The 113,863-nt window shown below is 74.1% G+C and carries 104 protein-coding genes, 3 pseudogenes and 1 riboswitch (2 of these 108 running past the window's edge); of the genes and pseudogenes, 73 read left to right on the top strand and 34 right to left on the bottom strand.

All coding sequences use genetic code 11. The annotated features are described in order from the left end of the window. From rplR to ACLQ20_RS05765, 17 genes are all read left to right on the top strand, one after another. Positions 1-146: the 3' portion of a 50S ribosomal protein L18 gene (gene rplR, locus ACLQ20_RS05845; protein WP_088998360.1), read on the top strand. It extends 244 nt beyond the left edge of the window; the window shows 146 of its 390 coding nt (coding positions 245-390); its start codon lies off the left edge, out of view; the stop codon is at positions 144-146. Positions 147-179: 33 nt separating this feature from the next. Continuing rightward, positions 180-794: a 30S ribosomal protein S5 gene (rpsE, locus tag ACLQ20_RS05840; protein WP_132230907.1), complete on the top strand. Its 615-nt coding sequence runs from the start codon at positions 180-182 to the stop codon at positions 792-794. After that, positions 794-976: a 50S ribosomal protein L30 gene (rpmD, locus tag ACLQ20_RS05835; RefSeq protein ID WP_074314584.1), complete on the top strand. Its 183-nt coding sequence runs from the start codon at positions 794-796 to the stop codon at positions 974-976. The genes rpsE and rpmD overlap by 1 nt, the downstream gene beginning before the upstream one ends. Next, entirely contained in the window at positions 976-1,419 is a 444-nt protein-coding gene (rplO, locus tag ACLQ20_RS05830) for a 50S ribosomal protein L15 (protein ID WP_121399885.1), read from the top strand. Before rpmD ends, rplO begins: the two co-directional genes overlap by 1 nt. A gap of 235 nt (positions 1,420-1,654) precedes the next feature. Then, the gene (gene secY, locus ACLQ20_RS05825; protein WP_132230908.1) at positions 1,655-2,983 is read left to right on the top strand and encodes a preprotein translocase subunit SecY; all 1,329 of its coding nucleotides are present in this window, start codon (positions 1,655-1,657) and stop codon (positions 2,981-2,983) included. Further along, complete coding sequence (locus ACLQ20_RS05820; RefSeq protein ID WP_151453332.1) at positions 2,984-3,637, top strand: adenylate kinase; 654 nt, start codon at positions 2,984-2,986, stop codon at positions 3,635-3,637. A gap of 93 nt (positions 3,638-3,730) precedes the next feature. After that, on the top strand, positions 3,731-4,582 hold the full coding sequence (gene map, locus ACLQ20_RS05815) for a type I methionyl aminopeptidase (RefSeq protein WP_151453333.1): 852 nt from the start codon (positions 3,731-3,733) through the stop codon (positions 4,580-4,582). Positions 4,583-5,029: 447 nt separating this feature from the next. After that, on the top strand, positions 5,030-5,653 hold the full coding sequence (locus tag ACLQ20_RS05810; protein ID WP_425854467.1) for a DUF1707 SHOCT-like domain-containing protein: 624 nt from the start codon (positions 5,030-5,032) through the stop codon (positions 5,651-5,653). A 228-nt stretch (positions 5,654-5,881) separates the two neighbouring features. After that, positions 5,882-6,103, top strand: a complete 222-nt coding sequence (infA, locus tag ACLQ20_RS05805) for a translation initiation factor IF-1 (protein WP_007073013.1) — start codon at positions 5,882-5,884, stop codon at positions 6,101-6,103. 93 nt (positions 6,104-6,196) lie between these two features. Continuing rightward, positions 6,197-6,310, top strand: coding sequence for a 50S ribosomal protein L36 (rpmJ, locus tag ACLQ20_RS05800; RefSeq protein WP_012184307.1), 114 nt, complete (start codon positions 6,197-6,199; stop codon positions 6,308-6,310). 262 nt (positions 6,311-6,572) lie between these two features. Continuing rightward, positions 6,573-6,953: a 30S ribosomal protein S13 gene (gene rpsM / locus ACLQ20_RS05795; protein ID WP_088998365.1), complete on the top strand. Its 381-nt coding sequence runs from the start codon at positions 6,573-6,575 to the stop codon at positions 6,951-6,953. 91 nt (positions 6,954-7,044) lie between these two features. Continuing rightward, entirely contained in the window at positions 7,045-7,452 is a 408-nt protein-coding gene (gene rpsK, locus ACLQ20_RS05790) for a 30S ribosomal protein S11 (protein WP_020513613.1), read from the top strand. Positions 7,453-7,466: 14 nt separating this feature from the next. Then, complete coding sequence (gene rpsD, locus ACLQ20_RS05785; protein ID WP_327029600.1) at positions 7,467-8,093, top strand: 30S ribosomal protein S4; 627 nt, start codon at positions 7,467-7,469, stop codon at positions 8,091-8,093. Between the two features lie 98 nt (positions 8,094-8,191). Continuing rightward, the gene (locus tag ACLQ20_RS05780) at positions 8,192-9,214 is read left to right on the top strand and encodes a DNA-directed RNA polymerase subunit alpha (protein ID WP_013735931.1); all 1,023 of its coding nucleotides are present in this window, start codon (positions 8,192-8,194) and stop codon (positions 9,212-9,214) included. Positions 9,215-9,248: 34 nt separating this feature from the next. Beyond that, positions 9,249-9,809 carry a 50S ribosomal protein L17 gene (rplQ, locus tag ACLQ20_RS05775; RefSeq protein ID WP_132230911.1) on the top strand — a complete coding sequence of 187 codons (561 nt, stop codon included), beginning with the start codon at positions 9,249-9,251 and terminating at the stop codon, positions 9,807-9,809. A 69-nt stretch (positions 9,810-9,878) separates the two neighbouring features. Beyond that, positions 9,879-10,709, top strand: a complete 831-nt coding sequence (gene truA / locus ACLQ20_RS05770) for a tRNA pseudouridine(38-40) synthase TruA (RefSeq protein ID WP_425854463.1) — start codon at positions 9,879-9,881, stop codon at positions 10,707-10,709. 62 nt (positions 10,710-10,771) lie between these two features. Continuing rightward, entirely contained in the window at positions 10,772-11,824 is a 1,053-nt protein-coding gene (locus ACLQ20_RS05765) for a P1 family peptidase (RefSeq protein ID WP_425854461.1), read from the top strand. A gap of 79 nt (positions 11,825-11,903) precedes the next feature. Here the strand turns inward: ACLQ20_RS05765 and ACLQ20_RS05760 are convergent, their stop codons facing one another. Beyond that, the gene (locus tag ACLQ20_RS05760; protein ID WP_425854459.1) at positions 11,904-13,043 is read right to left on the bottom strand and encodes a hypothetical protein; all 1,140 of its coding nucleotides are present in this window, start codon (positions 13,041-13,043) and stop codon (positions 11,904-11,906) included. 238 nt (positions 13,044-13,281) lie between these two features. On the opposite strand from ACLQ20_RS05760, the gene ACLQ20_RS05755 reads away from it, so the two are divergent. The 4 genes from ACLQ20_RS05755 (at position 13,282) to ACLQ20_RS05740 (ending at position 17,463) form a co-directional block, all read left to right on the top strand. Further along, on the top strand, positions 13,282-13,887 hold the full coding sequence (locus ACLQ20_RS05755) for a class I SAM-dependent methyltransferase (RefSeq protein ID WP_425854458.1): 606 nt from the start codon (positions 13,282-13,284) through the stop codon (positions 13,885-13,887). Positions 13,888-13,928: 41 nt separating this feature from the next. Further along, positions 13,929-15,608, top strand: a complete 1,680-nt coding sequence (locus tag ACLQ20_RS05750) for an ABC-F family ATP-binding cassette domain-containing protein (protein ID WP_151457535.1) — start codon at positions 13,929-13,931, stop codon at positions 15,606-15,608. Continuing rightward, positions 15,605-16,402: a nucleotidyltransferase domain-containing protein gene (locus tag ACLQ20_RS05745; RefSeq protein WP_425854456.1), complete on the top strand. Its 798-nt coding sequence runs from the start codon at positions 15,605-15,607 to the stop codon at positions 16,400-16,402. Before ACLQ20_RS05750 ends, ACLQ20_RS05745 begins: the two co-directional genes overlap by 4 nt. A 98-nt stretch (positions 16,403-16,500) precedes the next feature. Beyond that, positions 16,501-17,463 (top strand): aldo/keto reductase, encoded by a 963-nt coding sequence (locus ACLQ20_RS05740; RefSeq protein ID WP_327029595.1) that lies wholly within the window; start codon positions 16,501-16,503, stop codon positions 17,461-17,463. A gap of 400 nt (positions 17,464-17,863) precedes the next feature. Here ACLQ20_RS05740 and ACLQ20_RS05735 read toward each other — a convergent pair whose 3' ends face one another. After that, positions 17,864-18,769, bottom strand: coding sequence for a DUF559 domain-containing protein (locus ACLQ20_RS05735; protein ID WP_425854454.1), 906 nt, complete (start codon positions 18,767-18,769; stop codon positions 17,864-17,866). 122 nt (positions 18,770-18,891) lie between these two features. Continuing rightward, a riboswitch (TPP riboswitch) is annotated at positions 18,892-19,000 on the top strand. Between ACLQ20_RS05735 and thiE the strand changes: the two genes are divergently transcribed. From thiE to thiC, 7 genes and pseudogenes are all read left to right on the top strand, one after another. Continuing rightward, positions 18,995-19,621 (top strand): thiamine phosphate synthase, encoded by a 627-nt coding sequence (gene thiE, locus ACLQ20_RS05730; protein ID WP_425854452.1) that lies wholly within the window; start codon positions 18,995-18,997, stop codon positions 19,619-19,621. It overlaps the preceding riboswitch by 6 nt. Next, positions 19,615-20,928, top strand: coding sequence for a glycine oxidase ThiO (thiO, locus tag ACLQ20_RS05725; protein ID WP_425854451.1), 1,314 nt, complete (start codon positions 19,615-19,617; stop codon positions 20,926-20,928). Before thiE ends, thiO begins: the two co-directional genes overlap by 7 nt. After that, on the top strand, positions 20,919-21,119 hold the full coding sequence (gene thiS / locus ACLQ20_RS05720; protein ID WP_132230919.1) for a sulfur carrier protein ThiS: 201 nt from the start codon (positions 20,919-20,921) through the stop codon (positions 21,117-21,119). The genes thiO and thiS overlap by 10 nt, the downstream gene beginning before the upstream one ends. Before the next feature lie 4 nt (positions 21,120-21,123). Continuing rightward, positions 21,124-21,894, top strand: coding sequence for a thiazole synthase (locus tag ACLQ20_RS05715; RefSeq protein ID WP_151457770.1), 771 nt, complete (start codon positions 21,124-21,126; stop codon positions 21,892-21,894). 131 nt (positions 21,895-22,025) lie between these two features. Further along, positions 22,026-22,619, top strand: a pseudogene (locus ACLQ20_RS05710) (thiamine phosphate synthase); the annotation flags it as partial. A gap of 293 nt (positions 22,620-22,912) precedes the next feature. Continuing rightward, entirely contained in the window at positions 22,913-23,701 is a 789-nt protein-coding gene (thiD, locus tag ACLQ20_RS05705; protein ID WP_425854448.1) for a bifunctional hydroxymethylpyrimidine kinase/phosphomethylpyrimidine kinase, read from the top strand. Positions 23,702-23,718: 17 nt separating this feature from the next. Then, positions 23,719-25,311 carry a phosphomethylpyrimidine synthase ThiC gene (thiC, locus tag ACLQ20_RS05700; RefSeq protein ID WP_425854447.1) on the top strand — a complete coding sequence of 531 codons (1,593 nt, stop codon included), beginning with the start codon at positions 23,719-23,721 and terminating at the stop codon, positions 25,309-25,311. A 113-nt stretch (positions 25,312-25,424) separates the two neighbouring features. Here thiC and ACLQ20_RS05695 read toward each other — a convergent pair whose 3' ends face one another. The 4 genes from ACLQ20_RS05695 to ACLQ20_RS05680 form a co-directional block, all read right to left on the bottom strand. Continuing rightward, complete coding sequence (locus ACLQ20_RS05695) at positions 25,425-28,166, bottom strand: hypothetical protein (protein ID WP_425854445.1); 2,742 nt, start codon at positions 28,164-28,166, stop codon at positions 25,425-25,427. Positions 28,167-28,242: 76 nt separating this feature from the next. After that, positions 28,243-28,545 carry a cupin gene (locus ACLQ20_RS05690; RefSeq protein ID WP_088998381.1) on the bottom strand — a complete coding sequence of 101 codons (303 nt, stop codon included), beginning with the start codon at positions 28,543-28,545 and terminating at the stop codon, positions 28,243-28,245. Continuing rightward, the gene (locus tag ACLQ20_RS05685) at positions 28,542-29,492 is read right to left on the bottom strand and encodes an LLM class F420-dependent oxidoreductase (protein WP_151454594.1); all 951 of its coding nucleotides are present in this window, start codon (positions 29,490-29,492) and stop codon (positions 28,542-28,544) included. The genes ACLQ20_RS05690 and ACLQ20_RS05685 overlap by 4 nt, the downstream gene beginning before the upstream one ends. 2 nt (positions 29,493-29,494) lie before the next feature. After that, on the bottom strand, positions 29,495-30,280 hold the full coding sequence (locus ACLQ20_RS05680; RefSeq protein WP_151454592.1) for an ABC transporter ATP-binding protein: 786 nt from the start codon (positions 30,278-30,280) through the stop codon (positions 29,495-29,497). 265 nt (positions 30,281-30,545) lie between these two features. On the opposite strand from ACLQ20_RS05680, the gene ACLQ20_RS05675 reads away from it, so the two are divergent. Both ACLQ20_RS05675 and ACLQ20_RS05670 read left to right on the top strand, forming a co-directional pair. Further along, positions 30,546-31,577: an ABC transporter substrate-binding protein gene (locus ACLQ20_RS05675; RefSeq protein ID WP_425854443.1), complete on the top strand. Its 1,032-nt coding sequence runs from the start codon at positions 30,546-30,548 to the stop codon at positions 31,575-31,577. Positions 31,578-31,678: 101 nt separating this feature from the next. Next, on the top strand, positions 31,679-32,512 hold the full coding sequence (locus ACLQ20_RS05670) for an ABC transporter permease (protein ID WP_425854441.1): 834 nt from the start codon (positions 31,679-31,681) through the stop codon (positions 32,510-32,512). Positions 32,513-32,621: 109 nt separating this feature from the next. Here the strand turns inward: ACLQ20_RS05670 and ACLQ20_RS05665 are convergent, their stop codons facing one another. Then, the gene (locus ACLQ20_RS05665) at positions 32,622-33,803 is read right to left on the bottom strand and encodes an ABC transporter substrate-binding protein (protein WP_151454589.1); all 1,182 of its coding nucleotides are present in this window, start codon (positions 33,801-33,803) and stop codon (positions 32,622-32,624) included. A gap of 445 nt (positions 33,804-34,248) precedes the next feature. On the opposite strand from ACLQ20_RS05665, the gene ACLQ20_RS05660 reads away from it, so the two are divergent. From ACLQ20_RS05660 to ACLQ20_RS05645, 4 genes are all read left to right on the top strand, one after another. Then, on the top strand, positions 34,249-37,422 hold the full coding sequence (locus tag ACLQ20_RS05660) for a sensor histidine kinase (protein ID WP_327029586.1): 3,174 nt from the start codon (positions 34,249-34,251) through the stop codon (positions 37,420-37,422). Beyond that, positions 37,419-37,826 (top strand): roadblock/LC7 domain-containing protein, encoded by a 408-nt coding sequence (locus tag ACLQ20_RS05655; RefSeq protein WP_067359650.1) that lies wholly within the window; start codon positions 37,419-37,421, stop codon positions 37,824-37,826. Before ACLQ20_RS05660 ends, ACLQ20_RS05655 begins: the two co-directional genes overlap by 4 nt. Before the next feature lie 87 nt (positions 37,827-37,913). Beyond that, positions 37,914-38,279, top strand: coding sequence for a DUF742 domain-containing protein (locus ACLQ20_RS05650; RefSeq protein ID WP_151454587.1), 366 nt, complete (start codon positions 37,914-37,916; stop codon positions 38,277-38,279). Continuing rightward, positions 38,260-38,883: a GTP-binding protein gene (locus ACLQ20_RS05645; protein WP_088998389.1), complete on the top strand. Its 624-nt coding sequence runs from the start codon at positions 38,260-38,262 to the stop codon at positions 38,881-38,883. Before ACLQ20_RS05650 ends, ACLQ20_RS05645 begins: the two co-directional genes overlap by 20 nt. Positions 38,884-38,911: 28 nt before the next feature. Here ACLQ20_RS05645 and ACLQ20_RS05640 read toward each other — a convergent pair whose 3' ends face one another. The 5 genes from ACLQ20_RS05640 to ACLQ20_RS05620 all read right to left on the bottom strand — a co-directional run bounded on the left by ACLQ20_RS05640 (position 38,912) and on the right by ACLQ20_RS05620 (position 46,495). Further along, positions 38,912-40,000, bottom strand: coding sequence for a uroporphyrinogen-III synthase (locus tag ACLQ20_RS05640; RefSeq protein WP_151454586.1), 1,089 nt, complete (start codon positions 39,998-40,000; stop codon positions 38,912-38,914). Then, positions 40,001-40,345, bottom strand: coding sequence for a nitrite reductase small subunit NirD (nirD, locus tag ACLQ20_RS05635; RefSeq protein WP_425854830.1), 345 nt, complete (start codon positions 40,343-40,345; stop codon positions 40,001-40,003). A 46-nt stretch (positions 40,346-40,391) separates the two neighbouring features. Next, a complete protein-coding gene (gene nirB / locus ACLQ20_RS05630) occupies positions 40,392-42,917 on the bottom strand; it encodes a nitrite reductase large subunit NirB (protein WP_425854439.1) in 2,526 nt (841 codons plus the stop codon). A 67-nt stretch (positions 42,918-42,984) separates the two neighbouring features. Beyond that, complete coding sequence (locus tag ACLQ20_RS05625; protein WP_425854438.1) at positions 42,985-44,424, bottom strand: FAD-dependent oxidoreductase; 1,440 nt, start codon at positions 44,422-44,424, stop codon at positions 42,985-42,987. A 37-nt stretch (positions 44,425-44,461) separates the two neighbouring features. After that, positions 44,462-46,495, bottom strand: coding sequence for a molybdopterin oxidoreductase family protein (locus ACLQ20_RS05620; RefSeq protein WP_425854828.1), 2,034 nt, complete (start codon positions 46,493-46,495; stop codon positions 44,462-44,464). A gap of 233 nt (positions 46,496-46,728) precedes the next feature. Between ACLQ20_RS05620 and ACLQ20_RS05615 the strand changes: the two genes are divergently transcribed. The 7 genes from ACLQ20_RS05615 (at position 46,729) to glmM (ending at position 52,117) form a co-directional block, all read left to right on the top strand. Beyond that, complete coding sequence (locus ACLQ20_RS05615; protein ID WP_425854436.1) at positions 46,729-47,424, top strand: class I SAM-dependent methyltransferase; 696 nt, start codon at positions 46,729-46,731, stop codon at positions 47,422-47,424. A gap of 51 nt (positions 47,425-47,475) precedes the next feature. Further along, the gene (locus ACLQ20_RS05610) at positions 47,476-47,733 is read left to right on the top strand and encodes a DUF6364 family protein (protein WP_132230932.1); all 258 of its coding nucleotides are present in this window, start codon (positions 47,476-47,478) and stop codon (positions 47,731-47,733) included. Then, complete coding sequence (locus ACLQ20_RS05605; protein ID WP_151454581.1) at positions 47,723-48,016, top strand: hypothetical protein; 294 nt, start codon at positions 47,723-47,725, stop codon at positions 48,014-48,016. The genes ACLQ20_RS05610 and ACLQ20_RS05605 overlap by 11 nt, the downstream gene beginning before the upstream one ends. A 125-nt stretch (positions 48,017-48,141) precedes the next feature. Next, positions 48,142-49,527, top strand: coding sequence for an MFS transporter (locus ACLQ20_RS05600; RefSeq protein WP_425854433.1), 1,386 nt, complete (start codon positions 48,142-48,144; stop codon positions 49,525-49,527). A gap of 192 nt (positions 49,528-49,719) precedes the next feature. After that, positions 49,720-50,163, top strand: a complete 444-nt coding sequence (gene rplM, locus ACLQ20_RS05595; protein ID WP_088998398.1) for a 50S ribosomal protein L13 — start codon at positions 49,720-49,722, stop codon at positions 50,161-50,163. 20 nt (positions 50,164-50,183) lie between these two features. Further along, complete coding sequence (gene rpsI / locus ACLQ20_RS05590; protein WP_121399850.1) at positions 50,184-50,651, top strand: 30S ribosomal protein S9; 468 nt, start codon at positions 50,184-50,186, stop codon at positions 50,649-50,651. Positions 50,652-50,761: 110 nt separating this feature from the next. Then, positions 50,762-52,117, top strand: coding sequence for a phosphoglucosamine mutase (gene glmM, locus ACLQ20_RS05585; RefSeq protein ID WP_425854431.1), 1,356 nt, complete (start codon positions 50,762-50,764; stop codon positions 52,115-52,117). Between the two features lie 217 nt (positions 52,118-52,334). Here glmM and ACLQ20_RS05580 read toward each other — a convergent pair whose 3' ends face one another. Continuing rightward, the gene (locus ACLQ20_RS05580) at positions 52,335-53,081 is read right to left on the bottom strand and encodes an ABC transporter ATP-binding protein (RefSeq protein ID WP_151454578.1); all 747 of its coding nucleotides are present in this window, start codon (positions 53,079-53,081) and stop codon (positions 52,335-52,337) included. Positions 53,082-53,083: 2 nt separating this feature from the next. Next, entirely contained in the window at positions 53,084-55,918 is a 2,835-nt protein-coding gene (locus ACLQ20_RS05575; protein ID WP_327029582.1) for an FtsX-like permease family protein, read from the bottom strand. Positions 55,919-56,015: 97 nt separating this feature from the next. On the opposite strand from ACLQ20_RS05575, the gene ACLQ20_RS05570 reads away from it, so the two are divergent. After that, entirely contained in the window at positions 56,016-56,621 is a 606-nt protein-coding gene (locus ACLQ20_RS05570; RefSeq protein ID WP_151454576.1) for a PadR family transcriptional regulator, read from the top strand. 59 nt (positions 56,622-56,680) lie between these two features. On the opposite strand, the gene ACLQ20_RS05565 is transcribed toward ACLQ20_RS05570, so the two are convergent. Further along, on the bottom strand, positions 56,681-57,871 hold the full coding sequence (locus ACLQ20_RS05565; protein WP_327029581.1) for a pyridoxal phosphate-dependent aminotransferase: 1,191 nt from the start codon (positions 57,869-57,871) through the stop codon (positions 56,681-56,683). Between the two features lie 204 nt (positions 57,872-58,075). Here ACLQ20_RS05565 and glmS point away from each other — a divergent pair, with 204 nt between their 5' ends. After that, a complete protein-coding gene (glmS, locus tag ACLQ20_RS05560) occupies positions 58,076-59,989 on the top strand; it encodes a glutamine--fructose-6-phosphate transaminase (isomerizing) (protein ID WP_151457587.1) in 1,914 nt (637 codons plus the stop codon). A 67-nt stretch (positions 59,990-60,056) separates the two neighbouring features. Here glmS and ACLQ20_RS05555 read toward each other — a convergent pair whose 3' ends face one another. Further along, entirely contained in the window at positions 60,057-61,664 is a 1,608-nt protein-coding gene (locus tag ACLQ20_RS05555; protein ID WP_425854428.1) for an alpha/beta hydrolase, read from the bottom strand. A 203-nt stretch (positions 61,665-61,867) separates the two neighbouring features. Then, entirely contained in the window at positions 61,868-62,164 is a 297-nt protein-coding gene (locus ACLQ20_RS05550; RefSeq protein WP_425854426.1) for a type VII secretion target, read from the bottom strand. A gap of 175 nt (positions 62,165-62,339) precedes the next feature. On the opposite strand from ACLQ20_RS05550, the gene ACLQ20_RS05545 reads away from it, so the two are divergent. From ACLQ20_RS05545 to ACLQ20_RS05480, 14 genes are all read left to right on the top strand, one after another. Continuing rightward, positions 62,340-62,708 (top strand): holo-ACP synthase, encoded by a 369-nt coding sequence (locus ACLQ20_RS05545; RefSeq protein ID WP_132230942.1) that lies wholly within the window; start codon positions 62,340-62,342, stop codon positions 62,706-62,708. Between the two features lie 52 nt (positions 62,709-62,760). After that, entirely contained in the window at positions 62,761-64,230 is a 1,470-nt protein-coding gene (locus ACLQ20_RS05540; protein ID WP_425854423.1) for an NAD(P)H-hydrate dehydratase, read from the top strand. Positions 64,231-64,327: 97 nt separating this feature from the next. Further along, positions 64,328-65,446 (top strand): alanine racemase, encoded by a 1,119-nt coding sequence (gene alr / locus ACLQ20_RS05535; RefSeq protein WP_358117519.1) that lies wholly within the window; start codon positions 64,328-64,330, stop codon positions 65,444-65,446. Then, positions 65,443-66,534 carry an alpha/beta fold hydrolase gene (locus ACLQ20_RS05530; protein WP_192581465.1) on the top strand — a complete coding sequence of 364 codons (1,092 nt, stop codon included), beginning with the start codon at positions 65,443-65,445 and terminating at the stop codon, positions 66,532-66,534. The genes alr and ACLQ20_RS05530 overlap by 4 nt, the downstream gene beginning before the upstream one ends. Further along, positions 66,531-67,013: a tRNA (adenosine(37)-N6)-threonylcarbamoyltransferase complex ATPase subunit type 1 TsaE gene (gene tsaE / locus ACLQ20_RS05525; RefSeq protein ID WP_151455726.1), complete on the top strand. Its 483-nt coding sequence runs from the start codon at positions 66,531-66,533 to the stop codon at positions 67,011-67,013. The genes ACLQ20_RS05530 and tsaE overlap by 4 nt, the downstream gene beginning before the upstream one ends. 60 nt (positions 67,014-67,073) lie before the next feature. Beyond that, entirely contained in the window at positions 67,074-67,775 is a 702-nt protein-coding gene (gene ung / locus ACLQ20_RS05520; RefSeq protein WP_151455727.1) for a uracil-DNA glycosylase, read from the top strand. Positions 67,776-67,804: 29 nt separating this feature from the next. Then, entirely contained in the window at positions 67,805-68,755 is a 951-nt protein-coding gene (locus tag ACLQ20_RS05515; RefSeq protein WP_425854421.1) for a maleylpyruvate isomerase family mycothiol-dependent enzyme, read from the top strand. Positions 68,756-68,906: 151 nt separating this feature from the next. Continuing rightward, entirely contained in the window at positions 68,907-69,584 is a 678-nt protein-coding gene (tsaB, locus tag ACLQ20_RS05510; protein ID WP_151455729.1) for a tRNA (adenosine(37)-N6)-threonylcarbamoyltransferase complex dimerization subunit type 1 TsaB, read from the top strand. 120 nt (positions 69,585-69,704) lie between these two features. Further along, positions 69,705-70,160 (top strand): ribosomal protein S18-alanine N-acetyltransferase, encoded by a 456-nt coding sequence (gene rimI, locus ACLQ20_RS05505; protein WP_425854826.1) that lies wholly within the window; start codon positions 69,705-69,707, stop codon positions 70,158-70,160. Next, the gene (gene tsaD / locus ACLQ20_RS05500; RefSeq protein WP_151455730.1) at positions 70,153-71,199 is read left to right on the top strand and encodes a tRNA (adenosine(37)-N6)-threonylcarbamoyltransferase complex transferase subunit TsaD; all 1,047 of its coding nucleotides are present in this window, start codon (positions 70,153-70,155) and stop codon (positions 71,197-71,199) included. Before rimI ends, tsaD begins: the two co-directional genes overlap by 8 nt. Positions 71,200-71,217: 18 nt before the next feature. Further along, positions 71,218-71,472, top strand: a complete 255-nt coding sequence (locus tag ACLQ20_RS05495; RefSeq protein ID WP_091627865.1) for a hypothetical protein — start codon at positions 71,218-71,220, stop codon at positions 71,470-71,472. A gap of 103 nt (positions 71,473-71,575) precedes the next feature. Continuing rightward, positions 71,576-73,276, top strand: coding sequence for an ABC transporter ATP-binding protein (locus ACLQ20_RS05490; protein ID WP_425854419.1), 1,701 nt, complete (start codon positions 71,576-71,578; stop codon positions 73,274-73,276). Further along, positions 73,276-75,057, top strand: a complete 1,782-nt coding sequence (locus ACLQ20_RS05485; RefSeq protein WP_425854417.1) for an ABC transporter ATP-binding protein — start codon at positions 73,276-73,278, stop codon at positions 75,055-75,057. Before ACLQ20_RS05490 ends, ACLQ20_RS05485 begins: the two co-directional genes overlap by 1 nt. A gap of 170 nt (positions 75,058-75,227) precedes the next feature. Then, positions 75,228-76,808 (top strand): Na+/H+ antiporter, encoded by a 1,581-nt coding sequence (locus tag ACLQ20_RS05480; protein WP_151455733.1) that lies wholly within the window; start codon positions 75,228-75,230, stop codon positions 76,806-76,808. Positions 76,809-77,467: 659 nt separating this feature from the next. On the opposite strand, the gene ACLQ20_RS05475 is transcribed toward ACLQ20_RS05480, so the two are convergent. The 7 genes from ACLQ20_RS05475 to ACLQ20_RS05445 all read right to left on the bottom strand — a co-directional run bounded on the left by ACLQ20_RS05475 (position 77,468) and on the right by ACLQ20_RS05445 (position 84,905). Further along, on the bottom strand, positions 77,468-78,205 hold the full coding sequence (locus ACLQ20_RS05475; protein WP_132230952.1) for a DUF4142 domain-containing protein: 738 nt from the start codon (positions 78,203-78,205) through the stop codon (positions 77,468-77,470). A gap of 246 nt (positions 78,206-78,451) precedes the next feature. Further along, entirely contained in the window at positions 78,452-79,633 is a 1,182-nt protein-coding gene (locus ACLQ20_RS05470; protein WP_151456649.1) for an ROK family protein, read from the bottom strand. Between the two features lie 28 nt (positions 79,634-79,661). Further along, complete coding sequence (locus ACLQ20_RS05465; protein WP_151456650.1) at positions 79,662-80,921, bottom strand: sugar ABC transporter permease; 1,260 nt, start codon at positions 80,919-80,921, stop codon at positions 79,662-79,664. Further along, positions 80,918-81,742: an ATP-binding cassette domain-containing protein gene (locus tag ACLQ20_RS05460; RefSeq protein WP_151456651.1), complete on the bottom strand. Its 825-nt coding sequence runs from the start codon at positions 81,740-81,742 to the stop codon at positions 80,918-80,920. The genes ACLQ20_RS05465 and ACLQ20_RS05460 overlap by 4 nt, the downstream gene beginning before the upstream one ends. A 105-nt stretch (positions 81,743-81,847) precedes the next feature. Beyond that, positions 81,848-82,945 carry a sugar ABC transporter substrate-binding protein gene (locus ACLQ20_RS05455; protein ID WP_151456652.1) on the bottom strand — a complete coding sequence of 366 codons (1,098 nt, stop codon included), beginning with the start codon at positions 82,943-82,945 and terminating at the stop codon, positions 81,848-81,850. Positions 82,946-83,138: 193 nt separating this feature from the next. After that, on the bottom strand, positions 83,139-83,618 hold the full coding sequence (gene ybaK / locus ACLQ20_RS05450; RefSeq protein ID WP_327029568.1) for a Cys-tRNA(Pro) deacylase: 480 nt from the start codon (positions 83,616-83,618) through the stop codon (positions 83,139-83,141). A 63-nt stretch (positions 83,619-83,681) separates the two neighbouring features. Then, entirely contained in the window at positions 83,682-84,905 is a 1,224-nt protein-coding gene (locus ACLQ20_RS05445; protein ID WP_151456654.1) for a THUMP-like domain-containing protein, read from the bottom strand. Positions 84,906-85,154: 249 nt separating this feature from the next. On the opposite strand from ACLQ20_RS05445, the gene groES reads away from it, so the two are divergent. Beyond that, positions 85,155-85,469, top strand: a complete 315-nt coding sequence (groES, locus tag ACLQ20_RS05440; protein WP_088998427.1) for a co-chaperone GroES — start codon at positions 85,155-85,157, stop codon at positions 85,467-85,469. A 70-nt stretch (positions 85,470-85,539) separates the two neighbouring features. After that, entirely contained in the window at positions 85,540-87,186 is a 1,647-nt protein-coding gene (groL, locus tag ACLQ20_RS05435) for a chaperonin GroEL (protein WP_151456655.1), read from the top strand. 181 nt (positions 87,187-87,367) lie between these two features. On the opposite strand, the gene ACLQ20_RS05430 is transcribed toward groL, so the two are convergent. Next, positions 87,368-87,751: a WhiB family transcriptional regulator gene (locus tag ACLQ20_RS05430; RefSeq protein ID WP_089003203.1), complete on the bottom strand. Its 384-nt coding sequence runs from the start codon at positions 87,749-87,751 to the stop codon at positions 87,368-87,370. Positions 87,752-88,003: 252 nt separating this feature from the next. Between ACLQ20_RS05430 and ACLQ20_RS05425 the strand changes: the two genes are divergently transcribed. Next, complete coding sequence (locus ACLQ20_RS05425; protein WP_425854415.1) at positions 88,004-88,828, top strand: LuxR C-terminal-related transcriptional regulator; 825 nt, start codon at positions 88,004-88,006, stop codon at positions 88,826-88,828. A gap of 121 nt (positions 88,829-88,949) precedes the next feature. On the opposite strand, the gene ACLQ20_RS05420 is transcribed toward ACLQ20_RS05425, so the two are convergent. Beyond that, on the bottom strand, positions 88,950-89,360 hold the full coding sequence (locus ACLQ20_RS05420; RefSeq protein WP_132230961.1) for a DUF5319 domain-containing protein: 411 nt from the start codon (positions 89,358-89,360) through the stop codon (positions 88,950-88,952). Positions 89,361-89,545: 185 nt separating this feature from the next. Between ACLQ20_RS05420 and guaB the strand changes: the two genes are divergently transcribed. From guaB to ACLQ20_RS05400, 4 genes are all read left to right on the top strand, one after another. Next, entirely contained in the window at positions 89,546-91,108 is a 1,563-nt protein-coding gene (guaB, locus tag ACLQ20_RS05415; RefSeq protein ID WP_327029566.1) for an IMP dehydrogenase, read from the top strand. 37 nt (positions 91,109-91,145) lie between these two features. After that, complete coding sequence (locus ACLQ20_RS05410) at positions 91,146-92,264, top strand: GuaB3 family IMP dehydrogenase-related protein (RefSeq protein ID WP_327029565.1); 1,119 nt, start codon at positions 91,146-91,148, stop codon at positions 92,262-92,264. 49 nt (positions 92,265-92,313) lie between these two features. Beyond that, entirely contained in the window at positions 92,314-93,723 is a 1,410-nt protein-coding gene (locus ACLQ20_RS05405) for a M1 family metallopeptidase (protein ID WP_425854414.1), read from the top strand. 155 nt (positions 93,724-93,878) lie between these two features. After that, entirely contained in the window at positions 93,879-95,336 is a 1,458-nt protein-coding gene (locus tag ACLQ20_RS05400; RefSeq protein WP_151456088.1) for a M1 family metallopeptidase, read from the top strand. A 6-nt stretch (positions 95,337-95,342) separates the two neighbouring features. Here ACLQ20_RS05400 and ACLQ20_RS05395 read toward each other — a convergent pair whose 3' ends face one another. After that, positions 95,343-96,467: an LCP family protein gene (locus ACLQ20_RS05395; RefSeq protein ID WP_425854411.1), complete on the bottom strand. Its 1,125-nt coding sequence runs from the start codon at positions 96,465-96,467 to the stop codon at positions 95,343-95,345. A 136-nt stretch (positions 96,468-96,603) separates the two neighbouring features. Between ACLQ20_RS05395 and ACLQ20_RS05390 the strand changes: the two genes are divergently transcribed. Beyond that, the gene (locus ACLQ20_RS05390; protein ID WP_425854410.1) at positions 96,604-98,301 is read left to right on the top strand and encodes an FAD-dependent oxidoreductase; all 1,698 of its coding nucleotides are present in this window, start codon (positions 96,604-96,606) and stop codon (positions 98,299-98,301) included. 14 nt (positions 98,302-98,315) lie between these two features. Here ACLQ20_RS05390 and ACLQ20_RS05385 read toward each other — a convergent pair whose 3' ends face one another. Next, positions 98,316-99,350, bottom strand: coding sequence for a Brp/Blh family beta-carotene 15,15'-dioxygenase (locus ACLQ20_RS05385; protein ID WP_327029561.1), 1,035 nt, complete (start codon positions 99,348-99,350; stop codon positions 98,316-98,318). Between the two features lie 25 nt (positions 99,351-99,375). Further along, positions 99,376-100,074: a bacteriorhodopsin gene (locus ACLQ20_RS05380; RefSeq protein ID WP_192581494.1), complete on the bottom strand. Its 699-nt coding sequence runs from the start codon at positions 100,072-100,074 to the stop codon at positions 99,376-99,378. Positions 100,075-100,360: 286 nt separating this feature from the next. Between ACLQ20_RS05380 and guaA the strand changes: the two genes are divergently transcribed. Then, positions 100,361-101,917: a glutamine-hydrolyzing GMP synthase gene (gene guaA / locus ACLQ20_RS05375; RefSeq protein WP_425854408.1), complete on the top strand. Its 1,557-nt coding sequence runs from the start codon at positions 100,361-100,363 to the stop codon at positions 101,915-101,917. A 7-nt stretch (positions 101,918-101,924) separates the two neighbouring features. Here the strand turns inward: guaA and ACLQ20_RS05370 are convergent, their stop codons facing one another. Further along, positions 101,925-102,242: a PspC domain-containing protein gene (locus tag ACLQ20_RS05370; protein ID WP_425854406.1), complete on the bottom strand. Its 318-nt coding sequence runs from the start codon at positions 102,240-102,242 to the stop codon at positions 101,925-101,927. A gap of 144 nt (positions 102,243-102,386) precedes the next feature. On the opposite strand from ACLQ20_RS05370, the gene ACLQ20_RS05365 reads away from it, so the two are divergent. From ACLQ20_RS05365 to ACLQ20_RS05355, 3 genes are all read left to right on the top strand, one after another. Further along, the gene (locus ACLQ20_RS05365) at positions 102,387-103,334 is read left to right on the top strand and encodes an NUDIX hydrolase (protein WP_151456081.1); all 948 of its coding nucleotides are present in this window, start codon (positions 102,387-102,389) and stop codon (positions 103,332-103,334) included. 114 nt (positions 103,335-103,448) lie between these two features. After that, on the top strand, positions 103,449-104,369 hold the full coding sequence (locus ACLQ20_RS05360; RefSeq protein WP_425854404.1) for an NUDIX hydrolase: 921 nt from the start codon (positions 103,449-103,451) through the stop codon (positions 104,367-104,369). A 362-nt stretch (positions 104,370-104,731) separates the two neighbouring features. Beyond that, positions 104,732-105,652 (top strand): CDP-alcohol phosphatidyltransferase family protein, encoded by a 921-nt coding sequence (locus ACLQ20_RS05355; RefSeq protein ID WP_358117570.1) that lies wholly within the window; start codon positions 104,732-104,734, stop codon positions 105,650-105,652. 67 nt (positions 105,653-105,719) lie between these two features. Here ACLQ20_RS05355 and ACLQ20_RS05350 read toward each other — a convergent pair whose 3' ends face one another. The 3 genes and pseudogenes from ACLQ20_RS05350 to ACLQ20_RS05340 all read right to left on the bottom strand — a co-directional run bounded on the left by ACLQ20_RS05350 (position 105,720) and on the right by ACLQ20_RS05340 (position 109,615). Further along, entirely contained in the window at positions 105,720-106,973 is a 1,254-nt protein-coding gene (locus ACLQ20_RS05350) for a phosphatidylserine decarboxylase (RefSeq protein ID WP_425854403.1), read from the bottom strand. Positions 106,974-107,738: 765 nt separating this feature from the next. Then, a pseudogene (locus tag ACLQ20_RS05345) lies at positions 107,739-107,978 on the bottom strand (hypothetical protein); the annotation flags it as partial. Beyond that, positions 107,975-109,615: a PspC domain-containing protein gene (locus ACLQ20_RS05340; RefSeq protein ID WP_425854401.1), complete on the bottom strand. Its 1,641-nt coding sequence runs from the start codon at positions 109,613-109,615 to the stop codon at positions 107,975-107,977. The pseudogene ACLQ20_RS05345 and the gene ACLQ20_RS05340, both read right to left, overlap by 4 nt. Before the next feature lie 171 nt (positions 109,616-109,786). Between ACLQ20_RS05340 and ACLQ20_RS05335 the strand changes: the two genes are divergently transcribed. The 3 genes from ACLQ20_RS05335 (at position 109,787) to ACLQ20_RS05325 (ending at position 113,062) form a co-directional block, all read left to right on the top strand. After that, the gene (locus ACLQ20_RS05335) at positions 109,787-111,052 is read left to right on the top strand and encodes an ATP-binding protein (protein ID WP_151455192.1); all 1,266 of its coding nucleotides are present in this window, start codon (positions 109,787-109,789) and stop codon (positions 111,050-111,052) included. Then, entirely contained in the window at positions 111,052-111,738 is a 687-nt protein-coding gene (locus ACLQ20_RS05330; protein WP_132230977.1) for a response regulator, read from the top strand. The genes ACLQ20_RS05335 and ACLQ20_RS05330 overlap by 1 nt, the downstream gene beginning before the upstream one ends. A 190-nt stretch (positions 111,739-111,928) precedes the next feature. Next, positions 111,929-113,062 (top strand): Cys-Gln thioester bond-forming surface protein, encoded by a 1,134-nt coding sequence (locus tag ACLQ20_RS05325; RefSeq protein ID WP_425854399.1) that lies wholly within the window; start codon positions 111,929-111,931, stop codon positions 113,060-113,062. Positions 113,063-113,214: 152 nt separating this feature from the next. Here the strand turns inward: ACLQ20_RS05325 and ACLQ20_RS05320 are convergent. Continuing rightward, a pseudogene (locus ACLQ20_RS05320) lies at positions 113,215-113,430 on the bottom strand (PIG-L deacetylase family protein); the annotation flags it as partial. Positions 113,431-113,860: 430 nt separating this feature from the next. Between ACLQ20_RS05320 and ACLQ20_RS05315 the strand changes: the two are divergent. Further along, positions 113,861-113,863, top strand: partial view of a peptide ABC transporter substrate-binding protein gene (locus ACLQ20_RS05315; RefSeq protein WP_425854397.1) — the beginning only. It continues 1,641 nt past the right edge of the window; the window shows 3 of its 1,644 coding nt (coding positions 1-3); the start codon lies at positions 113,861-113,863; its stop codon lies off the right edge, out of view.

Here is a 113,863-nt window from a genome sequence, read left to right as displayed (position 1 = left end):
TGGCCGGCAAGGTCGGCGCCCTGCTCGCCGAGCGTGCCAAGGCCGCCGGCGTCTCCAAGGTCGTCTTCGACCGCGGTGGCAACCGGTACGCGGGGCGGGTCGCCGCGCTTGCCGACGCCGCCCGCGAAGCCGGGCTCGAGTTCTAGAAACCCCGTCACGAGAGAGAAGGAAGGCTGCTGATGCCAGGTCAACAGCGCCGTGGCGGCGGGTCCGGTGGCAACGAGGGTGGTCGCCGCGACAACCGCCGTGAGGGCGGCCGCGGAAACGCGCCCGTCGAGAAGACCCCGCACCTCGAGCGGGTCGTCGCGATCAACCGCGTCGCCAAGGTCGTGAAGGGCGGTCGTCGCTTCAGCTTCACCGCCCTGGTGATCGTGGGCGACGGCGACGGCACCGTCGGTGTGGGCTACGGAAAGGCCAAGGAGGTGCCCGCGGCGATCGCCAAGGGCGTCGAGGAGGCCAAGAAGCACTTCTTCAAGGTGCCGCGGATCGCCGCGTCGATCCCGCACCCGGTGACGGGTGAGGCCGCGGCCGGTGTGGTGCTGCTCAAGCCGGCGTCCGCCGGTACGGGTGTCATCGCCGGTGGCCCGGTGCGTGCCGTGCTGGAGTGCGCGGGTATCCACGACGTGCTCTCCAAGAGCCTCGGTTCGTCGAACCCGATCAACATCGTGCACGCCACCGTGGCGGCGCTGAAGGGGCTCGAGTCCCCCGAGGCCGTCGCCGCCCGTCGTGGCCTGCCGGTCGAGGACGTCGCGCCGGCCGCCATGCTGGCGTCGCGGGCGGGGGTGGCTTCCTGATGGCTCGCCTGAAGGTCACCCAGGTCCGGTCCGGGATCGGGACCAAGCAGAACCAGCGTGACTCGCTGCGTTCGCTCGGTCTCAAGCGGATCAACGACGTGGTGGTCAAGGAGGACCGTCCGGAGATCCGCGGCATGATCTTCACGGTCAACCACCTCGTGAAGGTCGAGGAGGTCGAGTAATGACGATCAAGGTCCACCACCTGCGCCCGGCGCCCGGTGCCAAGACCGCGAAGACCCGTGTGGGTCGCGGTGAGGGCTCCAAGGGCAAGACCGCCGGTCGCGGTACCAAGGGTTCCAAGGCCCGCAAGAACATCTCGGCGGCGTTCGAGGGTGGGCAGATGCCCATCCACATGCGCCTGCCGAAGATGAAGGGCTTCAAGAACAAGTTCAAGGTGGTCTTCCAGGTGGTCAACCTGGACCGGCTCGCCGAGCTGTTCCCGAACGGCGGCCAGGTCGGCCCGCTCGAGCTGGTCGAGGCCGGCGCGGTCCGCAAGGGCCACCCGGTCAAGGTCCTCGGCACCGGGGACCTGGGCGGGGTCGCTCTCCAGGTGTCGGCGCACGCGTTCAGTGCGTCGGCCAAGGAGAAGATCACCGCCGCCGGTGGCTCCGTCACCGAGCTGTAAGGGCTGCACGATCCAAGGCGCCCGCTCAGTTCTCGAAACTGGGCGGGCGTCATGGTCTGCCTGGCATGTGTGCGCCGGGTAACATCGGATTCGGTTTATGTAGCCGGGCACATCTGCCCGGACGGGGATCGGGCTGTTAGAGTCCCTTCCCAGCCATGGATATCGGGCACTCGCCCGGCACCCAACCCGCCCCGCCAGGGATCACCGGCGGCCCGCCTCGCGCAGGAGGAAGAAGTTGCTGTCCGCCTTTCTCAGTGCGTTCCGTACGCCTGACCTGCGCAAGAAGCTGCTGTTCACAGTAGGCATCATCGCGGTCTACCGGCTCGGGGCGACGCTGCCCAGCCCGGGTGTCTCGTACGGCAACGTCCAGAAGTGCATCGACGCCATGGAGAACGGCTCCACGGGCGTGATGAACCTGCTCAACCTCTTCTCCGGCGGCGCGCTGCTGCAGCTCTCGGTCTTCGCGCTGGGCATCATGCCCTACATCACAGCGTCGATCATCCTGCAGCTGCTGACGGTGGTGATCCCCCGGCTGGAGCAGCTCCGCAAGGAGGGCCAGTCCGGCCAGGCGAAGATCACCCAGTACACCCGCTACCTGACCCTGGGCCTGGGTGTCCTCCAGGCGTCGGCGTTCGTGGCGCTGGCCCGCTCCGGGCAGCTCTTCAACAACCAGTGCGACCAGTTCCCGATCATCCCCGAGGGGACCGGGATCCCGGACTGGCTGACCCTCAGCCTCCTGGTCATGACGATGACCGCCGGCACCGGCGTGGTGATGTGGCTCGGTGAGCTGATCACCGACCGCGGCGTCGGCAACGGCATGTCCGTCCTGATCTTCACCTCGATCGCCGCCCGGCTCCCCAGCGAGGGCTGGCAGATCAAGCAGACCGGTGGCTGGGGCAAGTTCCTCCTCGTCATCGCGCTGGTCCTGGTGGTCATCACCGCGGTCACCTTCATCGAGCAGGCGCAGCGCCGGATCCCGGTGCAGTACGCCAAGCGCATGATCGGCCGGCGGATGTACGGCGGCACCTCGACCTACATCCCGCTGAAGGTCAACCAGGCGGGTGTCATCCCGGTCATCTTCGGCTCCTCGCTGCTCTACCTGCCCCAGCTGGCGCTGCAGTTCTTCGACCAGAACAACCCGGGCAAGACGCAGGCGTGGATCCAGAACAACCTGGTGGACCCGACCAGCCCGATCTACATCGCGGTCTACTTCCTGCTGATCATCTTCTTCACGTACTTCTACGTCTCGATCACGTTCAACCCGACCGAGGTCGCGGACAACATGAAGAAGTACGGCGGCTTCGTGCCGGGCATCCGCCCGGGCAAGCCGACCGCCGACTACCTCGACTTCATCCTCAGTCGGATCACGCTGCCGGGCGCCCTCTACCTGGGCATCATCTCGATCCTGCCGAACTTCTTCTTCATCTGGCTGGACAAGCAGCAGTACCTGAACTTCCCGTTCGGCGGCACCGCTGTGCTGATCATGGTCGGCGTCGGTCTGGAGACCACGAAGCAGATCGAGAGCCAACTCATGCAGCGGAACTACGAAGGGTTCCTGCGGTAGATGAGACTCGTTCTGGTTGGCCCGCCGGGTGCGGGCAAGGGCACGCAGGCCGAGTTCATCGCCGCGCACCTCTCGGTCCCGAAGATCTCGACCGGCGACATCTTCCGGTCGAACGTCTCGCAGGGCACCCCGCTCGGCGTCGAGGCGAAGCGCTACATGGACGCCGGTGAGCTGGTGCCCGACGAGGTCACCATCAACATGGTGCGGGACCGGCTCGCCGAGCCGGACGCCTCCGAGGGCTTCCTGCTCGACGGCTTCCCGCGCACGACGCCGCAGGCCGCCGCGCTGGACAAGCTCCTCGCCGACCTGGGCACCGCGCTGGACCTGGTGCTGGAGCTGGTCGTCGACGACGACGAGGTGATCCGGCGGCTCTCCGGTCGGCGTACCTGCCGGGGGTGCGGCAAGATCTGGCACGTCGAGTTCGACGCCACCTCGCGTGACGGCATCTGCGACCGGTGCGGCGCCGAGCTGTTCCAGCGCGACGACGACAAGCCGGAGACCATCGCCACCCGCCTGCGCGAGTACGCGGACAAGACCGCGCCGCTGGTCGACTACTACGGCGCCCAGGGCAAGCTGGTGGGCATCGACGCCACCGGCCCGGTGGAGGACGTCACCGTCCGCGCCATCGACGCCCTGCGCTCGTACGGCGGCTGACGTCCCGCCGGGGTCCGGCGGATAGAGTGCGAAGAGCGGGGTACGCCTGACGTGCCCCGCTCTTCGGCATCTGCAACGAAAGGTAACGGCTCCATGCGTCGTCCCCAGCTGGACATCCAGCTGAAGACCCCTGACCAGATCGAGAAGATGCGGGCCGCCGGGCTGGTGGTCGCCGAGGCGCTGCGTCGGATGCGGGAGGCGGTTGCCCCAGGGGTCAGCACCGCCGACCTGGACGCCATCGCCGAGTCGACCATCCGCGAGGCCGGTGCCGCCCCCTCCTTCAAGGGCTACCACGGCTTTCCCGCGTCGATCTGCTCGTCGGTCAACGAGCAGGTCGTGCACGCCATCCCGTCGGCGCGGCAGGTGCTCCGCGACGGGGACATGATCTCCATCGACTGCGGTGCGGTGCTCGACGGCTGGCACGGCGACGCCGCCATCACCGTCGGGGTGGGCGAGGTCGAACCGGCGCTGCTGAAGATGGCGGCGGTGGCCGAGGACGCCATGTGGGCGGGCATCGCCGCAGCCGCCCGCGGCGCGGCCAGCGGCAAGGGCCGCCTCACCGACATCTCGCACGCCGTCGAGGACGCGGTCCGCAAGGGCGGGCGGTACGGCATCGTCGACGGCTACGGCGGGCACGGCATCGGCACCGAGATGCACCAGGACCCGCACGTGCTCAACCACGGGCGGCCGGGCAAGGGTCCGCGTCTGGTGCCGGGCATGGCGCTGGCCATCGAGCCGATGATCACGATGGGCTCGCCCCGGACGGTCGAGCTCTCCGACGGCTGGACCGTGATCACCCGGGACCGGTCGATGGCGGTGCACGTCGAGCACACGATGGCATTGCTCCCGGACGGCGTCTGGGTGCTGACCGCGCCGGACGGCGGGCGCGCCCGCCTGGGCGAGCTGGTCACCTCCCGGCAGCCCGCGGACTCGCCGGCTCGCTGAGCCCCAGCAGCGCTCCGCCGGGCGCCGCATCCCGTCCTCCCGCCCTCTGAGGCACGCACCAGCCGCCCAAGGGGCCGGAGGGCGACGTGCCTCAAGGGCCTGGACGGCGACCGCATCGAGGGCCTCGACGGCGACCGCCCCAGGGCCCGGATGGTGACCGCACCGAGGGCCTGGACGGCGATGCGGACCGAGGGCCCGAGGGCGACCGCACCGAGGGCCTCGACGGCGACTCGACCCGAGGGCCCGGACGGCGACCGCCCACAGGGACCGGAGGGCGACCGCACCGAGGGCCGGAGTCGCGGGGCCCGGCTGCGCGATGCCGGACCGGCACGAGTCGGGGCTCCGACGCGCCGCCGCCTCGACCGCCGGCCGGGGCGCCCGCCCGGGTCCCGGACGCGCAGCGGCGGGAGGGGCAGCGGCTGGTGGAGCGGTGGCATGCTTGCGGGCATGGAGGGACGCGACGGGATGCGGGCCGCTGACGCCGACCGCCAGGCGGTGGCGGAGCGGCTGCGGGTGGCCGTCGACGAGGGCCGGCTGGACCTGCACGAGTACGACGAGCGGTTGCAGCGGGCGTACGCCGCGCGCACCTACGGCGAGCTGGACGCGCTGGTGATCGACCTGCCGGCGCCGGCGTCCCCGGCGGCGTCGGAGCTCGCCACGCGGCCGGAGACCGTCCCGTCGCCGGCGGAGGGTGTCCGGTCGTCGGCGACCTCGTCCGTGACGGCCCGGTGGCTGGCCGAGGTCTGGCTGCCGTACCTGCGGGTGGTCGCGATCACGGTGACCATCTGGGCGGTGACGTCCGCGCTCTCCACGGACCTGCTCTACTTCTGGCCCGTCTGGGTGGCCGGGCCGTGGGGAGGGGTGCTCGTGGTGCGCACGGTCGCCGGTCTCGTCAGCGGGGAGCCGCGGCGGGAGGCTGAGCAGCGGGAGCGACGGCGCGAGCGCCGCCGGGCCAAGCGGGCGCGCAAGCGGGAGCTGCCTGCCGCCGAGGAGGGGCACCGGAGCCCGGTGGGGGAGCTGCCGGCGGCCCAGCGGGAGGGCCGGCCCGGCGGGGCCGACGCCGAGGTGTGAATGGCCCGTTCCGTCCGGTTCGACGCACCGATTCCCGGCCGGTTTGGCGACGGCCCGCAGGCGGGCGTACACTTTCTGATCGGCGCACAGCGTCCACTCCGGCATGCCCACCCTGCGCTTCGGTGGGAGTCGGAGCCGCGGCTGGCGCGGGCAAGCTGATCTTGATCGGTGGCCCGTGTAAGACGTTGTGGGCCGTCCGGAGTAACCGACGTCAGGACAGCGGAGGACATGCCGAAAAAAGACGGAGCCATCGAGATCGAGGGTCGGGTCATCGAGCCCCTGCCGAACGCCATGTTCCGGGTGGAGCTCGCGAACGGCCACAAGGTGCTGGCTCACATCAGCGGCAAGATGCGGCAGCACTACATCCGCATCCTGCCGGAGGACCGGGTCGTCGTCGAACTCTCGCCGTACGACCTGACCCGCGGGCGCATCGTCTACCGCTACAAGTAAGCCTGACGGCGGCCGGGACGTCCCCGTGTCCGTCTTCGACGTCCGGTGTCGCGCCTCGGCGCGTCGTCGGGCCAGATGGGAAGTAAGGCAACCGTGAAGGTCAAGCCGAGCGTCAAGAGGATCTGCAACAAGTGCCGGGTCATTCGCCGGCACGGCCGGGTCATGGTCATCTGCACCGACCCGCGCCACAAGCAGCGCCAGGGCTGAACCAGTTCCGGCCGGCCGTGTGACAACGGTCGGTCGAAATCGGTCCGGGCCGCAGATCCAGACACCGAATCACATGCTCGTCCCAGCCGCGGGCGGTGCGCGTCGCGTACCTCATCGTGGTTGACCCCCGGTCGGAGGCCGGGGCCCGCTCGGGCAGCGACCGACCTGGTCGCCGGCGCACGACGCCGGTGGCGGAACGGTCGGTAGCGGGGTGGGACGGGTCCACACCTCCGCCAGAACATCACGAGGAGTACGCCCGCACATGGCACGTCTAGTCGGCGTCGACCTCCCCCGCGAGAAGCGGATGGAGATCGCGCTCACCTACATCTTCGGCGTGGGTCGCACCCGGGCCCTGGAGACGCTCTCTGCCACCGGCATCTCGCCGGACAAGCGCGTCCGGGACCTCACGGACGAGGAGCTGGTCCAGCTCCGTAACCACATCGAGGGCAACTACAAGGTTGAAGGCGACCTGCGCCGCGAGGTCGCCGCTGACATCCGCCGCAAGGTCGAGATCGGCTGCTACGCGGGTATCCGGCACCGCCGGGGCCTGCCCGTGCGTGGCCAGCGGACCAAGACCAACGCGCGGACCCGCAAGGGCCCGAAGCGGACCGTGGCCGGCAAGAAGAAGCCCGGCAAGAAGTAGGACGTAAACCGGAATCCGGGTCTATGTCGGATCGAGGCAGGCCCGGATCTCGCGGTCCGTTCCGGAAAGTCAACTAGGAGCGCACAGACTTATGCCACCGAAGGCTCGTGCCGGAGCCGCTGTCAAGAAGGTCCGGCGCAAGGAACGCAAGAACGTCGCCCACGGGCAGGCGCACATCAAGAGCACCTTCAACAACACCATCGTGTCGATCACCGACCCGACCGGTGCGGTCATCTCCTGGGCCTCCTCGGGCCAGGTGGGCTTCAAGGGCTCCCGCAAGTCGACCCCGTTCGCCGCGCAGCTGGCCGCCGAGGCCGCCGCGCGTCGGGCGATGGAGCACGGCATGCGCAAGGTCGACGTGTTCGTCAAGGGACCCGGCTCCGGCCGGGAGACCGCCATCCGTTCGCTGCAGGCAGCCGGGCTCGAGGTCGGGCAGATCGCCGACGTCACGCCGCAGCCGCACAACGGGTGCCGTCCGCCGAAGCGTCGCCGGGTCTGAGAGGTTAGAGAGAGATGGCTCGTTACACCGGTGCTGACTGCCGCCGTTGCCGGCGGGAGAAGATGAAGCTGTTCCTCAAGGGCAGCAAGTGCGATGGTCCGAAGTGCCCGTTCGAGTCCCGGCCGTTCCCGCCCGGGCAGCACGGCCGCGGCCGCACGAAGGAGACGGAGTACCTGCTCCAGCTCCGTGAGAAGCAGAAGGCCCGCCGCGTGTACGGCGTGCTGGAGAAGCAGTTCCGCGGCTACTACGAAGAGGCCGTGGGCAAGAAGGCCAAGACCGGTGAGGTTCTCCTGCAGATCCTCGAGTCGCGGCTGGACAACGTGGTCTACCGGGCTGGCTACGCCCAGTCCCGGGACATGGCCCGCCAGCTCGTCAAGCACGGTCACTTCACCGTGAACGGCAAGAAGGTCGACATCCCGTCGTTCCGCGTCAAGGAGCACGACATCATCGAGGTCCGGGGCAAGAGCAAGGAGCTCACCCCGTTCATCGTCGCGCAGGCTCAGGCCGGCTCGAAGTCGGTTCCGGCGTGGCTGGAGGCTATCCCCAGCCAGATGAAGGTGCTCGTGCACTCGCTCCCGGCCCGCCAGGTCATCGACACGCAGGTCCAGGAGCAGCTGATCGTCGAGCTCTACTCCAAGTAGTCGGAGCTCGTTGCGGTGGCCCGCCCTTCCGGGGCGGGCCACCGGAACACTTTGTCGTGGGCGTCATATGGCGGGCGCCCCGGAAGAGAAGAGAAGACATGCTCATCAGCCAGCGACCGACTCTCTCCGAGGAGTCGATCAACGAGACCCGGTCCCGGTTCACCATCGAGCCGCTGGAGCCGGGCTTCGGGTACACCCTGGGCAACTCGCTGCGGCGCACGCTGCTGTCGTCGATCCCGGGTGCGGCGGTCACCTCGATCAAGATCGACGGCGTGCTGCACGAGTTCACCACGATCCCCGGTGTCAAGGAGGACGTGGTCGAGCTCGTCATGAACATCAAGGAGCTCTGCGTCAGCTCCGAGCACGACGAGCCGGTCAGCATGTACCTGCGCAAGCAGGGCCCGGGCGACGTGACGGCGGGCGACATCCAGCCGCCGGCCGGCGTCTCGGTGCACAACCCGGACCTGAAGCTCGCCACCCTCAACGGCAAGGGCCGGCTCGACATGGAGCTGACCGTCGAGCGGGGTCGCGGCTACGTCACGGCGGCGCAGAACAAGCAGGCCGGCGCCGAGATCGGCCGGATCCCGGTCGACTCGATCTACTCGCCGGTGCTGAAGGTGACGTACCGCGTCGAGGCGACCCGTGTCGAGCAGCGGACCGACTTCGACCGGCTGATCATCGACGTCGAGACCAAGCCGTCGATGGGCCCGCGTACCGCGCTGGCCTCCGCCGGCTCGACGCTGGTGGAGCTGTTCGGTCTGGCCCGGGAGCTGGACGAGACCGCCGAGGGCATCGACATCGGGCCGTCCCCGCAGGACGCCCAGCTCGCGGCCGACCTGGCGCTGCCGATCGAGGAGCTGGACCTGACCGTCCGCTCCTACAACTGCCTCAAGCGCGAGGGCATCAACTCCGTTGGTGAGCTCATCGGGCGTACCGAGGCCGACCTCCTCGACATCCGCAACTTCGGTCAGAAGTCGATCGACGAGGTCAAGATGAAGCTCGCCGGGATGGGTCTGGGGCTGAAGGACTCGGCCCCGAACTTCGACCCGGCGCACGTCGTGGACGCCTTCGGCGAGGCCGACTACGACACCGACGACTATCGCGAGACCGAGCAGCTCTAGTCCGCGCTGCCGCCACACCTGAGGAGCACCAAGCATGCCCACGCCCACCAAGGGCCCCCGCCTCGGCGGCAGCCCCGCGCACGAGCGGCTGATGCTGGCCAACCTGGCCACTGCGCTGTTCCAGCACGGCAAGATCAAGACCACCGAGACGAAGGCCCGGCGGCTGCGTCCGCTGGCCGAGCAGCTCATCACCAAGGCCAAGCGCGGCGACCTGGCGTCCCGCCGGCGGGTGCTGGGCGTCGTCAAGGACAAGGACGTGGTCTACGCCCTGTTCGACCAGATCGCCCCCCGGTTCGCCACCCGCAACGGTGGCTACACCCGGATCGTGAAGACCGGTCCGCGCAAGGGTGACAACGCGCCGATGGCGATCATCGAGCTGGTCGAGGAGCTTCAGGTCGCCGAGCCGAAGGCGAACAAGAAGACCGCCGCCCGCAAGGCCGCGCAGCAGGACAAGGTCGAGGCGCTCGCCCCGGCCGAGGAGGCCCCGAAGTCGAACTCGGGCGACCAGGACGCCGAGGCGCCCGTGTCGGCGTCCGGCGACACCGCCGCCGCCCGCGAGGACAGCGACGAGGCCGGCGAGAACGACAAGGCCTGATCCAGGCCACCGTCGGGCCCGGCACCCCTCGTGGGGTGCCGGGCCCGACCCCGTGAGGCGGAGGTACGAGTGGACGAGCGCACCCGGCTGCGGCTGGACGTCGCGTACGACGGGTCGGGCTTCTCCGGCTGGGCCGCCCAGCCCACCCGGCGCACGGTCGCCGGGGTGCTCGTGGAGACCCTCGACCTGGTCCTCGGCGCGGGTACGGCGACCGGCCTGACCGTGGCGGGCCGCACCGACGCCGGGGTGCACGCCACCGGGCAGGTCTGCCACCTCGACCTGCCGGCCGCCGTGTGGCGGGAGCACGACGGACGGCTGCTGCGCCGACTGGCCCGGCTGCTCCCCACCGACGTCCGGGTACGCGCGATGGCCGAGGTGCCCGCCGACTTCGACGCCCGGTTCTCGGCTACCTTCCGCCGCTACGAGTACCGCGTGACCGACGCGCCGTGGGGCGCCGAGCCGCTGCGCCGGCACGAGATCCTGGCCTGGCCGAAGCCGCTCGACCTGACCGCGCTGAACGCCGCCGCCGCCGGGCTGGTGGGGGAGCACGACTTCGCCGCGTACTGCCGGCGCAAGGAGAACGCCACCACGCTGCGCGAGGTGACCCGGCTGGACTGGCGGCGGGACCCGGACGGGATCCTCGTGGCCACCGTGCAGGCCGACGCGTTCTGCCAGGCGATGGTGCGCAGCCTCGTCGGCGCCATGCTGGTCGCCGGCGACGGGCGCCGGCCGGTCGAGTGGCCGGGCAGCCTGCTCGTACACCGGGAACGCTCCAGCGAGGTGACCGTGGCACCGGCGCACGGGCTGACCCTGGTCGCCGTCGGCTACCCCGAGGACCCGGCCGAGTACGCCCACCGCGCCGAGGCGACCCGCCGGCTGCGCGTACCCGTGGAGGGCTGACCGCCCGGGGCCTGCCTCCCGGCACCCGGCAGAGCATCGTCGAGCGTCAAGGAGTGGAAGCCGTGCAGGAACCTCGCCGTGGACGGGACCTCGGCATCGTCGTCGGGACGCTGCCGACGGGACCGCTGAACGCCGTCACCGACGTGCCCGGCGTGCGGGTGGGCCACACCACGCTGGTCGAGGGGGACAGCATCCGCAGCGGGGTGACGGCGATCGTCCCGGACCAGTTGACCGACCGTCGGTCGCTGCCGGCGGGGCTGTTCGTGGGCAACGGGCACGGCAAGATGGTCGGCTCGACCCAGGTGGCCGAGCTGGGCGAGATCGAGACGCCCGTGGTGCTGACCGCGACGCTGTCGACGTTCCGGGCCGCGGACGCGCTGGTCACGTACATGCTCGGGCAGCCGGGCCGGGAGACGGCCGAGTCGCTGAACCCGGTGGTGGCGGAGACCAACGACGGGTTCCTGTCCGACATCCGGGCCCGGCCGGTGCGGGAGCAGCACGTCCTCGCGGCGCTGGCGGAGGCCCGCGGCGGACTGCCAGCGGAGGGTGCCGTCGGCGCCGGTACGGGCACGGCGGCCCTCGGCTTCAAGGCCGGCATCGGCACGTCCTCGCGGCTCGCCACGACCTCCCGTGGCGCCGTCACCGTCGGTGTGCTGGTGCAGTCCAACTTCTCCGGCCTGCTACAGGTGTGCGGGGTGCCGATCCGGCCCGAGCAGGTGGGAGTGCCGAGCCTGTCGCTGCCGGTCCGGCCGGAGCAACCGGGGAACTCCTGCGTCATCGTGGTCGCCACGGACGGCCGTCTCGACGCGCGGCAGCTGGGTCGGGTGGCCCGCCGGGCCATCTTCGCCATGGCGCGGGTCGGTTCGGACTTCGCCGGGGGCAGCGGCGACTACGCCCTGGCGTTCTGCACCGCCGACACGCAGGCACCGACGGCGCCGGAGTCAGACCTGGAGCCGGTCTTCGCGGCGGTACTGGAGGCCACGGAGGAGGCACTGCTGAACTCGCTGTTCATGGCGCGCACCACCGTCGGAGTCAAGGGGCGGGTCAGGTACGCGGTTCCGCACGACCGGATGCTCGACCTGTTACGGGCACACCGGGTCGAGCTCCGGGCATAGGCGGCCGGTGGCGGGACGCGGAACGGGCACGCGGCCGTGGCCCACGTACCCGTTGCGCACGCTCGCCGTCGCGGCCCGGTCAGTCGCCCCCGTCCTGCCTGCCGGTGTCGCTCGCGCCCTCGTCGGTCGGCTGGCCGGCCGTGCCGCCGTCCGCCCGGCGCTCCAGCACGCCCCGGTTGAGGTGCAGCTCGATCATGTCGAAGAGGATCTCCCGGGCCTTCGTGTCGCCGGACCTGATCGTCTCGCCGTCGCTGCGGGTGACCACCGCGTACGCGAGGTAGTGGCCGCGCACCTGCCAGCCGACGCGGGCCGGCGCGGTGGCGATCACCGCGCTCTCCTCGTCGGCCGCCATGCCCAGGAACCGGCCCTCGCGCTCGTCGAGCAGCAGCCGGATCCGGTCCCGGGCCCGTTCGGCGTTGGCCCGGTCGGTCAGGTTGAACAAGCCGGTGGTGACGAGGTGGCCGCCGTCGGGCGTCCGCAGCGTGGCCCGGACCACCTGGGTGCAGCCGAGGCGAACCAACAGGTCGGCGACCTCACCGGTGGCCGCCACCGCGCAGGCGGCGCTGGACTGGCTCTTCAACACCTTGTAGGCGGGCTCCCCGTCCGCGACGACGAGCTGCTTGCCGGGGAAGAGTTCCTTGGCGGTCAGCGGCGCCTGGTCGGTGTCCCGCGAGTCGAGCGGCTGCGCCCCGACGCCGGCGGACTCGGCCGCCTCCGGTCGGGACGTGGGCGTGTTCTGCGGCGTCCCGTTGCGCTCGGCCAGCAGGGCGGCGGCACCGAGGCCGCAGAGCGCCAGCAGCGCGAGGACGGCCGCGCCGCCGACCACGACCTGCCACAACCTGCCGCCGCCACCCCGCTGCGACCGCCCGGCTGAGGGCGGCGGCTCGACCGGCGCGGCCGGCTCGACCTGCGGAGAGGGCTCGGCCGGCGGAGGAGGCTCGACCGGCGCGGGCGGCCGGGCCGGCGACACCTGCGCCGCGGCCCGGACCGGTTCCGGCGCGGTGGCGGGCGGCGGCGACACCTGCGCCGCGGCGCGGACCGGTTCCGGCGCGGCGGAGGGCAGCGCGATCCGGTTGGCACGGGGCAGCGACGGCGTCGGGAAGCGGGACGGGGAGGGGCCGGCCGGGGGAGGCGGACCGGCACCGAGCACCGGCCCGTCGGACCCGGGCTCCGGGTACTCCATGAATGCGTCCTCATCGGACTCGTACCGATACACCATGCCGCCCAGAGTAGGAGGCATTGTCCCTTTAGGTGCGAATAATGGGAAATTGTGGGCGGAGTCGTTTCGGCTCGTGTTGGGGATCCGCGCCGCGGGGCCTGTGTCGAGCAGGGTCGCGCCCGCCTGCCGGGTCCGCGCCGGCGTGGCGCGCCTGTGCCGGGCCGTGCCGTGGCGCGCCTGTGCCGGGCCGTGCCGGGTCCGCGCTGGCGTGGCCGGCGGCGGTGCGAGAATTGCCGACGTGACCGGCGAACACTACTTCACCGCTGAACCCACGACCGCCGCCAACCCGCGCGAGGTCGAGTTCTCCGTCGCCGGCCGCGACTACACCCTGGCCTCCTCCGCCGGCGTCTTCTCCGCCGCCCGCCTCGACCCCGGCACGGCGGTGCTGCTGCGCAAGGCCGACCTGCCGTCCGCCGGGTCCACCGGCGCCCTGCTCGACCTCGGCTGCGGCTTCGGCCCGATCACCTGCGTACTCGCCAGTTCCGCCCCCACGGCGACCGTGTGGGCCGTCGACGTCAACGAACGGGCCCGGGAACTCACCGCGGCCAACGCCGCCCGGGTCGGCGCGACCGACCGGGTACGCGTCGCCGCGCCGGACGACGTACCCGCCGAGCTGACCTTCGCGGAGATCTGGTCCAACCCCCCGATCCACGTCGGCAAGGACGAGCTGCACGCGATCCTGCTGCGCTGGCTGCCCCGGCTCGCCCCGGACGGCGTCGCCTGGCTGGTGGTGGCCCGCTATCTCGGCGGGGACTCGTTGCAGCGCTGGCTGGTCGAGCAGGGCTGGCAGGTGGGGCGCCACGCCAGCCAGAAGGGCTACCGGGTGCTGCGGGTCACCCGGTAATTGATTGGGCCGCCCGGCCCGTGCTCGGGCAGGATGCCGACGTGGGATACGTGGACGTGGCAGCGGTCGGGCACATCCTTCCCGACGGCCGGGAGCTCTTCTCCGACGTGTCGTTCCGGGTCGGTGAGGGTGCCAAGGTGGCCCTGGTCGGGCCGAACGGCGCGGGCAAGACGACGTTGCTGCGGATGGTCGCCGAGGACCTGCCGGTGAAGACCGGCGCGATCGCGCGCGCCGGCGGGCTGGGCGTGATGCGCCAGTTCATCGGGATGATCGGCGACGAGTCGACGCTGGCCGACCTGGCCCTGTCGCTGGCCCCGCCCGTGCTGCGCGACGCCGGCCGCCGGCTGGTCGAGACCGAGGAGGCCATGCGCGCCGCCGAGGTCCGCGGCAAGTACAGCACCGCCGCCGGCAAGGCCCAGCTGGCGTACGCGGACGCGCTCGCGGCCTGGGGCGAGGTCGGCGGGTACGACGCCGAGGTGCTCTTCGACACGGTCGCCACCATCGTGCTCGGTCTGCCCTGGGAGAGCGCCCGGGAACGACCCGTCCGGACCCTCTCCGGCGGCCAGCAGAAGCGCTTCGCCCTCGAACTGCTGCTGCGCGGCCCCGACGAGGTGCTGCTCCTCGACGAGCCGGACAACTTCCTCGACGTGCCCGGCAAACGGTGGCTGGAAGGGCGGCTGCGGGAGTCGACCAAGTCGGTGCTCTACGTCTCGCACGACCGGGAACTGCTCGCCCAGACCGCCGACCGGGTGGTCGCCGTGGAGGGCGGCAGCGCCTGGGTGCACCCGGGCGGCTTCGCGAGCTGGCACTCCGCCCGGCTGGCCCGGCACGCCCGCCTCGACGAGCTGCGCAGGCGGTGGGACGAGGAACACCAGAAGCTGCGCGAGCTGATGCTGATGTACAAGCAGAAGGCCGCGTACAACGACGGGCTGGCGTCGCGCTACCAGGCCGCGCAGACCCGGTTGCGCAAGTTCGAGGAGGCCGGGCCGCCGCCCGTACCGCCGAAGGACCAGGACATCCGGATGCAGCTCACCGGCGGGCGGACCGGCAAGCGCGCGGTGATCTGCGACCAGCTGGAGCTCGACGGCCTGACCTTCCCGTTCGACCTGGAGATCTGGTACGGCGACCGGGTCGCGGTGCTCGGCGCCAACGGCACGGGCAAGTCGCACTTCCTGCGGCTGCTCGCCCGGGGCGGCACCGACCCCGACCCGGCCAACGGGCCGGTCGACGGCGCCGCCGCGCTCGCGCCGGTGGTGCACGACGGGGTGGCCCGGCTCGGCGCGCGCGTGCGCCCCGGGCACTTCTCGCAGACCCACGACCGGCCGGAACTGATGACGAAGACCCTCGTCGAGATCCTCTGGCGGGGCGACGAGCACCGGACCGGCATGGACCGGCACGCCGCGATGGCGGCGCTGAGCCGGTACGAGCTGGCGGGGCAGGGCGACCAGCGCTTCGGCACGCTCTCCGGCGGTCAGCAGGCGCGCTTCCTGGTGCTGCTGCTGGAGCTCTCCGGCGCGACGCTGCTGCTGCTCGACGAGCCCACCGACAACCTCGACCTGGCCTCGGCGGAGGCGCTGGAGGCCGGGCTGACCGCGTTCGAGGGGACCGTGGTGGCGGTGACCCACGACCGCTGGTTCACGCGCACCTTCGACCGGTTCGTGCTCTTCCGGGGCGACAACGAGGTGGTGGAGACACCGGAGCCGGTCTGGGACGTGGCGTGATCCCCACCGACCTGGCCGACCGCCTCTGCGCCGTCGACGGGGTCGTCGCCGTCGCGCTCGGCGGCAGCCGGGCCCGCGGCGAGCACCGGCCCGACTCCGACTGGGACCTCGGCCTCTACTACCGGGGCGAGCTGGACGTGCCGGGGCTGCGCGCCGTCGCCGCCTCGGTGGCCGACGAGGCGGTCGAGCTGACCCCGCCCGGTGGGTGGGGCCCCTGGGTCGACGGCGGCGGATGGCTGCGGGTCGGCGGGGCGGCCGTCGACTGGATCTACCGCGACCTCGACCGGGTGCACCGGATCTGGGCCGACTGCCGGGCCGGCCGCTACGAGGTCGGCGTGCAGGCCGGGCATCCGCTCGGCTTCTACTCACCCGCCTATGCCGGCGAGGTGGCGTACTGCCGGGTGCTCGGCGACCCGACCGGTGAGCTGACCGCGCTGCGGGAGGAGACGCTCGCGTACCCGCCCGCCCTGGCCGACGCGCTGACCGCCGGCGGCTGGGAGGCCCGCTTCCTGATCGGCGGCGCGGCCAAGGCCGCCGTGGCCGGCGACAGCGGGTACGTGGCCGGCTGCCTGTTCCGGGTGGTCGGCGTACTCGCCCAGGTGCTGCACGCCCGGGCCGGGCGGTGGCTGGTCAACGAGAAGGGCATGATCGCCTCCGCCGGGCGGCTGCCGGGCGCGCCGCCCGACTTCACCGGGCGGGCGCAGGCGCTGCTGGGCGGGGTCGGGCACACGCCGGACGAGCTGGCCGGCACGCTCGCCGCCGCGCGCCGGCTCGTCGCCGACGTGCTCGACTGACGGTCCGCCAATCCGCCGGCCCTCGCCGATCCGCCGGTCCCCGCCGGCCTGCTGCCCGCTTCGAGGTACACGGTGCGCGCCGGGCTGGCGGGCATAGGGTGGATCACGTGACTGAGATGACCTACCGCCGGTTGGGCGACTCCGGGCTCGTGGTGTCCGTGGTCGGCATCGGCTGCAACAACTTCGGCCGCAAGCTCGACCTCGACGGCACCCGGGCGGTGGTCGACGCCGCGCTCGACGCCGGGATCAACTTCTTCGACACCGCCGACATCTACGGAGAGCCGCAGGGCGGCTCCGAGGAACTGCTGGGCCAGGCGCTCAAGGGCCGGCGCGACGACGTGGTGGTGGCCACCAAGTTCGGCATGGACATGAACGGGATGAACGGCCCCGACTTCGGCGCCCGGGGCGCCCGCCGCTACATCGCCCGGGCGGTGGAGGCGTCGCTGCGCCGGCTCGGCACCGACCACATCGACCTCTACCAGATGCACGAACCCGACCCGGGCACCCCGATCGACGAGACGCTCGCCGCGCTCGACGACCTCGTCCGCGCCGGCAAGGTCCGCTACCTGGGCAACTCCAACTTCGCCGGCTGGCAGATCGCCGACGCCGACTGGGTGGCCTCGTCGAACGGCCGATCCCGGTTCATCAGCGCACAGAACCACTACAGCCTGCTGGAGCGCGGCGCCGAGGCCGAGGTGGTGCCGGCGTGCGAGCGCTTCGGCCTCGGGCTGCTGCCGTTCTTCCCGCTCGCCAACGGGCTGCTCACCGGCAAGTACAAGCGCAACGAGGCCCCGCCGGCCGGCAGCCGCCTCGCCGGTGGCGGCCGGTACGCCCAGCGGCTCGCTGCCGCCGACTGGGACACCATCGAGGCGATCGAGGCGTACGCCGCCGAGCGCGGACTGTCGATGCTCCAGGTGGCCATCGGCGGGCTGGCCGCCCAGCCGGCGGTGACCTCGGTGATCGCCGGCGCCACCACGCCCGAGCAGGTACGCGCCAACGCGGCGGCGGGCACCTGGCAGCCCACCGACGAGGACCTCGAAGCCCTGCGCGCGACTTTCTGAGCCACGTCGACGCCGTCCGGGCGCCGCAGCACTGCGGCACCGGGGGCGGTGCGGCACCGGTGGCGGTGCGCTACCCGTCGCCCGGCGACCGTTGGCTGTGGGGTCTGTGGGTGGCTGAGTGGAACGTCACGGGTGTCACCGGGCCTCGGAGACACCCGCCATGTTCCACCGATGCCGATGCCGATGCCGGTGCCGGTGCCGGTGCCGGTGCCGGTACCGGTGGCGGGGGCGGGGGCGGGGGCGGTGCCCGGGGGCGGGGCAGACCCCTACCGCACCCGTCGGTGGAACGTCATGGGCGTCAAGGGGCGGTGGAGGCACCCATGGTGCTCCACCGGCCGGCCACCCGGCCTACCGGCCGGTTGCCGGGGTGGCTGGTTGGCCGTGGCTTGGCGGCGAGGGGTCAGGCGGAGGGGTGGCGCTCGCGGAGGGCCTGGCTCACCAGGGCGACGGTGCGGGTGGGGTGTCGGAGCACGTCGTCGGCGGTGAAGCGAAGGACGATCCAGCCGGCCGCGCGCAGGGCGTTCAGTCGGGCGACGTCCTGGCGGAAGTGGGCGCGCTCGCGGTGGTGGTCGCCGTCGTACTCGACCGCGACGCGCAGGGTCGGCCACGCCAGGTCCACCCGGCCGACGAAGCGCCCGTCGGCGTTACGAACGTCGTGCTGGGCGATCGCGGGTGGCAACCCCGCGTCGAGCAGGAGCAGCCGTAGGCGGGTCTCCATCGGGGACTCGGCCAGCGGCTCCGCTAGCGCCAGGATTTTCCGCAGCAGGGGCAGGCCGGGCCAGCCGGGCCGTGCGTCGGCGTACGCGCGTAGTGCGGCGAGTTGCACCACCCGGCGGTGCAGCAGCGCGTCAACGGCGACCAGGGCCTCGTCCCGAGGGGCCTGGCGGCCCAGGTCGAAGGCGGTGCGCAGGGGAGTGGTGACGGGCAGCCCGCCGAGGCGGGTGCGATCGGAATCCGGCACCACCGACCGGTTCACCCGAAGACGGGGGTGGGCGCGCATCCGCGCGGCGCGTGGCAGCAGCACGGTGACCGGCGCGTCCCGGCGAAGCAGGTCGACGCCCCACAGGTACGCGGCGCTGCGGCCGGCGATCGCCCCGCCGACCGGCAGCGACAGTGCGACCGCGTCGCACCACATCCGGTGGTCGTCCGCCCGATAGCCGTCACGGTGCACGTGGACGTCGGGCAGGAGGCGCTGCCAGGACGGCCCGCGCAGCATCGTCCGGGTCAGGAGGCCGTCGGCGATCGCGGCGCTGGCCCGGAACGGCAGGAAGGCCAGGCAGGGTGGTACCCGGGCGGCGGAGGGCATCCGGACAGCATCGCGTGACGGGACGGTCACGCGCCGCCCCGCCCATCGGGTTCGGGCGGTCGATGTGAAATCCGCGTCCTGACCTTGGCGGATCCGGCGATCCGTCGTACGGTGACACCCGCAAGTGACCCACGGGAGCCCGGTGGACCGGGCTGAGAGGGGGGCTGTCAGCCCCCGACCGTCGAACCTGATCCGGGTAATGCCGGCGCAGGGAGGAGTGTTGCCGTGCCGTCCCTCGGGCGACTGCATCTCATCACCGACACCCGACCCGGGCGGGACCCGCTCACCGTGCTGCGGGCCGCCCTTGCGGTGGCCCGCGCGGAACTGGTCGTACAGGTCCGCGTGGAGGACGACGCCACCGACCGGGAGGCGTACGACCTGACCCGTCGGGTGGTCGCGCTCTGTGCCCCGTACGACGTCACCTGCCTGGTGAACGACCGGCTGCACGTGGCGCTGGCGGCCGGTGCCGCCGGTGGGCACGTCGGCGCGGAGGACCTGCCGGTCGGGGCGGCCCGCGGGGTGCTCGGCGCGACCGCCGTGCTCGGCGCCACCGCCCGCGAGCCGGGGACGGCCGCCGAGGCGGTCGCCGCCGGGGCCAGCTACCTGGGCGTGGGCCCCTGCCACGCCACCGGCACCAAGACGGGGCTGCCGGCGCCGATCGGCCCGGCCGGGGTACGCGCCGTCGCCGACGCCGTGGACGTGCCGGTCGTCGCGATCGGCGGCGTGACCGCCGCGCGGGTGCCCGCGCTGCTGGCCGCCGGGGCGTACGGGGTGGCGGTGGTGGGGGCGCTCTCCGGGGCGGCGGATCCGGGTCGGGCGACGGCGGAGCTGCTGGGAGCGCTGGGGTGCTGAACCGACCGGACGTCGCCGTGGTGGGGGCGGGACCGGTCGGGCTGGCGATCGCCTGGCGCTGCGCGCAGCGCGGACTGCGGGTCGTCGTGCACGATCCCGCCCCGGGCTCCGGCGCGTCCCACGTCGCCGCCGGGATGCTCGCCCCGGTCGCCGAGGCGTACTTCGGCGAGCACGAGCTGACCGGGCTGCTGACCGCCTCCGCCGCCCGCTGGCCGGCGTTCGCCGCCGAGCTGACCGCCGCCGCCGGCGTGGACATCGGCTACCGGACCGAGGGCACGCTGATGGTCGGGCTGACCGCCGACGACCTGGCCGAGGCGCGGCGGCTGTGGGCGTACCAGCAGGGGATCGGGCTGCCGGTGACGCCGCTGCGCCCCACGGCGCTGCGGGACCGCGAGCCGGCGCTGGCACCCCGGGTGCGCGGCGGCGCGCTCGCCGAAACCGACCACCAGGTCGACCCGCGCCGGCTCGTGCCCGCGCTGCGCACGGCCGCCGAGCGGGCCGGCGCCACGCTGGTGCCCGCCGCCGTGCGCTCCCTGTCCGACGTGGACGCCGCGGTCACCGTGGTCGCGGCCGGCTGCGGCGCGGCGGCCCTGACGGGGCTGCCCGTGCGGCCGGTGAAGGGGCAGGTGGTCCGGCTCCACGCGCCCGGCGGCGGCGCGCCGGGCTTCCGGCACGTCATCCGGGGGTACGCCGACGGCGAGCACGTCTACCTCGTGCCCCGCGCCGACGGGGAGGTGGTGGTGGGCGCGACCGTCGAGGAGCGCTCCGACACCGACGTGTCCGCCGGGGCGGTGCTGCGCCTGCTCCGCGCCGCCGTCGACCTGCTGCCCGAGCTGGCCGAGTACGACCTGGTGGAGACACTCGCCGGCCTGCGCCCCGGCACCCCCGACAACGCCCCGATCCTCGGCCCGCTGCCCGGCCGGCCCGACGTGGTCGCCGCCACCGGACACCACCGGCACGGCATCGTGCTCACCCCGGTCACCGCCGACCTGATCGCCGAGCTGGTCGTCACGGGTGCGGCGGACCCACTGCTCGCCCCCTTCACCCCGGCCCGGTTCCCGCCGCCGGTGGCCGGTGTGCCGCCGGCAGCAGGGCTCCGCGACCCGCAGCAGCGGCCCGGGCAGCCGGCGCCGGGGTCCGGCGCGACGCGGGCGGCCGGGTCGGGGCCGGTGGTGGGCGCGACGCCGGCGACCGGTGCGGTGCCGGTGGCCGGGGCGATGCGGGCGTCCGGCGGGGAACCGGGCGTCATGGCCGCCGATGGTCGGTCCGGCCCCCTGTCGACCGAGGAGGAGCACACGTGGAACTGACGGTGAACGGTGCCGGGCGCAGCCTGCCCGGCGGCTCGACCGTGGCGGACCTGGTCCGCGCGGTCACCGACCAGCAGCGCGGCCTCGCCGTCGCGGTCAACGGGGAGGTGGTGCCGCGTACGGGCTGGCCGGCGACCGTGCTGCGCGACGGTGACCGCGTCGAGGTGCTCAGCGCCGCCCAGGGCGGGTGACGCGGTGAGCTTCGACCTGGGCGGCGTGAGCTTCACGTCCCGGCTGATCCTCGGCACCGGCGGCGCGGCCAACCTGCGCGTGCTGGAGGACGCCATCCGTGCCTCCGGCACCGAACTGGTCACCCTGGCCCTGCGCCGCGTCGACACCGCCCCCGGCACGGCCGGCGGGCTGCTGGACCTGCTCGACCGCTGCGGCGTACGGCTGCTGCCGAACACCGCCGGTTGCTACACGGCGGGCGAGGCGGTCAAGGTGGCGCACTTGGCCCGGGAGGCGTTCGGCACGGACTGGGTGAAGCTGGAGGTGATCGGCGACGAGCGCACGCTGCTGCCCGACGGGGTGGAGCTGCTGCGCGCCGCCGAGGAACTCGTCGACGACGGGTTCGTCGTGCTGCCGTACACGTCGGACGACCCGATCCTGGCCCGGCGGCTGGCCGACGTCGGCTGCGCGGCGGTGATGCCGGCGGGCGCGCCGATCGGCTCCGGCCTGGGTGTGTCGAACCCGCACCACATCCGGCTGATCCGGCAGAGCGTCGACGTGCCGGTGATTCTGGACGCCGGCATCGGCACCGCCTCGGACGCCGCGCTGGCCATGGAGCTGGGCTGCGACGCGGTGCTACTCGCCAGCGCGGTCACCCGCGCCGCCGACCCGGTGGCGATGGCCACCGCGATGCGGTACGCGGTCGAGGCGGGCCGGCTCGCGTACGGGGCGGGTCGGATCGCCCGGCGTTTCCACGCGCTCGCCTCCACCCCGGACGAGGGACGGCCGGACCTGTGACCCGCCCCGCCCCCGGCCCCGGCCCCGGTTGCGCTTCGCCCCCGGCCGCCGCGCCGGCTCCGGGCGCTGTTTCGGCGGCGGCTTTGGATCTTGGTAGGGAAGAGCCCCTGGAGGGGCCCGAACCTACCAAGATCTCGGGCGGGCCGGCCGGCGTCCTGCTGCTGACCGACCGGCGGCAGGCTCGGCGGCCGTTGGCCGAGGTCGTGGCGGGGGCGGTGGCCGGGGGAGTGCGCTGGGTGGTGCTGCGGGAGAAGGACCTCCCGCGGGCCGAGCGCGCTGCCCTCGCCGCCGAGCTGCGCGCGATCCTCGCCGAGGCGGGCGGCACCCTGATCGTCGCCGGCCCCGACCCGCTCGGCGGCGCTGCGGTGCACCTGCCGTCGGCAGGGCCGTACCCGCCGCCGCGCCTCGGCCTGGTGGGCCGCTCCTGCCACGGCCGGGCGGAGCTGGCGCGACTGACCACCGAGGACTACGCGACCCTCTCGCCCGTCTATCCGACCAGCACCAAGCCCGGCTACGGCCCACCCCTGCGCCCGGACGGGCTCGGCACGCTGATCCGGCACAGCCCCGTGCCGGTCCTGGCGCTCGGCGGAGTGCAGAGCCCGGACCAGGTGGCCGCCTGCGTCGAAGCGGGAGCCGTCGGCGTGGCGGTGCTCGGCGCGATCATGCGCGCCGACGACCCCGAGGTGGCAGCCGCCACCCTCACAGCAGCCACCGACGCGGCGAGCCGGACCCGGCACGACAGCCCAGATCCTTCCGACGCGGCGGACCAGACCCGGCACGACAGCACAGATCCTCTCGATGGGGCGAGCCGGACCCGGCGCGGCAGCTCGGATCCTGCTGGGACGACGCGCAGGCGGCGGGACCGCACGGAGGTCTCCGGGACGGGGCTGCGGCCGACCGTGCCCACGGAGGGATCAAGCCTGACCGCCCGGAGTGGGCACGGTCGGCCGCAGCCCTCAACTGCAACTACCGCGCAGGCCCGGCGCGAGATCCCGTACGCCATGACGGAAGAGGAACGATGACCCCGACGACCGTGCTCACCATCGCCGGCTCCGACTCAGGCGCGGGTGCCGGCATCCAGGCCGACCTGAAGGTCTTCGCGGCCCTCGGCGCGTACGGCACCAGCGTGCTCACCGCGGTCACCGCGCAGAACACGAGGGGCGTCGACGCCGTGCTGCCGCTGCCGCCGCGCACCGTCACCGAGCAGCTCGACAGCGTGCTCGCCGACTTCACCGTCCGCGCCGTCAAGACGGGGGTGCTCGGCACTCCGGCGGTCGCCGACGCGGTGGCGGACGCCGCCAGGGACGGCCGGCTGCCGCACCTCGTCGTCGATCCGGTGCTCGTCGCCACCAGCGGGCACCGGCTGGGCGTGGTCGCCGCCGTGGAGCGGCTGCTGCCGTACGCGCAGGTGGCGACGCCGAACTGCGCGGAGGCCGCAGCCATCACCGGACGCCCGGTGACCACGGTCGAGGAGATGGTGGCCGCCGCCGAGGCGCTGGCTGCCGGCGGGCCGGCGCACGTGGTGGTGACCGGCGGCGACGTGGACGCCGACGGTGAGGCGGTCGACGTGCTGCATGGGGGCGGCGTCACCACCCTGCTGCGCGCGCCGCGGGTCGACACCCGGCACAGCCACGGCACCGGGTGCTCGTTCTCGGCGGCGATCACGGTGCGGCTGGCGCTCGGCGACGAGGTGCCGACGGCGGTCGCCGCCGCCAAGGAGTACGTCCTCCGCGCGCTGACCGGCGCGCGGCACTGGGAGCTGGGCGCGGGACGCGGCCCGCTGGACCACTTCGGCTGGTCCGCTTGACCACCAGGGAGGCTGTCATGCAGGCACGTCGCAAGGTGTACGTGGAGGGGTCCCGGCCGGACGTGCGGGTGCCGTTCGCCGAGGTGGAACTGACCGGTGACAACCCGCCGCTGCGGCTCTACGACACCTCCGGCCCCGGCTCCGATCCGGAGGTGGGGCTGCCGCCGCTGCGTGCGGGGTGGATCGCCGAGCGCGGCGACGTCGCACCGGTGCGGGGCGCGGGCACCCCGCTCGCGGGCGCGGACGGCCGCCGCCCCACCCAGCTCGCGTACGCGCGGGCCGGCGTGGTGACGCCGGAGATGGAGTTCGTGGCAGTGCGGGAGGGGATGGCCCCGGAGTTCGTCCGGGACGAGATCGCCGCCGGACGGGCCGTGCTGCCGCTCAACGTCAACCACCCCGAGTGCGAGCCGGCCATCATCGGCAAGGCGTTCCTGGTGAAGGTGAACGCCAACATCGGCACCTCGGCGGTCTCCTCGTCGGTCGCCGAGGAGGTGGAGAAGCTGACCTGGGCCACCCGGTGGGGCGCGGACACCGTCATGGACCTGTCGACGGGGAAGCGGATCCACGAGACCCGCGAGGCGATCGTGCGGAACTCGCCGGTGCCGATCGGCACCGTGCCGATCTACCAGGCGCTGGAGAAGGTCGGCGGCGACCCGGTGAAGCTGAGCTGGGAGGTGTTCCGGGAGACCGTGATCGAGCAGGCCGAGCAGGGCGTCGACTACATGACGGTGCACGCCGGGGTGCTGCTGCCGTACGTGCCGCTGGCGGTGGACCGGGTGACCGGGATCGTGTCGCGGGGCGGCTCGATCATGGCGGCCTGGTGCCTGGCGCACCACGAGGAGAACTTCCTCTACACGAACTTCGCCGAGCTGTGCTCGCTGCTCGCGCGCTACGACGTGACGTTCTCGCTCGGCGACGGGCTGCGCCCCGGCTCGATCGCGGACGCCAACGACGAGGCGCAGTTCGCCGAGCTGCGCACCCTGGGCGAGCTGACGAAGGTCGCCTGGGAGCACGACGTGCAGGTGATGATCGAGGGCCCCGGCCACGTGCCGATGCACAAGATCAAGGAGAACGTGGACCTCCAGCAGGAGTGGTGCCACGAGGCGCCGTTCTACACCCTCGGCCCGCTGACCACCGACATCGCCCCCGCGTACGACCACATCACGTCGGCGATCGGCGCGGCGATGATCGGCATGTTCGGCACCGCGATGCTCTGCTACGTGACCCCGAAGGAGCACCTGGGGCTGCCGGACCGCGACGACGTGAAGGCCGGCGTGATCGCGTACAAGATCGCGGCCCACGCGGCCGACCTGGCCAAGGGGCACCCGGGCGCGCAGGCGTGGGACGACGCGCTGTCCAGGGCGCGGTTCGAGTTCCGCTGGGAAGACCAGTTCAACCTGTCGCTGGACCCGGAGACCGCGCGCTCGTACCACGACGCGACGCTGCCGGCGGAGCCGGCGAAGACCGCCCACTTCTGCTCGATGTGCGGCCCGAAGTTCTGCTCCATGAAGATCACCCAGGAGCTGAAGGAGTACGCGGCGCGCGGCATGCAGGACAAGTCGGAGGAGTTCCTCTCCTCCGGCGGCCAGGTCTACCTGCCGCTCGCCTGAGCGGCGCGACCGGGCGTCCGGCGACGACACCCGTCCCCGCCGACGTCCGGGAAAAGGGGCGGCGCCGCCCCGGCTCCGGTCACCCCGGGCGGGGCGGGCGTCGCCCGGTCGGGTCAGTCGCGGTGGTGGCGGCCGGTGGAGCGCAACGACCGCCGGCCGCTCTCCTGCTCGGGTTCGTTGTCCGGGACCGGCTTGCTGAGGCCGGCGACCCAGTCCACGTACTCCTCGTCCTGCGCCGGCAGCGGCTCGGACTCCCGGTCGGCCGGGGCGTCCTCGGCCCGGGGCCGGTTGCGGCGGAACAGACCCAGCCGGCCCCGGCCCCGCCCGGTGGGCTGCTCGGCCTCGGCGGGCGACGGGGAGCCGGGCGCGGGCGCCTCCGCCCGGGCGGTGGGGATGCCGTTCTCCGGCGCGGCGTCGACGGGCGCCGGGACGGGACCGCCCCGTCGTGCGGTGGTGAGCGCCTCCCAGTTCGCGGCCCGGGCCAGGTCGGGCATCGGGGCCCGGTGGCGGGGCCGGGGTGCCGGGTCGGGCGCGGGTTCCGTGGCCGGCTGTGCGGCCTCGGCCGTGCCGTCGGCCTGGGGCCGGGGCGAGACGGGCCAGGCTGGGGTGGGCGGGGGAGCGGTGCCGGCGTCCGGCCCGACGGCCCGGCCGGGAGCCGCCTCGCCGTCCGCCGCGAAGAGCGGCACCGCGCGCGGGCAGCTGTCGTCCGGCCGCGGTACGCCGGAACCCGCAACGGCCGTGCTGCCGGGCGCGACGTCGGCCGCGGCGCCGAACTCGGGACCGGTCGTGCTGCTGGGCTCGGCCCCGGTCGTGGTGCCGGACCTGGCCTCGGTCGTGGTGCCGGACCTGGCCTCGGTCGTGTTGCCGGACTCGTATCCGGTCGTGGTGCCGGACTCGTACCCGATGGTGGTGCCGGGCTCGGACCCGGTCGTGTCGTCGAGCGCGGGGCCGGTCGCGGTGTCGGGTCCGGTTCCGGCCGGGGCACCGAGCTGGGGGCTGGTTGTCGTGCCGGGTGCGGTCGTGCTGGGCGTGGTGTCGGGCGCGGCGGAGGCGTCTTTGGACGGCGACGACATCGCCGCGCCGGGCTCGGCGGCCCCGGTCTCGGGGGCGCCCGTGACGACGGGCACCGGGCCCGCACCCTCCGGTGCCGCCGGGGCGGCGGGCTGGCGCGTCGAGCGGGGCTTACGGGTGCGGCGGGGCTTGGGCGCGTTCGGGACGACCCGCTGGTCGGCGACTGCCTCTGCCGGCTGTCCTGCGGGTGCCGGTCCCTCGGCCGGCTGTGTTGGTCCCTCTGCCGGCTGGCCTGCGGGAGTCGCTGCTCCGGCCGGCTGTCCGTCGGGCGCCGCCGCCCCGACCGGCTGTGCCGCAGTCGTCGCCCCTCCGGTCGACCGTGCGGCGGCCGTCACCTCCCCGGCGGGCTGCGCGTCGGGGGCCGTCTTCCCGGCGGGCTGCGCGTCGGGCGCCGTCTTCCCGGCTGGCGGCGCCTCGTCGGCGACCGGCGCCGCCGGGACGACCGGTGCGACCGGTGCGGCCGGTGCGGCCGGTGCGGCCGCGAAGGGCGGGGCCGGGGCACCCGGTGCGGACGAGGTGCCCGGGGCGTGCTCGTCGGTGCTGTCCTGGGTGCGGGTGGGCTCCGGTTCGCGGCCTCGGTCGACTGTGGGCGGGTTGCCGGGAGTCGAAGCCGGCGGTTCGGCCGTCCACGCGGGAACCGCGCCCGCCCGGACGTCGGCGGCGGGAGCCGGGACGGTTCCTCCGTCGGCGGGCCAGTCCCAGTGCGGGGGCACGGCCCGGGGTGCCGGGCCGTCGCCGGTGGCGGCGGTGACCGCGCCGGAGCCCGTACCGCCGCTGGCCTGGTCGGCGACGACCAGGGTGGCGCCGGCCAGGTCGACCGTCTCCGGCTCGTCGCTCCCGCCGGTGGGCGCCGGGGTCTGCGGCAGCGCCGGACCGGTGGGCAGGGGCCGGAGGATGTCGGTCGGCTCGATGGCCCCGGTGGGGGCGGTGCGCGTGACGAGCGGCCAGCGCAGCAGCGCGGCCGCGGCCGACCCGAGCGCGCCGAGGGCCACCGCGAGCAGCGCCGCGTAGTACGGCGTGAGTTGGTAGCGGTCGGCGGTGTCGCCCGGACCGGCGGTCAGGTAGGCGAACGCGACAAGCGCCGGTCCCGCCACCCCCGTCGCGCCGCTGACCAGCGGCGGGTGGCCCCGCCACCGGGCCAGTCCGCCGGTCGCCGCGCCGGCCAGCAGTGCCACCAGCGGCAGGACCACCAGGGCCAGCCCCTGCACCGCGCCGGCGTCGAGGGACGCCGGCTCCAGCACCCCCAGTCGTACGGTGCCCAGCGGGCCGGTCGAGACCAGCGACGGGGCCACCGAGACCAGGGCCAGCAGCCAGAGCGCGCCCGCGATCGCCGCCACGTTCCATCCCACCGGCGGCTGGAGCAGGACGGCGACGGCGGCGCCCGCGCCCACCAGCGCACCGAGGACCGCGCAGATGCCGACGGCCCAGACCGGGTCCATCGAGACGAGTTCGGCCGCCCGGGCCGGCTGCATGCAGAGCGGCGCGACGACGGTGGCGCCCAGCGCGGCGGCGCCGGCGACGGCGAGCAGGCGCCCGGTGCCGGCCAGCCCGCCGTCCCGGCGGGCCAGGCGCTCGGTGAGCACCGCGCCCACCACGGCGGCGTTCGCCGCGAACCAGCCCGCCCAGACGAGCTGGGCCGGCCACTGGTTGATGGTGGCGCCGGTGAAGGTGCCGGAGAGCCGGACGATGCCGAAGCCGAAGGCGATGCCGAGCTGACCGGCCCCGGCCAGCAGGCTCACCCCGAGCGCGGTGAGCAGCAGTCTGCCCCAGGTCCGAAAGGCCATGTCCGGCACGTTACGCACCTGTTGACCAGGCCGCCACCGGCGCGCCGCGAGCGGGGGGCGACCCGCCGGCCGGTGGTTACTTCAGTTCGACCAGCCGGGCCAGGTACGTCGTGTCGCCCACGTTGGTCAGCATGTGCACGGCGCCCGGATCCCGGTAGACCACCCCGCCGGTCGGCTCGTCGGCGTCGATGAGGGTGCCGTCGATCGTCTGTACGACGTTCTTCGCGCCCTGGATCGCCACCACGAGGTACGGGTGGTCGTGCCGGTGCAGCGGCTGCCGCTCGCCCGGCTCCAGCCGGATGTGCCAGACGCGGACGCGGTCGTTCTCGTACACGATCTCCTGGCCCACCGGGCCGAGTTCGAGGTGTGCGTCGGTCATCGGGTTCCGTCCAGTCGGGGGAGCACCTCGGCGGCGATGAGCTCCAGGTGGTCGAGGTCGGCGAAGTCGATCAGGCGCAGGTGCACCCGGGTGGCGCCGACGGCGGCGAACTCGCCGATCCGGTCGACGAGCTGCGCGGGCGAGCCGACCACCGCGTCCTCCGGCGGCAGCGCGCTCGTGGCGTGCAGCGGGGCGGCGCGGCGCTGCGCCTCGGCGTCGGTGCGGCCGATCGCCACCACGATGCCGGCGGAGAGGGTGAGCGGGGCGCGTCCCGACTCGGCCCGGCCGGCCCGGTCGCAGGCCTCCCGCACCCGCTCGTACGCGGCGGCGGTCTCCGCGACGGTCTTGAACGGCATGTTGAACTCGTCGGCGTAGCGGGCGGCGAGGTCGGGGGTGCGCTTCGGGCCGCGTCCGCCCACGATGACCGGTGGGCCGGGCACCTGCACCGGCTTCGGCAGGGCGGGGGCGTCCACCAGCCGGTAGTGGTCGCCGGTGAAGCTGTACGTCTCGCCCGGCGGCGTCCGCCACAGCCCGGTGATGATCTCCAACTGCTCGGCGAGCCGGTCGAAGCGCTCGCCGATGCCCGGGAACGGGATGCCGTAGGAGGTGTGCTCGCGTTCGTACCAGCCGGCGCCGATGCCGAGGTCGACCCGGCCGCCGCTCATCTGGTCCACCTGGGCCACCATCACGGCCAGCGGGCCGGGCAGCCGGAAGGTGGCGGAGGTGACCAGGGTGCCGAGCCGGATCCGGCTGGTCTCGCGGGCCAGCGCGGCCAGCGTCAGCCAGGCGTCGGTCGGGCCGGGGGGCGCGGGCTCGTCACCCATCGCCTGGTAGTGGTCGGCGCGGAGGAAGCCCTCGAAGCCGCCGTCCTCGGCCAGCCGGGCGAAGCGGAGCTGGTCGTCGTAGCTGGCGCCCCGGTGCGGCTCGGTGAAGACGGTGACCCGCATGCTCATCGTGTTTCTGCGCCGGCTGTCACCGGCAGGTCCCGCTCCATGAGGAGTTCGTGCAGGTCGGCGCTGACCCGGGCGACGTCCGCCAGGTGCGCGTTGCGGCCGAGGGTGCGCGGTCGCGGGATGTTCACGTCGACCACCTTGCGGATCCGGCCGGGGCGGGGGCTGAGTACGACCACCCGGTCGGCCAGCAGCACCGCCTCGTCGATCGAGTGGGTGACGAAGACGACGGTGGCCCCGGACGTCATGTGCACGCGCTGCAACTCGCCGGAGAGTTCCTCGCGGGTGAGCGCGTCGAGCGCGGAGAACGGCTCGTCCATCAGCATCACGCGGGGCTCGCCGATCAGCGACCGGCACAGCGAGACGCGCTGCTGCATGCCGCCGGAGAGTTCGTGCGGCAGCCGCTTCTCGAAGCCGCCCAGTCCGGCGAGTTCCAGCAGTTGCCGGGCCCGGTCGCGGTGCTTGGCCCGCTTCCAGCCGAACATCTCGACCGGCAGCAGGACGTTGTCCAGGACGGTGCGCCAGGGGAGCAGGGCCGGCCGCTGGAAGAGCATCGCGATGTCCGGGCGGGGCTTGGTGATCGGCGCACCGGCCACGGTGATCCTGCCCTCGCTGACCGGGAGCAGGCCGGCGATCAGACGCAGCATCGTGGACTTGCCGCAACCGGAGCGGCCGAGTACGGCGACGAACTCGCCCGCCGCCACGTCGAGGTCGATGCCGCGCAGCGCCTCGACCCGGCCGCTGCGGCCGTCGAAGGTGCGGGACACCCCGGAAAGCTTGATCATCTCCGGCGGACCTCCTGAGTCGGCGATCAGCGATCGCGGCCCAGGGTAACCGCCTGGTGTGGACGACACGACGTCCGGGGTGGAAGCGAGGATTTTTCCGTAACGAAACCCATACGCCGGGCATTGTCAGGGCCGGTTTCTCGTACGCTGTGCCAGCTAAGAGTCCCCTCACGACGGTTTGCCGGCCCAACCCCTCGGCCGGCCCGCCAGACAACCCCCTCCGGCGGCGGCGCGCCGCTCCGGTCGGAAAGGACATGGTGCACTGATGAGAAGGCTGACCCGTACGGTCGCTGCCGCTGCGCTGGCCACCGCCCTCGCCCTGGTCTCCGGGTGCAGCGGCGACTCGGACTCCGGCGCCGACGCCAAGGGCGGCAACGGCGCGGCGTTGGAGAAGGTGACCTACCTCACCTCGTTCGGCAACTTCGGCCGTGACGCCTACGCCTGGGTCGCTAAGGAGAAGGGCTTCTTCAAGGAGGCCGGGTTCGACGTCGACATCAAGCCGGGTCAGGGCACCAACGCCGTGATCTCGACAATCGTCGGCGGCCAGGCCCAGTTCGGCCCGATCGACCTCACCGGCGGTCTGCTCCAGCTCGGCGGCGGCCAGGCCAAGGACTTCGTCGCGGTCGCCGCGATCCAGCAGCGCACGATGGCCGCCATCGCCACCGTCGAGGGCAAGGGCATCGCGTCGCCGAAGGACCTGGAGGGCAAGAAGCTCGCCGACACCGAGGGCTCCGTCGTGCGCAACCTCTTCCCGACGTACGCCCGGATGGCCGGCGTGGACGCCAGCAAGGTGCAGTGGGTGCCCGGTCAGGCGCAGGCCCTGATGGGCATGCTCGGCAACGGCACGGTGGACGGCATCGGTCAGTTCGTCGTCGGCCAGCCCACGATCGAGACGGTGACCAAGCAGAAGGCCGTCATGCTGCCCTACAGCAACGTGATGCAGGACCTCTACGGCAACGTGCTGATCACCTCCTCCAAGATCGCCAAGGAGAAGCCGGAGATGGTCAAGCGGTTCACCGGGGCCCTGTTGAAGGGCCTGGACTACGCGCTGACCAACCCGCAGGAGGCGGGCGAGCTGCTGAAGAAGAACGTCGACGCCGCCAACCCCGCCGCGGCCGCCGCCGAACTCCAGCTCATGGCCGGCTACGTGCGTTCCAGCAACTCCGGCACCCAGCTCGGCACTCTGGACAGCGGCCGGGTCGCCAAGAGCATCGCGATCCTGCAGGGCGCCGGCGCGCTCAAGCAGAACATCACCCCCGACCAGATCATCGACTTCAGCCTCGCGCCGAAGGCCTGACAGCCGCCCACCGTGGCACGGGGGGTGCGGTCGACCGGGGCGACCCGGTGGACCGCACCCCCCGTCGCGTGCCGGCCCGGCCGGCAGGAGAGGAGAAATCCGTGACGGAGACGACCGGTACCCGGTCCGTCCGCACCGGGACGGAGCCCGCGGCCCCGCGCCGCTCCGGCGTACGCCCGGCAGCCGTCGGGCTGCCGCTGCTCGGCGCGGTGATCACGGTGGCCGCCTGGTGGCTGGTCACGTCGGGCCTGCAACTGGTGCACCCGGTGTCGCTGCCCCCGCCGCAGGCGGTGTGGAAGGCGCTGGTCGCGGGCGCCGACGTGCTGATGCCGGCGCTGGGCGTCACCACCACGATGACGGTGGTCGGCTTCCTGCTGTCGACGGTGGCCGGGGTGCTGATCGGGATGGCCCTGGCCGGATCCCGCCGCGTCGAGCGGATGTTCGCGCCGCTGCTGGTGGCGGTCAACGCGGTGCCGAAGATCGCCCTCGGGCCGCTGCTGGTGGTCTCGGTCGGCTGGGGTACGAAGCCGATCCTGACCATGGTGTTCCTGCTCTGCTTCTTCCCGGTCGTGCTCTCCACGGCGACCGGTCTCACCACCACCCCCAACGACCTGGCCGAGCTGGCCCGGTCGCTGAACGCCTCGTGGTGGCAGGCGTTCCGCAAGGTGCGCCTCCCCGCCGCGCTGCCGCAGATCTTCGTCGGGCTCAAGGTGGCGATGCCGCTGGCCGCGATCGGCGCGGTGATCGGCGAGTTCTACTCCGACAAGCCGGGGCTGGGCTACCAGATCCTGCAGTACAACGGCGTGGGGGACACCGCGACCGCCTGGGCGGCGATTGTGCTGATCGCGCTGATGAGCATCCTGCTCTACAGCGCACTGTCCCTGGTCGAGCGGCTCGCCCTGCCGTGGGTCCGCGCCACCACGTCGGCCCGCTGACCGGTCGGAACGGTCGATGGTGTGGCCCGCCGGGGTACGGCGGGCCACACCGACGCGCTGGTCCGACGCGGTCCCGTGCGTCGGGTCCCGTCCACCACCGACCGGCCGGTCAGCCCGCGAGGCGCCAGCGCCCGTTGCGCGCGACCAGGGTGGTGAGGGCCTGCGGCATCAGGCCGGAGTGGTTGTCCGGGGTCATCCGGATCGGCCCGGAGAGACCGTCCAGCTGGGTCGTCTCCAGCACGTTCCGGACGCCGTCGCGGTCGACCTCGCCGGGCTCGCCGCCCGAGCGGAGTTCGGCGTCGGCGATGAGCTGCACCGCGTCAGCCGCGAACGAGGAGGATCCGTTGTAGCCGCCGAAGCGGGCGGTGTAGTCCTGGAACCACTGGCGGCGGGCCGCCTTGGCCGGGGTGGTGGCGATGACGTCGTCGATCACCATGGTCTGGGTGAAGACCAGCGTGGTGCGTTCGGTCGCCCCGGACGCGGCACCGAGGAAGAGGTCGCCGGCCGCCGTCGCGTCGAAGAAGAGTTCGCCCTTGTACTTGGCCTGCTGGGCGGCGGTGGCGGCCAGCGTCGCCTGCTCCGCCGGGGTCCAGACGACCAGCGCGTCCGGCTTCTTGTCGATCAGGTCCTTGACCGGCTTGGCGACGTCGGTGGCGGTGGTGCGCACGGCCTCCTCGCGCAGCAGTTTGACGCCGGCCTTCGCGAACTCGGCGCGCAGCGCGGTCAACCCCTCGCGGCCGTAGGCGTCGTCGCTGTGCAGCACGCCCGCCTTGCGGACGCCCTTGCGGCGCATCTCGCCGGCGAGGGCGGCGGCGCTGTCGGCCGCGTTCGGGGAGAGCTTGAACACGTACCGCCGGTCGGCGACTGGGGTGGACACGGCGCTGGAGGCGGCGAGCGCAATGGTGGGAATTCGCTTCTCGTTGATGGTGCGGACGGCACCGACGGCGCATTCGTTGCAGCCGCCCATGATGATGGCGCTGACTTGGGAATCAGCGCTGAAGTCACCGATGTTGCGCAGCGACTCGCTCGCGTCCGACCGGTTGTCCTTCACCCGCAGCTCGACCTTCCGGCCGTTGAGCGCGCCGGAGGAGTTCAGCTGCTCGACCTTCAGTTCCAGCGCCCGCTGGTACGCCTTGCCGACGGGCGCGGCCGCGCCGGAGAGCTCGAGGTCCGCGGCGATGACGATGGGACTCGTGTCCTGCTCGTCCGCCCCGAACTGGCAGCCGGTGAGCGTGGTGGCCAGCACGGCCGATGCGAGCGCCGCGGCGGTCGCGGAGCGGATGGGGCTCAACTCAGTCCTCCAGATGCGGCCCGGGCGGTACCCGGTCACCGCCGGGTTGTCCGTCCTCAGTAGAGGAACGGGATCGGTCTGCCGTACGGTGTGCGCGAAGCCTGCAAAACCTTGCCAACGCCGCGCCCCGCGGTCAAGCGGAGCCTCGGATGCGTTTCGGGACACGTATCCCACATGGTGGGGCAACGGGAAGTTTGCAAACGCTTACTAATACGACACGGATGACCACTCTGGAGTTACATGCCCTGTTCACGGGCATGGAGAATTGAAGGTATTAGTTGACCGGATCACGGGATGCGAGCCCTCAGACCGTTTCCTACCCCGCCGCGACTTCCCAAACAGGATCAGTTCTGATGAAATCGCGGCCGTGCCGCGTGTGGCGCAGTCCGCTGCACCGGGCGCGAGTCGGCGGGGCAGGCGTGGAAGAAACGACGGAGGCGATGTCGTGAGCACCGGACCGACGACCCTGCCCGCGAGTGGCGACACCGAACAGCCCAAGCGGCGTCGGCTGCCCCGGCTCCGCGACGTGCGGATCCGCTCCAAGCTCGCCCTGATCCTGGTCGTGCCGGTCGCCGCGGTGCTCGCGTTGGCCACGGTCCGACTCGTCGCCGTCGGTGAGAACACCTTCGACGCCAACCAGGCCCGGGCGCTGACGGCGCTCTCCATCGACGTCTCCGCGCTGACGCAGGACCTGCACGCCGAGCGGATGGCCGCCGCCGCCTTCCTGTCGACGCCGCAGCAGAAGGCCGACGCCTACAACCTGCGGGTGCGCAGCACCGACGAGCGGGTCGAGGCGTACCGGGCGGAGCGCGGACGGGTCGGCGAGGTGCCGGCCGCCGTACGGGAGCGGCTGGCGACCATCGACGAGCACCTGGAGACGCTCGCCAGCACCCGGCAGGAGGTGCTGGACCGCCAGCAGATGGCGGTCGCCGAGGCGGCGCTCCGCTACGGGGTCATCATCACCGACCTGGTCGCGTACGGCGACGGGCTGGCCCAGCTGCCCGGCGACGAGCGGCTCTCGGACGCCCGGCGCGCGGTCGCCGCGTTCGCCCGCGCCAAGGCGGCCGTCGCCGAGGAGCAGTCGGTCGTCTACACCGCCCTCGTCGCCGGCAAGCTCGACGAGGAGCAGTTCTCCTCCTTCGTGGCCACGCTGACCAGCCAGCAGGAGGCGCTGGTCGCCTTCTCCCTGGCCGCCGACCCGACCCAGCGCGCCCTGGTCGACAGCACGGTCTCCGGTGACGCGGTCACCCTCGCCGACCGGGTGGCCGCCGACATCACCCGCTCGGTCGGGCAGACCTCGCCGGTGACCGCCCAGGACGCCACCGCCGCCATCGGCGCGGTCAACGACCTCATGCGGTGGGCCGAGATCCGGCTCCAGGACCGGCTGCTCAGCCAGGCCGACCAGGCCCGGTCGGACGTCATCCGGCAGGCCTTCATCGAGACGGCGCTGGTGCTGCTGACCCTCATCGTCGCGGTGACCCTCGCCGTGGTGCTGGCCCGCTCGCTCAACCACTCGCTGCGCCGGCTGCGGGAGGGCGCCCTCTCGGTGGCGAACCACGACCTGCCGGACGCGGTCAAGCGGCTGCAGAACGTCGGCAACGTCGGCGACGGCGGCGTCGAGGAGATCGTCCGGCAGGTACGCGACCCGATCCAGCTCAACAACCGCGACGAGGTGGGCCAGGTCGCGCTCGCCTTCAACGTCGTACACCGCGAGGCGGTCCGGGTGGCGGCCGAGCAGGCCGCGCTGCGTACCAGCGTCTCGGCGATGTTCCTCAACCTGGCCCGGCGCAGTCAGACCCTGGTCGACCGCATGATCGGCGAGCTCGACGCGATCGAGCGCGGCGAGGAGGACCCGAAGCGGCTCGCGCAGCTCTTCGAGCTGGACCACCTCGCCACCCGGATGCGCCGCAACGACGAGAACCTGCTCGTCCTGGCCGGCGCCGACTCCGCCGTGCCGCGCCGCGACGACGCCCTCCTGGTGGACGTGCTGCGGGCCGCGCAGTCCGAGGTGGAGCTCTACAACCGGATCGAGTTCGGCACCGTCGACACCGACATCTCGGTGGCGGCACACGCGGTCAACGACGTGGTGCGGCTCGTCGCCGAGCTGCTCGACAACGCCACCCGCTTCTCGCCGCCGACCACCACCGTGGTCGCCGACGCCCGACGGATCCGGGACTACGTTCTGATCCAGGTCGAGGACCGGGGCCTCGGCCTGACCGACGACCAGCTCGACTCGCTCAACCGGCGACTGGCCGCCCCGCCGAGCGTCGACGTCGCGGCGTTCCGGCTGATGGGTCTGGCCGTGGTCAGCCGGCTGGCCTCCCGCTACAGCATCCGCGTGGAGCTGCGCCGCAACGTGGAGGGCGGCACCGTCGCCCAGGTGACGCTCCCCGCCGCGACGGTGGTGCTGCCGCCCGTGCACAGCCGGGACCAGCAGATCACCCGCCCCCGGCAGCCGCTCGCGGTCGAGCAGAACCCGCTCACCCCGGCCGGCCTCGGCGAGCCGGCCGGCGCGGGGCGTACCGCCTCGGCCACCCTCACCGACCAGTGGCGGTCCGCCGCCCCGACGCCGTGGCAGGCCCCGGAGCAGGCGCGGGACACCGCAGCCCCGGTGCAGGCCGGTGGCCTGATGTCGCCGCCCCCGGCGGCACCCCCGACCCGGCCTTCCTTCGCCGGCGGAGGCCCCTCGGTCGGTACGCCGACCGTCGCGTACCCCACGGTCGACGCGCTGCCCAAGCGCGTCCCCGGCGGGGATGCGCAAGCGCCGGGCGCTCCGGCGCTGCCGGTCGGCCCGATCGCAGGCTCGCCGGCCACCGGGCTGTCGGCGGGGTTCGCCGGCTCCGCCCGGGAGACCGGCTTCGGCACCGACCCGGGCGCCGGCCGCGGCCTCGGGGCCGGCCTGGCCGCCACGGCCCCGCCCGCCCCCGCCGCGCCGATCACCCCGCGCGCCGAACTGCCGGCCGAGGCACCGATCTTCCGGGAGATGGAGGCGGTGTGGTTCCGGTCGCACGGTAACGACGCCACGGCCATCTTCACCCGCCCCGACTTCAGCCAGTCGGCCGCGGCCCAGCAGGCCGCCGGGGCGCCCAGCGCCGCAGCACCCGCCGCCCAGCCGGCCGCCGCCCAGCCGGCACCGGCACAGCCCCGCGCGCCCCGACTGCCCACGCGTACGCCGGGCAGCACCGACACCGCTCCGCTGCCCGTGCAGCCGGCACCGCCGTCGTACACCCCGCCGGCCGCGGCGCGACCCGCCCCGCCGGCCACACCTCCCGCCGCGCCCCCTGCGGCGCCCCCCGCCGCGCCGGTCGCGGACCCGCCCCCGGCGGCGCCCGCGTCCGACACGGACGCCTGGCGGACGGCGGCAGACGAAGGCTGGACCCGGGCCAGCCGGGCGGCGGCCCCCGCCACCGCCGGCACCACCCGCTCGGGGCTGCCCAAGCGGCAGCCGCAGGCACAGCTCGTGCCCGGCGGGATCGAACCCCGGAGCGGCCGCGACCGCAGCCGGCGTACCCCGGACGAAGTTCGGGGCCTGTTGTCGGCCTACCACCGCGGCGTGCAGCGCGGCCGGGCGGCCGGCACGGACCAGGACAGCACCTCGACCAAGGAGACGAGTCGATGAACAGGCCAGCGGCCATGCAGGACATGAGTTGGTTGCTCACCAACTTCGCCGACAGCGTGGCGGGGATCGCCCACGTGGTGGCGGTGTCCGCCGACGGGCTGCTGCTCGCCTCCTCGCGGGACCTGCCCGCGGACCGGGCGGACCAGCTCGCGGCGATCACCTCGGGCGTGGTCAGCCTGACCGAGGGCGCCGCCCGGATGTTCAGCGCCGGCGGTGTGCTCCAGACGGTCATCGAGATGGACAGCGGCTACCTGTTCCTGATGTCGATCAGCGACGGCTCGTCGATGGCCGTGCTGGCGGCCCGCAGCTGCGACGTCGGTCAGGTGGGTTACGAGATGGCGCTGCTGGTCGAGCGGGTCGGTGCGGCGCTGGTGCCGCTGCCCCGGGACGCGGTGCGGTCCTAGCGGGCGCGACGCGCGGACGTGCGTCGCCAGGAACGAGAGGATCCGGTGCCCGACCAGGGGCCCGGCCGGGAGAGGAGGTGATCGTCGATGGACCAACGGCGCGTGGACCCACGTGGTGCGCTGGTACGGCCGTACGCGGTCACCCGCGGCCGGACCGAGGCCCGGATGGACATCGCCCTGGAGGCGGTCCTGACGGCCAGCGCGACCCAGGCTGCGGAGGCCCGCTTCGCGGGGCACGACAAGCACCGCATCGCCAACGTTTGTGAGGGCCGGGCGCAGTCGCTGGCCGAGATCTCCGCGTACACCCGGATGCCGCTGGGCGTCACCCGGGTGCTGGTCGCCGACATGGTGGCCGAGAGCCTGCTGACGCTACACACTGCCGCTCCCGCCGAGGGGTTCGAGGAGCGGATGGAAATCCTTGGAAGGGTGCTAAGTGGACTTCGCAGGCTATGACCCCGCCGGGGCCCGCCGAAACCGGGGAATCATCTCCGCGAAGATCGTGGTCGCGGGTGGCTTCGGCGTGGGCAAGACGACCCTGGTCGGCGCGATCTCGGAGATCACCCCGCTGAGAACCGAGGCGGTGATGACCGCGGCCGGTGTCGGCATCGACGACCCGTCCAAGGTGCCGGGGAAGCAGACCACCACGGTCGCCATGGACTTCGGCCGGATCACCATGGCCGAGGACCTGATCCTGTACCTCTTCGGCACGCCCGGCCAGACCCGGTTCTGGTTCATGTGGGACGAGATCATCAAGGGCGCCGTGGGGGCGGCCGTGCTGGTGGACACCCGCCGGATCACCGACGCCTTCGCGCCGCTGGACTACTTCGAGAACCGCCGGCTGCCGTACGTCGTGGCGTTGAACCGCTTCGACGGCGCGCCGCAGTACGAGCTGGAGGAGGTCCGCGAGGCGCTGGCCATCTCGCCGGACGTGCCGCTGGTGCTGACCGACGCCCGGCACCGGGACGCGGTCAAGCAGGTGCTGGTGACCGTCGTCGAGCACGCCATGCTCCGCCTCGAGGCCGAGCACGGCCGGGGCTACCCGGCGCCGGTCGGCTGATCGGGACGGCTCCCGCCTCCGGGTCGCGTCAGTCGACCCGGAGGCGGTAGCCGCGCTTGACGACCGTCTGCACCACCCGGGGCGCGCGCAACCCGGCGCGCAGCCGGGCCACCGCCATCTCCACGGCGTGCTCGTCGGCGCCGCGCGGCAGCGTACGCAGCAGGGCGGTCCGGGACAGCACCCGACCCGGCGAGCCGCACAGCGCCCGCAGCACCGCCATCGGCGCCGGCGCGAGCGGACGCAGTTCGCCGTCGACCACGGCGGCGTGCCCGCGCAGCGTGAGCAGGTGACCGGCCACCTTCAGGGTGACCGTCCGGCGAGGCAGTTCGTCGACGATGGTCCGGACCAGGGCGCCCAGGCGGGCCCTGGCCGGCGCGCTGACCGGCACCCCGCGCCGCAGCAGCGGCTCCGCGGTGACCGCGCCCACGCAACTGGCGAGCACGTCGCCCCGGAACGCGTCCAGCACCGCCTCGGAGCGGTCCCCGGCGGCGCGCAGCAGCGCCTCGGCCGCCGGGGCCGAGGTGAAGGTGACCGCGTCGACCAGCCGGCCGGCGACCAGGTCGATCAGCCGGTGCAGCGGGGCCGGGTCGGTCGGCGGCGCCCAGCGGTAGACGGGCACCTCGATCACGGTGGCCCCGGCAGCCTCCAGCGCCAGCGTGCACTCGGGCTGCCGCTCGCCGTGCAACTGCATGGCGACCACCTGCCCGGCCACCCCGCGCCGGCACAGGTGCTCGATCACCTCGTCGCAGCTCTCCGAGTCGGGTGACCACTGGTCGTGCAGGCCGGCGGCCCGGATGGCCCCGCGCGCCTTGGGCCCGCGGGCCACCACGTACGCGTCCGCCAGGACGTTGCGCAGCGGCTCGGCCAGCCCCCAGCCCTCGGCCGCCTCCAACCAGCCGCGCATGCCGATGCCGGTGTTGGCCATCAGGACGTCCGGCGGCCGGTCCAGGCAGGCCCGGGTGGCCTCCCGCAGGTCGGTGTCGTCGGCCAGCGGCACGATCCGCAGGGCCGGGGCGATCACCACCCGGGCGCCGCGCCGTTGGAGCAGCGCGGCGAGTTCGTCCCGCCGGCGGTCGGCGGTCACCCCGATGGTGAAGCCCGCCAGTTCGTCGCGCATTCACTCCTCCTGTCGCAGCCGCACCTCGACCAGGCCGTCCCGGCAGCGCACGTCGTGCCGGGACGCGGCGACGCCGGGCAGGTCCAGGCAGACCCCGGTGCGCAGGTCGTACACCTGCTTGTGCAGGGGCGAGGCGACCGTCGGCACCCCGCCCCGGCTGCCGACGATTCCCCGCGACAGCACGTACGCCCCGGCGACCGGGTCGCGGTTGTCGAGGGCGAACAGCCCGTCGGCGGTGCGGAAGAGGGCCACCTGCACGCCGTCGACGAGCGCGGCGACGCCCCGGTCGGGGTCCAGCCGGTCGAGCGGGCAGACCGGCGTCCAGGTGCGCGTCGGGTTGGGCATCGTGATCGTCATCGCCGTACCTCCGGCAGTCGGGGCGTCGTGGTGGTCATCGCCGCACCTCCGGCATGCCCAGCGTGACCGGCTGCCGGCCCTCGCCGGCCTGCGCCGGGCCCACCGGGACCGGTTGGCCCCGCTCGCGCGCGAACGTGATGGACGGGTCGGGCACCCCGGGGGCGTTGACGAAGGAGTCGAACCGGCGCAGCCGGACCGGGTCCTCCAGCACGTCGCGCCACTCGTCGGAGTAGGCGTCGACGTGCCGGGCCATCGCGGCGTCGAGTTCGGCGCAGAGGCCGAGCGAGTCGTCCACGATCACCGCGCGGAGGTGGTCCAGCCCGCCCTCCATCGCCTCGATCCAGGCGGCGGTGCGTTGCAGCCGGTCGGCGGTGCGGATGTAGTACATCAGGAACCTGTCGATGAGCTGGACCAGCGCCTCCGTCGACAGGTCGGTGGCGAAGAGGTCGGCGTGCCGGGGCCGGAAGCCGCCGTTGCCGCCGACGTAGAGGTTCCAGCCGGTCTCGGTGGCGATGATGCCGAAGTCCTTGCTGCGCGCCTCGGCGCACTCGCGGGCGCAGCCCGACACCGCAGACTTGATCTTGTGTGGGCCGCGCAGCCCCCGGTAGCGCAGCTCCAGGGCGACGGCCAGCCCGACCGAGTCCTGCACCCCGTACCGGCACCAGGTCTCGCCGACGCAGGACTTCACCGTGCGCAGCGCCTTGCCGTACGCGTGGCCGGACTCGAAGCCGGCGTCGACCAGCCGGCGCCAGATCTGCGGCAGCTGGTCGACCCGGGCCCCGAACAGGTCGATCCGCTGCCCGCCGGTGATCTTCGTGTAGAGCTGGAAGTCCCGGGCCACCTCGCCGATCACGATGAGCTTCTCCGGGGTGATCTCGCCGCCGGGGATCCGGGGCACCACCGAGTAGCTGCCGTCGCGTTGCAGGTTGGCCAGGAAGTGGTCGTTGGTGTCCTGCAACGACGCCTGCTCCCCGTCCAGCACGTGCCCGGTGCCGAGGGAGGCGAGGATCGAGGCGACCACCGGCTTGCAGATGTCGCAGCCGCGGCCCCGGCCGTGCTCGGCGACGAGCTGCGAGAAGGTGCGGATGCCACGGACCCGGACGATGTCGAAGAGTTCCTGCCGGCTGGCGTCGAAGTGCTCGCAGAGGGCGGTGGACTGCCGCACGCCGGCCGCGTCGAGGAGCTGCTTGAGCATCGGCACGCAGGAGCCGCAGCTCGTGCCCGCCCGGGTGCACGCCTTCAGCGCCGGCACGTCCGCGCAGCCGCCGGCGATCGCCGCGTCCACGTCCGCGCGGGTCACCGCGTTGCAGGAACAGACCTGCGCGGCGGCGGGCAGCGCGCCGGCGCCCGCGCCCGCCGCGCCCTCGGGGGCGAGCAGCGCCAGCGGCGGCCCGGGCAGCGGACCGCCGACGCTGGCCCGCAGCGTCGGGTACGCGCTCGCGTCGCCGACCAGCACCCCGCCGAGCAGGGTCTGCGCGTCGTCGGAGAGGACCAGCTTGGCGTAGACCCGGGTGGCCGGGTCGGTGAACGTCACGTCGAGGCAGCCCGGCGTCGTGCCGTGCGCGTCGCCGAACGAGGCCACGTCCACGCCGAGCAGCTTCAGCTTGGTGGCGGTGTCCGCGCCGGGGAAGGTGGCCGCCCCGCCGACCAGCCGGTCGGCGACGACCTCGGCCATCGCGTACCCGGGGGCGACCAGGCCGTGGCAGACGCCGTCGACCGCCGCGCACTCGCCGACCGCCCAGATCCGCTCGTCGGCGGTACGGCAGGCGCCGTCGACCAGTACGCCGCCGCGCGGGCCCAGGGCGAGACCGGCCGCTCGGGCCAACTCGTCGCGGGGCCGGATGCCCGCCGCGACCACCACCAGGTCGGCGTCGAGCAAGGTCCCGTCGGCCAGTTCCAGCCCGGCGACCGTGCCGTCCGGGCCGGACCGGATCGCGGTGGTGGCAACGCCCAGGCGGGTGGTCACGCCCAGCTCGTCGACGTACCGGCGGAGCATCGCGCCACCGGCCGTGTCCACCTGCACCGGCATCAGCCGGGGCGCGAACTCCACCACGCTGGTGTTCAGCCCGAGCAGCCGCAGCGCGTTCGCCGCCTCCAGCCCGAGCAGTCCGCCGCCGATCACCGCCCCCGTCCGCCGGCCCGCCGCGTGCTCCCGGATCGCCTCCAGGTCGTCCAGCGTCCGGTAGACGAAGACCCCAGGCAGGGACGCGCCGGCCACCGGCGGCACGAACGCGGACGAGCCGGTGGCCAGCACCAGCGCGTCGTACGGGTGCTCGCCGGTCGCGGTGCGCACCAGCCGCCGCTCCCGGTCGATCTCCGTGGCCGGCTCACCCAGGCGCAGCTCCACCCCGTCGTCGGGGGTGTGCAGGTTCAGCTCCTCGGCGCCGACCCCGTCGAAGAACGCCGAGAGCCGCACCCGGTCGTACGCCGGGCGGCTCTCCTCGGCGAGCACGGTGACCCGCCACCGCCCCCCGGGGTCACGGGCGCGCAGCGCGTCGACGAAGCGCTGCCCCACCATGCCGTTGCCGACGACGACCAACCTGCTGATTCGCCCGCTCATGACCGCACTCCGCTCCGCTGCGTGCCGTCATGAGGCACCGTCGCACTGAGTTTGTTGATTCGCTCGCTCATGACCGCACCTCCGCCGAATCCACCTCGGACAGCCAGCCGACGATGCCGGCGACCGCGTCCCGGCAGCCGCCGCACCCCGTGCCGGCCCGGGTCGCGGCGACCACGGCGTCGACCGTCCGGGCCCCGGCACGCCAGCAGCCCACCAGCGCCCCCTTGCTGACGTTGTTGCACTGGCAGACGGTCGCCGCGTCCGGCATCAGGGCCGGCGTCGCGGCGGGCGCCGCTGCCGCCGCGCCGAACGCCCGGCCGAGCAGCAGCGAGCGCCGGTCGGCCGGCACCGGCTGGCCCCGGTCGAAGAGCTGGATGACCGTGCCGACCGCCGGGTTGTCGCCGAGCAGGATCGCGGCGGTCAGCCGCTCGTCGTGGATGCGCAGCCGGGCGTACGTGCCCCGGGACGGGTCCGCGAAGGTCAGCTCCTCGCCGGCCCCGCCGTCGCCCGGGTCACCCATCGCGGCGAGATCGATGCCGGTCGCCTTGAGCCGGGTCACCACCGGGCGGGGCCGGTAGCGGGCCTGCGGGTCCTCCCCGGTGAGCACCTGCGCCACCACCCGGGCCTGCGCCCAGGCCGGGGCGACCAGCCCGGTGAGGTTGCCGTCGTGCTGGGCGCAGTCGCCGACCGCCGAGATGCGCGGGTCGCTGGTGCGCAACCGGTCGTCGACCAGCACGCCCCGTTCCACGGCCAGCCCGGCCGCGCGGGCGAGGGCGGTGTCGGGGCGTACCCCGCAGGAGAGGACCAGCAGGTCGGCGGCGAGTGATCGGCCGTCGGCCAGGTCGAGGCGGACCCCGTCGGCGTCCGCGACCACCCCGGTGGCCGACACGGCCAGGTGGGTGGTGACCCCGAGGCCCGCGAGCGTGCCGGCCAGGACGGCCGCGCCGGCCGGGTCGAGCTGCCGCTCCATCAGGTACGGCACCGGGTGCACCACGCCCACGTCGAGGCCCCGGGCGGCGAGCCCGCGGGCCGCCTCCAGCCCGAGCAGCCCGCCACCGAGCACCAGGGCGCTGCGCGCGCCGTCGGCCACGGCGAGGATCCGGCGGCAGTCGTCAAGCGTGCGGAACGGCACCACCCGCTCCGGCAGCCCGGGCCCGGCCAGCCCGGGCAGCGGCGGCACCACGGCCCGGCTCCCGGTGGCGAGCACCAGATGGTCGTACGCGACGCGGTCGCCGTCGTCGGTGTGGACCGTGCCGGCGGCGCGGTCGACGGCGGTGACCGTCACGCCGGTACGCAGGTCGACGCCCTGCCCGGCGGCCTCGGCCAGCTCCACGTCCGGCTCGCCGACCTTGCCCGCCAGCAGGGTGGAGAGCATGATCCGGTTGTACGCCCGGTGCGGCTCCGCGCCGAGCACGGTGACCTTCCGGTCCCCGCCCCGGGCGTGCAGCTCGCCGGCCAGCCGGGAACCGGCCATCCCGTTGCCGATGATCACGACGCGTTCGCTCACGGCCGCGTCACCGGGCCCTGCCGGACGATTCGCTCGCTCATGGTTGCTCCACCCTCTCCAGCCGGACGGCGCAGATCTTGAACTCCGGCATCCCGGAGACCGGGTCGACGGCGTCGTTGGTGACCGAGTTGGCCCGCGCGCCGCCGCCCCAGTGGAACGGCGCGAAGACGGTGTCCGGCCGGATCGCGGTGCTGAACCGGGCCGGCGCGCAGAACTCGCCCCGACGGGAGACCACCCGCACCGGCTCGCCGTCGTCGATGCCGAGCCACCCGGCCAGGTCGGGGTGCAGCTCGACGAACGCGTTCGGGGCGGCCCGGCGCAGTGCGGCGACCCGGCGGGTCTGGGTGCCCGACTGGTACTGCGCGAGGACCCGGCCGGTGGTGAAGTGCAGCGGGTACTCGGCGCACACCTCCTCGGCCGCCGGCCGGTGCTCCACGGCGTGGAACCGGGCCCGCCCGTCGGGGGTGGGAAAGCGGTCGGCGAAGAGCCGGGGGGTGTCCGGGCCGCCCTCGGCCGGGCAGGGCCAGAACACCCCGTCGCGTTCGTCGATCCGCTCCCAGCTCACCCCGGCGTAGTCGGCGATCCCGCCGGCCGAGGCCCGCCGCAGCTCCGCGAACACGACCCGCGGATCGCTGGCGTCCGCCCCACCGGCACCACCCCGGAGGCGGGCGGTGAGGTCGGCGAGGATCTCCAGGTCGGTACGGACGCCGGGCGGCGACGGGCGCAGCGCGCGGCGGCGCAGCACCCGGCCCTCCAGGTTGGTCATCGTGCCGTCCTCCTCGGCCCACTGGGCCGTGGGCAGCACCACGTCGGCGAGCGCGGCGGTCTCGGAGAGCAGGAAGTCGGCGACCACCAGCAGGTCGAGATCGCGTAGCCGGCCCTCGATCCGGGCGGCCCGGGGTGCGGAGACCACCGGGTTGGAGCCGAAGACCAGCAGCGCCTTCGGCCCGTCGGGCGTGCCCAGCGAGTCCAGCAGCTCGTACGCCGGCACGCCCGGCCCGGGCAGCTCGTCGGCCGGCACCCCCCAGACCCCGGCGACGTGTTCCCGGGCGGCCGGGTCGTCGATCCTGCGGTAGCCGGGGAGCTGGTCGGCCTTCTGCCCGTGCTCCCGCCCGCCCTGCCCGTTGCCCTGCCCGGTCAGGCAGCCGTAGCCGGAGCCGGGGCGGCCGGGCAGCCCGAGGGCGAGCGCCAGGTTGACGAAGGCGGTGACGGTGTCGACGCCCTTGGCGTGCTGCTCGGCGCCGCGCGCGGTCAGGATGATCACGCGTTCGGCGGTGCCGAGGGCCCGGGCGGTCGCCTCCAGGTCGGCCACCGGCACCCCGGAGAGCGCCTCGGCGCGGGCCGGCCACCAGCCGGCCACGCTGCGGCGGACCGCCTCGAAGCCGGTGGTACGGGCGGCCACGTACTCCCGGTCGATCCAGCCCTCGGTGAGCGCGACGTGCAGCAGCGCGTTCGCCACCGCCAGGTCGGTGCCGGGCAGGGGTTGCAGGTGCAGGTCGGCCTGGCGGGCGGTGGCGGTGACCCGGGGGTCGACCACGATCAGCCGGCCGCCGCGCTCGCGCTGCTCGGTCAGCCAGCGCACCAGCGGGGGCATGGTCTCCGCCGGGTTCGCGCCGACCAGCAGCAGCGTGTCGGCCCGGCCCAGGTCGGCCAGCGGGAACGGCAGGCCCCGGTCGATGCCGAAGGCGCGCATCCCGGCCGCCGCCGCCGAGGACATGCAGAACCGTCCGTTGTAGTCGATGTGCCTCGTGCGCAGCGCCACCCGGGCGAACTTCCCCAGCGCGTACGCCTTCTCGTTGGTGAGCCCGCCGCCGCCGAAGACGGCGACCGCGTCGCGGCCGTGTCGCTGCTGGACGGTGCGCAGGCCGGTGACGATCCGGTCGAGGGCGGCGGCCCAGCTCGCCGGGCGCAGTTCGCCGCTGGCCGCGTCCCGCAGCAGCGGGGTGGTCAGCCGCTCGGGGTGGTCGAGCAGTTCGGCGGCGGTCCAGCCCTTCTGGCAGAGGCCGCCCCGGTTGGTGGGGAACTGCCGGGGGAGCACCGTCGCCCGGCCGGCCTCCTCGCGCAGCGTCATCCCGCACTGGAGGGCGCAGTACGGGCAGTGCGTCGCCACCTCCCGGGGCGTCCGCCCCGGTCCGGTCGCCGCGTGTGCACCGTCTGTCATGTCGGCAAAGCGTGCCGGGGGGCGATTTCCGGTCCGGGTCCCGTCTGTTTCGGTCCTGTCAAGAGCCGCTCACACCGCATGCGGGCACCGGGCCGGCTCGCGTTTACAATATGGGACAGCAATCCTGACATTTGGGAGGCGCGATGAACGTGGCCGAGGCCTTCGACGCGGTGGCGGGCAGCTACGACGAGGCCCGACGGCGCCTGGTGCCCTGCTTCGACGCCTTCTACGGCACCGCCGTCGAGGTGGCCGCGCCGTCGCTGCGGGCCGCGCTCGCCGCGGGGCGTACCCCGGAGGTGCTGGACCTGGGCGCGGGCACCGGGCTGCTGTCGCTGCTGCTCGCCGCGGCGGTGCCGGGGATCCGGCTGACCCTGGTCGACGCCGCGCCGGCCATGCTCGCCGTCGCCGCCGACCACCTGCGCTCCCGCGGCGTCGCGCACCGGACGGTCCGGGCCGACCTGGCGGGTGAGTTGCCCGCCGGCCGCTACGACGCCGTGGTCAGCGCGCTGGCCATCCACCACCTCGACGACGCGGGCAAGCGCGAGCTCTACCGGCGGGTGCCGGCGGCGCTGGCACCCGGCGGCGTCTTCGTCAACGCCGAGCAGGTCGCCGGCCCCACCCCGGCGCTCGACCGGCGGTACCACGAGGTGTGGCTGGGGCAGGTCGCCGCGCTGGGCTCCGACGCCAACGAGATCGCCGCCGCCGAGGGCCGGATGGCGTACGACCGGCCGGCGCCGGTCGCCGCGCAGTGCCGCTGGCTGGCCGAGGCCGGCCTGGTCGACGTCGACTGCTTCTTCAAGCAGTGGCGGTTTGCCGTGTTCGGCGGCCGACGCGAATAGTCGGGGCCGACGGGATGACTGCCGGTCATACCGGTGGGTAGTCTCCACGGCATGACTGCCAAGGTGACCCTGTCGTTCTCGGACGAGACGATCGAGGAGGCCCGGCGGTTCGCCAAGCGTGAAGGGCTCTCCCTGTCGGCGTGGATGGACCAGGCGGCCCGGGAGAAGGCGCTGCGCGAGGTCTTCACCGCGCACGCCGCCGCCGTCGGCCGGGCCGGGCTCGACCTCGAAGCCGCCGCCCTCGCCGACGCCCGCGAGGTGGGCATGGTCGACGACGCGCTCTTCGGCGGGCGCCCGCGTGCTGCGTAGGGGCGAGGTCTGGCGCATCGACGGCGCCCGGGAACGGCTCGGACTGGTGATCAGCTCCGACGTCTACAACTCCACCGACGTGCCGATCGTGATCGTGGTCGAGGTGGTCGAGGAGGCGCTGCTGCGCGACTCGCCCCTGGCGGTGCCGATGGGCGCGTACGTGGTGATGCCCGACCGGATCTCCTCGCCGATGAAGAAGTGGTTCACCGAGTGCGTGGACGTCGCCGACACCGGGACCATGCTCAGGGTCGGCCGGGCACTGCGGATCCTCCAGGAACTCTGACATCTCACCGTCGGCATCCGCCGCCGGTGCGGTCTCCGTTTCCCGCCCGACCCGCGACGGGCACCCCGGGGTAATCCCGGATTCCTAGCGTTCCTCCAGGTCGCACCCGACGAGGAGGAGTCGCCGTGAGCACACTGGCCCCCACTGCACCCCCGGCCGAGGCCGTTCCGCCGGCCGCCGGCCGCCGGCACCGCATCGACGACTGGCGGCCCGAGGACCCCGACTTCTGGCGTACGACCGGGGCGCCGGTCGCCCGCCGCAACCTCCGGGTCTCGATCTTCGCCGAGCACGTGGGCTTCTCCGTGTGGAGCCTCTGGTCGGTGACGGTGCTCTTCCTCGGCCCCGAGTACGGCATCGACCCGGCGGGGAAGTTCCTGCTCACCGCCGTGCCGGCGGCGCTGGGGGCGGCGCTGCGGCTGCCCTACACGCTGGCCGTGGCGCGCTTCGGCGGGCGGACCTGGACGATCGTCAGCGCGCTGCTGCTGCTCGTCCCGGCCGTGCCGATGACGGTGCTGCTGGAGCCCGGCGTCTCCTACTCCACCCTGATGGTGCTGGCCTGCCTGACCGGCGTCGGCGGGGGCAACTTCGCCTCCTCGATGGCGAACATCAACCTGTTCTATCCGTCTCGGCTCAAGGGCCGGGCGCTCGGGCTCAACGCCGGCGGCGGCAACCTCGGCGTGCCGGCGGTGCAGCTGGTCGGGCTGGCGGTGCTGGCGACGGCGGGGGCCGCGTACCCCCGCCTGGTGCCGGCGGTCTACCTGCCGCTGATCGTGCTGGCCGCGCTCGCCGCGGCGCGCGGGTTGGACGACATCTCCGGGGCGCGCAACGAGCCCGGCGCGCTGCGCGAGGCGGCCCGCGACCCGCACACCTGGATCATGTCGCTGCTCTACGTCGGCACCTTCGGCTCGTTCATCGGCTTCTGCTTCGCCTTCGGCCAGGTGCTCCAGCTCCAGTTCGCCGAGCGCTTCCCGACCCCGGTCGACGCCGCCTGGCTCACCTTCCTCGGCCCGCTGGTCGGCTCGCTGGTCCGGCCGGTCGGCGGGCACCTCGCCGACCGCCTCGGCGGGGCCCGGGTGACCTTCTGGAACTTCGTCGCGATGGCGGCCGGCGCCTCGTTGGTGCTCCACGCCGCCCGGGAGCGGTCTTTCGGGCTCTACCTGCTCGGCTTCCTGTCGCTCTTCGTCTTCTCGGGCATCGGCAACGGCTCGACCTACAAGATGATCCCGGCGATCTTCCGGGCCCGGACGACGGCGGAGGTGGCCGCCGGTCGGCGGGACGCGGTCGCGGCGCAGCGCCGGGCCGGGCGGATGACCGGCTCGGTGATCGGCATCGCCGGGGCGGTCGGGGCCTCCGGCGGGGTGCTGGTGAACATCGCCTTCCGGCAGTCGTTCCTGACCGGGGGCAGCGCGGACGCGGCGTACGTCGCCTTCATCGTCGCGTACGCGCTCTGTTTCGGGGTGACCTGGCTGGTCTACCTGCGGCCGGGCCCGCGCCGGCTGACCGGCGTGTGACCGCCGCCATGTATCCTCATGGGGCCAGGCGGGGGCGGTACCCCGTTTTGACCTGCCGACGGGGCGGCGGGTATCGTTGCCTGCTGTTGTACGACATCCAGAGGCGTGCCGCCTGAGGTACGCTTGGTCGTTCGTGCGCGCCCGGTAACCTCGGCGCGCGACCCCAGACCGACGACGAGACAAGGTATACCTGTGCGTACGTACAGCCCGAAGCCGGGTGAGATCGAGCGTCAGTGGCACGTCATCGACGCCTCTGATGTCGTGCTGGGCCGCCTGGCCACCCACGCCGCCACGCTGCTGCGCGGCAAGCACAAGCCGACTTTCGCGCCGCACGTCGACACGGGCGACTTCGTCGTCATCGTGAACGCGGGCAAGGTCGCGCTGACCGGCAACAAGCGTCACACCAAGGTCGCCTACCGCCACTCCGGCTACCCGGGTGGTCTTAAGCAGGTCGGCTACGACGAGCTGCTGACCAAGCGTCCCGAGCGGGCCATCGAGCTGGCCGTCAAGGGCATGCTCCCGCACAACAAGCTCGGCCGTCAGCTCATCAAGAAGCTGAAGGTCTACGCCGGTGCCGAGCACCCGCACGGCGCGCAGCAGCCGGTGCCGTTCGAGATCAAGCAGATCGCGCAGTGAGCGCGGGCGAAGGAAACAGCATGACCGACATCACCGAGACCGAGGTTGCCCCCGAGGAGGCCACCGAGGCGCCGGCGCCCGTCGCCCGCGCGCCGCGTGGTGACCGCCCGATCCAGACCGTGGGTCGGCGCAAGGAGGCCATCGTCCGGGTGCGCATCGTCCCCGGCAGCGGCAAGATCACGTGCAACGGCCGTGACCTCGAGGCCTACTTCCCGAGCAAGGTGCACCAGCAGCTGATCAAGGACCCGCTGGTCACCGCCGAGAAGCCGGAGGCCTTCGACGTCATCGCCAACCTGCGTGGCGGCGGCACCACCGGTCAGGCCGGCGCGCTGCGCCTGGCCATCGCCCGGGCCCTGATCGTCAGCGAGCCGGACGACCGTCCGGCGCTGAAGAAGGCCGGCTTCCTCACCCGGGACGCCCGGGTCAAGGAAAGCAAGAAGTACGGCCTCAAGAAGGCCCGTAAGGCTCCCCAGTACTCGAAGCGCTGATCATCAGCGGCGCGTTGTACTTCTGACGGACGGCCGGGTTCACCTCCCCTCGACGGGAGGTGGCCCGGCCGTTCGCCTTTCCTGGACCGTTTCATCGGAGGTTGGCGGGTATGGGCCGGTTGTTCGGCACGGACGGCGTACGCGGGCGGGCGAACGCGGATCTCACGCCTGAGTTGGCGCTGGCGGTGGCGGTCGCCGCCGCTCACACGCTCGCCGAGTCGGACCGGAGCCATCCCCCGCTGGCCGTGGTCGGGCGGGACACCCGGGCCAGCGGCGAGATGCTGGAGGCCGCCGTGGTCGCCGGGCTCACCAGCGCCGGCGCCAACGTGGTCCGGGTGGGCGTGCTGCCCACCCCGGCCGTGGCGTTCCTCACCGCCGAGGCCAAGGCCGACCTCGGCGTGATGCTCTCCGCCTCGCACAACCCGATGCCCGACAACGGGATCAAGCTCTTCGCCGCCGGCGGGCACAAGCTGCCGGACGAGATCGAGATGCGGATCGAGGCGGCCGTCGAGGCGAACGCCACCACCGCCTGGGAGCGGCCGGTCGGCGCCGGCGTCGGCCGGGTGCACGACCTGCTCGACGGCGCGGACCACTACGTGCAGCACCTGATCGGCACCCTGCCGCACCGCCTCGACGGCCTCAAGGTCGTGGTCGACTGCGCCAACGGCGCGGCGGCCGAGGTGGCGCCGGTGGTGTACCGGGAGGCCGGGGCCGAGGTCGTCGCCATCTACGCCGAGCCGGACGGCCTCAACATCAACGACGAGTGCGGCTCCAACCACCTCGAGGCCCTGCGGGCCGCGGTGGTCGAGCACGGCGCGCACCTCGGCATCGCCCACGACGGCGACGCCGACCGGTGCGTCGCGGTGACCGCCGACGGCGACGAGGTCGACGGCGACCAGGTGATGGCGATCCTCGCGCTCGCGATGCGGGAGGCCGGCACGCTCACCGACGACACCCTGGTCGCCACGGTGATGAGCAACCTCGGCCTGCGGCTGGCCATGTCCGCGCAGGGCATCCGCCTCCTGGAGACCAAGGTCGGCGACCGGTACGTGCTGGAGGAGCTGCGCGCGTCCGGCCTCGCGCTGGGCGGCGAGCAGAGCGGGCACATCGTGATGCCCGCATACGCCACCACGGGCGACGGCGTGCTGACCGGCCTGCACCTGATGTCCCGGCTGGCCGCCACCGGCAAGTCCCTCGCGGAACTGGCCGCCGTGGTGGCCAGGCTGCCGCAGGTGCTGATCAACGTCCCCGTCGGCGACCGTACGGTCGGCGCGGCCGCACCCGCCGTCCGGGCCGAGGTCGAGCGGGCCGAGGCGGAGCTGGGCGAGACCGGCCGGGTGCTGCTGCGCCCGTCCGGCACCGAGCCGCTGGTCCGCGTCATGGTCGAGGCGGCCACCGAGCAGGTCGCCCGAAGCGTCGCGGAGCGCATCGCCGAGCAGGTCCGCACCGCCAGCCCGACTGCCTGACCTTTCGCATCGGCCCGGGCTCGCCATCGGCGGCCCGGGCCGTCGCCTTTCCCGGACCGGTCCGGCGGCCGGGTGCCGCGCAGCCCCCGCGTCGGCGGTGCCGGCACCGGGCACGGTGCCGCCGACGTCCGGGACTGGGCACGGCACGCCGACGTCCGGGACCGGCCATGGCGCCGCCGACGTCCGGGACCGGCCACGGTGCCCGTCCCGGCCGGGTCTACAGGCGCAGGCCGGCGGCCCGCCGGAAGGTGGCCGCCGGGTCCTCGCCGTCGGTGAGGTCCACGTCCTCGACGATCCGCCCGTCGCCGAGGCGGATCAGCCGGTCGCACCGGGCGGCCACCGCCCGCTCGTGGGTGGCGAGCAGGACCGTCATGCCGTGCCGGTCGCGCAGGTCCAGTAGCAGATCGAGGATCTGCCCGCCGGTGGCCGAGTCGAGGTTGCCGGTCGGCTCGTCGGCGAGCAGCAGCCCGGGGGAGCCCATCAGCGCCCGGGCGATCGCGACCCGCTGCTGCTGGCCGCCGGAGAGCTGGGCCGGCAGGGCCCGCTCCCGCCCGGCCAGGCCGACCGCGTCGAGCAGCTCCCGGGCCCGGGCGGCGTGGTCGGCCCGCCCCCGGCGGGGCAGCACCGGCACGACCACGTTGTCCAGCACGGTGAGGGCGGGCAGCAGGTGGTAGCGCTGGAAGACGAAGCCGACCCGCTGCCGGTACCGGGTCAGGGCGGACCGGCCGAGCGCGGTGATCTCCTGCTCGTCCACGGTTATCGTGCCGGCGTCCACCTGCTCGATCGCGCCGATCATGTGCAGCAGCGTCGACTTCCCGGAGCCGCTGGGCCCGGTCAGCGCCACCACCGCCCCCGCCGGGATCTCCAGGGAGACGTCGTCGACCGCCGTCACCTGCTGCGGGCCGGCCCCGAAGCGCCGGACCAGCCCGGCGACCCGGACCGTGCTGCCCGTCGTCGTCTCCATCGTCACTCCTCCGCGAGCAGTCGGGCGGTCGGCAGCCGGCGCAGCAGCGCGGCCGGGACCAGGGCGGCCACCGAGGTGACCAGGACACCGGCCGCCGCCACCGACGCGGCGACCGCGACCAACGTGCCGGGCAGGGCGCCGACCAGCCAGGCCGCCCCGGTCAGCCCGAGGCCGGCGCCGGTGACCGCGCCGAGCAGACCCAGGGCCAGCCCCTCGTAGGCGATGAGGCGGCCCAGCGCGGCGTCGCTCCAGCCGACCGCGCGCAGGGTGGCCAGCTCGGCGGCCCGGTCCCGGATGTTCAGGTAGAGCACGTCGGCGACCGCGGCGGCACCGAGCAGCACCGTCGCGACGGCGGCCATGGTGTCCGCGCCCCGCACGCTCAGCGACACCGTGTCACCGAGCAGGCTGCCGACGATGGCGCCGCGGAACGCGTAGCCGGCGGCGGCGACCAGGGTCAGCGCGGCGACCCCGATGGCCAGGGCGCCGGCCCCGAGCAGGGTGCGGCCGGGCGTACGGGCCAGGTTGGCCAGGGCCAGGCCGACCAGGGTGCGCGGCCGGCGTACCCACCGGGCCGTCGCCACCGCCGGGCGCAGCGCGGCGGCCGGGTGGGCGCGCGCCGCCCGCAGGGCCGGCGTCAGGCCCGCGACCAGCGCCAGCAGCAGTGCCACCGGTACGGCCAGCAGCGCCCGCCGCCACCCCACGTCGATGCCGAGCGCGGCGCCGAGCGGGACGGCCAGCGCCAGCGCGAGCAGACCGGCGGCCAGCCCGAGGGCGGCCACCTCGCCGAGGATCAGCGCGCCGATCCGCCGGGCGGGCCAGCCCAGGCAGGCGAGCACCGCCAGCTCCGATCTGCGGTCCCGGACGGCGGCGGCGACCGCGTTGCCGAGGAAGAGCGCGCAGACCACCAGCACCAGTACGAAGAGCGCGACGCTCTTGCGGTCCACTGCCTTCGTGATCACCGAGGCGACCCCGAGCGCCGACCACTCCTCGGTCAGCCGCAGCGCCGGCCGGCCGAACGACCCGGCGGGCAGCTCCACGGCCTGCGGGGCGGGGGACGAGCCGAGGGTGATGTCGACGTCGAGCCCGGTGACCTGGGCGATCCGCTCGGCGACCAGCCGGACCTGCTCGGCGGCGCGGTCGCTGTAGCCGCCCACGTCGGCGACCCGGACCCGGATCGCGCTGATCGGGGCGGCGAGCTGCGGACTGCCGCCGCCCGCCAGCAGCTTCGGCACGCTGGCGAGGCTGGTCAGCAGCAGCGGCGGGGCGGCGAGGTAGCCGGCGGGATTGCCGCTCGGCTCCAGCGGCTGCCCGCCCAGCGCGTCCCGGCTGGCGGCGTCGGCGCCGGCGGCCCGCGGCGGCTCGTACGTCTCCAGCGGGACCTTGCCCAGGTCGCTGAACCCGGTCAGCTTCTGTGGGTCGAAGACCCCCACCGCCCGCCAGTCGCGCCAGAGGGGCTTCTTGGGGGTCGACTTCTTCAGCGGCAGCTCGCGCAGCGGGCGGGCACCGACGTCCTCCGTCAGCCAGGGGCGCGGGTACGGGTTGAAGTCCTGGTGCCCACCGTAGAGTTCGGGTGCGGCCGGCGGGAGCGGACGGACCCGCAGGGTACCGTCGGGGAACCGGTCGTACTCCGCGGGCCCGGCCTGCACGATGTCCTGGAGCTGGCCGAAGCAGCAGCCGGTCGGGGAGAGGCCCCCGCTCAACCGGGAACGCCAACCGGAGACGACGTCGGCGCTGGCGTCCCCGGCGGGGATCGCCGGCCCCCGCCGCAGCTCACGCTCCAGATCGGCCAACGGCACGCCGCCCGGGCGTGCGGCGGGCAGCCGCGTGGCGTCGACGCGCAGCGCCTCGTCGAGGAAGGGACGGCTGGTCGTGAGGACCGGGACGGTGAAGTTGCCTCCCCCACGTCCCTCGACGACCGAGTCGTCGGGACGGAGCGCCCGCCCCTCGACCACCGTCCCGGCCAGGCCGACGAGTCGGTCCTCGGCGGCCGGGTCCACTGCGGCCAGCAGGAAGGGCACGGTCAGGTTGTACTTGATCTGGAGCCGGTCCGAGGTGGTCACGTAACCTGGCCCGTGACCCTCCCCGTCCGCGAGGACGTTGACGTGGGCCTCGAACCGGCCGTCGGGCAGCAGCCGCACAGCCATCACCGTCCAGTCCTCCCGCTCCGAGTAGGCGCCCAGACTGCCCATGTAGTGCCGCCGGTCGCAGATCGAGTGGGTGCGGCCGTCGGGCAGGACCTCGCGCGGGGAGGGACCACACTTGTCGTCCCAGGGGTAGCTCCGGCCGTCGGTGTAGGGGGTGGCGTCGCTGCTGGAGGGCATGTCAGGACGGGCGTGGATGATCGGGTGCGTGGTGATGTACACGTACCGGGCGTGGCCCGGGGCGGTGGAGAGGCCGCGCTCGGCGACGAAGCGCGGGTCGATCCGGATGACCTGCCGGTCGAGCGAGCGGTCGACGGCGTCGGTCAGGTCGATCGCGGTGGGGACGGGGGCGGTCGAGTAGCCGAGCATGGCGATGGGGGCGGCGACGTCCACCCCGGTGACCGCCTTCACCTGGTCGTACTGCGCCATCGTGATGCCGCCGAACAGGCCGGAGAGGTAGTTGGGCTGGACCAGCCGGCGTTCGGCCTCCAGCGGGGTACGCGTGCCCTTCGGGCGGACCAGGATGTCGTAGGCGGCGTCGGTGTTCCGCTCGACGGAGCCCGTGACGTCGAGGCGGGAGGTGGTGGTGGCGCCGGTCAGCACGACGAAACCGGTGGTCGCCACCAGTACGCCGAGCAGCAGCGCCACCGACCGTCCCGCACGGCCGCGAAGCTGTCTCCAGATGATGTCGAACATGTCGCGCCTCCCCGTGTGCTGAGCACACTGTGCGCGATACATTGTGACAATGCAAGGCCCGGTGGCGGTCAGCCTCCGGGTCGGATCGGAGTAGACGGTGGCGATACAGCACGCGGTCCTGGCCCTGCTCGCCAGCGGCCCCAGCTACGGCTACGAGCTGAAGGGCGCCTTCGAGGAGGCGGTCGGCCCGCAGTGGGGGCCGCTCAACATCGGGCACCTCTACCAGATCCTCGACCGGCTCTCCCGCGACGGCCTGGTGGTGGCCGAACGGCAGCCCCAGCCGGTCAAGCCCGACCGGGTGGTCTACGAGATCACCCCGGAGGGTCGGGCCGAGCTGGACCGTTGGCTCGGCGAGCCCAGCCCGCGCAGCGGTGGGTTCCGGGACGACTTCTTCCTCAAGGTGACCGCCGCGGCCCGCTCCGGCGAGCCGGCGACCGTGCGCACGGTGCTCGGCAACCAGCGCGGTCACCTGATGCGGGAGCTGCGCAACCTCGACGGGCTGCGCCGCCGAGCCGACGACCCGGTGGTCGGCCTGCTGCTCTCGGCGGCGAGTCGACACGTCGAGGCCGACCTGGCCTTCGTCGACGACGCCGAGCAGGTGCTGCTCGCCGACGGCGGCGCGGCGCTCGCCCGGCTCCGGGCGCCCCGCTCCGAGGCGGTGCCGCCGGAGCGGGGGACCGGCCCGACCCGGGCGGCCGGCTGACGTTCGGGTACGCGTGGACCGGCGCGGACGGCGTCGAGCGCGGCCGGCCGCCGGGAAGCTCAGGTCGCGGACAGCCGGCGCAGCCGGGTGACGGCCTCGGTCAGCACCTCGGGTCGCTTGCAGAAGGCGAAGCGGATCAGGTGCCGACCGGCCTCGGCGTCGTCGTAGAAGACCTGCGTCGGCACGGCGACCACCCCGCACCGCTCGGGCAGGGACCGGCAGAACTCCACCCCGTCCCGCCCGCCCAGCGCGCTGACGTCGGCGGTGACGAAATAGGTGCCCTCCGGCGGGAGCACCTCGAACCCGGCGTCGGTGAGCCCGCCGACGAGCTGGTCGCGGCGGGCCTGCATGTCGTCGCGGAAGTCGGCGAAGTAGGCGTCCGGCAGGGCCAGCGCCACCGCGACCGCCGGCTGGAGCGGCGCGGCGTTGACGAAGGTGAGGAACTGCTTCACCCGCAGCACCGCCGAGACCAGCGCCGCCGGCCCGCTCACCCAGCCGACCTTCCAACCCGTGCAGGAGAACGTCTTGCCGGCCGACGAGATGCGCAGCGTCCGCTCCCGCATGCCGGGCAGAGTGGCCAGCGGGACGTGCGGGGTGGACGCGTCGGCGAAGACCAGGTGCTCGTACACCTCGTCGGTCACCGCGTACGCGCCGTGCTCCCGGCACAGCTCGGCGACCAGGGCCAGCTCGTCGGGGGTGAACACCTTGCCGGTCGGGTTGTGCGGCGAGTTCAGCAGCACCAGCCGGGTGCGCGGGCCGAACGCGGCGCGCAGGGCGGCCGGGTCGAAGGCGTACCGGCCGTCGGCGGCGGGACGCAGCGTGACCGGGCGCCGGACCGCGCCGGCCAGCGCGACCGAGGCGGCGTACGAGTCGTAGTAGGGCTCGAAGCAGACGACCTCGTCGCCTGGCTCGCAGAGCCCGAGGATGGCCGCCGCGATCGCCTCGGTGGCGCCCGCCGTCACCACGATCTCGCCGTCCGGGTCGTACTCCAGTCCCCAGAACCGGCGCTGGTGCGCCGCCACCGCCGCGCGCAACGCCGGGACGCCCGGGCCCGGCGGGTACTGGTTCTGCCCGGTGCGCAGCGCCTCCGCGGCGGCGGCCAGCATCTCCGGCGGCCCGTCGGTGTCGGGGAAGCCCTGACCGAGGTTGACCGCGCCGGTGCGCACGGCGAGGGCGGACATCTCGGCGAAGACGGTCGTCCCGAACGGGCGCATCCGGGCCACCAGCGGATCCACGTCGGCGGTCGTCACGCCCGCCAGCCTACGGACTCCCGGCGCGGCTTCAACCCCTGCCGAGGGCGGCCCCGACCGCCCGGAACCGTCGCCGGCAGCACCGTCGCCCGGCGGAGCTATGTCACGGAGAGTGCCGCTTCCCCTCCGATCGCTCAAGTTGGGTGATCGTTTACCCGGCTTTCGCGCACGCGCGATGAGTGGAACTAGGTTAGGCTGCGGGACATGTGTGGAATCGTTGGTTACGCCGGCGCGCGCCCGGCGCTCGGCATCGTGCTCGACGGACTGCGGCGGCTGGAATACCGCGGCTACGACTCGGCCGGCGTCGCCATCGTCTGCGACGGCGCGCTGCTGACCGAGAAGAAGGCCGGCAAGCTGGCCAACCTGGAGAAGGTGCTCTCCGAGCGGGCCGCCGAGGATCCCACGTCCTGCGCGGCCAGCCCGATCGGCATCGGGGACGGCACCACCGGCATCGGGCACACCCGCTGGGCCACCCACGGCGGCCCGACCGACCGCAACGCCCACCCGCACCTGGCCCCCGACGGCCGCGTCGCCGTGATCCACAACGGCATCATCGAGAACTTCGCCAAGCTGCGCGCCGAACTGGAGGCCGACGGCGTCCAGTTCACCAGCGACACCGACACCGAGTGCGCCGCGCACCTGCTCTCCGCCGCGCTGGCCGACCTGCGCGCCGCCGGCCACCCCGACGGGCCGCAGCTGCTCGCCGCCGGCATGCGGGTGGTCTGCCAGCGGCTGGAGGGCGCGTTCACGCTGCTCGCCGTCGACGCCGCGGTGCCCGGCGCGGTGGTCGGCGCCCGGCGCAACTCGCCGCTCGTCGTCGGGCGGGGCGACGGCGAGAACTACCTCGCCAGCGACGTGGCCGCGTTCATCGAGCACACCCGGGAGGCGGTGGAGCTCGGCCAGGACCAGATCGTCCTGATCACCGGCGACACCATCGAGATCACCGACTTCGCCGGCCAGCCCGCCAGCGGCAAGGACTTCCACATCGACTGGGACTCCTCCGCCGCCGAGAAGGGCGGCTACGACTGGTTCATGCTCAAGGAGATCGAGGAGCAGCCGCAGGCCATCGCCGACACGCTGCTCGGCCGGCTCACCGACTCCGGCGAGATCATGCTCGACGAGGTCCGCCTCAGCGACCAGGACCTGCGCGACGTCGACAAGATCTTCATCGTCGCCTGCGGCACCGCGTACCACTCCGGCCTGGTCGCCAAGTACGCCATCGAGCACTGGACCCGGATCCCGTGCGAGGTGGAGCTGGCCAGCGAGTTCCGCTACCGCGACCCGGTCCTCGACCGGTCCACGCTGATCGTGGTGATCTCGCAGTCCGGCGAGACGATGGACACCCTGATGGCGCTGCGGCACGCGAAGGAGCAGAAGGCCCGCGTCCTGGCCATCTGCAACACCAACGGGTCCACGATCCCCCGCGAGTCCGACGCGGTCCTCTACACCCACGGCGGGCCGGAGATCGCCGTCGCGTCCACCAAGGCGTTCCTCACCCAGCTCGTCGCCTGCTACCTGATCGGCCTGCACCTGGCCCAGGTGCGCGGCATCAAGTTCGCCGACGAGGTGGCCGCCGTCGTCGCCCAGCTCCAGGAGATGCCGGGCAAGCTGCGCGAGCTGCTGGAGCGGATCGAGCCCGTCCGCGAGCTGGCCCGCGACCTGAAGGCCGAGCCGACCGTGCTCTTCATCGGCCGGCACGTGGGCTATCCGGTGGCCCTGGAGGGCGCGCTCAAGCTCAAGGAGTTGGCGTACATGCACGCCGAGGGCTTCGCCGCCGGCGAGCTGAAGCACGGCCCGATCGCGCTGATCGACAAGGGCACCCCGGTGATCTGCATCGTGCCCTCCCCGGTCGGCCGGGGCATGCTGCACGACAAGGTGGTCTCCAACATCCAGGAGGTACGGGCGCGCGGCGCCCGGACCATCGTGATCGCGGAGGAGGGCGACGAGGCGGTCGTCCGCTACGCCGACCACCTGATCCGCGTGCCGCGTACGCCGACGCTGCTCGCGCCGCTGGTCACCACCGTGCCGTTGCAGGTCCTGGCGGCCGAGATCGCCGCCGCCCGGGGGCACGACGTGGACCAGCCCCGCAACCTGGCGAAGTCGGTCACGGTCGAGTAGGCCGCACCGCCCCACGACGGGCCCCGTCCACCCGCGCCGGTGGGCGGGGCCCGCCGCGTCGCGCGGGTCAGCGGCCGAGCACCACCCGGGCCATCCCGTCGAGGGCCGGGTTGTCGGGCGCCCAGTAGCCCGTGTGGCCGTGCCGGCCGCTGGGGAACGTACGCCCGCCGAAGCCCGGGTGGGACGGGTCCTGCCCGAACCACAGCTCCCGCTCCGGCGCGCCGAGCAGCGCCCCGATCGCCGGGCCGACCGGCGACGCGCCCAGCAGGGACCGGCGGGCCAGCTCGTCCGGCGGCCGGGCCCACCGGATCACGTCGTCCGGCGCGGTGCTCGCCCAGACCTGCCCGGGCGGCACGCCCAACTCGCCCGCATGGGCGACCCCCACCCCGGGCGAGCCGACGAAGACCAGCGCGTCGGCGGCCAGCCCGTGATCGCGGGCGGCCGTGCCGACCACCAGCGAGCCGTAGCTGTGCCCGAGCACGGTCTGCCGGCCCGGCGGCCCGTCGTGGGTCTCCCGCAGCCCCTCCTGGAACCGGTGCAGCGCCGGGCCGGCGTTCTGGGCCTGGCCCGGCCACGCCGCCTCGTGCAGGAAGTCGGGGGCGTCGTAGTCCAGCCAGAGCACCGCGGCGGCCTCCTCCTCGGGGGCGAGGGCGGCGCAGCGGGCCAGCACCCGGGCCGCCCGACCCAACTCGCCGGGCACGTCGTGCAGGCCCGCGGTCATCCCCGGCACGTAGGTCAGCACCCGGGCCGACCGGTCGGGGTTGCCCAGCGCCACCACCGCCCGTCCCTCGCCACCCGTGCCCAGCCCCAGCAGGTACGCCCGGGGCTGCTCGTCGCCCGCCAGGCGGGCGGCCAGCGCGTCCAGCCCGGCCAGGGACTTCCCGATCCGCGACAGCCCGGCCAGCTCGACCGGCCCGCGCGGCACCCGCTCCAGCAGCCTTCGCCGCGCGGCCAGCAGTTCCTCCCGCCGCGCCCCGAGCAGCAGCCGGTTGGCCTGGTCGCGGGCGGCCACCGGCACCCCGTCGAGGCGGCCGAGGAGCCCCGGCTCGTACGCGACGAGCCACCGGCGCTGCGCGGGGGTGAGCCCGGCCCACCAGGCCCGCACCGAGGCAGGGTCGGCGCCGGCCTTCGGGCGGCCGGGCGGCGGCCTCTCGGCCCACCCCGCGCGGGCGGCGTCGGCCAGCGCGTCCAGCCGGCCCGCGGCCTCCCGGTCGGCGGCGCCGGCCAGCTCCAGCGCCGCCCGGATCGCCGCACCCACCTCGCCCGCGCCGGCTCCGCCCGCGCCGGCCCCGGGCGCGCGGACCACGGGTGCGCCGGCCCCGGATGCGCCCGTCCCGGCCGTGCCCGTCCCGGGGCGGGCGGTCGCCGGGGCGCGGGCGGGGCCGGCGGTGACCCGGCCCTGCCGGTCGACCAGCAGTCCGGCCGCGTCGGCGCGGGCCACCGCGGCGGCGAGCCGGGCCTTGGCGGCGGCCAGCCGGCCGGCGAACTCCGCCAGCACCTGGTCGGCCTCGATCAGGGCGGGGGAGACGGCGGTCAGCTCGGTGCGCAGGGCCGCGAGCCGGGCGTCGGCGGCGTCGCCAGCCCCGCCCGACCAGCCGGACCGCAGCACCGCCGCGCCGGCGGCCAGCTCGTCGGCCCGCCGCGCCACCGGGCCGGTCAGCCCCCGCCAGGCCATCCCGGCCGCCCGCCACGCGTCCGGATCGGCCCCCCACAGCTGCCGGTAGCCGACGTCCGCCGCGCGGTCGGCGGGGTGCGCCGGGCGCGCCGGAGGCGTAGGGCGTGCCGGGGGCTGTGGGCGTGCCGGGGGCGTCGGCGGGACCGGGCGCGCCGCGTGCCCGGCCGGGGCCGACCGACCCGGCGCCGGGGGTGCCGGCGCGTTCACCGGGGCAGCGCGGTGAGGCGGCCGGCCGCCCGGTCGTCCACCGCCTCGTACGCCTCGGCGGCGGAACGGACCGCCCCGGCAGTGTGGGCCACCCGGGCGCCGAGCCCGCCGAACCAGGCGTGCACGGCCGACTCCAGCCCGGCCGACGCCGCCCCGCTCGACCACTCCGGGGCCGGCACCACCAGCCCGGACGCCCCGGCCAGCCCGTGTGCCAGCCGGTACGCGTCGTCGTCGAGCCCCCGCGCGGCCCGGCGCAGCGCGTCCGGTCGTACGGTCAACGGCTCCTCGGTCATCCTCGGCCCCCCGCCTCGCGAAAACATCGACGGCCGCGACGCTAGGCGTCGTCCACACCCCCGCGCGTGGCCTGTGGACGACGGCCCGCCCGCGTACGGCCGCGTCGCCCACAGGCGTTGCCGCGCGCGGTGCCGAGGGCTAATCTGCGGCCGCCCGCGCCGGTAGGGTGAGCGGGTGATCGTCGCTGTCGGCATCGACGTCGTCCTCGTCGAGCGGTTCGCCAAGGCCCTGGCACGGACACCGCTGCTCGCCGACCGGCTCTTCACGGAGGCCGAGCGGTGCACCCGCTCCGGCAACCCGCGCTCGCCCGAGTCGCTGGCCGCCCGCTTCGCGGCCAAGGAGGCGGTCGCCAAGGCGCTCGGCGCCCCGGCCGGCCTGAGCTGGCACGACTGCGAGGTCGTGCCGGACCCGGACGGCCGGCCCTGGCTGACCGTCTCCGGCACGGTCGCGGCGGCGGCCACCGAGCGCGGGGTCAACCGCTGGCATCTCTCGTTGTCGCACGACGGCGGGATCGCCTCGGCGATGGTGGTCGCGGAGCGGTGATCGGGGGCGTGCCGGGTCGCGGCGCGCCGGGAGTCGGACGGGACGGGGTGGCATGAGATCGGTGTGGCGGGTCGCGGACGTACGCGCTGCGGAGGCGGGCCTGATGGCCACGCTGCCGCCCGGGACGCTGATGAAGCGCGCGGCGGCCGGGTTGGCCCGCCGCTGCGCGTTGCTGCTGGCCGACCGGGGCGGCGTCTACGCCGCGCGGGTGCTGCTGCTGGTCGGTTCGGGCGACAACGGCGGCGACACGCTCCTCGCCGGCGCGCACCTGGCCCGACGGGGTGCCGCCGTGTCGGCGCTGCTGCTGGCCCCCGGCCGGGCGCATGCGGAAGGGCTGGCCGCGCTGCGGGCCGCGGGCGGGCGGGTCGTCGACCGGCCGCCGGGGACCGTCGACCTGGTGCTGGACGGCATCGTGGGAATCGGCGGGCGCGGCGGGCTGCGGGACACCGCCGACCAGCTCGCCGCCAGCCTCGTGCGGCACCGTGGGCGCGACGGCGCACCGGCCGCCGTGATCGCCGTGGACGTGCCCAGCGGGGTCGCGGTCGACACCGGGGGAGTGCCGTTGACCGCGTCGGGCCGCCCCAGCGCGGTACGGGCCGACGTGACGGTGGCGTTCGGCGCGCTGAAGCCCGCCCTGGTGGTGGGCCCGGCCGCCGCGCTCGCCGGTGAGGTGGAGCTGGTCGACATCGGGCTGGAGCCGTGGCTGCGGGGCAGCCCGGCGTTGGGCGTGACCGAGTGGTCGGACGTCGTCGACTGGTGGCCCCGGCTCGGCCCGGCCTCGGAGAAGTACAGCCGGGGCGTGGTGGGCGTCGCGACCGGCTCGGCGACCTACCCCGGCGCGGCCGTGCTCTCCGTCGCGGGGGCGCTGGCCGGCCCGACCGGCCTGGTCCGCTACGCCGGCTCGGCCCGGGCCGACGTGCTGCGCCGGCACCCGTCGGTGATCGCGACCGGCCGGGTCGCCGACGCCGGGCGGGTGCAGGCGTGGGTCTGCGGTTCCGGCCTGGGCACCGGCGAGGAGGCGGCCGCGGAGCTGCGGGCGGTGCTCGCCGCCCCCGTGCCGGTGGTGCTCGACGCCGACGCGTTGACGCTGCTGGTCGACGGCTCGCTCGCCGGCCGGCTGCGCACGCGGGACGCCCCGATCGTGGTCACCCCGCACGACCGCGAGTTCACCCGGCTCTGCGGGGAGGAGCCGGGTGCCGACCGGGTGGCCGCCACCCTGCGGCTGGCCGCCTGGATGAACGCGGTGGTGCTGCTCAAGGGCGACCGCACGGTGATCGGCACGCCGGACGGCCGGGCGTACGTCAACCCGACCGGCACCCCGGCGCTGGCCACCGGCGGCACCGGCGACGTGCTGGCCGGGCTGCTCGGCTCGCTGCTCGCGGCCGGGCTGCCTCCGGAGCGGGCGGCGGCCGCCGCCGCGTACCTGCACGGGCTGGCCGGCCGGGAGGCGGCCCGGGGCGGGCCGGTGACGGCGCCCGACGTGGCCGACGCCCTCCGCCCGGTCCTCGCCCGCCTCGGCTGACCCGGCCGCACCGGCGGCACCGGCCGCGCCGGCGGTGGCTCCTGCCGGCTGCGCCGGCCTCGGCCGGGGGGATCGGCGTGGAAAGTAGGCTGGGGGCATGTGGCAGGCCGAGGTACGCGTGGACCTGGACGCGATCCGCGAGAACGTGAGCCGGCTGAGGTCCGGCACCGCCGCCGAGCTGATGGCGGTGGTGAAGGGCGACGGCTACGGCCACGGCATGGTCCCGGCCGCCCGCGCCGCCCTCGACGCCGGAGCCGACTGGCTGGGGGTCTGCACGCTGGACGAGGCGCTCACGCTGCGCCGGGCCGGGATCACCGCGCCGGTGCTGGCCTGGCTCCTCGCGCCCGGGCTGCCGCTGCACGAGGGCGTCGCCGCCGGGGTCGACCTCGGCGTCGCCAGCTTGCCCCAGCTCGACGAGATGGTCGCGGCGGGCCACGCCGCCGGTCGGCCGGCCCGGCTGCACCTCAAGATCGACACCGGACTGGCCCGGGGCGGCGCGACCGTCGCCGACTGGCCGGCCCTGCTCGACGCCGCCGCCAAGGCGCAGGCCGACGGCCTGGTCGAGGTCGTCGGGGTGTGGAGCCACTTCGTTTACGCGGACTCGCCCGGCCACCCGACCATCGACCGTCAGATCGCCGTCTTCCACGAGGGGATCGGCATGGCCGAACAGGCCGGCCTTCGGCCGCGCTACCGGCACCTGGCGAACTCGGCGGCCACCCTGACCCGGCCCGACACCCACTTCGACCTGGTTCGGCCCGGGCTGGCCGTCTACGGCCTCTCCCCGGTGGCCGGCGAGCGCTACGGGCTGCGCCCGGCGATGACGGCCCGCGCCCGGGTGATGCTGACCAAGCGCGTCCCCGCCGGTTCCGGCGTCTCGTACGGGCACACCTACACCACCGAGCGGGCGGCGAACCTCGCGGTGGTGCCGCTCGGCTACGCCGACGGGGTGCCCCGGCACGCCTCGAACAGCGGCCCGGTGCAGCTCGGCGGCAAGCGCCGGACGATCTCGGGCCGGGTCTGCATGGACCAGTTCGTGCTCGACTGCGGCGACGACCCGGTGGCCGCCGGCGACGAGGTCACCCTCTTCGGCAGCGGCGCCGACGGCGGGCCCACCGCCGACGACTGGGCCGAGGCCGTCGGCACCATCAACTACGAGATCGTCACGCGGTTCGGCAGCACCCGGGTGCCCCGCGTCTACGACGGCGAGCGCCCGTGACGACCCGTTCCCGCATCCCGCTGCCGCGTACCGGACACGCCAAGGCGGCCATCGGCGCGTTGGCCGCCGTCGGGGTCGCCGCCGCCGGGCTCGCGGCCGGCGTCGCCACCGAACGCGCCCTGGTACGCAAGCTCAAGGCCGACCCCACCGACCGGTACGCCGGGGAGGTCTTCGGCGAGCAGCGGTACGACGATTCGTTCCGGCTGGAGATGCCCGACGGCACCGACATCCACGTCGAGGTGGTGGAGCCGACCCGGCCCGTGCCCGGCAACCCGACCGTGGTGCTGGTGCACGGCTTCTGCCTGGACATGGGCACCTTCCACTTCCAGCGCGAGCTGCTCGCCGAGCGGGGCGAGCACCGGATCGTCGCCTACGACCAGCCCGGGCACGGCCGGTCGGGGCGGCTGGAGACCGGCGAGTACGACCTGACCGCGCTCGGCCGGACGCTGCGCGAGGTGATCGACCGGACCGCCCCGGAGGGGCCGCTGGTGCTGGTCGGCCACTCGATGGGCGGAATGACCATCATGGCGTTCGCCGAGCTGTTTCCGGAGCTGTTCGGCGACCGGGTCGTGGGCACCGTGCTGATGGCCACCTCGGGCGGCCTGATCGCCGAGACCAAACTGGTCGCGCCCGCCCTGCTCGGCCGGGTCGGCGCGCCGGTGCTGCACATGGTCGGCAACGTCACCCGCTACGGCGGGCCGGTGATCGACCGGGCGCGCAGGTCCACCACCAACGTGGCCTGGCTGCTCACCCGCAAGTACGGCTTCGGCACCCGCCAGCCCAGCCCGGCCCTGGTGTCGTACGTCGAGACGATGAACTCCCGCACCTCCGCCGACACGGTGACCCGCTACCTGCGGACGCTGGCCACGCACTCCCGGTTCCCGGCGCTCGCCGCGCTGGCGGACACCCCCGTGCTGGTGGTCGTCGGCGACAAGGACATGATCACCCCCGTGACGCACTCCGAGGAGATCGTCCGGCGACTGCCGCACGCCGAGTTCGTCAAGATCTCCGACAGCGGGCACGTGGTGATGCTGGAGCACGCCGACGAGGTCAACGAGGCGCTGGTCCGGTTCCTGGAGGCGTTGTGAGCCACGTCGTGAAGCTGCCGACCGTCGACGACACCCACGAGTTCGGGCGGCGGCTGGCCGGGCTGCTGCGCGCCGGCGACCTGCTGCTGCTGACCGGGCCGCTCGGCGCCGGCAAGACCGCGCTGACCCGGGGCCTCGGGGCCGGGCTCGGGGTGCTCGGGGACGTCACCTCGCCCACCTTCGTGATCGCCCGGGTGCACCGGCCCGACCCGGCCCGGGGCGGCACGGTGGCGCTGGTGCACGCCGACGCGTACCGGCTGGGGGACGCCGCCGACCCGCGCGCCGAGATCGACGACCTCGACCTGGACGCCTCGGTGGACGAGTCGGTGACCGTGGTGGAGTGGGGCGAGGGCCTGGTCGAGCAGCTCGTCGACGCCCACCTGCGGGTACGCGTCGACCGGCGCGACGACGACACCCGGGTGGTCGAGCTGGAACCGGTCGGCGGCGACTGGGCGCAGCGCCTGACCGCCCTCGGGTGAGCGCTGTCGTACCGGCTGCCTAGAGTGCGCGGGACGGACCCGACAGGCGAAAGGTTGCCGATGCCCGACGACGCCCCCACCCTGGACCTGCCGGCGCTGCTGCCGGAGGACTGGCGTGCCGTGCTCACCCCGCACCTCGACCCGGCCCGCACCGCCGCGCTGGCCGAGTTCGTCGCGGGCGAGTACGCGACCCGCACCGTCTTCCCGCCGGTCGAGGACCTCTTCTCGGCCTACCGGCTCTGCGCGCCGGCCGACTGCCGGGTGCTGATCCTCGGGCAGGATCCCTACCACAAGGCGGGGCAGGCCCACGGGCTCAGCTTCAGCGTGCGGGAGGGCGTGAGCGTGCCGCCGTCGCTGCGCAACGTCTTCAAGGAACTGGGCGAGGACCTCGGCGTGCCGAAGCCGCGCGGCGGCAACCTGAGCGGCTGGGCGGCGCAGGGCGTGCTGCTGCTCAACGCCGTGCTCACCGTCCGCGAGGCGACGCCCGGCTCGCACGCCAACCGGGGCTGGGAGGAGTTCACCGACGCCACCATCCGGGCGCTCGACGCGATGGACTCGCGGGTGGTCTTCCTGCTCTGGGGCGGCTACGCGCGCAAGAAGGCGGCCCTGGTGACCAACCCGCGGCACGTGGTGCTGGAGGCCGGGCACCCCAGCCCGATGAACCCGCGCGGCTTCCTGGGCAGCCGCCCGTTCAGCGCGGCCAACAAGGCGCTCGCCGACGCCGGCCTGCCCACGGTCGACTGGGAGCGCTCCGCCGGCTGACAGCTGCGCACTTTCGCGGTCACCGCGCGGTGACCGTCCGTTGTAGCCTGTGCTGCGAGCGGTCGGTCGGCGCGTACGCCGTGGCGGTGCCGACCTCGCCGAGCAGCGACGCGAGCCGGGAGGCGGCGATGGCGGCGACGGTCAGCGAACAGCGGTGGCGGGTGGCGCGGACGGCGCTGGCGGAGCAGACGGACCGCTTCCTCGACCTGGTCCGCGCCACCCCACCCGAGGCCATGGCCACCGCCCACTGGTCGGTGGCCGACACGCTGGCCCACGTGGGCTCCCTGGCGTGGTACTACGCGTGCCTCGTGGACCCGGACCATCCGCCGCTGCCGGTGCCGGGTCTGCACCGCCAGCTCCCGGACGTCACCGTCGACACGGTGGCGGACTTCAACGACGTGCTGCTGCGGCACCTCACCGAGCGCGAGCCGCAGGCCCTGGCCGACCGGTTGCGGGCCGACGTCGGGCGGCTCCTGGCGGTCTGCGAGGGGCAGCGCCCCGACGAGACGGTGCCCTGGCTCGGCGGGGCCCGGGTGCCCCTCGCCGGCCTCTGCGCGCACCTGGTCAACGAGCTGCTCATCCACGGTCACGACGTCGCCCGCGTCGCCGGGCGGCCGTGGTCGCTCCCCGGCCGGGACGCCGCGCTGTTCATGGAGCTGTTCGTGGCCGGCGTGGTCCGGCACGGCTACGGGCGGCTCATCGACGGCGGCGCGCCGCCGAGCGAACGCCCCGTCGTGGTCGAGTTCCGCTCGGCGTACGCGGCCCCGGTCCGGCTCCTGCTGCACCGGGGGCGGATGACGTTCGCCGACCCCGGAGCACGGGCGGACGCCCGGATCGACCACGACCCCGGCACACTCAACCTGATGATGTTCGGCCGGGTCAGCCGCGCCCGGGCGCTGCTCACCGGCAAGGTGCGCGTCAGCGGGCGGCGCCCCTGGCTGCTGCCGGCCTTCCTGCGCAAGTTCCGCACCCCGAGTTGACCCCGGCCGTTCGTCCCGCCCGCCGGTCCCGTCGCCCGTGCCACCGGTCCCCGGTTCCCGGCCCGCCGCCCGCGCCGTCGGCCTCGCTGCTCGTCCCACCCGGCCGGGGCGTGACCGGGGGTGACCGCAGGGGCGACTAGGCTGGCTCACCGTGCTCGTACTGGTGGTGGACAGCTCGACCCCCGCGGTGACCGCGGCGCTGGTGGCGGTCGCGGCGGACGGTGTCGCGACCCGCGCGCACCGCTGCACGGTCGACGCCCGCGCCCACGGTGAACTGCTCGCGCCGCAGGTCGACGCCGTGCTCACCGAGGCCGGCGCCCGCCCGGCCGACCTGGGCGCGATCGTCGCCGGGCTCGGCCCCGGCCCGTTCACCGGGCTGCGGGTGGGGCTGGTCACCGCCGCCACCATCGGCCAGGTGCTGGGCGTCCCGACGTACGGTGTCTGCTCGCTGGACGCCATCGGTCACCCGGCGGCCGCCGGCGAGCCGGTGCTGGCGGCGAGCGACGCGCGCCGCCGGGAGATCTACTGGGCGGTCTACGACGGCGCGGGCCAACGGATCGTCGGCCCGGAGGTGTCCGCGCCGGCGGTCGCCGCCGAGCGCGCCCGCGGTCTGGCCGTCACTGCCGCGGTCGGCGACGGCGCGCACCGGTACGCGGACGCGCTGGGCCTGCCCGTGCGGGACGAGCCCCGCTACCCGGACGCGGCCGTGCTGGCGACCCTGGCCGCCGAGCGCATCCGGGCCGGCGCCCCTTCGGAGGCGCTCACCCCGCTCTACCTGCGCCGCCCGGACGCCGTGGCGGCGACGGCCCGCAAGCCGGTGCTGCCGTGAGCGCGAGGAGTGAGCCGGGTTTGCGAGCCCCGCAGTCGCGAGCCGAGGTGGCGCCGTGAGCGCGAGGAGTGAGCCGGGTTTGCGAGCCCCGCAGTCGCGAGCCGAGGTGTTGCCGTGAGCGTGCGGCTGGAGCGGTTCCGGTGGTGGCACGTCGACGAGGTGCTGCCGATCGAGGCGGACCTGTTCGGCGCCGAGCAGTGGTCGGCGGCGATGTTCTGGAACGAGCTGGCCAACGGGCACTTCTACCTGGTCGCCACCGGCGACGACGGCGACCTGCTCGGCTACGCCGGGCTCGCCGTGGCCCCGCCCGACGAGGCGTGGGTGCAGAACGTCGCGGTGCGCCGGGACGCCCAGCGGCGCGGCGTCGGCCGGCTCCTGCTGGAGGCGCTGCTCGCCGAGGCCGCCCGGCTCGGCGTCCGCAGCGTCCTGCTGGAGGTCGCGGCGGACAACGCCCCTGCCCAGAAGCTCTACGCGACGTACGGCTTCGAGCCGATCGGCGTGCGGCGCGGCTACTACCAACCGAGCAACACCGACGCGCTGGTCATGCAGCGCACGCAGGATGTGAGCGATGACTGACGAACCCCTGGTCCTCGGCATCGAGACCTCCTGCGACGAGACCGGGGTCGGCATCGTACGCGGGCACACCCTGCTGGCCGACGCGCTCGCCTCCAGCGTCGAGCAGCACGCCCGCTTCGGCGGCGTGGTGCCCGAGGTGGCCAGCCGGGCCCACCTGGAGGCCATCGTGCCGACCATGGACCGGGCGTTGAAGGAGGCGGGGGTGACCCTCGCCGACATCGACGCGATCGCGGTCACCTCCGGCCCGGGGCTGGCCGGCGCGCTGCTGGTGGGGGTGGCCGCCGCGAAGGGCTACGCGCTCGCCGCCGAGAAGCCGGTCTACGGCGTCAACCACCTCGCCGCGCACGTCGCCGTGGACACCCTGGAACACGGCCCGCTGCCCGAGCCGGCGATCGCCCTGCTGGTCTCCGGCGGGCACTCCTCCCTGCTGCTCGTCGACGACCTGGCCCGGGGCGTCACCCCGCTCGGCGCCACCATCGACGACGCGGCCGGCGAGGCGTTCGACAAGGTGGCCCGGCTGCTCGGGCTGCCGTTCCCCGGCGGCCCGTACATCGACCGGGAGGCCCGGGCCGGCGACCCGGCGGCCATCGGCTTCCCGCGCGGCCTGACCGCCCCCAAGGACCTCGCCGCCCACCGCTACGACTTCTCCTTCTCCGGACTGAAGACGGCGGTGGCCCGGTGGGTCGAGGCGCGGCAGCGCGCCGGCGAGCCGGTGCCCGTCGCCGACGTGGCCGCGTCCTTCCAGGAGGCGGTCTGCGACGTGCTGGTACGCAAGGCGCTGGACGCCTGCCGGTCCACCGGCGTCGAGACGCTGGTGATCGGCGGGGGCGTGGCGGCCAACTCCCGGCTGCGGGTGATGGCCGAGGACCGCGCCGCCGCGTACGGCATCAGGGTCCGGGTGCCCCGACCCGGGCTCTGTACGGACAACGGCGCGATGGTCGCCGCCCTCGGCTCGCACCTGGTCGCCTCGGGTGTCGCGCCGAGCCGGCTGGACCTGCCCGCCGACTCCGCCATGCCGCTGACGACAGTCAGCGTCTGAACCCCGAGGATGGCTGACGTGATCGTGCGGATGTGGGAGGCGCGGGCGGAGCCGTACGGCGCCGCGGACCTGATCACCTGGGTGTGCGACACCGCGCTGCCCGAGTTCGAGCACGACCCGATGCACCTGTCCAGCGAGGTGTTCTCCTCCACCGACCACCGGGTGGTGGTCATCTCCAAGTGGCGCAGCAACCCGCGTCCGCTGCCGGAGCCCCCGGCGACGCTGCTGGCCCGCCCGCCGCACTCCTGGGACTTCACGCAGGTCGACCGCTGAGCCCGGGCCGGCCGGCCGAGGGCGGAGGACACGTGAGCCACGGCACGCCGAGGCGGTAATTGGTTGGCGGGGTGACCGGCCCGCCACCTAGCGTCGGTGGGCCATGCGCTTCTCACCGGCCGGTGACCCCGGCGTACCCGACATCCGCTCGGCGACCCGCTACCTCGTGTGGCTGGCCGGGCGGCACAAGGCGCTGCTCACCGTCGGCATCCTGCTGGGCGTCGTCTGGATGGTCGCCCAGGCGCTGGTGCCGGCGGCCGTCGGCCGGGCCGTCGACGGGCTCACCCGCCGCGACGAGGAGGCGCTGCTCACCTGGGGGCTGGTGCTGCTCGGGCTGGGCGTGTTCCAGGCGGCCGCGGGGATCCTGCGGCACTACTGCGCGGTGCACAACTTCCTCGCCGGGGCGTACCGGACGGTGCAGTTGACCGTGGGCGCGGCGAACCGGCTCGGCGCCGCGCTGCCCCGGCGGGTGTCCGCCGGCGAGGTGGTGAGCATCGGTACGGCCGACATCAGCCAGATCGGTGCGGCCATCGACATCACCGCCCGGGGCACCGGCGCGATCGTGGCGATCGTGACCGTCGGGGTGCTCCTGCTCGGCGCCTCCGTGCCGCTCGGACTGGTCGTGGTGCTCGGGGTGCCGCTGCTGATGGCGGTCGTCGGGCTGCTCATCCGGCCGCTGCACCGGCAGCAGCAGGCGTACCGGGACTCGGAGGGGGCGCTGACCGCCCGGGCCGGCGACATCGTCTCCGGGCTGCGGGTGCTGCGCGGCGTCGGCGGCGAGCCGGTGCTCTCCGCCCGCTACCGGTCGCGGTCGCAGGCGCTGCGCGCCGACGGCCTGCGGGTGGCCCGCGTCGAGTCGCTGCTGGAGGCGGCCCAGGTGCTGCTCCCGGGGGCGTTCCTGGTGCTGGTCACCTGGCTGGGCGCCCGGTTCGCGCTGCGCGGCGAGATCAGCGCCGGTGAGCTGGTGGCGTTCTACGGCTACACGGCGTTCCTGGTCAGCCCGCTGCGGCAGCTCACCGAGGCGGTGGACAAGCTGACCCGGGGGCACGTCGCCGCCCGGCGGGTGGTGCGGCTGCTGCGGCTCACCCCGGAACTGCTCGACCCGGCCCGCCCGACCGCCCTGCCGGACGGCCCCGGCGAGCTGGTCGACGTGGCCTCCGGCGTGACGGTACGGCCGGGCCGGTTCACCGCGCTCGCCGCCACCGCCCCCGAGGACGCGGCGGCGGTCGTGGACCGCCTCGGCCGGTACGTCGACTCGGACGCGACGCTGCACGGCGTACCGCTGCGGGAGGTGGCGCTGGCGACGGTGCGGGAGCGGATCCTGGTGGCCGACAACGACGCGCACCTGTTCACCGGCCCGCTCCGCGCGGAGCTGGACCCGCGCGACCGGGCCGACGACGTGACGCTCGAAGCGGCGCTGACGGCGGCGAGCGCCACCGACATCGTCGAGGCCCTGCCGGCGGGGCTGGACAGCGCGGTCGCCGAGCGCGGCCGGGAGTTCTCCGGCGGCCAGCAGCAGCGGCTGCGGCTGGCCCGGGCGCTGGTCGCCGACCCGGAGATCCTGCTGCTGGTGGAGCCGACCAGCGCCGTGGACGCGCACACCGAGGCCCGCATCGCGGACCGGCTCGGCGCCGCCCGGGCGGGCCGGACCACCCTGGTCTGCACCACCAGCCCGCTCGTGCTGCACCGCGCCGACCACGTGATCTTCGTGGAGGACGGCAAGGTGGTGGCCGAGGGGTCGCACACCGCACTGCTCGACGGCGAGCCGCGCTACCGGGCGACGGTCAGCCGGGGGGAGGACTGATGGCCACCGCCCTGCCGGTCGCCGACGGGCGCCAGGTGCGCCGCTACGCCCGCACGCTGGCCCGCCGGCATCCGAGGGCGCTCGGAGCCGCGCTCGGCCTGCACGCGCTGGCCGCCGCCGCCGGCCTGGTCGCGCCGTGGCTGCTCGGCGACCTGGTCGAGGGGATCTCCCGCGGCACGTCCGGCGTCACCGTGGACCGGATCGCCCTGCTGATCGCCGGGTTCGTGCTGGTGCAGTCGGTGCTGGTCCGCTTCGCCCACCTGGCGTCGGCCCGGCTCGGCGAGCGGGTGCTGGCCGAGCTGCGCGAGGAGTTCGTCGACCGGATCCTGGCGCTGCCGCTGGCCACCGTGGAACGGGCCGGCACGGGCGACCTGCTCACCAGGACGTCCCGGGACGTCTCGGCGCTGTCGCGGACGGTCCGGTTCGCGGTGCCGGAGACGCTGATCGCCGTCGTCACCGGCTGCTTCATCGTCGGCGCGCTGCTCCTGGTCGACCCGCTGTTCGCGCTGCCCTGCCTGCTCGCGGTGCCGCTGCTGTGGGCCGGCACCCGCTGGTACCTGCGCCGCGCGCCTGCCGGCTACCTGCGGGAGAACGCCGCCTACTCCGACATCACCGACGGCATCAGCGAGACCGTCGAGGGTTCGCGGACCACGGAGGCGCTGCGGCAGCAGGCGCGCCGCCGGGCCCGCACCGACGCCGACATCCGCCGGTCGTACGCGGCCGAGCGCTACACCCTGCGGCTGCGCACGGTGTTCTTCCCGATCGCCGAGATCGGCTACGTGCTGCCGGTGGTGGCCACGTTGATCATCGGCGGCTGGTTCCACCTGAAGGGCTGGGTGAGCCTCGGCGAGGTCACCGCCGCCACGCTCTACGTGCAGGCGTTGATCGACCCGGTCGACCGGCTGCTCTCCTGGCTGGACGAGTTGCAGGTCGGCGGCGCCTCCATGGCGCGCCTGCTCGGGGTGGCCGGCGCCGACCCGCCGGCCGGCTCCCCGACCCGGCCCGCCGCGGGCTCTGCGGGCCCGCCCGATCCTCCGCCACCGGGGGAGCGGCGGCTCGCCGCCAGGGACGTCCGGTACGCGTACCGGGAGGGCCGGGACGTGCTGCACGGGGTGACCCTGCTGCCGGAGCCGGGAGAGAAGCTGGCCATGGTGGGCCCGTCGGGCGCCGGCAAGTCCACGCTCGGCCGGCTGCTCGCCGGGGTGCACGCGCCCCGTACCGGCTCGGTCACGGTGGCCGGTCGGCGACTCGACGAGCTGCCCCTGTCCGAGTTGCGTACGCACGTCGCCCTGGTAACCCAGGAGCACCACGTCTTCATCGGCACGCTGCGGGAGAACGTGGCGATGGTGCGACCGGGCGCCGACGAGGCGGCCGTGCGGTCGGCGCTGGCCGCCGTCGACGCGTCGGAGTGGGCCGACGGGCTGCCGGACGGGCTGGACACCGTGGTCGGCGCCGGCGGGCACCCGTTGTCGCCCGCGCAGGCGCAGCAGTTGGCGCTGGCGAGGCTGGTGCTGGCCGACCCGCACACCCTGGTGCTGGACGAGGCCACCTCGCTGATCGACCCCCGCGCCGCCCGGCACCTGGAGCGGTCCCTCGCGGCCGTTCTCCAGGGCCGTACGGTCGTGGCCATCGCGCACCGCCTCTTCTCGGCGCACGACGCCGACCGGGTGGCGGTGGTGGAGGACGGCCGGATCGCCGAGATCGGCTCGCACGACGAACTGGTCGCGGCCGACGGCTCCTACGCGGCCCTCTGGCGCTCCTGGCACGGCACCGGCTCCTGAGGCGCCGCGCGGCGTGCCGTGCCCGAGGCCGCCGCCGTCGACACCGGCGGGCATGTTGTCTGTTTCCGGGTTCGAGGGTGCCGCGCCGGACCGCCGTACCACGATGGTGGAGCGGCAGGCGACCGGCGCGTACCCGTCACCGTGCCGTCGGCCGGTGACGGGGGTGCGACGTGGGCGGTCTCGAACTGATCGTGGTGCTGGGCGTCACGGTGCTGGTAGGCACGACCCTCGGCGGACGGTACAGCGTGGCGCCCCCGGTCCTGCTCATCACGATGGGCGCGCTGCTCGCGCTCCTGCCGCCGCTGTCCCACGTGGTGCTGGAGCCCGACGTGGTGCTGCTGCTGTTCCTGCCGGCGATCCTCTACAAGGAGAGCATCACCACCAGCCTGCGCGAGATCCGCACGAACCTGCTCGCGATCGCGTTGCTCGCGGTGGGGCTGGTGGTGGCGACGATGGTCGCGGTGTCGCTCGTCGTGCAGCGGTTCGGCGTGGACCCGGCCGCCGCCTGGGTGCTCGGCGCGGTGCTCGCGCCGACCGACGCGGCGGCGGTCGCCGGCCTGGCCAAGCGGATGCCACGCCGGATCCTGACCACCCTGCACGCGGAGAGCCTGATCAACGACGGCACCGCGCTGGTGCTCTTCTCCGTCGGGTTGGGCCTGATCGTGGGCGGCACCGAGCCGGGATTGCTCGGGCTGACCGAGCGGTTCGTCCTCGCGTCGACCGGTGGCATCGCCGCCGGCCTGCTGGTCGGCTGGGCGGTGATCCTGCTCCGGCGGCGGCTCGACGACCCGCTGCGCGAGGGCGCGCTGAGCGTCCTCACGCCGTTCGTCGCGTTCCTCCTCGCCGAGCTCGTGCACGCCAGTGGCGTCCTGGCGGTGGTGGTCGCGGGCCTCGTGCTGGCGTACGCCGCCCCCCGGGTCATCCGGGCCCGCTCCCGGGTGCTGGCGTACGGCTTCTGGGACCTCGCCACGTTCCTGATCAACGGCGGACTCTTCGTGCTCCTGGGGATGCAGATCCCGCGCGCCCTGCGCGACGTGACCAGCCTGTCGGTGATGCGGGCGCTGGTCATCGCGGTGGTGGTGACAGGCGTGGTCGTGCTGACCCGGATGGTGTGGGTCCACCTGGCGGCGTTCGCCTTTCTCGTCGTCGATCGCCGGGCGGCGGAGCAGGACGAGCGGGTCGACTGGCGGGTGCGCACGGCGGCCGGGTGGGCGGGGTTCCGGGGCGCGGTCTCCCTCGCGGCCGCCCTCGCGGTGCCGGTGACCACGCCCGCCGGCACCCGTGTGCACGAGCGTGACCTGATCATCTTCACCACCGCCGTGGTCATCCTGCTGACGATGCTGATCCAGGGCACCACGCTGCCCGCCGTCGTCGGGTGGGCGGGTCTGGTCGGCGACACCCGGCGGGTCGGCGAGCTGCGGCTGGCCCGGATGCGGGCCACCGAGGCCGCGCTGGCGGTGCTCCCCGAGGTCGCGGACCGGCTCGGCGCGGCGCCGGACGCGGTCGACCGGATCCGGGCGGACTACGAGCAGCACCTCGACGACGTCCGCTCCACCGACGAGGAGAGCCGGTCGGCGGAGCAGGCCCGGGACCTCGACCGGCGACTGCGGCTGGCCGTGCTCGAACACAAGCGGCGCGAGATCACCAGGCTGCGGGACACGAACGAGATCGACGACATCGTCCTGCGGGAGCTGCAGGCCGTCCTCGACATCGAGGAGATTCGCCTGCTGGGCCCGGAGGTCAACGAGTAGCCGTGGCCGCCCGTCGCGCCGGCCGTGCGTGCGGGCGGGCCGGGCGTGCGTGCGGGCCGGGCGTGCGGGCCTGCCGGGTGTGCGGGGCGCGCGGGCCTGCCGGGTGTGCGGGGCGCGCGGGCGTGCCGGGCGTGTGGGCCCGCGGGCCGCGCCGTCGTGCCGGCACGCAGCCGACCGCTGAGCGGATCCCGTTGCCGGTAACTCACCGTGACGATGCTCGCTAAGGGCCGCTAATGTCACGCACGGTAGTCGAATTTGCCTGGCTTCCAAGCGTGAGCGGCCTCGTTTCAGCGCTTAGTCAGGCTGACCAGCGGTTTCTTCTCGCGATCGCCGAGCCGGCCGAATGCCCTCACGCCCCCTTTGCTCTGCAGCCGCCGACGCACCAGCCACCGTCCGTAGCTGGTGCGTGGATGGCTGCAGAGCAAAGGGGCCGAGGCGGGTGCCCGGTGGCGACGGCGTGACACCCCTGACGATCACCGAAAGTAACGACGGTGGGCGGCTGCGGACGGCAGGGCTGTGAAAGCAGGGCCACGAGCAGCCAGGCAGCCACACCGCCCAGCCGCCAGGCCGCCGCACGCCAGGCCGCCAGGCCGCCAGCGGCAGGATTCCCTGCGGTTCGACGGCCTCCCGGCCCGTGGCCGCCGGGAGGACCGCCGTGGTCAGGTGCGGCGCAGGATGCGGTACGTGGCGACGCCTCCCGTGCCGAGCGCGGCGAGGAAGACCAGCCAGACCACCGTGCTGCTGACCCCGATCGGCGGGCCGGAGTTGGCGGAGGCGGCGGCGAGCAGGCCGTCGTCGCCGGGGGCGGGCAGGGCGGCCGGCGGCAGTTCCGGCCAGCGCACCAGCCCGGTGCTCTCCAGCATCTGCATGTGGTGCAGGACGAACCGGTTGGCGTCGTCGGCGAGCTTGCGGATCACCGGATCGCGGGTGCTGGCGCGGACCGCCCCGATGACCGGGAAGATCTTGCCGTGGGCGACCCGGAGCCGGGTGACGAAGATCTGGTCGAAGCGGGCGCCGGAGGCGTTCTGCATCTCCGTCAGCCAGCCCTTCTGCTCGGCCGTCGGGTCGCTCGGGATGCTCGCTCCGAGCTTGTTGGCCGCCTCGACCGTGAGCCGGTCCAGTTCCTCGTGCTCGGTGGCGATGCCGGCGCCGATCTCGCGCACCTTCGCGCTCTGCCCCTTGTCGGCGGCCAGCTGCCCGGCCGGCATCTCCCAGAGACCGGCCAGGCGTACCCCGTTGAGCAGGGCGGCGTCGGCCGCGTTGAGCTGTTGACCGCCCGGCGCGGCGACGGCCACGCCGGGCAGCACCCCGAGCCCGGCGGCGATCGTGACGAGCAGCGCCGCCAGGCGACTGCTGCGGTGTCCCTGTCGGCGACGGGCGGATCTGAGCGGTGTCATGTCCGTGCTGTCTCCTCGGTCCGGTCCGAAACGAGTCCGGGCCGGGCGACGCCTCCGCCTTCGCCCGTCCGCGCACTGGTACGGACGGACCGACCGATCGGTTCACCGGACCGGCCCACCGGCTCCGGCACCCGTTCACCATTCGTCGGCACGGCACGGCACGGCACGGCACGGCACGGCACGGCACGGCACGGCACGGCACCGCACGGGACGGGGCAGGTGGCGGGGCGGGCGGGGCGGGGCCGGTCAGCCGACGTCGAGGGGGTCCGCCAGCAGGCGCTCGAAGGCCAGTTCGGCGGCGCCGATCAGCGCCGCGTCGTCGCCGAGTTTCGGGGTGCGCAGCCGGACGTGCTCCAGGCAGGCCGGCAGGGCCATCGAGTTGAGCCGGCTGCGCACCTGTGCCGCTGCCGCGAGGTAGAGGTCCCGCATGCCGCCGCCGAAGATGACCATCTCCGGGTTGAAGATGTTCACCAGGTTGGCCACCCCGAAGCCGAGCCAGTCGCCGGCCTGGCGTACCGCCGTCTGCGCCCGCAGGTCGCCCCGGTCGGCGGCGTCGAAGACGGCTAGCAGCGCGTCGCGGCCCCGCGCGTCGGAGCGGCCGGCCGCGCGCAGCAGCGCGTGCTCGCCGATCTCGGTCTCCCAGCAGCCCCGGGAGCCGCACTCGCAGGGCGCGCCGTCGCGGACGACCACCATGTGGCCGACCTCGCCGCCGTAGCCGCCGTGCCCGGTCAGCCGCCGCCCACCGGCGATGATGCCGGCGCCGACGCCCACGTCCCCGTACAGGTAGATGACGTTGTCACAGCCGGCCGCCGCGCCCCGGGCGTGCTCGGCGAAGGCCGCCACGTCGGCCACGTTGCCGACCGTGACCGGCACGTCGCAGCCCAGCTCGGCGCCGAGCGCCGCGCCGATCGGCTCGTCCACCCATCCGGTGGTCGGGCCCAGCCGGACCAGCCCGTCGTCGCGGCGGACCATGCCGCACACCGCGACGCCCGCGCCGACGCAGACGGCGTCCGCCGGCGCGCTCTGCTGCATGTCCTTGACCGCCCCGGCCAGCAGCGGGGCGGCCTCCGCGGCGGTCAGACCCCGGGGGCGGTCCAGCTCCCGGCGGTCGAGCACCGCGCCGCCGAGACCGATCCGCGCGGCGCGCAGCCGGTCCACCTCGATGCTGTACGCGTACGCGTGCACCCGGTCCGACTCGGGCCGGACGACCAGCGACGGTCGCCCGGCCCGACCGGTCTCCTTCGGCGTCCCCTCGCTGACCAGCCCGGCGCCGGCCAGGTCGGCGGTCAGCGCGCCGATGGTGCTGCGGTTGAGCCCCAGCGTGGTGGTGAGCTCGGCACGGGTGGTGGCCCCGTGCACGTGCACGTACCGCAGCAACGCGCCCAGGTTCTGCCGGCGGATCTCGTCCTGGCTCGGTCCTGCGCGCATCGCCGTCGTCACTTCCGGTGCCGCGCGGTCAGCGGTTGCCGGTGGCGGTGGAACGCCGGCGGGAGAACGCGTCCACGCTCGCGGCGAGCAGCAGCACCACGCCGGTGACCACGTACTTCACCCCCGAGCTGTATCCCATCAGGCCCATCCCGTTGTCGATGACCGCGACGACCGCGCCACCGAGGACGGCGTCCAGCACCCGGCCCTTGCCGCCGAAGAGGCTGGTGCCTCCGATGACGGCCGCGCCGACCGCGTAGAGCAGTACATCACTGCCGCCTGTGTTGGGGTCCACCGAGTTGGCCCGGCTGGCGGCGACGATGCCGCCGACGGCCGCCATCGAGGAGCAGATCACGAAGACCGAGATGCGGATGCGGTCCACGTTGATGCCGGCGCGGCGCGCCGCCTCCTTGTTGCCGCCCACCGCGTAGACGTGCCGGCCGTAGCTGGTGCGCTGGAGCACGAAGGTCCAGAAGACCAGCAGCACCGCGATGATCGGCACCACGATCGGCACGCCCTTGAGCGAGCTGATCACGACGTTGCGGCTGCGCTCCAGGTTGAGGATGAAGACCGCGACGCCGAGGACGAGCGCCAGCCCGCCGATGCGGGCGAAGACCACCGCGATCGGGTCGGTGACCAGACCCCGGGCGACCCGCGTACGGTGCCGGAGCAGTTGCACGGCCGCGTAGCCGGCGACCGCCACCGCGGCCAGCAGCCAGCCCAGGACGGGCGGGAGGTTGCGGTTGGCGATGGCCACCAGCACCTCGTCGCGCACCGAGATGTTGGCGCCCTCCTCCATCAGCATCAGCACGATGCCCTGGAAGGCGAGGAACCCGGCGAGGGTCACCACGAACGACGGGATGCCGATCTTCGCGACGAGGAAGCCGAGGGTGGTGCCGATCGCCACGCCGGTGACGATCGCGGCGATCACGGCCACGTACCACGGGTAGCCGAGCACGGTGACCACGTTGGCGAGGATGGCGGCGCAGACGCCGCTGGCGAAGCCGGCGGAGAGGTCGATCTCGCCGAGCAGCAGGACGAAGACCAGCCCCATGGCGATCAGCGTGACCGCGGCGCCCTGGGTGAACAGGTTGGCGAAGTTGCCGGCGCTGAGGAACGTCGGCTGCATGATCGAGAAGACCGTGCAGAGCACGACCAGGCCGAGTACGGCGGGCAGCGCCCCGATGTCGCCGCCACGGACCCGACCGACGTAGTTGCGGACGTGGCTGGCGAGGGTGGCCGGCGGTGTGACGGCCGCCGGGCCGTCCTTGTGCACGACGGTGGTGGTCATCGGACGCCTCCTGAGTTGCTGCCGGCCGGCCCTGCGCCGTTCCCGTTGCCGCCGTTGGTCGGCTCGGCGGCGAGCCCGAGCCCGCCGGAGCGACCGGCGGTGATCAGCTCGACCACCTGCGAGTGGGTGATGTCGGTGGTCTTCACCTGGGCGACCATCTGGCCGAGGTAGAGCGCGGCGATCCGGTCGGAGACGGCGAAGACGTCGTTCATGTTGTGCGAGATGAGCACCACGGCGAGGCCGTTGTCGGCGAGCCGGCGGACCAGTTCGAGCACCTGGGCGGTCTGCGCGACGCCCAGCGCGGCGGTCGGCTCGTCGAGGATGACGAGCTTGCTGTTCCAGAGCACGGCCTTGGCGATCGCGACGGTCTGGCGCTGGCCGCCGGAGAGGCTGGAGACGTGCTGCCGCAGCGACTTCACGGTCCGTACGCTGAGCCCGGCGAGGGTGTCGGCGGCCATCTGCTCCATGGTCGGCTCGTCGAGCACGATGCCGCTGCGCTTCTCCCGGCCGAGGAACATGTTCTGCACGATGTCGAGGTTGTCGCAGAGCGCGAGGTCCTGGTAGACGACCTCGATGCCGAGCGCGGCGGCGTCGCGGGGGCTGTTGATGGTCACCGGTCGGCCGTCGAAGCGGAACTCGCCGGCGTCGGTGGGGTGGATGCCGCTGATGCACTTGACGAGGGTCGACTTGCCGGCGCCGTTGTCGCCGACCAGCGCGGTCACCTCGCCCGGGTGGGCGGTGAAGGCGACGTCGCGCAGGACCTGGACGGGACCGAAGCTCTTGTCGATCCCGCGTAGTTCCAGCAGGGGGGTTGCGGACACGGGGGCTCCTTCAGGTGGAGGGGAGGTCTCGGATCCCGTCCGGCGCGAACCGCCGCCCGGCACAGGGTCCGTGCCGGGCGGCGTGCGCGTGGAATCGGGTACGGGTCAGCTGATGCCGGCGTCGGCGCAGAGCTTGGCGTACGCCCCGGCGCAGACCTCGTCCTTGGTGACGAAGCCGTCGGCGATGACGTCCTTGACGTTCTCCTTGAAGATCAGCTTCGGGGTCAGCAGGACCGACGGGACGTCCCGGCCGCCCTCCGGGTCCTTGACCGTCTGGCCGGTCTCCTTCTTCTCACCCTTGGCGACCGCGATGGCCAGGTCCGAGGCGGCCTTAGCCTCCTCCTTGATCGCCTTGTAGACGGTCATGCACTGGTCGCCGGAGAGGATGTTCTGCAGGCCCTGCGGGGTGGCGTCCTGGCCGGTCACCGGGACCTTGCCGTTGAGCTTGTTCTTCTTCAGCACCGAGATGGCCGCGTTGCCGAGGCCGTCGTTGGCGGCGAGCACGCCGTCGATCTTGCCCCGCTGCTGGGTCAGCATCTGCTCGAAGATCGTGGCCGCCTGGGTGTTGTCCCACTCCGGCACGTTCTGGTCCGGGCCCTTGGTGTACTCCTTCGAGTCGAACTTCGGCTTGAGCACCGAGTCGTACCCGTTCTTGAACAGGGTGGCGTTGTTGTCGGTGGGGGAGCCGTTGAGGTACGCCACCACCGGGTTCTTGGCGCCCTTGTCGGTCAGGCACTTGCTCAGGCCCTCGCCCTGGAGCTTGCCGACGACCTCGTTGTCGAAGCTGACGTAGTAGGTGGCCGAGCCGCCCAGCGTGAGCCGGTCGTAGTCGATGGTCGCCACGCCCTGGGACTTCGCCTTGTCGAGGACGGCCTTGCCGGTGCCGGAGTCCAGGTTGACGATCATCAGGGCGGTCACGCCGTTGGTGATCATCTGGTCGGCGATGGTCTGGAACGCCGTCTTGTCGCCCTGGGCGTTCTGGATGTCGAAGTCGACGCCGGCCGCCTGGAACGCCTCCGTCAGGAACTTTCGGTCCGCGCCCTCCCAGCGGGCGGAGGACTTGCTGTCCGGAAGGATCACGCCGATCTTCGGCTTCTTCTCGGTGGAGCCGCCGGCATCGGAACCGGAGTCGTCGCCGCAGGCGGTCAGGCCGCCGGCGGCCAGCAGGCCCACGGCGGCGAAGGTGAGGAAGCCCTTGCGCATCAGCAGGGTCCTTTCGGGGGTGGGGGATGATGTTGGTTTGTTGTGTCCGGCAACGTATTCCGGTTCGCGCCGTGGGCACAAGAGCGCCGAGGTGGCGAGTTTGTTGTCGGCAGTAACAATTCAGCAACGTCCCTGACACCCGGCCGTCGTCCACCGGGGAGCGCTCTCTCGGGGCTGACGGGAGCGGTGCAGCTCAGCGGGCCGACAGCGGGGCCGTGACCGCCCCGGTGAGGGCGACGAGATCCTGCGGGTCGAGCTGGAGCTGAAGCCCGCGCCGGCCCGCCGAGACGTAGACGGTGGGATGGTCGAGCGCCGACGAGTCGAGCACCGTGGGCAGCCGCCGGCGCTGGCCGAGCGGGCTGATCCCGCCGCGCACGTAGCCGGTGGCCCGTTCGGCGACCGCCCGGTCGGCCATGGCGGCCCGCTTGCCGCCGACCGCCGCCGCGAGCGCCTTGAGGTCCAGCTCGCCGGTGACCGGCACGACCGCCACCGTCAGCGCGCCGTCGACCTCGGCGACCAGCGACTTGAAGACCCGCTCCGGCGGCACCCCCAGGGCCGCCGCGACCAGCGCGCCGTAGTGGGGCGCGTCCGGGGAGACGTCGTACGGATGGGTGCTGTGGGCGATCTTCCGCTTGGTCAGCAGCGCGGTCGCCGGAGTGCCCTGTCCCGCCATGACGGTCAAGCTAACCCGGCCCCGTACGACCCGCGAGCCGAAAAGGCCGGACGCCCTCGCGCGCTACCCGACCGGCCGGCAGACCAGCACCGTCGGCGCCCCGGCGACCCGGGTCAGCACCAGGCTGGCCGCCTCGCCCCCGGTCAGCCGCAGGTCCCGGCGGAGCTTCTCCGGCTCCAGGGCGGACCCGCGCTTGAGGATCTCCACCCGCCCGACCCGGCGCTCCCGCAGCAGCGCCCGCAGCCGCTTGAGCGAGAACGGCAGCACGTCGGTGACCTCCAGGCAGCGGGCGAACGGCGTCGGCGTCGGCGCGTCCGCGTAGAGGTAGGCGATGCTCGGGTCGGCCAGCGTCGCGCCCAGCGTCTCGGCCAGCTCCGCGACCAGGTGCGCGCGGACCACCGCCGGGTCGGGGTCGTACAGGAAGCGGCGCGCCGGGCCGACCGGTGCTTCGGCGTCCCCGGAGCCCGTCAACTGCCAGCAGGGGACCCTTCCGCTGCCGGAGGCGTCGACAGGGGGCCCTTCCTTGCCGTGCAGCCGGGTGGCGCGGCGGGGGACCTGCGCCAGCTCGCCGCACCACAGGGCCGCCTCGACCAGGTCGCCGTCGACGCTCACCCACTCCGCCTCGGCGCTCGCCGGGACCAGCGCGTGGTCGATGCCGGGCGCCACCTTCACGACGGTGTGCGGCACCCGCTCCGCCAGCCCGACGACGAAGTCCCAGGGCGGCGAGTAGGCGTTCGGGTCGAAGATCCGCCGCCCGGTGCCCGCCTTCCGGCGCGCCGGGTCGCAGAACACCCCGTCGACCCGGTCCACGTCGAACGCCGTGGCGTCGCCACACTCCACCGTGAACAGCTCGGCCAGCCCGGCCGCCTCGGCGTTCGCGGCGGCCATCGCGGCGGTCAGCGGGTCGGCCTCCACGCCGTACACCCGGATGCCGGCGCGGGCGGCGGCGAGCGCGTCCGCGCCGAGGCCGCAGCCGAGGTCGGCGAGGACGCGCACCCCGGCGGCCCGCAGCCGCTCGGCCCGCCGTGCCGCGACGACGCCCCGCGTGGCCTGCTCCAGCCCGGCCCGGGTGAGGAACATCCCGGCCGCCGCCGGCCCGAACTTGCCGACTGCCCGGCGGCGCAGCTCGGCCTGGGTGAGGGCGGCCGACGCCAGGTCGGCCGGCAGCCCCGTAGAGCGGAGCGCGGCCGCCGCGGTCAGCGGATCACCGCCGGCCACCCGCGCGGCGGCGGCGAGCGCGGCCGACCCCTCGGGCGTACGCAGGGCGGCGAGTTGGTCGAGATCCACCCGTTCATTGTGGTCGGCGGACCCGACGCGCCGGCCGGCGGGTTGGCACTCTCCTTGACGGAGTGCTAGCCGAGGAATAACCTGCGATTAGCACTCTCACCCCGAGGGTGCCAGCTTCCGGGCCCCATGGTCCGGCTGCTGAACGCCAGGCGGACCGGCACCCGCGACGACGGCCCCGCCCGGTGGCATGTGGCAGATTGACGCTGGTCGGCATGCCGGCCGGTAACGAAACCAAGTACCCGGGAGGGTATGCCCGTGACTACCGCGACCAAGGTTGCGATCAAGCCGCTCGAGGACCGCATCGTGGTCCAGGCGAACGAGGCCGAGACCACCACCGCCTCCGGCATCGTGATCCCCGACACCGCCAAGGAGAAGCCGCAGGAGGGCACCGTCCTCGCTGTCGGCCCGGGCCGGATCGACGACAAGGGCAACCGCGTGCCGGTCGACGTGAAGGTCGGCGACACCGTCCTCTACTCGAAGTACGGCGGCACCGAGGTCAAGTACGCCGGCGAGGAGTACCTGGTGCTCTCCGCCCGCGACGTCCTCGCGGTCATCGAGAAGTAAGCAACCGATCAGTGTCGTCGCCCCGGTCCGGCTCGCCGGGCCGGGGCGACGTCGCTTCGAAGGGACATTCATGGCGAAGATCCTGAGCTTCTCGGACGACGCCCGGCACCTGCTCGAGCACGGTGTCAACGCCCTCGCGGACGCGGTCAAGGTCACCCTCGGCCCGCGCGGGCGCAACGTCGTCCTGGACAAGAAGTTCGGTGTGCCCACGATCACCAACGACGGCGTGACCATCGCCAAGGAGATCGAGCTCACCAACCCCTACGAGAACCTCGGTGCGCAGCTGGTCAAGGAGGTGGCGACCAAGACCAACGACGTCGCCGGCGACGGGACCACCACCGCCACCGTGCTGGCCCAGGCGATGGTCCGCGAGGGCCTGCGCAACGTCACGGCCGGCGCCAACCCGGCCGGCCTCAAGCGGGGCATCGACGCGGCGGCCGCCAAGGTCTCCGAGGCGCTGCTCGGCCGCGCGGTCGAGGTCGCCGACAAGAAGTCGATCGCGCACGTCGCGACGATCTCCGCGCAGGACGCCACGATCGGCGAGCTGATCGCCGAGGCGATGGAGAGGGTCGGCCGCGACGGTGTCATCACCGTCGAGGAGGGCTCCGCCCTGCACACCGAGCTGGACGTGACCGAGGGTCTCCAGTTCGACAAGGGCTTCATCTCGCCCAACTTCGTCACCGACATGGAGTCGCAGGAGTCGGTCCTGGAGGACCCGTACATCCTGATCACGACCCAGAAGATCTCGGCGATCGAGGAGCTGCTGCCGCTGCTGGAGAAGGTCCTCCAGAACAGCAAGCCGCTGCTGATCATCGCCGAGGACGTCGACGGCCAGGCGCTGTCGACGCTGGTGGTCAACTCGATCCGCAAGACCCTCAAGGTCTGCGCGGTCAAGGCCCCCGGCTTCGGTGACCGGCGCAAGGCGATGCTCCAGGACATGGCGATCCTCACCGGCGCCGAGCTGGTCGCGCCCGAGCTGGGCTACAAGCTCGACCAGGTGGGCCTGGAGGTGCTCGGCACCGCCCGGCGCGTGGTGGTCGACAAGGAGAACACGACGGTCGTCGACGGCGGCGGCAAGTCGAGCGAGGTCGCCGACCGGGTCGCGCAGATCCGCAAGGAGATCGAGGCCTCGGACTCCGACTGGGACCGGGAGAAGCTCGCCGAGCGGCTGGCCAAGCTGTCCGGCGGCATCGCGGTCATCAAGGTCGGCGCCGCGACCGAGGTCGAGATGAAGGAGCGCAAGCACCGCATCGAGGACGCGATCGCCGCCACCAAGGCCGCGGTCGAGGAGGGCACCGTCCCCGGCGGCGGCGCCGCCCTGGTGCAGATCCTGCCGGCGCTCGACGACGACCTCGGCTTCACCGGGGACGAGAAGGTCGGCGTCTCGATCGTGCGCAAGTCGCTGGTCGAGCCGCTGCGCTGGATCGCCCAGAACGCCGGCCACGACGGCTACGTCGTGGTGCAGAAGGTCGCCGGCAAGGAGTGGGGCCACGGCCTCGACGCCGCCACCGGCGAGTACGTCGACCTGGCGAAGTCCGGCATCGTCGACCCGGTGAAGGTGACCCGCAACGCGGTCACCAACGCGGCGTCGATCGCCGGCCTGCTGCTCACCACGGAGAGCCTCGTGGTGGAGAAGCCGGAGAAGGCCGAGCCGGCCGCCGCCGGTGGGCACGGCCACAGCCACGGCCACGGCCACCAGCACGGCCCGGGCTTCTGACCCTCGCCGTACGCCCAGTCGGGGCGCACCGTCCGTGTGGCGGTGCGCCCCGACGCCTTTCAGCGGGCCGGGGGCGTGACCGTCGGCCGGCCGGTGCCTCGTGAACCCGGGCGGGAACGCCGCGACGCCGCGTCCCCGGGCGGGGACGCGGCGTCGGCGTGGTCTCTAGGAGGTTGCGCGCTCAGGCGATCTTGCGCTGGGCGGGGACGGTCGACCGGTGCGGCTGGCCCAGGCGGGCCTCCAGCCGGGCCACGTCGACCCGGCTCTGCCGGCGGTCGGCCAGGTCCTCCCAGCCGACGGCGAGCAGCCGCAGCCGCTCCGACTCGCTGAAGCCGCCCCAGACGCCGTACGGCTCGCGTACGGCGAGGGCGTGGGCGGCGCACTCGGCCCGTACCGGGCAGGCGCGGCAGACGGCCTTCGCGCCGGATTCCCGGCGCAGGCGGGACGAGCCACGCTCGCCGTCCGGGTGGAAGAACTGCGCGCTGTCCCGGCCCCGGCAGGCACCGAGCCGCTGCCAGTCCCAGAGGTCGACGATGGGTCCGGGCAGTCTGCGTACGTTCGACATCAGCACCCCTCCTCCCGCGCGGCACCGCGCAGATCCTGGTGAATCGGCGTCCGGGCGACGGTCCGCGCAGGCGCGCCGTTTCCGGCCTGGGACCTCCGTACCCGGGCCGTCGCCGGCTCACACACCTGTGATCGAAAACTTCCGGCAACTAGCGGCATATGCCCCACTTGTCGGAAAAGTTCGGAGGATTGCCCGAACCCCCTCGCGACCCGACCCGGTCATGGTCTGCTTCTGGACGGAGAGGAGACCACTGTGCGTACGGTTCTCGTGTGCGTTCGGACACCGCTCGCGGCGCAGCATCTGGCGTCCGCGGCGGCACGGCTCGGGCTGTCCGCCGTGGTGCGGACGGCCGTCTCCGATCCCGAGGTGATGTTGCGGCTGGCCGAGCGCCCGGCCGACGTGGTGCTCGCGGACACGGCCCTCACCCGGCCGGACAGCGCGGGCTTCGTCCGGCGGGTGCTCGCCCGCGCGCCGCAGGCCTCCGTGCTGCTGCTCGGCACGGAGGAGTCGGAGGCCGCCGCGGCCACCATCAGCGCGGGTGCCCGGGGCCTCATCCAGGGCGTCGACCAGGACCTGACCAGCGCGGTGGCCAAGGCCCTGCTGCTGCTCTCCTCGCCCGGCCGGGCAGCCCGACGCCCGGCCACCGACCCGGCCCGGGACACCGCGGCGGTCGGCGGTCCCGCCCGTACCGGCCCGGCCGGCCGGCCGCCGGCCGAACCGGGACCCGGCTGGCAGGCGACGGCCCCCGACGGCCCGGGCGGCACCCCGACGGTGGTGCCGTCGCAGCGCGGCGACGACCCGGCCGAGCCCGCCGACGAGCCGGTCGAGGCCACGCCCCCCGGTCGGCGGTCCGGGCCCGGCCCGCGCGGCGGCCGGTCCCAGGTCGGGCTCACCGAACGCGAACTCCAGGTGCTGCTGGGCATGGCGGAGGGCAAGAGCAACGCCGAGATCGGCCGGGAGTTGTTCGTCTCGGAGGACACCGTGAAGACCCACGCGCGGCGGCTGTTCCGCAAGCTCGGCGCGCGGGACCGCGCGCACGCGGTGGCGGCCGGCTTCCGCGCCGGCCTGGTGGCCTGAACCGCACCCCCGGCCGCCCGGCCGCCCGGAAGGCCTCGGAGCGGGGGCCGGGGGCCTCGGGGCCTCGGGGCGTGGAGCCGGGCGGGCGGCCCGGGCCCCGCCGGTGCGGCCCCGGCCCGCCTCAGCGTTCGGCGTCGGGTTCCTCGTCGGCGCCCTCGGTCAGGGTGTCGTGCACCCCGTCGGCGTAGCCACGGGCGTAGTCCCAGGTGACGTAGTGGTCCGGGTCCGGGTCGTAGGCCGGCTCGTGCACCCGGGGACGCCCCGAGCTGAGCAGGTGGCGCAGATTGCCCCGCAGCAGGTCCCAGTCGAAGTAGTGCGGCTCCCGGCAGTCCTCGCACTCGATGACCAGCCCGCGCACCCCGATCGGCGCCAGCAGCGCCTGGTAGATCTCCAGGTCGGCGAGATCCTCCAGCACGTCCTGACGCTCGACGTCGGTCAGCGGGTCGAGCGGGGCGTCGTCGCCCGGATCGTGCAGGCCGGCGGCCGGATCTGCCGGGTCGCCGTTGAAGGGGTCGATGGGCTCGTCGTGCACCCCCTCACCGTAGACCCAACGCCAGGGCCGCGTCCGCCCCCGCCACCGGTGACCTGGGCTGCCACCGCCCGGGGACGGCCCGTGCCGGTGGGTACGATGGGACGACGCGCCCGTCACCCGGCGTGTGCCGGTGCCCGCCCGCGCCACCTCGCTGAAGCCCGTCCGAGCAGCTCAGGGGAGCAATCGTGGAATTTTCGCCCAGCACCGATCTACCGGCCGGCGCCGACAACGGCGAGCTGGGCGGCCACCTGCCGGAGCTGCCCGCCGGCTCCGCCCGGGTGGTCCCACTCGGGTTGACCTTCGACGACGTGCTGCTCCAGCCGGGCGAGTCGGACGTGGTGCCCAGCCGGGTCAACACGGTGACGAAGCTGACCCGCAACATCAGCCTGAGCATCCCGCTGCTCTCCAGCGCGATGGACACGGTGACCGAGGCCCGGATGGCGATCGCCATGGCCCGCCAGGGCGGCATCGGCGTGCTGCACCGCAACCTCTCCCTGGAGGACCAGGCGCTCCAGGTCGACCTGGTGAAGCGCTCCGAGTCCGGCATGATCACCAACCCGGTGACCGCCAGCCCCGACGACACCCTGCGCGACGTCGACGCCCTCTGCGGTCGCTACCGCATCTCCGGGGTGCCCGTCGTGGACGGCGAGGGCCAGCTCGTCGGCATCGTCACCAACCGCGACATGCGGTTCGTCTCCGACCCGGCCACCCCGGTCCACCAGATCATGACCCGCACCCCGCTGGTCACCGCCCCGGTCGGGGTGCGCAAGGAGGACGCGCTCGACCTGCTGCGCCAGCACAAGGTCGAGAAGCTGCCGATCGTCGACGACTCGGGCCGGCTGCGCGGCCTGATCACGGTCAAGGACTTCACCAAGAGCGAGCAGTACCCGAACGCCACCAAGGACGACGCCGGCCGGCTGCGGGTCGCCGCCGCCGTCGGGGTGGGCGACGACGCCTACAAGCGGGCGCGGGCGCTGGTGGACGCGGGCGTCGACGTGCTGATCGTGGACACCGCGCACGGCCACCAGCGGGCGGTGCTGGAGATGGTCGCCCAGCTCAAGAAGGACGTCACCATCGACATCGTCGGCGGCAACGTCGCCACCTACGCCGGCGCCCGGGCGCTGGTCGAGGCGGGCGCCGACGGCGTGAAGGTCGGCGTCGGGCCGGGCGCGATCTGCACCACCCGGATCGTCGCCGGGGTGGGCGTACCGCAGATCACCGCGATCATGGAGGCCGCGCGCGCCGCGCGGCCGGCCGGCGTCCCGGTCATCGGCGACGGCGGCATCCAATACTCGGGCGACATCGCCAAGGCGCTCGTCGCGGGCGCCGACACGGTGATGCTCGGCAGCCTGCTGGCCGGCTGCGAGGAGAGCCCCGGCGAGCTGATCTTCATCAACGGCAAGCAGTACAAGGCCTACCGGGGCATGGGCTCGCTCGGCGCGATGCAGTCCCGGGGCCAGGCCAAGTCCTACTCCAAGGACCGCTACTTCCAGCAGGACGTGCTCGCCGAGGACAAGCTGGTCCCCGAGGGCGTGGAGGGCCAGGTGCCCTACCGTGGCCCGCTGTCCGCGGTCGCCCACCAGCTCACCGGTGGGCTGCGCGCGGCGATGGGGTACGTCGGCGCGGAGAGCATCCCCGAGCTGCACCGCCGCGGTCAGCTCATCCGGATCACCGCGGCGGGGCTCAAGGAGAGCCACCCGCACGACATCCAGATGACGGTCGAGGCGCCCAACTACCACTCCCGCTGACCATCCCCCATCCCCCCTGCGACAACTGGAGTCCCCCATGCGTGACGTGGTCGAGATCGGGCTGGGCAAGACCGCGCAGCGCGGCTACCACCTGGACGACATCGCCATCGTGCCGAGCCGCCGGACCCGGGACGTCGACGACGTCTCCACCGCCTGGCAGCTCGACGCGTACCAGTTCGGCATCCCCTGCGTCGGGCACCCGTCGGACGCGACGATGAGCCCGGCCTCCGCCGTCCGGCTCGGTCAGCTCGGCGGCCTCGGCGTGCTCAACGTCGAGGGCCTGTGGACCCGCTACGAGAACCCGACCAAGGTCCTGGAGGAGCTGTCCGGGCTCGACGAGGACGCCCGCACCACGAAGCGGCTCCAGGAGGTCTACGCGGAGCCGATCCGCCCCGACCTGATCGCCGAGCGGGTCCGCGAGCTGCGCGCCGGCGGCGGCACGGTGGCGGTGCGGGTCTCCCCGCAGCACACCCTGGCGCTGGCCCCGGTGATCCTCGACGCCGGCGTCGACATCCTCGTCATCCAGGGCACCATCGTCTCCGCCGAGCACGTCTCGACCACCGACGAGCCGCTCAACCTCAAGGAGTTCATCGCCGACCTGGACCTCCCGGTCGTCGTCGGCGGCTGCACCGACTACAAGACCGCGCTGCACCTGATGCGTACGGGCGCGGCCGGCGTCATCGTCGGCATCGGCGGCGACGAGTGGTCCACCACCGAGTCGGTGCTGGGCATCCGGGTGCCGATGGCGACCGCGATCGCCGACGCGGCGGCGGCCCGCCGGGACTACCTCGACGAGACCGGCGGCCGGTACGTGCACCTGATCGCCGACGGCGACATCGAGACCTCGGGCGACATCGCCAAGGCGCTCGGCTGCGGCGCCGACGCGGTGATGCTCGGCGAGCCGCTGTCGCTCTGCGCCGAGGCGCCGGCCGGTGGCGCCTGGTGGCACTCCGCCGCCAGCCACCCGTCGCTGCCCCGGGGCGCCTTCGAGACCGCCGGCGAGCCGCTCGGCTCGATGGAGCAGCTGCTCTTCGGCCCGGCCGACGAGCCGGACGGCCAGCTCAACCTCTTCGGTGGCCTGCGCCGCGCGATGGCCAAGTGCGGCTACCGCGACCTGAAGGAGTTCCAGAAGGTCGGCCTGGTCCTCGACCGCTGACCTGCGCAAGCAGCACCACCCGCACCGGCCGCGCCGATAGGCTCGGCCGGTGCGTCGTACCCGCCGTCGGATCCGCCCCGCGCTCGCCGTCGCCGTCGTCGCGGCCCTGGTGTCCCCGGCCTGCACGAGCGGCGACGAGCGGGGCGGCTTCCGGCCCGGGGCGACCGACCTCGGCGACCCGTACGTGCCGGGGGCCGGCAACGGCGGCTACGACGTGGCGGGCTACCGGCTCGCCGTGCGCTACGACCCGGCGACCGACCGGCTCGCCGGGCGGGCCGCGCTGACGGCCACCGCGACCACCGGGCTGTCCCGGTTCAACCTGGACCTCGCCGGGCTGGACGTGTCGCGGGTGGCCGTCGACGGCCACCCGGCCGGGTCCGCCCGCGACGGCGACGAGTTGGTGGTCACCCCGCGCGACGGCCTTCCCCGGGGCGCCCGGTTCGTCGTCGAGGTGGACTACTCCGGCGTGCCGGCGGCCAAGGCCGACGGGCAGCTCGGCAGCGGCGGCTTCCTGCACACCGACGACGGCGCGATCGCCCTCGGCCAGCCCTGGTCGGCGGCCACCTGGTTCCCGGTCAACGACCACCCGTCCGACAAGGCCACGTACGACATCGAGGTGACCGTCCCGGACGGGCTGGCCGCGCTGAGCAACGGGGTGCCGGGGGAGAAGACCAGCGCCGGCGGCTGGACCACCTGGCGCTGGGCCGAGCGGTCGCCGATGGCCAGTTACCTGACGACCCTGGTGATCGGCGACTACCGGGTGCGCAGCGGCACGCACGCCGGCAGGCCGATGGTCACAGCGGTGCCGGCGAGCCTGCCGGAGAACGGGCCGGAGGCCGCCTCGCTGGCCCGCACCGGCGAGATCGCCGACTTCCTGGCCAGCCGCTTCGGGCCGTACCCGTTCGACTCCTACGGCGGTGTCGTGGTCACCGACGCCCGGATCGGCTACGCGCTGGAGACCCAGTCCCGACCGGTCTACGGGCCGGGCTTCTTCCGTGGCGGGCGACCCAACCCGGGGGTGGTCGCGCACGAGCTGGCCCACCAGTGGTTCGGCAACAGCGTGGCGCTGAGCCGGTGGAGCGACATCTGGCTCAACGAGGGCTTCGCCAGCTACGCGGAGTGGCTGTGGGAGGAGCACGACGGCGGTCGTACCGCGCAGCGCAACTTCGAGCTGGAGTACGCCGCGACCGACTGGTCCCGGCCGTCCGTCGACCCCGGACGGTCCCGGTTGTTCGGTGCGGCCGTCTACAAGCGTGGCGCGCTCGCCGTGCACGCGTTGCGCCGCACGGTCGGCGACGAGGCGTTCTTCCGCGTCCTGCGGACCTGGACGGCCGAGCGGCGCGACGGCAACGCCACCACCGACGACCTGATCGCCCTGGCCGAGCGGGTCGCCGGCAAGCCCCTGCGCCCGTTCTTCGACGCCTGGCTCGTCGGCGGGAGCGCCCCCGCACTGCCCTGACGCGGCTCGCGTCGGCGATCGGTAGGCTGCGGCCGGACCCGGCGCGGCACCGCCTGCCCGCCCGCCCCCGTGCGGCGGGGCTGGCGGCACCGACCGGCGCGGGTCCACCACGCTCGCCGGTGGGGCAGCCGGCGACGCAGGGAGGAGAAGAGGCGATGACGCTGTCGCGGCGGACGCTGTGCGCGGGCACCGGCCTGCTACTGGCCGGGATGCTGGGGCTGGCCGGCTGCGGGTCGGCCGAGGAACCGGTTCCGGCCCCGAGCACCGCCGCGCCGGCCGCGCCGCGCCAGTTCCTCCTCGGCGCGGCCGGCGTCGGCGACGCCTACTTCCCGACCTACGGCAACGGCGGGTACGACGTCAGCCGCTACACGGTCAAGGTGCGCTACGACCCGGCGGAGGACCGGTTGACCGGAACCACCACCGTGCAGGCGGCGGCGACCGGCGACCTGTCCGCGTTCAACCTGGACCTGGCCGGGCTGACCGTGCGGTCCGTGACGGTGGACGGGGCCCCGGCGAAGCACGGCCGCAAGGGCGACGAGCTGGTGGTGACTCCGGCCCGTGGCCTGATCGCCGGCAACGGCTTCGTCGTCGAGGTCGCGTACGACGGCAAGCCGGAGCCCCTGCGCAACGAGGTCCTCGGCAGCGGCGGCTTCCTGCACACCGACGAGGGGGCGATCGCGCTCGGCCAGCCCGAGTCGGCGAGCACGTGGTTCCCCGTCAACGACCATCCCTCGGACAAGGCCACCTACGACTTCGAGATCACCGTGCCGAAGGGGCTTACGGCGGTCAGCAACGGTGTGCCGGCGGGAAAGAGCACGACCGGCGACTGGACCACCTGGAAGTGGGCGGAGCGCAGCCCGATGGCGAGCTACCTGAGCACCGTGGTCATCGGGAAGTTCCGGATCACCGAGGGCGAGCACAAGGGACGGCCGGTGTTCCACGCGGTCACCACCGACCTGCCCTCGGGCGCGGCGGACCGGTCGATCGCCGACACGGTCAAGGTGACCGACTACCTGGAGAGCGTCTTCGGGCCGTACCCGTTCGAGGCGTACGGCGGTGTGGTGATCTCCGACGCCCGGATCCGGTACGCCCTGGAGACGCAGAGCCGCCCGGTCTACTCCGCGAGCTTCTTCTCCCGCGGCGAGAACACGGCCGTGGTCGCCCACGAGATGGCGCACCAGTGGTTCGGCAACAGCGTGTCGCTGGCGAGGTGGCAGGACATCTGGCTCAACGAGGGCCTGGCCACGTACGCCGAGTGGCTGTGGGCCGAGCACGACGGCGGGCGCACCGCCCAGCAGGAGTTCGACGCCCGGTACGCGGGCTCCTCGGGCCAGGTGTGGCGGACGCCGCCGGGCGAGCCGGGGGTGGCGAACCTGTTCAGCGAGTCGGTCTACCAGCGTGGCGGGATGACCGTGCACGCGCTGCGGGTGGCCGTCGGCGACAAGGCGTTCTTCGAGATCCTCAAGACCTGGGCGGCGCAGAAGCGCGACGCGAACGCGACCACGGCCGAGTTCGTCGCGCTGGCCGAGCGGGTCTCGGGCAAGCAGCTCGACGACCTCTTCGAGGCGTGGCTGTACGGCAAGCAGCGGCCGGACCGTCCCGAGCGGGTGTGACGACGCTCAGCGCGTGACGCGCAGCTTCGGGTTGGCGGCGAGGTAGGCGTCGGCCCGGCCGGCGCGCAGCTCGGTGAGGAACTTCCGCCCGGTCTGCGTGAGCTCCTCGCCCCGGTAGGCGCTGCCCCTGCCGACGCCCGCGCCGGGCAGGTCGACCAGCACGAACCTCTCCGGCGTGAGCCCGCCGAGGGCGTACGCGACGTCCACGACGCGCGGCCCGCCCGCGTAGACCAGGGTGTCGCCGAGCGCGTCGACCACCTGCTGGACGCGCTCCGGCTGCCGGGCCAGGTCCTCGCCGAGGATCTTCGTGGCCAGCGCCTTGACCAGCTGCTGCTGGTGGCGCTGCCGGGCGTAGCCGCCGCCGGTGACGTAGCGCTGCCGGGCGTAGTCCAGCGCCTGCCAGCCGGTGAGGTGCCGCTCGCCCTTCTCGTAGACCATCTGCGGCCCGGTGTAGCCGCCACCGCCCGGCGCGGGCTCCCGGTGCCGGCCGTCGGGGCGGCGGTGCAGCGAGACCACCCGCTGGTCGACGTAGAGGTCCACCCCGCCGAGGCTGTCCACCAGCCGGTCGAAGCCGTTGAAGGTGAGCACCGCGCCGGCGTCGAAGCGCAGCCCCGTGTAGCCGCTGACCGTGCTGCGCAGCAGCTCGTACCCCTGGGCGGTGCTCGGCTGCTTCGGTCTGCCGGGCACCCGGCTGCCGTAGCTCATCGCGTGGGTGAGCTTGGTCCTGCCGCCGCGGTAGCCGGCCTTCGGGAAGGCCGGGATGTCGACCAGCAGGTCGCGGGGGAGGGAGAAGAGGTACGCCCGGTCGAGTCCCTTCGCCACGTGCAGCACCAGCACGGCGTCACCGTGCGGCTCCCAGCCCGGCACGCTGACCCGGGTGTCCACCCCGACGAGCAGGAGGTTGAGCGGGCCGGTGATGCCGGCGCCCGGCGTCGCGGTCGGGCTCGGGCTCGGGGTGGGGCTCGCCTGCGGCGTCCCGGTGGCGCCCGTCGGCCCGATCGCGCGCCGCGGCCCGTCGTCGCGGACGAGCCGGGTGACCACGAGGGCGCCCACGGCCACCAGGACCACGACCGCCAGGGCGGCCAGCCCCAGCACCCATCGCGGGCGTGGCGCCCCTGTCCGCTGAGTCATGCGACACCCCCGGTGATGACAACGCCTCGACGGGGGCGCCGAGTTGTGGGCGGGCGCCTCCGGGATCGTGGACCGGAGCATGATCCCGCGAAATCGGGCGCTGGCGCGATGGCTACCGAGCGGTAATGATGCGGTCATGCGGTACGACGTGCTCGTCATCGGGTCCGGCTTCGGCGGCAGCGTCACCGCGCTCCGGCTGGCCGAGAAGGGCTACTCGGTCGGGGTGCTGGAGGCCGGGCGTCGCTTCGCCGACGACGAGTTCCCGCAGACCTCCTGGCGGCTGCGGCGCTTCCTGTGGGCGCCCCGCCTCGGCTGCTACGGCCTCCAGCGGCTCACCCTGCTGCGCCCGGCCGACCGGAAGGCCGGCGGCGGCGTCCTGGTGCTCTCCGGCGCCGGGGTCGGCGGTGGCTCACTGGTCTACGCCAACACCCTCTACGAGCCGCTGGACGCCTTCTACACGGACCCGCAGTGGCGGGACGTCACCGACTGGCACGACGAGCTGGCCGGCCACTACGACCAGGCGAAGCGGATGCTCGGCGCCACCACGTACCCGCTCGTCACCCGCGCGGACCGGGCGATGCGGGCGGTGGCCGACCGGATGGGGGTGGGGCACACCCACCACGCCACCCCGGTCGGCGTGTTCATCGGCCGCCCCGGCCAGCGGGCCACCGACCCCTACTTCGGTGGCGCCGGGCCGGAGCGCACCGGCTGCACGCACTGCGGCGCGTGCATGACCGGCTGCCGGCAGGGTGCGAAGAACACGCTGGTCAAGAACTACCTCTGGCTGGCTGAGCGACTCGGCGCGCGGGTGCACCCGCTGACGACGGTCACGGCCGTCCGCCCGGCCGGCGACGGCGGATACGCGGTGCACACGGTGCGCACGGGGGCCTGGCTGCGCGCGCGGCGGCAGGTGATCCACGCCGACCAGGTGGTCTTCGCGGCCGGCGCGCTCGGCACCCAGGGGCTGCTGCACGCGATGAAGGCGGAGGGTGCCCTGCCCGCGCTCTCGCCCCGCCTCGGCGAGCTGACCCGGACCAACTCGGAGGCGATCCTCGGCGCCTCGGTGCCCCGCCGGCAGGCCCGCGCCCAGGGGCTCGACTTCACCGAGGGGGTGGCGATCACCAGCTCGTTCCACCCCGACCCGCAGACCCACGTCGAGCCGGTCCGCTACGGCCGGGGCTCGAACGCGATGGGCCTGCTCCAGTCGCTGCTGGTCGACGGCGGGCCGCGCCGGGTCCGCCGCTGGCTGGGGATCCTGCTGCGCCAGCCCGGCACGGCGGCCCGGCTGCTGTCGGTGCGTGGCTGGTCGGAGCGGACGGTGATCGCCCTGGTCATGCAGTCGGTGGACAACTCGCTGACCACCCGGCTGCGGCGCGGCCCGTTCGGCCGGCACCTGGTCTCCGGGCCGGGCCACGGCGCGCCCAACCCGACCTGGATCCCGGCCGGCAACCAGGCGGCCCGCCTGCTGGCCGAGGAGATCGGCGGTACGCCCGGCGGCGCCCTGACCGAGCCGTTCGACATCCCGATGACCGCCCACATCCTCGGCGGAGCGGTGATCGGCGCCACCCCGGCCGACGGCGTGATCGACCCGTGGCACCGGGTGTTCGGCCACCCGGGGCTGCACGTGGTCGACGGCGCGGCGGTCTCGGCGAACCTCGGGGTGAACCCGTCGCTGACCATCACCGCCCAGGCGGAACGCGCGATGTCCTTCTGGCCCAACAGGGGCGACGCGGACCCGAGGCCGCCGCTGGGTGAGCCGTACCGCCGGCTGGAGCCGGTGCCACCGCGCCTCCCGGCGGTGCCGGCCGACGCCCCCGGTGCCCTGCGCAGCTGACCAGGGCCCAGTGGTCACCTTGTCCAGCCTGACGGCTCCGGCCCGCGTCGCTCCGTCCAGGCGACCAGGACCGCGTGCGGGAGGGTCAGCGCGGCCAGCACGGCGAACGTCGCGGGCAGCGGGTCCGACCGGTGGCCGGGCCAGGCGACCAGGGCGATCAGCGCGGCGACGGCCACCGCCGTGGGAGCTGCCGCCTGCCGGGCGAAGCGCCGCAGCGGCGGCCCGACCCGTCCGGCCGCCAGGTCGGCCGTGTTACGCGGGTCGTGCCGCAGCAACCGGGCGACGTGGCGGCAGGAGTGCCAGGCCGCGAAGTACGCCCCCACGGCCAGGGCCGGCGGCACGGTGCCGAACAGCCCGGCGAGGAGGACGGGTTCGACGGCGTCGCGGGCGCGTCCGGCGCGGGCGTACCGGATCGCGGTGACCGCGACCGCGCCCAGCACGGTGGCCAGCGCCAGCGCCCGCACCTCGACGGTGAGCAGCGCCGGTGCCCGAGGTGCCACTGCCGCCAGCAACGGGTCGACCTGGTCCCGCCACAGCGCCAACGGGACGACCACCGGCGGTCCCCCGTGCGCGAGCACGGCGGTCACCCTCGCCCGGACCGGCCGGCGGTCCCGCTCGGCGTGGAACGCCACGTCGGCGGTGCCGAAGTGGACGACCGACACGAGGAGGAAACCGACCAGCGCCAGGTCCGGCGCGGCCAGGAAGGCCGCCAGCCCGGCGCCGGCCACGGCGGTGTAGACCACCAGCAGCGCCACGCGCGCCGCCAGCGGCCGGGCGCGCTCCGACAGTCGAGCGGGCACGAGATGGTCGACCGCGCCGTGCGGCAGCCCGAGGAGCAGTCCCGCGACCAGGAAGGCCGGCGAGCCGCCCGGCCCGGCGGCGTCGATCAGCGGCGACATCGCCAGCAGCCCGCCGAGCGCGAGCTGCGAGGCGGTCCCGGCGCGCCGCAGCAGCCGGTCCGGCCGCCCCGGGCCCTCCGCCGCGCCGGTTGTCGTGCCCGCCGGCGGTCGTCGGGTCCGGGCGGGCGCCCGGTCGTCCGACGCCGGCACCCGGGAGCCGGCTCCGGTGGCCGGGTCAGACGACGGTGAGGTGACCACGGTTTGACAGGGCGCGTAGCCGGCCGAGATCGAGGATGCTCCAGCCCACCTTCGACACGATGGACAGCACGACGAGGAGCAGGCTGGTGGTGGCGGAACTGAACAGGCCGACCCCGGATGGGCCGAGGATCCAGAACACGGGATAGCCCGCCCAGAGCGCGCTGAGCAGCAGTGCGGCCTCCGTGTAGACCCCCGCGATCTCTTCCGGCTGGCGGTGCGCGTGGGCGCGCAGCGGTCCCCAGATCAGGGCGTAGACCGCGAGCAGGGCCAGCACCCCGATCGCGTACAGGGTGTAGCGGGCCGCGCCGTCGGCCGTGAGGTCGGCGAACAGGCCGCTGAGGATCACCACCACGTTCGCCCCGGCGAGGACGCCCATCAGCCGCCAGCAGCGTCCGGGCAGGGAGTGCGTCGCGGTCAGCATCAGGGCCACCAGCAACAGTGGGGCGGTTACCACCCAGTCGACGTACCGCGCCCAGTAGAGCGTGTGGCCGGCCACCTCCGTGCGCCCGCCGCCCAGCGCCATGAGCAGGTACCAGGAGCCGGACCAGAGCGGGATGGCGATCGCGACCCGGTACTCGCTGCGCGGGACTCCCCGCGGGTCCGCGCGCCACCGGCTGAACAGCACGACTCCGCCCGCCATGGCGGCGACGTACATCCACAGCCACCACTCGGTCATGCCCACCCCCGGCCGGCTCCCGGCGTCCCGCGCCCGCCGCTGCTGACGACCCGGGCGTACGGCCGGGCAGCCGCCCGGACCCGTCGGGTCCCGTGCGTGCCCCGGCGGCGGGCGGTACGGACACCGTATACGGGTCAAAAAGCGCATACAGGCCTAATCACTTCCGCCGGAAGGGCGGTGGCGCGCCGGATCGCCCGTACGGTGGGCGACGTCACCTCCGCCGCGACGGCGGCGTGGGGGCGGACCGGCGGGGGGCGCGGCGGCGTCGTCGGTAGGATTTGCTGCCATGAGCACGCCTCGCCCCGTCCTCGTGGTGGACTTCGGAGCCCAGTACGCCCAGCTCATCGCGCGTCGGGTGCGTGAGGCCAACGTCTATTCCGAGATCGTGCCGCACTCGATGCCGGTCGCCGAGATGCTGGCGAAGGACCCGGCGGCGATCATCCTCTCCGGCGGCCCGTCCAGCGTCTACGCGCCGGGCGCCCCGCAGATCGACGCCGGCATGTTCGAGGCCGGGGTGCCGGTCTTCGGCATCTGTTACGGCTTCCAGGCGATGGCCCAGGCGCTCGGCGGCACGGTGGCCCGCACCGGCAACCGCGAGTACGGCGGCACCCCGCTGCGTCCCCGCCTGCTCGACCCGGGCGTGCTGCTCCGCGACCTGCCGGCCGACCTGCCGGTCTGGATGAGCCACGGCGACTGCGTGACCGAGGCCCCGGCGGGCTTCACGGTCACCGCCGAGTCGGCGGGGGCGCCGGTCGCCGCGTTCGAGGACGTGGTCGGACGCCGGGCCGGCGTGCAGTTCCACCCGGAGGTCGGGCACACCGCGCACGGCCAGGAGATGCTGCGCCGCTTCCTGCACGACATCGCCGGCATCGCGCCGACCTGGACGCCCGAGAACATCATCGACGAGCAGGTCGCCCGGATCCGCGAGCAGGTCGGCGACAAGGAGGTCATCTGCGGCCTGAGCGGCGGGGTCGACTCGGCCGTCGCCGCCGCGCTGGTGCACAAGGCCGTCGGCGACCAGCTCACCTGCGTCTTCGTCGACCATGGCCTGCTGCGCGCCGGCGAGGCCGAGCAGGTGGAGAAGGACTACGTCGCCGCCACCGGCATCAAGCTCAAGGTGGTCGACGCGGCCGACCGGTTCCTCGGCGCCCTGGCCGGGGTCACCGACCCCGAGCAGAAGCGCAAGATTATCGGTCGGGAGTTCATCCGGGTCTTCGAGGCCGCGGCGCGGGAGGTCGCCGCCCACGGCGACGTCGAGTTCCTCGTCCAGGGCACCCTCTACCCGGACGTGGTGGAGTCCGGCGGCGGCACCGGCACCGCCAACATCAAGAGCCACCACAACGTCGGCGGCCTGCCGGAGGACCTGAAGTTCGCGCTGGTCGAGCCGCTGCGCACGCTGTTCAAGGACGAGGTCCGGGCGCTCGGGCTCCAGCTCGGCCTGCCCGAGGCGATGGTCTGGCGGCACCCGTTCCCGGGCCCGGGCCTGGCCATCCGGATCATCGGCGCGGTCGACCAGGAGCGGCTCGACCTGCTCCGGCGGGCCGACCTGATCGCCCGCGAGGAGCTCACCGCCGCCGGCCTGGACCGGGGCGTCTGGCAGTTCCCCGTGGTGCTCCTGGCCGACGTGCGCAGCGTCGGCGTGCAGGGCGACGGCCGCAGCTACGGGCATCCCGTGGTGCTGCGGCCCGTCTCCAGCGAGGACGCGATGACCGCCGACTGGTCCCGGCTGCCCTACGAGGTGGTGGCGCGGATCTCCACCCGGATCACCAACGAGGTCGCCGAGGTCAACCGCGTGGTGCTGGACGTCACGAGCAAGCCGCCGGGCACGATCGAGTGGGAGTGATCCCGCCTCACGCCGCCGGCGGATAGGTCGGCTGCGTGGGCGGCGCCACGGTCGGCTGCGCCACCGTGGGCGGCTGGGCCTGCGCCGGGTGCGGCCAGGCGGGCGCGTCGGCCGGCTCCTCGGGCATCAGGAACCACATGATCGGGTACGCGAGCAGCGCGAGCCCGCCGGTGAGCAGGCCGGTGACCGCGAAGACCACCCGGACCAGGGTGGGGTCGACGGCGAAGTACCGGCCGAGGCCGCTGGCCACTCCGGCGACCATCCGGTCCGTGACGGGGCGACGGAGCTGCTTGTACGGGGGCTGGGGAGGGGCGGTGTAGGTCATGTCTCCACGGTCCGCGCCCGTCGTCGAGCCGTCCTCGGTGACCGCCCGGATCCCTACCCTGACCCGCCCCTGAGGCGCGAGCATTCAGTCAGGAATCTGACTCTTTTCGATGGAGGTAACCCGGGCCGGGGAGAATTTGCCCCCGTGACCACCATGCTGGAGCCGCTCCGCAGGATCGCGGCATACGCAGTTTGTGCTGATTCAGTCGGCCGGGTGTTGCTGGTCCGCGCATCGGAGCGCTCCGGCACCCCCGGCACGTGGTCGCTGCCCGGCGGGGCGGTCGACCACGGTGAGGATCCCCACCACACCGTCGTCCGGGAGACCGCCGCCGAGACCGGCCTCTCCGTCACCGTCGCCGGCCTGCACGACGTGCTCGCCGACATGCGGGCGCTGCCGGAGCGGGGCATCACCATCCACACCGACCGCCTGATCTACCAGGTCTCGGTCCGGGGCGGGACGCTCGCCGACCGGGTCGACCGGCCGACCGACCTGGTTCGCTGGTTCACCCCGGCGGAGGCCCGCGAGCTGCCGCTGCGGTCGTTCACCGCGCGGGCCCTGGGCCTGCCCGCCTCGTCCGCCGACATCGTTCCGGACGAGGCGCCGGAGTTCCCCTCGTTCTACGCCGTGCCCGGCCCCGACGGGCTGCACCGGGCCCAGCGCTTCGCCGCGTACGCCGTGGTGACCGACCCGGACGACCGGGTGCTGCTCACCCGGGTCTCCGACGGCTACCCGGGCGCGGGCTGCTGGCACCTGCCCGGCGGCGGCACCGACTACGGCGAGCAGCCCGGCGCGGCCCTGATCCGGGAGCTGGTCGAGGAGACCGGGCAGACCGGGCGCCTCGTCGAGCTGCTCGGGGTGGCCAGCCACCGGGACGCGGCCTCCCTCGGCCCCGAGGGCTACCCGATCGACTGGCACGGCGTCCGCGCCTTCTACCGGGTCGTGGTCGACAAGCCGGCCCCGCCCACCGTCGCCGACGTCGGCGGCTCCACCTGTGAGGCCCGCTGGTTCGGCCGCGAGGAACTGGGCGCCCTCCCCACCGACCGCCTGACCGAGGTGACGGCGGAAGCCGTCCAGGCCGCCCGCCTGGCCTGACCGCCCGGCCCCCTGTTCCTTGATCACGAGGTCGACCGGGCGGCACGTCGGACCCGCTGCGGCTAACCTCATGATCGACGGAACGGGTCGGCGCGGGCGGGGGAGTGCGGGCGGGTGGAGAAGCGGCGGCGGGTCGGCGCGTTCGGGGTGTGTTGGGGCTCGGACGGGCGGGTGTTGCTGGTCCGGGGTTCCGCCTCGTGCCCGGTCCCGGGCGTCTGGCAGGTGCCCGGCGGAGGCCTCGAACACGCCGAGCACCCGGCGCACGCGGTGGTCCGCGAGTTCGCCGAGGAGACCGGCCTCACGGTGGAGGTGACCGGGCTGCGGGCGGTGTCCGCCGACGTCACGACCTTCCGTGCCGCCGACGTCGCGCTGCACACCGATCGCGTGGTCTTCGACGTCACCGTGCGGGGCGGTGAACCCCGGCCGGAGCCGGCCGGCGGCACCGACGAGCTGGGCTGGTTCACGACCGACGAGGCGGCGGCGGTGCCGCTCATGCCGTTCACCGCCGAGTTGCTCGGCGTGCCCGTGTCGCCCCTGCCGTCCGATCTGCCCCGCTCGCCGGCGGAAGGTCCGGCCACCCCGTCCGACCGGAGGCAGCGCTTCGGGGCGTACGGCCTGGTCACCGACCCTGCCGGCCGGGTGCTGCTCACCATGATCGCCGACGGCTACCCGGGCGCCGGCCGGTGGCACCTGCCCGGCGGCGGGACCGACCACGGCGAGCAGCCGGTCGCCGCGCTGCTGCGCGAGCTGGTCGAGGAGTCCGGCCAGCTCGGTCGGGTGGTCGAGCTGATCGGCGTCGACAACCTGCACAACCCGGCCGCGCTGGGCCCGGAGGGGCGCCCGCTCGACTGGCACGGCATCCGGGTGCTCTACCGGGTGGCGGTGGACGCGCCCACGGAGCCACGGGTGACCGAGCTCGCCGGCGGCTCCACCGCCCGCGCGGGCTGGTTCACGCCGGAGCAGCTCGCCGGGCTGCCGCTGACCGGGATCGCCGCACTGGCGCTGGCCAATGCCCCTACCGACGAGCGTCCGTAACCGGACATCGGTGTCCCCGGCACCCGCTCACCGAGCCGACGGAGACGGGGTCCGGTACATTCGATGTGGGGTTGGTGGAGGAAACGGGCGATGGAGCCCGAGATGGGAATAAGAGAGCGGTACGCGCGGTTAGACCAGATATAAGTACCGCCGGCAGCTATCGCCAATCCCCGTTCCCCTATGCGATGGTGTACTCCGCAAAACGGCTGCCGGGCCAGAAAGGTCCGGCACGAGACAGCCGGACAGCCGCCCTCGCGACGGTAAACCGATCCGGTGATGGAGGAAACGTGCCGAGAGCCCCATGGCGCCGGCGTCGTACCACTGACAGTCCGCGTCCCGCAGGGCGTCGTTGGGCGGGCCCGTTGCGCCGCAGCAGCACGCTCGCCCGGCAGGTGCTGCTGGTCCGGGTGGGGCGCCGCGACGGCGACCTGCACGCGACCAGCGACCTCTCGATGTCCGAGCACCGCTACGCCGACCGGCCGCGACGCCGCTACGGACTCACCCGGGTCGAGCGCGCCGACGTCGCCTCGATCGTCCCGGTCAGCCCCGCGCTCGGCCCCACGACCCCGGTCGACGACGACTCGGCGATGTCGATCCCGCTGCTTCCGGGCGAGCGGACGGTCGCCCGCCGGATGAAGTTCGCGGTGGTCAACGCCTGCACACTCAGCAGCCTGATGCTCGGCATGCTGGCCATCTTCCTGGCCATGCAGGGCGAGGTGCGCGTCGCCGCGCTCTGCCTGATCGCCTGCGTCGTCTTCGACGGCCTCGACGGCGCGCTCGCCCGCAAGTTCGGGGTGGCCAGCCCGTTCGGGGCGCAGATGGACTCGCTGGCCGACATGTGCTCGTTCGGGCTCGCCGCCCCCGTGGTGGTCTACGCCTCGCTGGCCGGTTCGGTCTCCACGCCGGCCGCCGCGGTGGCCTGCGCCCTCGTGGCAGCGTGCGCGGCGATCCGGCTCGCCCGGTTCAACGTCTCGCCGAAGGACGGCCGGTTCTTCTGCGGCGTGCCCACCACCATGGCCGCCGCAGTGCTCGCGCTGACCGTCGCCATCGGGCTGCCGGTGCCGGGCATCGTCCTGGTCGCCGGCGTGGCGCTGCTCGCCTTCGCCATGGTCTCCAGCTTCCCCTACGCGAAGCTCGCCCGGCTGCTGAAGCTGCCGCCGTGGCTGTGGCTGGCCCCGGTGATCGGCGCGCTGATCGACATCCGGCTCACCTTCGCCCTGATCGTGGTCGGTTACCTGGTCAGCGGCCCGGTGCTCTGGCTGCGTCAGCGTCGTACCGCCTGACACACGTACGCGAGAAGGGGCGCCGCGCATTCGCGGCGCCCCTTCTTCGTGTCGTCCGGCCCGGGCCTCAGCGCCAGCGGGCGATGACGGTCGAACCCCCGACGACCTTGTCCCCCGGGCCGACCAGCGGCTCCGCCGCGTCCGCCGGCAGGTAGACGTCTGTGCGCGAGCCGAACCGGATCAGGCCGAAGCGCTCGCCCCGGGCCAGCAGCGCGCCGATCGGCGCCCGCTGCACGATCCGCCGGGCGATCAGGCCCGTGCGCTGCGCCACGACCACCGTGCCGCGCGCGGTGTCCAGCACCGTGTACGCGGCCACGTTGTGCTCCGCCGCCGGCTTCATCGCGTTGGCGAAGCCACCGTCGGCGACGAAGTAGTCGACCACCTTGCCGGCCACCGGGGCACGGTTGACGTGCACGTCCAGCACCGACAGGAAGACCGCGATCCGCAGCCACTCGCCCTCGCCGAAGCGCTCGTCGTGCAGCCGCTGCACGGACAGCACCCGACCGTCGGCCGAGGCGACGACCGCCGACGAGTCCTCCGGCACGTCGCGCTCCGGGTCCCGGAAGAAGGCGGCCACGGGAGCGGCGGCCAGGGCCGGGAGCAGCCAGAGCTTCGACTTCGGCCGGGTCGCCCGGGCCACCGCGGCCAGGCCCAGCGCGATGCCGGCCGCGGCCACCCCGTTGGAGTCGATGTGCATCCCACGGGTCAGCGGGACGCTGGACGGGCGGTACGCCGGCGCCAGCCGGGCCGCCGACGCGGCGTCGGCCGGGGTGTAGCGGAGCCGGTACACCCGCAGCGGCGGCGTGTTGCGCAGCACCAGATCGACCCCGACGCCGTACAACGCGCCCTGCCGGTCCAGTTCGGCGGCGGCGCCCGCGGTACGCCCCGGCGTCGCGGTCGTGGCCACGCTCAGCACCGCGCCGTCGGCGAGGTACTTCGTCAGGCCCTCGACGGCGGCGCGGGTCTCGTCGGCCGTGCCGGTGAGCGGCTCCGCGGCGACGACCACCGCGGCCGGCTCGGCCTCGGCGAGGGTGTCGACCACGCGGACCCGGTCGGCCACCCAGCGACCCTGGGCGGTGACGTGCTCCCGGAGGGCCGCCGGGGAGGCCGACCCGGCGGGCACCAGGGTGAGGGTGTCGCCGGGCAGCAGCGCGTCGATCGCCGCGGTCAGCACCGCGGACTCGGGCGTCGCGCCGACCAGCAGCGCGGCCTTCGGATCGTTGATCCGGGCGAGCTCGGAGACGAGGGTACGGGCGGCTCGCTCGCCGATGCGGACCGGACCGGACCGGCCGAAGGTGCGCACGGCGGGGGACTGCGTCATGTCGGACGGACTCCTGACGGGTAGAGACGGGAATCGCGGCGGGACCGCCACGGCGGCGCGTCCGGCCGGCGCGGCGGCCAGGTCGCTGCGGCGGCCAGGTCGGCGCGGGCCGGCCGGCGGAGGCGAGTTCTCCACGGCCAGCATAGGCCGCCGCCGACGACGGCCGCACCGCTGTGGTCAGCCGCGCGGGTGCTCCCCACCGGCCGACGGCCCGTCGGTCCGCCGGGACAGGGCGTCCTCGTCGGCGGCGCGGTCCTCGACCGCCTCGGGCCGGACGTCGGTGACGGCCTCCGTCGGCCACTCGTCGGCCTCGTCCCCGGCCCGCAGGCCACCCCTGGCCGGACCGCCGGTCGTCGGCATCTCCGCCGTCTGCCCGCCGGTCGTCGGCATCTCCGCCGTCTGCCCGCCGGTCGTCGGCATCTCCGCCGTCTGCCCGCCGGTCGTCGGTTCCTCCGCCGCCTGTCCGCTCGGCGGCAGTCCGGCCGTCGTCGGTGCGCCGGTGGTCGGCGCGGAGACGTCCCACTCGGACCGCGTGCCCCAGTCGGTCGGCTCGCCCCAGTCGGAGCGCCGGCCGCCCCACGCCGTCGGCTCGTCGGCCGGCGCGGGCCGGTCGAGGTCCCAGCGGGTCGGGTCGATCCCGGTGGCCTGTCGGTCCGTGGCCCGGCCCGCCGGTTCCGCGCCCGGCGGGGTGGAGACGGGCGCGACGGTGTCCGGGGCGACCGCGTCGGAGGCGGTGGCGTCGGAGGCGGTGGCGTCGGTGAGGGTGGTGTCGGTGAGGGCGTCGCCGGAGGGGGCGTCGCCGGGCGTGGGCGCGGCGCCGGACCGCCCGGATCGCAGCGCGCCCAGCAGGCCCAGCAGGCCGATCAGGATCAGCGCGCCGGCCAGGAACCAGCCGACCGGAGGGAGGGCGAGCCCGAGCAACTGGGCGAGCAGCCACCACGCGGCGAGGCCGAGGAAGATCAGCCCGAAGGCGAAGGACACGATGTCGGTGCGGTGGGCCTTCACCGGGTCACCTCCAGGTTGCCGGCGTTGACGTGGATGTAGAGGCGCAGCGTGCCGCCGCCGGGGCCGTCCGGACCCAGGTCGGTCGTCTCCCGCAGCTCGCCCGCCAGCCCGCCGGAGTGCTTGCCGAAGACGACCGCGTCGCCGGCGTTGACGTCGGCGACCGTGGTGACGTCGACGTTCGGCGGCACCACCACCGTGCACTCGCCGAAGTTGACGGAGACGGTGATCTCGGTGTTCTTCTTGTCGAAGTCGACCGCGCGCAGGTCCAGGACCGTGTCGCCGAAGCTGTTCTCGTACCGCAGGGCGAGGTCGCGGTGGTCGGTGGGCGCCCAGGTGACGTTGCCGTCGACGCCCCGGATCCGGTCGTAGGACTCGGCCACGGTGGCCACGCCGAGCGCGGCGGCGGCCACCACGCCGAGCGCGATGATCCAGCGGGCCCGTCCGAACCAGGTGCCGACCAGCAGGCCGAGCCCGATGGTGGCCAGCGTGGCCGCGAAGTAGGCCGACGCCCCGATGGCGTAGACGTCCAGCAGGTCGACGACGGCGACCACGCCCAGGGCGAGGAAGATCAGCGAGAACGTCACCGCGCCGAGCGGGGAGCGCTCCTTCGGTCGCTTCGGCGGCTTCGGCGGCTTGCGCGGTGCGGGCGGCACGACGGTCTGCCCGGCGTACGGGCCGTGCGGGGCGAACGGGGGCCGGTAGCCCGGGGGCCGGGGCGGGGGCACCGGGTGGCCCGGTCCCGGTGCGCCCGAGGTCGCGGCGGGCCAGCCGGACGTGGGCGCTGCCGGGGGCCAGCCGACGGTCGGCGTACCCGCGGGTGGACGGGCGGGCGGGGCCGGGGCGGCCGGCGGCCAGGCGGGCAGCTCGGCGGTCGGTGGGGAGACCGGGGCGCTCCAGGCGGGCTGGGCGACGGTCGCCGGCGGGGCCGGGACCGGGCCCGATCCGGGGGCCACGGCCACGGTCGGCGGGGCCGCGTACGCGACCGGGGCGGGATGGCCGACGGGTGGCACCGGCCCGGGTGGGGCGGTGGGCGGAACGGGCGGGACGGGGCCGACCGGCGCGCCCTGGGCGGCCCTGTTGTCGCGGTTCAGCAGCAGCGCGCCGCCGATCAGGATCGTGGCGCCGAGCAGCACCGCCCGGAACGCGTCCGTGACGATGTAGCCGAAACTGATCGCGACCAGGATGCTCAGCACGATCACCGTGACCGGGGACATGCTGGACCGGCCCCGGCCCAGCATGGACTCGACGGGAGAGGCGCTGTCCCCCTCGCCCGGGATGATCAGCCAGGCGGTGACGTAGACCAGGATGCCGATGCCGCCGAAGAAGCCGAGCACCGCCAGCAGCACCCGCCAGAGGACCGGGTCGGTGTTGGTGGCCCGGCCGATGGCGGCGCAGACGCCGGCCAGGTAGCGGCCGTCGCGGGGGCGCACCAGGCCGTACCGCGAGGTGAAGCCGGCGCCGCCGAACGACGGCTGCGGTCCGGGGCCCGGCGGTGGCGTCCCGCCCGCGTCCCCGGCGGGGGGCGGCGCGGCCACGGGGGGCGGCGCCGCGGAGCCGGCGGGCGGTGGCGCGGTCGGCGGTGGCCCGCCCGGCTGAGCGGCCCGGGGGTCGGCGGGCTGGGCAGCTTCCTCGGTCATGCCTCGATCCTGCTGCCCCGACCCGCCGGACGGCCTCAGGACCCGACCCTGACCCCACCCTGAGATCCCGGCGGCCCGAATGTCGGGGGCGTCCCCGTGGTCGGGCCCCGGTGCGTCGTGTGACGATCGATCCGACACCGGAAACGGACCGTCGCCCGCTCCGTGCCCGCCGTGACCAGGGAGTCTCCGATCAGCGCCGTGACCCAGCCACCCCGCCTCTACCGCGCCCCCGAGCACCGGATGGCCGCGGGGGTGGCCGCCGGCATCGCCGACCACCTCGGCATCTCGGTGCTGCGGGTACGGGTCGCCTTCATGGTGCTGCTGGGGCTGAGCGGGCTCGGCCTGCTGCTCTACGCGGCCTTCTGGGCGGTCGTGCCGCTGCGCCCGGGCGACACCGCCGTACCGGCCCGCAGGGACGTCGCCCAGCTGCTGCCGTTCGTGGCGATCGGCCTCGGCGTGCTGCTGGTGCAGGTGATGGTCTTCGACTCGGTCGGGGCGGCGGGCACCGCCGGCTGGCTGGTCGCGATCATCGCGGTCGGCGCCGGGGTGATCTGGCACCAGTCGGCGCCGGAGCGGCGGCGGCAGTGGGGCGACTCCATGCCGGTGCCCTGGCTGGGCGCGGTGGTGGAGGAGAGCGACCGGCGGGCCTTCGTGCTCCGGTTCATCGGCGGCGGGGTGCTGGTCGCGGTGGGCATCATCGGCGTCGCCGCGGTGTACTCCCCGGCGCAGAACTTCGACGCCGTGCTCAACGGCGTGATCTTCGCCCTGGTCGGGCTGGCCGGGGTCGGCGTGGTGGCCGCGCCGGTGCTGTGGCGGACGTACAACCAGCTCCGGTCGGAGCGCGAGGGGCGCATCCGGGAGCAGGAACGGGCCGAGCTGGCTGCCATGGTGCACGACCAGGTGCTGCACACCCTGGCCCTGATCCAGCGCAACGCGAGCGACGTGAAGACCGTCCAGCGGCTCGCCAGGGGGCAGGAACGCTCGCTGCGCAACTGGCTCTACAAGCCCACCGGCTCGCCCACCGAGCGGTTCGCCGCCGCCCTGGAGCAGGCCGCCGCCGAGGTCGAGGACACGTTCGCGATCACGGTGGAGGCGGTGGTGGTCGGCGACCGGGAGACCGACGAGCGGGTCGGCGCGCTGGTGGCGGCCGCCCGCGAGGCGCTGGTGAACGCCGCCCGGCACGCCGGGGTGCAGACCGTCTCGCTCTACGCCGAGGTCGAGCCGGATCAGGTCAGCGTCTTCGTCCGGGACCGGGGGAAGGGCTTCGACCCGGATACGGTGGAGGATCACCGGCACGGGGTCCGGGGCTCGATCATCGGGCGGATGAAGCGGCACGGCGGCCGGGCGGAGATCCGCTCCGAGCCGGGGGAAGGGACCGAGGTCCGGTTGATCCTGCCGATCACCCGCGACCCGGCAACGGCGGAGAGGGACAAGTGATGACCGAGCAGTCGATGGAACCGGTCGAGGGGGCGGCTGCCCGCGCCGAGCGGCTGCGGGTCTTCCTCGTCGACGACCACGCCATGTTCCGCGCGGGGGTCCGCGCCGAGCTGGGCGCGCACGTCGAGGTGGTGGGCGAGGCGAGCACTGTCGCCGAGGCGGTCACCCGGATCGCCGCCACGCTGCCCGACGTGGTGCTGCTCGACGTGCACATGCCCGACGGCGGCGGCCGGGCGGTGCTGGAGGCGATGCGGCGTACCCACCCGCAGGTCAGGTTCCTGGCGCTGAGCGTCTCGGACGCGGCGGAGGACGTGATCGGGCTGATCCGGGCCGGCGCGCGGGGCTACGTCACGAAGACGATCTCTCCCGAGGAGCTGGCCGCCGCGGTCCGCCGGGTGGCCGACGGCGACGCCGTGTTCAGCCCCCGGTTGGCGGGGTTCGTGCTGGACGCGTTCGCGGCCCGTCCCGACGCCCCGGTGGCCGACCCGGAGCTGGACCAGCTCACCAACCGCGAGCGCGAGGTGCTGCGGCTGCTCGCCCGGGGGTACGCCTACAAGGAGATCGCCAAGGAGCTCTACATCTCCATCAAGACGGTGGAGACGCACGTGTCCAACGTGCTTCGCAAGCTCCAGATGTCCAACAGGTACGAGTTGTCCCGCTGGGCGGCCGACCGTCGGCTCGTGTGATCCAATTCTTTTCCCCGTCATATGGGACGGAACCGACGAATGCGGCCCACAGGGGCTGACAAGCGATCAACTCCCGTCACATAATGCCCCGTCGCGTTCTCGCGTGCGGGTGGTGCACATCCCGCGGGAACGGCGGCTTCACGCAACCCGCCGTGCGCGGGTCACCCCTGGGGAGAGGTGCACGATTCTGATGTTCGGACAACGAGGACGGCGCTGGGCGCGGATCGCCCTGGCGACCGTCGCCGGCGGCGCGCTGGCACTCGGCGCGGTGGCGCCGGCCGCCGCCGCCGACAAGACCGGCGTCGCCAAGTCGGTCAAGGGCAGCAACGTCACGCTCGTGCTCAACGGGCAGCCGAAGAGCACCGGTGCCCTGGCACTCAAGATCGACGGAAAGCTCGTCCCCGCCTTCTGCATCGACTACCACACCAACGTGGCGATCGACGGCAAGTACAAGGAGGGCACCTGGGACGAGTCCCAGGTGAAGAACCTCGGCAAGGTGCAGTGGGTGCTGACCCACGGCTACCCGAACGCCGACGCCGCCAAGCTGCTGGCCGCCGCCGGCGCCACCGCTCCGGCGAAGGCCGACGCCGACAAGCTGCTCTACTTCGGCACCCAGACCGCCATCTGGAACTTCAGCGACGGCGTCAAGCTGGGTGACTGGGTCGACAACCCGAAGCTGCTCGGCAAGAAGCAGTACGACGTGGTCAAGAAGGTCCACGACTACCTGGTGGCCAACGCCACCGACCAGCCCGAGCCGAAGGCCGAGCTGAGCGTCGACCCGGCCAGCGCCAAGGCCACCGTCGGCGAGAAGGCCGGCCCGTTCACCGTCAAGGGCCCGGCGGGCGAGATCACCGTCGCGGTCGACGGCGGCTCGGCGGTCGACGCCGAGGGCAAGCCGGTCACCAAGACCATCAACGGCGGCCAGTTCTGGCTGGCCGCGGACGGCGCCGGCGAGGTGAAGGTGACCGTTTCCGCACAGGACTCGGTCTCGTTCGGCCGGGTGTTCCTCTTCACCGGCCAGCGCGCCGCGCAGAAGCTCATCCTGGGTGGCAGCACCGGCGCCACCGTGAGCGCCAAGGCCGAGGCCGCGTTCGCCGCCGCGCCGGCCGAGTCGCCGTCGCCGAGCGCGCCGGCGGAGTCCCCGTCGCCGAGCGCCCCGGTCGACAGCCCGGCCCCGTCGACCTCGCCCGCGAGCGGCGGCGGTGACCTGCCGCTGACCGGCTCCCCGATCGCCGCCGCGATCGCCGCCGGCGTGGCGCTGCTGGCCGCCGGCGCGGTCGCCGTGCTGCTGTTCCGTCGTCGCAAGCTGCGCTTCACCGCCTGATCGACGCCCGCTTCAACGGCCCCGGCCCCGGTACCGCCCCGCGCGGTGCCGGGGCCGGAGTCGTTCGCCGCCGGGCCAGCCGGCGCACGCCTCGGGCGTGGATACCAGCGCCGTCGCGGAGACCGACCTGCCGTACGTCGCCGCCGCTCTTCCTCCTGCGGTCGGCTCACCTCGGCGCGCGGGTGCTCCGCACTCTCCGCACTCTCCGCAGTCGCCCGGGTGGCGAGCAGGTACGAGGCGTCGACACCCTCCGCCACCCAGGTGGCGATGGTGCCCGCACAGCCGAAGCCGGCATCGTCCGGATGGGCAAAAACGGCCAACGCCCGGCCGACCTCGGACAGCGCCGGAGGGGGCGCGGGGAAGCTCACAGCCGCCGACCCCGCGCCGGGGGGCGGACCCCCTCCGAACCGTGTCTTTCCTGCTCAGAGCGGTACGACCCGCGTACATCATGATCTTTTTTCGGGTATCGGCAACGTGGCGACCAACTAACGGCTTGATAACGGCACCTTCACGGAACGGGCCGGTGGGTGTCACAGTGGCAGCACCTCACCCCTCATGTGAGGCACTCCGTACGGCCTGACGACCATGGACCCGCCTGTTGACGGTGCTCCGTGGTGGTCTCGTGTGCGCGGTGCCAAGCGCGACGGGCGAGGTGGCCCGGCGGATCGGTACATCAATCTTGTCCCGAATTCACTGCGGTGAAACCGGCTCCCGCACTGCGGGCGCCGGACGTGTCACCCCCCATACGTGCGTGAAACCCACGACGGATCCAGGTTCAGAAAGAGGAGGCCCCTCGGAATG

This window comes from Micromonospora sp. DT46, from assembly GCF_049841735.1.
In the GTDB taxonomy this organism is placed as follows: Bacteria; Actinomycetota; Actinomycetes; order Mycobacteriales; family Micromonosporaceae; genus Micromonospora; species Micromonospora reichwaldensis.
Note: the sequence above shows the minus strand (reverse complement) of the source record. Positions and strands in the feature narration are given on the sequence as shown.

Coding starts and splice junctions, on each gene's coding strand:
- rpsE (WP_132230907.1), top strand. CDS start 180: ATGCCAGGTCAACAGCGCCGTGGCGGCGGGTCCGGTGGCAACGAGGGT.
- rpmD (WP_074314584.1), top strand. CDS start 794: ATGGCTCGCCTGAAGGTCACCCAGGTCCGGTCCGGGATCGGGACCAAG.
- rplO (WP_121399885.1), top strand. CDS start 976: ATGACGATCAAGGTCCACCACCTGCGCCCGGCGCCCGGTGCCAAGACC.
- ACLQ20_RS05820 (WP_151453332.1), top strand. CDS start 2,984: ATGAGACTCGTTCTGGTTGGCCCGCCGGGTGCGGGCAAGGGCACGCAG.
- map (WP_151453333.1), top strand. CDS start 3,731: ATGCGTCGTCCCCAGCTGGACATCCAGCTGAAGACCCCTGACCAGATC.
- ACLQ20_RS05810 (WP_425854467.1), top strand. CDS start 5,030: ATGGAGGGACGCGACGGGATGCGGGCCGCTGACGCCGACCGCCAGGCG.
- infA (WP_007073013.1), top strand. CDS start 5,882: ATGCCGAAAAAAGACGGAGCCATCGAGATCGAGGGTCGGGTCATCGAG.
- rpsM (WP_088998365.1), top strand. CDS start 6,573: ATGGCACGTCTAGTCGGCGTCGACCTCCCCCGCGAGAAGCGGATGGAG.
- rpsK (WP_020513613.1), top strand. CDS start 7,045: ATGCCACCGAAGGCTCGTGCCGGAGCCGCTGTCAAGAAGGTCCGGCGC.
- rpsD (WP_327029600.1), top strand. CDS start 7,467: ATGGCTCGTTACACCGGTGCTGACTGCCGCCGTTGCCGGCGGGAGAAG.
- ACLQ20_RS05780 (WP_013735931.1), top strand. CDS start 8,192: ATGCTCATCAGCCAGCGACCGACTCTCTCCGAGGAGTCGATCAACGAG.
- rplQ (WP_132230911.1), top strand. CDS start 9,249: ATGCCCACGCCCACCAAGGGCCCCCGCCTCGGCGGCAGCCCCGCGCAC.
- ACLQ20_RS05760 (WP_425854459.1), bottom strand. CDS start 13,043: ATGGTGTATCGGTACGAGTCCGATGAGGACGCATTCATGGAGTACCCG.
- ACLQ20_RS05735 (WP_425854454.1), bottom strand. CDS start 18,769: ATGCCCTCCGCCGCCCGGGTACCACCCTGCCTGGCCTTCCTGCCGTTC.
- thiD (WP_425854448.1), top strand. CDS start 22,913: ATGACCCCGACGACCGTGCTCACCATCGCCGGCTCCGACTCAGGCGCG.
- thiC (WP_425854447.1), top strand. CDS start 23,719: ATGCAGGCACGTCGCAAGGTGTACGTGGAGGGGTCCCGGCCGGACGTG.
- ACLQ20_RS05695 (WP_425854445.1), bottom strand. CDS start 28,166: ATGGCCTTTCGGACCTGGGGCAGACTGCTGCTCACCGCGCTCGGGGTG.
- ACLQ20_RS05690 (WP_088998381.1), bottom strand. CDS start 28,545: ATGACCGACGCACACCTCGAACTCGGCCCGGTGGGCCAGGAGATCGTG.
- ACLQ20_RS05685 (WP_151454594.1), bottom strand. CDS start 29,492: ATGCGGGTCACCGTCTTCACCGAGCCGCACCGGGGCGCCAGCTACGAC.
- ACLQ20_RS05680 (WP_151454592.1), bottom strand. CDS start 30,280: ATGATCAAGCTTTCCGGGGTGTCCCGCACCTTCGACGGCCGCAGCGGC.
- ACLQ20_RS05675 (WP_425854443.1), top strand. CDS start 30,546: ATGAGAAGGCTGACCCGTACGGTCGCTGCCGCTGCGCTGGCCACCGCC.
- ACLQ20_RS05655 (WP_067359650.1), top strand. CDS start 37,419: ATGAACAGGCCAGCGGCCATGCAGGACATGAGTTGGTTGCTCACCAAC.
- ACLQ20_RS05650 (WP_151454587.1), top strand. CDS start 37,914: ATGGACCAACGGCGCGTGGACCCACGTGGTGCGCTGGTACGGCCGTAC.
- ACLQ20_RS05640 (WP_151454586.1), bottom strand. CDS start 40,000: ATGCGCGACGAACTGGCGGGCTTCACCATCGGGGTGACCGCCGACCGC.
- nirD (WP_425854830.1), bottom strand. CDS start 40,345: ATGCCCAACCCGACGCGCACCTGGACGCCGGTCTGCCCGCTCGACCGG.
- nirB (WP_425854439.1), bottom strand. CDS start 42,917: ATGAGCGGGCGAATCAGCAGGTTGGTCGTCGTCGGCAACGGCATGGTG.
- ACLQ20_RS05620 (WP_425854828.1), bottom strand. CDS start 46,495: ATGACGCTGCGCGAGGAGGCCGGCCGGGCGACGGTGCTCCCCCGGCAG.
- ACLQ20_RS05615 (WP_425854436.1), top strand. CDS start 46,729: ATGAACGTGGCCGAGGCCTTCGACGCGGTGGCGGGCAGCTACGACGAG.
- ACLQ20_RS05610 (WP_132230932.1), top strand. CDS start 47,476: ATGACTGCCAAGGTGACCCTGTCGTTCTCGGACGAGACGATCGAGGAG.
- rpsI (WP_121399850.1), top strand. CDS start 50,184: ATGACCGACATCACCGAGACCGAGGTTGCCCCCGAGGAGGCCACCGAG.
- glmM (WP_425854431.1), top strand. CDS start 50,762: ATGGGCCGGTTGTTCGGCACGGACGGCGTACGCGGGCGGGCGAACGCG.
- ACLQ20_RS05580 (WP_151454578.1), bottom strand. CDS start 53,081: ATGGAGACGACGACGGGCAGCACGGTCCGGGTCGCCGGGCTGGTCCGG.
- ACLQ20_RS05575 (WP_327029582.1), bottom strand. CDS start 55,918: ATGTTCGACATCATCTGGAGACAGCTTCGCGGCCGTGCGGGACGGTCG.
- glmS (WP_151457587.1), top strand. CDS start 58,076: ATGTGTGGAATCGTTGGTTACGCCGGCGCGCGCCCGGCGCTCGGCATC.
- ACLQ20_RS05555 (WP_425854428.1), bottom strand. CDS start 61,664: ATGGCCTGGCGGGGGCTGACCGGCCCGGTGGCGCGGCGGGCCGACGAG.
- ACLQ20_RS05550 (WP_425854426.1), bottom strand. CDS start 62,164: ATGACCGAGGAGCCGTTGACCGTACGACCGGACGCGCTGCGCCGGGCC.
- ACLQ20_RS05540 (WP_425854423.1), top strand. CDS start 62,761: ATGAGATCGGTGTGGCGGGTCGCGGACGTACGCGCTGCGGAGGCGGGC.
- alr (WP_358117519.1), top strand. CDS start 64,328: ATGTGGCAGGCCGAGGTACGCGTGGACCTGGACGCGATCCGCGAGAAC.
- ung (WP_151455727.1), top strand. CDS start 67,074: ATGCCCGACGACGCCCCCACCCTGGACCTGCCGGCGCTGCTGCCGGAG.
- tsaD (WP_151455730.1), top strand. CDS start 70,153: ATGACTGACGAACCCCTGGTCCTCGGCATCGAGACCTCCTGCGACGAG.
- ACLQ20_RS05490 (WP_425854419.1), top strand. CDS start 71,576: ATGCGCTTCTCACCGGCCGGTGACCCCGGCGTACCCGACATCCGCTCG.
- ACLQ20_RS05485 (WP_425854417.1), top strand. CDS start 73,276: ATGGCCACCGCCCTGCCGGTCGCCGACGGGCGCCAGGTGCGCCGCTAC.
- ACLQ20_RS05475 (WP_132230952.1), bottom strand. CDS start 78,205: ATGACACCGCTCAGATCCGCCCGTCGCCGACAGGGACACCGCAGCAGT.
- ACLQ20_RS05470 (WP_151456649.1), bottom strand. CDS start 79,633: ATGCGCGCAGGACCGAGCCAGGACGAGATCCGCCGGCAGAACCTGGGC.
- ACLQ20_RS05465 (WP_151456650.1), bottom strand. CDS start 80,921: ATGACCACCACCGTCGTGCACAAGGACGGCCCGGCGGCCGTCACACCG.
- ACLQ20_RS05455 (WP_151456652.1), bottom strand. CDS start 82,945: ATGCGCAAGGGCTTCCTCACCTTCGCCGCCGTGGGCCTGCTGGCCGCC.
- ybaK (WP_327029568.1), bottom strand. CDS start 83,618: ATGGCGGGACAGGGCACTCCGGCGACCGCGCTGCTGACCAAGCGGAAG.
- groES (WP_088998427.1), top strand. CDS start 85,155: ATGCCCGTGACTACCGCGACCAAGGTTGCGATCAAGCCGCTCGAGGAC.
- groL (WP_151456655.1), top strand. CDS start 85,540: ATGGCGAAGATCCTGAGCTTCTCGGACGACGCCCGGCACCTGCTCGAG.
- ACLQ20_RS05430 (WP_089003203.1), bottom strand. CDS start 87,751: ATGTCGAACGTACGCAGACTGCCCGGACCCATCGTCGACCTCTGGGAC.
- ACLQ20_RS05410 (WP_327029565.1), top strand. CDS start 91,146: ATGCGTGACGTGGTCGAGATCGGGCTGGGCAAGACCGCGCAGCGCGGC.
- ACLQ20_RS05400 (WP_151456088.1), top strand. CDS start 93,879: ATGACGCTGTCGCGGCGGACGCTGTGCGCGGGCACCGGCCTGCTACTG.
- ACLQ20_RS05395 (WP_425854411.1), bottom strand. CDS start 96,467: ATGACTCAGCGGACAGGGGCGCCACGCCCGCGATGGGTGCTGGGGCTG.
- ACLQ20_RS05390 (WP_425854410.1), top strand. CDS start 96,604: ATGCGGTACGACGTGCTCGTCATCGGGTCCGGCTTCGGCGGCAGCGTC.
- ACLQ20_RS05380 (WP_192581494.1), bottom strand. CDS start 100,074: ATGACCGAGTGGTGGCTGTGGATGTACGTCGCCGCCATGGCGGGCGGA.
- guaA (WP_425854408.1), top strand. CDS start 100,361: ATGAGCACGCCTCGCCCCGTCCTCGTGGTGGACTTCGGAGCCCAGTAC.
- ACLQ20_RS05370 (WP_425854406.1), bottom strand. CDS start 102,242: ATGACCTACACCGCCCCTCCCCAGCCCCCGTACAAGCAGCTCCGTCGC.
- ACLQ20_RS05350 (WP_425854403.1), bottom strand. CDS start 106,973: ATGACGCAGTCCCCCGCCGTGCGCACCTTCGGCCGGTCCGGTCCGGTC.
- ACLQ20_RS05340 (WP_425854401.1), bottom strand. CDS start 109,615: ATGACCGAGGAAGCTGCCCAGCCCGCCGACCCCCGGGCCGCTCAGCCG.
- ACLQ20_RS05330 (WP_132230977.1), top strand. CDS start 111,052: ATGACCGAGCAGTCGATGGAACCGGTCGAGGGGGCGGCTGCCCGCGCC.
- ACLQ20_RS05325 (WP_425854399.1), top strand. CDS start 111,929: ATGTTCGGACAACGAGGACGGCGCTGGGCGCGGATCGCCCTGGCGACC.